This is a genomic window from Ensifer sp. EB106-05-01-XG146 (assembly GCF_058791875.1).
Window position 1 is genome coordinate 1,729,732 of record NZ_JBYTDX010000002.1, and the last position, 111,185, is coordinate 1,840,916.

The window sequence follows — 111,185 nt, forward strand, 5'->3', positions numbered from 1 at the left end:
GCCTATCGCCAGCCGGGCTCGTCGTTCAAGCCCTTCGTCTATGCCGCCGCCCTCGACAACGGCTATGCGCCGACGACGCTGGTGATGGATGCGCCGATCGCCCTTGCCGACGGCGCCGGGCGAATGTGGAAACCGAAGAACTACGACGGTCGCTTCAGCGGTCCCTCGACGCTGCGCGTCGGGCTCGAAAACAGCCGCAACCTGATGACCGTGCGCCTTGCCCGCCATCTCGGCATGGATCTGGTCGCCGACTACGGCAAGCGTTTCGGCATCTATGACGAGCTGAAGCCTTACCTGCCGATGTCGCTCGGCGCCGGCGAAACGACGCTGCTCAGGCTGGTCTCGGCCTATGCGGTCATCGCCAATGGCGGCAGGGCCGTCACGCCTTCGATGGTCGATCGCGTCCAGGATCGTTACGGCCGCACGATCTTTCGCCACGACCAGCGCAAGTGCGACGCTTGCAACGCCTCCGACTGGACCGGCCAGGAAGAGCCCATGCCCGTGGACGACCGCGACTACGTGCTCGATCCGATGACAGCCTATCAGGTCACTTCGATGCTGCGCGGCGTTGTCGAACGTGGCACCGCTCGAAATGTCGGCTCGCTCGGCGTGCCGATCGCCGGCAAGACCGGCACCACCAATGACGAGAAGGACGTCTGGTTCGTCGGCTACACGCCCGATATCGTCACCGGTGTCTTCCTCGGCTACGACACGCCGAAGCCCATGGGCTACGGCGAAACCGGCGGCGGCCTCGCCGCACCCATTTTCATCGATTTCATGAAGGTGGCTCTTGCGGGGCGGGCCGCGGCCGATTTCCACGCGCCAACAGGCATGATGGTCGAGGCGATCGACCGGAAGAGCGGCCAACCGGTCCCGGCGGGCACGCCGGGTGCCATTCTCGAATCCTTCAAGCCGGGCACTGCCCCTTGCGCCGGCGGCTGCCCGGTCATCGACGGCTTCGAGACGGCGAGCACATCGGCCACGGCCGATGCGGACCTTACGCCCGAACAGCGGGCGAAGCTTCTTACCAACAGCAACGGACTTTATTGAGATGGCACGCAAGGCTCAGCTCCGGCCGGATCCCCGCGGCCGCCTTCTCCTCGTCATCGGCGCGTTCGCGCTCGTCTTCGGCCTCATGCTCGCGCGTCTCGTCCAGCTCGGCGCCGCCGACTACGAGCGCACCGGCTACATACCGCCGCCGCCGTCGCTCGGCCGTCCCTCGATCCTTGACCGCAACGGCAATCTGCTGGCGATCGACGTGCCGAGTTCCGGGCTTTACGCCGAGCCTCGACTGATCGTCGATGTGGACGAAGCAGTCGAGAAACTGACAGCGATCTTCCCTGATCTCGACGGGCGCGACCTCTATCGTCGGCTGAAGAGCGGTGCGGCGTTTGCCTGGATCAAGCGGCAAGTGACGCCGGCCGAAGAGCAGGCCGTCTGGAACGCCGGCCTTCCAGCGATCGGCTTCCAGCGCGAGAAACAGCGCTTCTATCCCAACGGCACGCTTGCCGCCCACGTGCTCGGCGCGGTCGATATCGACAATATTGGCATCGCCGGCATCGAGCGCTGGATCGAGGGCCAGGGGCTGGAGGTGCTGCGCCAGAGCGGCATGGATCTCTCCCATCGCAACCTCGAGCCGGTGAGCACGACGCTCGATATCCGCATCCAGCATGCGCTCGAGGTCGAGTTGCGCAAGGCGATCGCCAAGTTCAGCGCCAAGGCCGGGGCCGGCTTGGTGCTCGACGTCACCAATGGCGAGATCCTGGCGCTCGTTTCTTACCCGGATTTCGACCCGAACCTGCCCGTGGACGCGCTGAAGCCCGACCGTATCAACCGCATCGCCGCCGCCACCTTCGAGATGGGCTCGACCTTCAAGGCACTGACGACGGCCATGGCGCTCGATTCCGGCCAGTTCACGCTCCGCTCCGTCATCGACGCCAGCAAGCCGCTCGCCTTCGGCCGCTTCCGCATCAACGACTACCGCGGCCAGCATCGACCGCTGACGGTGCCGGAGGCCTTCATCTATTCGTCGAACATCTCGATGGCGAAAATGGCGATATCCGTCGGCCCGGAGAACCTGCAGGCATTCCTGACGCGCTTCGGGCAGACGTCGCGGCTGACGACGGAACTGCCCGAAAGCGCCCATCCACAATTGCCGCGACGCTGGGGCGAGATCGAAACGGCGACCGCCTCCTACGGCCACGGCATCGCCGTGACGCCGCTGCAGGCGAGCATCGCGGTGGCGGCGCTCGTCAACGGTGGGCGCCTTATAAGGCCAACTCTGATCAAGGGTGCGGCGCTCGACGAACGCATCATCGCGCGCAATCTGATCAAGCCGGAGACCGGCGAGTCGCTGCGCTATCTGCTGCGGCTCAACGCCAAGACCGGCTCGGCAAAGAAGGCGGAGGTCAAAGGCTATTTCATAGGCGGCAAGACCGGCACCGCCGAAAAGGTGGTCAGCGGGCGCTACTCGAAGGAGCTGAACATCACATCCTTCATGGGCGTCGTTCCCGTCGACAATCCGCGCTATCTGCTTCTCACTTTGCTCGACGAGCCCAAGGGTCTGAAGGAGACCTATGGCTTCCGCACCTCCGGCTGGAATGCAGCACCGCTGGGCGGCGCGGTTTTCGAACGGATCTTGCCGATGCTTGCGCTCATGCCCGATTTCGAAATCGCAGACGTCAGCTTCCCCGAGATCAGCAGCCAGGGCGCCTTTGGCTCCCAGCTCTTTCCGTCTCCGACGAACACAGGCGAGCGCAACAGCGGCGCGATCGACGGAGCGCTTTGATCCCTGCCGCCGCGGCAGGCAATGACGCGCGAGCCGGCAACCGAACCGTCGGCTATGCTTCAAGGAAAGCGCGGGAGAAACCCGGTTCGGTCACTTCGATCGTTCCATCCGGGAGCTTCAGAAAGCGCTCGATGGCGGTGCCGTAGGTTCGCATCCAGCCGTCGAGCATCGCAGCCGCGCCGTCGAGGTCGCCGGCCTCCTGTCGCTGCAAGGCCTTGTGCATCACTTTGGCGACACTCAGCCGCAGTTGCAGCAACATCAGGGCGGAAGCTTCCGGATCGGGCGCATCGAGCGTTCCGTCCGCGTGCCCACGCCGCAGCATTTCGGCGACCAGCGGCAGGCTGACGGCCATCAGCGCCTCGTCGATACGATGATAGAGCGCGACATTTTCGGGCTTGAAGAGGGCGTTGAAGCTGTTCTTCAGCTGCGGCGCCATGTCGAGCTTCAGCCGCCGCGAGCCGGCGAAAAGCGCATTCAGCTGGCCGACTGCATCGAGCGACGGATCTTCGAAAAGCGGCTGCAATTCCTTCAGGTTCCGCTCAGCCAGGCGGGTCGCGACCGCCTCCAGCAAGGCCTCCTTCGAAACGAAATAGTGGTAGAAGGCGCCCTTGGATAGATTGGCCTCGCGGATGACGTCGTTGACCGTCGTATTCTCGTAGCCGTGCAGAAAGAACAAGCGCTCGGCGCAATCGATCAACTCGTTCGATCGGACTTCCGGCAATTTCTTCGTTCTGACCATGAGCGCTCCCAGGACGGCGGCTTAGCACGGGTTTGCGGCGCGGTCCACGACGCTCCTGAAGGTCGAGGAAATCGGCAGCCTTGAAACAAACCGACCGTCGGTCTATTCATACAGAACGGATTGGAAGCGTTCAAGGAGCGTCTCGTGCGGCTCACTCGTTATGCAATCGGAGCGGCCGTTGTCGTTGCCGTCGGTGCGGCAAGCGCCTGGTATTTTCTTCGCCCGGTTCCCGTCTCCGTCATTTCGCCGAAACGCGGCGATGCGGCGGAGATCATCTATGCGGATGGCGTGGTGGAGCCGCGCACCTGGGCGAAAGTCACCCCGACGGTCGCCGAGCGCATCGTCGAGCAGTGCAATTGCGAGGGACAGCGTGTCGCCAAGGGTGACGTGCTCGCCCGCCTCGACGACACCGAGGCACGGGCGGCGCTTGGCGAACTACAGGCGCGGCTGACGCTGGCGCAGGAGGAATATCGGCGCAAGCTGGCGCTCGCCGAACGCAGCACGATCAGCGAACAGGAAGTCGACCGGGCGCGCAGCGAACTCGGCCAGCTCGAAGCGCTCGTCGCCGGCCGCCAGGCGCGGCTCGCGACCTATGTGCTGCGCGCACCGAGCGCCGGCCAGGTACTCAGGCAGGACGGCGAGATCGGCGAGGTCGCGGATCTCGGCACGGTGCTCTTCTGGGTCGGAGAGCCGAAACCGCTGATCGTCACCGCCGACGTCAACGAAGAGGATATCCCGCGCGTCGAAGTCGGCCAGAAGGCGCTGCTCCGATCGGATGCCTTCCCCGACCGCAAGCTGGAAGCGACGGTCGACAGCATCACGCCCAAGGGTGATCCGGTAACGAAGACCTATCGCGTGCGCTTTCGGCTGCCCGACGACACGCCGCTTCGGATCGGCATGTCGACCGACGTCAACATCATCGTGCGGGTCGCCAATGGCGCCTTGATCATCCCGACCGTGGCGCTGGAAGGAGCGAAGGCCGCCGTGATCGACGGCAATCGCGCACGGATCCGAGAACTGAAAACGGGCATCCGCGGCGCCGACGGCGTCGAAGTCCTCTCCGGCCTCAAAGACGACGCGCGCGTCGTCTCGCCCTTCCCGACCGGTCTTGCCGATGGCACGCGGGTGAAGGCCACCCCTTCGCCGGAGAAATGAGCCCGCCATGCGCCTCATCCTCGACATCGCACTGACGCACATCACCGGCCGAGGCCGACAGACGATCGTCGCGATGCTGGGCGTGGCGGTCGGCGTCGGCTTCTCCATCGCCATGGCAGCGCTGATGCAGGGCGGCCAGGACGACTTCGTTCGCCAGCTCGTCGACACGATGCCCCATGTGCAGGTGACCGACGAGCAACGCACGGCGCGCCGCCAGCCGGCGGAAGACCTGTTTAGTGCCGCGGCCATTTCCGGCCTCAGGCCACGCGACGACCGCCGCGGCATCATCAACCCAACGGCAGCGCTCTCCTGGCTCGACGGCTGGATCCCCGGCCGCTTTGCAGCCACCCTCAGGGCGCAGGGCGTCCTTCGCTATTCCGGTCAGGAGGTCGGCGCCGCCGTCATCGGCATCGATCCGCAGGCGGAGCCGCGGGTCTCGCCGATCATCGGAGATTTCAGGGCGGGCAGCTTCGCCGCCCTTGCCGCCGGCGGCAACAATGTGGTGATCGGCGATACCATGGCCTCCCGGCTCGGTGCCAAGATCGGCGACACGATCACCGCCGTCTCTTCGGAAGGGCTCAGCCGCCGCTTCAAGATCGTCGGCCTCTTCCACACCGGCACGACGGCGCGCGACGAGGGCGAGGCCTATGTGCTGCAGAAAAACGCCCAAATCCTCTCAGCCCGGCCCAACGCGATCAACGTGATCAACATCAAGCTCGACGATCCGAACGCCGCCCCGACCGTCGCCCGGCGTATCGAGGCGGAACTCGGCTACAAGGCGATCGCCTGGCAGGAGGCCAACGAGTCGATCCTCGAGGCGCTCGTCGTGCGCAACGTCATCATGTACACGGTCGTCGCTGCGATCATGCTGGTCGCCGGCTTCGGTATCTTCAACATCATCTCGACGATCACGCACGAGAAGGCGCGCGACATCGCCATCATGAAATCGCTCGGCTTCACCGAGACCGACATGCGCATCCTCTTCGTGCTCGAAGGCGTGGCGATCGCGACAGTCGGCACGCTTGTCGGCTGGGCGTTCGGCTTGGCAATGATCTATGGCCTTTCGCTCGTCCGCTTCGAGCTCGCCGCCACCGGCCAGGAGATGACCCGGCTACCGATCGCCTGGAGCATGTTGCACTATCTGATCGCCGCCGCTTTCGCGCTCGGATCGGCAGCGGTTGCCGGCTACCTGCCGGCGCGGCGCGCGGCCCGGGCAAATCCCGTCGAGATCATCCGGGGCGCGACATGAGCACGCTGATCGAAACCAAGGATTTGACGCGGATCCTCAGGGAGACCGTACCTGTCACGCTGGTGAAGGACATATCGCTCACCATCGGCGAGCGGGAATTCGTCGCTGTCACCGGCCCCTCCGGTTCCGGCAAGTCGTCGCTCCTCTATCTGCTCGGCCTGCTCGACCGGCCGACGGGTGGCACGCTTATGATCCGCGGTCGCGACACGGAGCGAATGGACGAGAACGAACGGGCAGCCACGCGGCTCGCCAATATCGGATTCGTCTTCCAGTTCCACTTCCTGTTGCCCGAATTTACCGCCCGCGAGAACGTCGAAATTCCCATGCGCAAGCTCGGCCGCCTCGGCCGGAGCGAGATGCGTGGGAAGGCAAGCGAGCTGCTTGCGGCACTCGGGCTTGCCGATCACCTCGACAAGCGGCCCGATCAGCTCTCGGGCGGCCAGCGCCAGCGCGTGGCGGTCGCCCGTGCACTCGCCAACGACCCGCCGCTGATCCTCGCCGACGAACCGACCGGCAGTCTCGACAGCACGAGCTCCGAGCAGGTCTTCAGGATCCTGGAAACGCTGGTGCGCGAAGAGGGCAAGACCGTGGTCGCGGTCACTCATGACCTGGATATGGCCGCGCGCATGGACCGGCGCCTTCATCTCATCGATGGGCACCTGACCACGGAGACGATCAATGCCGCGCGCCAAGACGAAGGCGCAGCTCCGGAGGCCTGACGAACGAGGCCTCAGCCGAAGACGAGATCGCTTTCGGAGAGAACCGAGAGCGAGCTATCCTCGATCAGAATGCCTTCGGTTTCCGAGCCATTGAAGGAGACGAACACGCCATCGGCCGTGTCGCGCGCTGCGGCAAGGAAATCCGCATAGCTGTGAATACCCGTTGTGTCCTGGGCCTCGTGGGAAAAGGCGATGCGGTCACCCTGCCGGCCATCGAAATCGAGAATGCGATCGAGGCCCACCTCGCCGGAGGTTTCCGACGACCAGTAAAAGGTGTCCGCGCCGCGGCCACCCGTCAGCACATCACTGCCGTTACCGCCGCTCAATAGGTCGTTCTCGGACCCTCCATCGAGGAAATCCGCCCCGTCGCCGCCGAAGAGCTGGTCGTTTTCCGACGCGCCCGTCAGCTTGTCATCCCCGCCGCGCCCCTCGAGGATATCGTTGCCGCTCGAGGCGTAAAAAGTGTCGTTGTCGTCGCCGCCGCGCAGTACGTCGTCGTAGCCCCCGCTCGAAACGTTGAAATATTCGATACCGGTGAACGTCAGGCCGGTATGGGTGACACCCCGTGCCGCGTCGAAGTCCATCGCCTCCGGCAGGCCGCCATAGTTGAGGTTCAGGAGGTCCCGGCCTTCACCGCCATCGACCTCGCCGACGTAGCGGGCATTGATCGTGTCGTTGCCCGCGCCGCCGCGCAGGATCGACGCAACACCGAGGCTGCCACCGCCGGGGAAGGTGTCCTGCAGCCAGTCGTCTCCGGCGCCGCCATCGAGCACGTCGCTGCCGCCGGTATTGGCTAGCGTGTCCATTCCGTCGCCGCCATAGGCCACATCGTCACCGGCGCCCGTGACGATCGAGTCGTTTCCGGCACCCCCGTGAATGTAATCATTGCCGTCTTCGCCATAGAGCGCATCCCCTCCGGCGCCGCCCTCGAGGTGATCGTTTCCAGCGCCGGCCTCGACCACGAGATAGGTCAGATCGCCGGCGATCACCCGATCGTTGCCGCTGCCGAGCATGAGGCTCGCCTCCTCGATGCCGCTAATGACGGTGCCGGTCGAGGCCCCTCCGGCGGAGAAGTCGACCGTCAGGTCGCTCGTGCGCTGCGTTTCCTTGATCCATAACCAGTCCTGGCCCGCCCCACCGTCGATTTCTGCCGAATACAGCGTCGAGGTGATCTGATCGCGGCCGTCACCGCCAAACAGGCGATTGGCGCCGAGCCCGTCGATGATCGTATCGTCGCCGACACCCGCGTCGACGAAGTCGTTGCCGCCGCCGGTCTGGATGACATCGGAAAGCGTACTCCCCAGGATCCGGTCGTTGCCGCTTCCCGTCGTCACTTCGATCTTTTCGATGCCGTCATAGGTGACGAAGATATGGCGCTCGCCCGATGTCTGATGACCGATGATGCCGTGGCCGTTTTGCAGGTTGAAGACGACGGGGGCTTTGGCGGCGACGAGATCGATAGCCAGCGTATCGGTGCCGCTGCCGCCGGAGACGGTGCTGCCGGTACCGATGAGAACGAAGCGGTCGTTGCCGGCGCCGCCATTGAGACGATCGTGACCGCCGCTGTTGGTTATGAGATCGTTTCCGCCACCGGCGTAGACGACATCGTTGCCGGCGCCCGTCGAGATGTTGTCGCCTGAGGCGGTGCCGGCGATCCGGTCGTCGCCGCTGCCGGCAAGCACCCGCAACCACTCGATATCGTGGAAGAAGACGTGGCGCCCGGCGAGCGCAGGATCTCCGACATAACCGTGGCCGGACCCGCCGTTGAACACCATGCGCTCGGAGGTTTGTGAGAAATCGACCACGAGACCATCATAGCCGGCCCCTCCGGTGACCGCACCGCCGGTCCCGTTCAGCACGATCTGGTCGTCGTCGGCACCGCCGTCGAGCCGATCAAAGCCGCTCGAGCTTATCAGGGTATCGCGCCCGCCGCCGCCGCTGACGAAATCATCGCCAGCGCCGCCGTCGATCGTGTCGGCGCCGAAAAGCCCCCAGATGCGGTCGCTTTCCGCGGTACCCTTCAAAACGTCGTTCCCATAGGAACCTACGATCCTCGCCATGCGATCACTCCCCTTCAAACAATTTTCAAGAATACTTTGCCACGGAAATATCGACACTTCTATGCGGACTGTATTTATATAAACTCGTAAAGCAATACCGAATAAATACTCGAAATACTGGCAATATAATTCGAGATTTATATTAGTTGTTTCGCGCGTATATTTTCATCCTCGGCGCCGTGCGTCCCTCGGCGTGAGAAACACGCGTGCGAGCTTTTCGGGAAAGAAGGCCACGAGCCTCGATAGCCGGTCGCTGCCGGACACGACGGCTTTGCCCGAAGTTCGGGTGGTGGCTTATGGGAGGTGCCGACCTATCCCTGCACCGGCGCGGCTGCCCAGCGCCTGGTCGCTTCCGCTGCATCGTCAAAGCTTGCCTCGAAGGCTGCGGATGCGAGCACAGCGCGAATGTGGAGCGTTTCGCCGCCGACATTTGCAAACCCGTGCCGACGCAATTTCGGCACGATCAGCGATTGATTGCTGGTGAGGATGAAACGTTCGTCGTCGATCCACATTTCCGCCTGCCCCGCCACCACCGTCAGCACCTCTTCGACGGGATGGCTATGGGTGGGCGCGCCGGCGCCGGGCGCGATCCATTGTTCGAACAGGCACAATCCGGAAGCGCCATTGAGCGCGGAGATGAGCATGCGGGTCTCAACCCCCGGGCGCCACATCTCGATCGGCCAGTCTTCATGCGCGACAGCTCCCATGACGTGCTCCCCGCCGATGAAATCCGGCCAGCAGTTTATCAGGTTGAACCAATCGACACGACCGATCCCGCTGAGCGCTCAAGGGCATTTGATGCCTCGCCTTATCGATAGCTGGGCAAAAGGAAGGGGCGGCGCGGAACGCCACCCCTCCCTGAGAGACTACAGTATGAAGACCGCCTACGGTCAGTTGATGACTTGGACCACCGTTCTCGACTGCGGCTCGACGATCACGCGGTGGTCATTTACGACCGCATAGGCGTAGCGCGGATTATCGGGTACGGGCGTCAGGACGACGGCTTGCGGGATGGGTTTACCGATCACGACCTGCTCCTGCACGACGACCGAAGGCGGTGCGGGCTGCTGTTCGACATAGGTGATGACTTCCGGCGGCGGCGGCGTCAGCGCTCCGCCGAGCGCGCCACCGACCACGGCACCCACACCGGCACCGATCGGCCCGCCGACGACGGCACCCGCGGTTGCGCCGCCAACGATGCCTGCGGCCGTGCCGGCTTTCTGGTTGGCATCCTCAGCAAATGCGGATCCTGCCATCAAAGAAACAACAGCCGCGGCGATTATAAGCTTCTTCATGATCTAATCCTTTCGTTTGATCACCACATCAACGAAAAGAATAATAATTTGTTCCGAATCCACGCTAATTTCAGCGCATCACGCTTGATAAATTTCATTAACAATCAATGTATGATCGACATCAACGCCATACAATTCAAAGAGGCACCGACCATTATCAATTCTATAGTACAAATAGCAGAGAATCACCCTCTATGTGACTGAGACGCCTTCGTGCGCTCTCAAGGCAAACCCATCTGCCCCGCCACGCTTTCTGCCCGCACCGCCCATCAGTCACGGGGCAACCGGCCAAGAAGCAGTTTGTTCCCTTCCCTGTTGCCGCAGCGTACGCATTTCAGCGCCGGGCCGATGGAATTGAGAGAGACGCCCCATCCGCGCCTGTTTGCAACAAGCCGGCGATCGATCCGCCCCTGGTGTCGACATTTCCCGCATTGCGCCACGAGCACGTACCATTCCGGCAAGAGTTCCAAGGTCGCCCCGTCAACGGTGGCGTCTTCGCGCGGCATCAGGTCGATGCTTCGACGATGCCTCATGTTCATTCCTCTCGAAGCTTCGACTCGCTTCGCCCGTCATCCAGCTGCCGGGCCTTGAGCGGCCCGCTCCTTCGTCAGCGTGCGGAACCGTCGAGCCGAAGCGAAAGCTGGACACCGCCACGCTTCAGCCGCGGCAACGGCGGCGCCATGTCGATGCGGCCGAAGGTGCGCTTGCGCCATTCGGCCTCGCGTTCCCGCTTCTTTCGGGCGGCCGCAACGGCGGCCATGGCGCGTTCGATCACTTCTTCCGTGTGGGTCATGGTCTCCATCCGACTCATGGGAACCTCCGCTTTGTTCTTGTTATGTTCTTATTTTAGCGTTCCAATGTCAACTCCCCTCATGAGCCCGGACGAATCGCCCTTGCCGTATCGAGGCTTTCTGCGTCGCTCGGCGCCGGGCGCAGGGTCTGATCGGCCGAAGCCAAGGCGACGATGGGCAAAAGAGCGGCTTTTTCGGCCACCCGATTTTCCTTGTTTTCCAGCGGCTGGCGACCGGTCCTCAGCGCCGCCTCATTAACCTTCGCATTGCCGAATTAACCATTTGTTAACCATTTGATCGATACACCGAAGCAACGGAAAATTTACCAAGATGAATGATGTGTTAACCGAATCCCGGCCGATCCGCCTCAAGGGGCGATCCTTCCTTGCGCTAGCGCTGACCCCCGAGCTTCCGCTCGAGGATTGGCTCACCCGCCTCGACCATCTCGCCTCCCGCTCCGCCGGTTTCTTCCTGCGACGCCCGGTCGTGCTTGATGTCGACGGCCTTGATATCGACCGGTCGCAACTGCGCGAACTCGTCGACCAGCTCGGCAAGCGCAATGTGCGCATCATGGGCATCGAAGGCGCGCGCCAGTCTCTGCTCGGCGCTGACCTTCCTCCCGCGATGACCGACGGTCGCCCGGCGGCGGACTACGAAGCCAAGATGGCGGAACAGGCCGAAAAGAGCGAGACGCCGGAAGCGGAAGCAGCCGCGGAAACCGTGATCACGGCAGAACCGCTTGCCACCAAGGCGACGCCGTCGATCGTCGTCACCCAGCCGGTGCGCTCCGGCCAGTCGCTGTTCTTCCCCGAAGGGGACGTGACGATCATCGGCTCGGTCGCCTCGGGCGCCGAAGTCGTCGCCGGCGGCTCGATCCACATTTACGGCGCGCTGCGCGGCCGGGCGATGGCCGGCACCACGGGCAATGCTTCGGCGCGGATCTTCTGCCGCAAGCTCGAAGCGGAATTGATTGCGATCGACGGCTTCTACAAGACGGCCGACGACATGGAGCAGAATCTGCGTGGCAAGTCCGTGCAGATCTGGCTCGACGGCGAAGAGCTGAAGGCCGGAACGCTCGGTTAGGCCGAGGCAAGGAAAGGTGTGGATGCTTGCCATCCGCATCTGGTGATTCAGGTCGATCCGGCCGGGGTCACGAGGACGTAGGCGAAGGCGAATTCTTAGATACTTGGAGAGACGAATGGGCAAGGTAGTCGTAGTTACATCGGGCAAGGGCGGCGTCGGCAAGACGACGTCCAGCGCCGCACTGGGCGCCGCACTCGCTCAGAACGGCGAGAAAGTCGTCGTCGTGGACTTTGACGTCGGTCTGCGCAATCTCGACCTCGTCATGGGCGCGGAACGCCGCGTCGTCTATGACCTGGTCAACGTGATCCAGGGCGAGGCCAAGCTGTCGCAGGCGCTGATCCGCGACAAGCGCTTGGAAACGCTCTATCTGCTGCCGGCCTCCCAGACCCGCGACAAGGACAACCTGACGCCGGAAGGTGTCGAGAAGGTCATCGCCGCCCTTCAGAGCGCCTTCGACTGGGTCATCTGCGACAGCCCCGCCGGTATCGAGCGTGGCGCCACGTTGGCCATGCGCCACGCCGACATCGCGATCGTCGTGACCAATCCGGAAGTCTCGTCGGTGCGCGATTCCGATCGCATCATCGGCCTGCTCGATTCCAAGACGCTCAAGGCGGAAAACGGCGAGCGCATGGAAAAGCACCTGCTGCTTACCCGCTACGACCCGGTACGCGCCGAGCGCGGCGACATGCTGAAGGTCGACGACGTGCTCGAAATCCTGTCGATCCCGCTGATGGGCATCATTCCGGAAAGCGCCGACGTGCTGCGCGCGTCCAACGTCGGTTCGCCGGTCACGCTGGCCGACACCCGCTCGGCCCCGGCGCTCGCCTATTTCGAGGCGGCTCGCCGACTGAAGGGCGAGGCCCTGCCGATCAACATCCCCGGCGAGAAGCGCAGCTTCCTCGGCAAGATCTTCGGAAGGAAAGCGGCATGAACCTTTTCCGTTTCTTCTCCCGCACACAGTCAGCGCCGGCCGCCCGCGAACGGCTGCAGGTGCTGCTCGCCCATGAGCGCGCATCCGCCGGCGATAGCGATCTCGTCACCAAACTGCGCGACGAAATCCTCCAGGCGATCTCCAAACACATGCAGATCGACGACGACAAGGTCCGCGTAACGATGGAACGCGGCCCCCAGGTCTCAACGCTCGCCGTCGATATCGAGATCCCCTTCGACGCAAAGAAGGCGGCCTAAGGGCCGCCAACTTATTTGGGAAGCAACGTTCCTCTCGGCCGACTTCCTGTTTTCAGATACGGCAGCATCCAGCGGGTACTGCCGTATGTTTTTGTTTGAGACTAGTACTCCGGGGCGACACCGAAGACGAACTCCACCTTGTCGCCCGTCATGTTGAAATATTGGTGATCGAAACCCGCCGGAAGCCGTCGCGCGGGTTGAGCTCGAACCAGACCTGGCTTTCGGCATCGGGCACATGGATGTTCAAGATACCCGACACCAAGTAGAGGCATTCGTCACCCTTGTGGCGCTCCATGCCGGTGCGTTTTCCCGAAAGCAGCGTCGTCTTGCCGACGGTGAGCTGATCGGTCGCGCAATAGAGGCCGGTATAGGCGCCCTGCGTTTGCCGATCGAGGCTTAAGAGCAGATCGGCATCGCGCATCGAATGGATTGTCCTGGCCTTCCGCTGGGCGTCGGCGTCCATCGGCCAGCGACCGATGGACTCGCTCTGGCCATAGCGCGATTGCTCGATCTCGATATAGGGCTTGGTGCGCGCATAGGGGCCTGACGTGCCCTTGGCCGGCGGCGGCGCGAAGAATTCCAGCACGCGGACCTGCTCGTTGCCAAGGTTGAAACCGTGGTGCCAGGTTTCCTTGCGGAAGAACAGCGCCTCGCCTTCCTTCGCGATGCAGAATTCACCCGTCTCGGGGTTGGCAAGGCCAAGTGTACCGCTCAGCACGTAGAGAACCTCGTACGCCCCGAAGATCGCGGGAGGCCATCGTATGCTTGAAGCAGCCGCCGGGCTGCATGAAGACGATCTGGTGAATGCTTTCCGTCGAGGCGTAGATCCAGCCGTCAACGAGACCGGCATTTTCCTCGCCCCAGAGATGCCGCGTGACGCCGGCATAGGGGATGTGGCTAGGACGATCAAAGACAGGACGGGGAGACGGCTTGTATCCCATTGGTAAACTCCTTGGTTCTGGGCGCGAAGCGGCGCGCCGATGTGGGGGGGGGGGGGGGAGGTCAGTCTGCGCCGTCTCGCCGACGACGGTCGCCCGTTTTGCGACCGTCCTTGGTTTCGATGACTTCCGCGACCTGAAGGCGTTCTTTCAACAACACCTGCGAAATGCGCGGATGGTCTCCGCCTCAGCATAGAACACTCACGCGGCCTGTTGCGGCAGCGGCCCGACATAGAGCGAACGCGGCCGGATAAGGCGGCCTTCCAGCGCCTGCTCGCGGGCATGGGCGATCCAGCCGACGGTGCGACCGATCGCGAACACGCCGGTGAAGGCGTCGCGCGGGAAGCGCAGCGCATCGAGCAGCAGCGCCGTGTAGAACTCGACGTTGACGTCGAGCGGGCGGTCGGGCTTGCGCACCTTCAGGACGGCGAGCGCCGATTGTTCGACCTCTTCTGCCAGTCGAATGCGATCGCGGTTGGCCGGATGCGCAGCGATCAGTCGTTTCAGCGCGCCCTTCAGCGCATCGGCGCGGGGGTCGCGGACACGATAGACACGGTGGCCAAAGCCCATCAGCCGTTCGCCGTGGTCGAGCGCGTCGGAAAGCCAGGCCTCCGCATTCTCAGGCGTTCCAATCGCGTCCAGCATGTCGAGCACCGGACCAGGCGCGCCGCCATGGAGCGGCCCCTTGAGCGCCCCGATGGCGGCAAGCACCGAAGAGGTGAGACCGGCCTTGGTGGAGGCGACCACGCGTGAGGCGAAGGTCGAGGCGTTGAGGCCGTGGTCCGAGATCGTCACCAGATAGGCGTCGAGCGCCGCCACTTCTTGTCTGCTCGGCACCTTGGCACAGAGCATCGCCAGGATATCGGCGGCGTGCGACAGCGCCGGCGTCGGCGCGACCGGAGCTTCACCGCTCTTCATGCGCAGCGCCGCCGGCAGGAAGACGGCCGGCGCGGCGAGCAGACGTAGGGCCGTATCGAGGTCCTCCCCATCCGGGAGCCGGGCGATGAGCGCGCGCATGATGTCGACCGGCGGCAGTTCCAGCAACGCATCGTCGATGGCGCCAACATGGGCGAACACTTCCGCTCGCTTCTCACCCAGCCGCTTCGCGAGTTCAACCCGGTCCGGCATCGGCCCCAGCAGCCCCTCGAACAACAGCGCCACGACATCCTCATAGCTTGCGTGGCCGGCCAGGTGATCGAGCGAGACGCCGCGGATGATCAATTGACCCGCCTCGCCGTCAACATGGGAGAGCTGCGTTTCGGCGGCGACGACGTCTTCAAGTCCGTTCTTCATCATCAAGTTTCTCCTTTACGCCGAGGATGATCCGACCTAGACCTATTGACGTCAATCTTGATGCTATTGATCAACATGAATACACTCTGGATCACCGCCGAAGAGGCGCTCGCCAAGCTCGGCAGCAAACGGCAGACGCTCTATGCCAATGTCAGCCGCGGCCGCATTCGCGCCAAGCCCGACCCCGCCGACCCGCGCCGCAGCCTCTACCAGGCCGACGACGTGCACCGGCTGGCCGAGCGCCACGCCGGCAGGCGGCAGGCGGCGGTCGTGGCGGCCGAGACGATCCGCTGGGGCGAGCCGGTACTGCCAACGACGATCTCCAGCATCGCCGGAGGGCAGCTCTCCTACCGCGGCAGCAACGCGATCGAACTTGCCACCACAGCGACCCTGGAGGAGGTCGCCGCCCTGCTCTGGCTGACACCGGCGGCGGTTGTTGTTCCAGCGCGCGATCCCGGCAGCAGCCAATCGCGGCTAGCAACGACCTTTACGCTTCTCGCCGGGCGCATCGAAGCCGACCTGCCGGCGCTCGGACGCAGGCCCGCCATCCTGAAGGCCGAGGCCGCCGAGGTGCTGGCGACCGTTGCCGCCGGACTTGCGCCGTCGCGGGAAAATGTGCCGCTGCACGAGCGCCTGGCGCACGGCTGGGAGCGGCCGGAGGCGGCGGAGCCGATCCGCCGATGCCTGGTGCTGACGGCGGAACACGAGCTCAACGTTTCCGCCTTTGCAGCACGGGTCACCGCGTCGTCCGGCGCCGCACTTTCCGCCGCCACACTTTCGGGGCTTGCCACCCTCACCGGCCCCAGGCACGGCGGCGCCTGGCTGAGCGTCACGCGGCTTGCCGAACAGGCGGCCGTGGGCGGGGTGCGCGAGGCGATCCGTACCATGCTGTCTTCGGACGGCGTGGTCCGGGCTTTCGGCCACCGGCTCTATCCGGACGGCGACCCGCGCGCGAAGGCCATCATGTCGAGCTTCGACGTGCCGCCGCTCTATGCCGCGCTGGCCGAGGCCGGCGAGGAACTGCTCGGAGAACCGGCCAATCTCGACTTCTCTCTGGCGGCGCTCGCTGCTGCCTATGATCTACCCGATGACGCGCCGATGGTGATATTCGCCCTTGCACGCACCGTCGGCTGGCTCGCGCACGCAATGGAACAGGTCGTCAGCGGCGATCTGATCCGGCCGCGCGCCCACTATGCCGGATCGTAGCTCCTCCTCCGCGCCCTCAGCCCTAAGCTCGATTGACTAGAAAAGGCGCGGGCGGGCGGCCGCAAAAGGGCCACAATACGCGCCTGGGGAAAGAATATCCGTCAATCTGGAGCGAATTGGCCTTTATTAAATAATGTTAATGAAGCGGATTTCCGGAGATGTCTGCCGAAATATTACGCGTTATTAACATGACGGCGGCGCACGGAAGTAATACCTTCATTTTCGAGGCTGAATATTGCCGGCGACCGCTTCGGCCGTGACGCGACAATAGGAGACAGCCTCGAACGGAAGCGCGCGGCGCTTCCTTCAATTCAGGAGATGCAGTCATGCGCTCGCCCTTCAAGACCACCACCATCGCAACCGTCGCCCTCGTTCTCTTAAGCGGCGCCGCCTTTGCTGCCGATCACCACGATTTCGGCCGCGACAACGACAAGGGTGCCTATACCGGCGATTACTACCAGGGCATTTTCGCCCAGGACGACATGGCAACCCCGGCCATGCCGGTCTACCGGACACCGACCCACATTGCATCGACGCGGCTCGATCACGTCCTGCATGAACTCCGGGTCGACAACCACCGCATCAACGCCGACCACGAACAGGGCAAGCTGACGGCAGCAAACTACCGGAAGCTTGAACGCGAAGACGGTGCTGTGCGCGCCGACGCCGTCAAGACCGCCGCCGCCCATCACGGCATGCTGCCGGCCCAGTCCTACGCCCGGCTCCAGGGTGACGTTCGCCATCTCGACCGCGACATCGCCCGAATGGCTTGACCGACACGTTGAGGCTCACCCGTCTTCGGGTGAGCCGTAACCGATGGGGCCGGGCCTGCTCAAGGGCCTGGTCCTTCGGTAACCAGACCGCCCCTTAATCCAATGCCGGCCGACGGTGCCCGCAGACCCGACCTGCCTCGGGCTGCGTCCGGCCAAGTTCGTCCGGCAAACAGGCAGCGAAAGGAACAGGATCATGTCAAACATTCTCACGAGGTATCGAGCTGCCGCCCTCCTTGGCGCAGCCGTCATCATTGCGCCCTTGTCTGTAGCAGCCTTCACAGGCCATGACGTGGCCGCTGCGGCGGCCAGTCCGGCCGTTGCAGTCCCGGCCACATCCGGCGGATCCTTCGCGCCGGTCGTGTCGGCAGACAAGCCGGCGGTCGTCACCGTGACGACCGTGATCAAGGCCGACAACGCCGGTGCGAGCGAACCGTCGCAACCGGGCGGAAATTCGCCCTTCGACGAACAATTCCGCCAATTCTTCCACGATCAGGGCATCCCCTTGCCGGACCAGGCGCCTGAGCAGCGTCAGCGTCAACGGGCCGAAGCGCTCGGCTCCGGTTTCATCGTGACCGCGGACGGCTACGTCGTCACCAACAACCACGTCATCGACAAGGCATCGAGCATCATGGTGACGCTCGACGACGGCACGCAAGTGCCGGCCAAGCTTGTCGGCGCCGACCCGAAGAACGACCTCGCAGTCCTGAAAATCACGGCGCCGAAGCCGCTCGCAACAGTTGCCTGGGGCGATTCCGACACCTTGCGGGTTGGCGACCAGGTGCTGGCGATCGGCAACCCGTTCGGCATCGGCACGACGGTCACGTCGGGGATCGTCTCGGCGCGCGGCCGCGACCTGCACAGCGGTCCCTATGACGATTTCATCCAGATCGACGCCCCGATCAACCACGGCAATTCCGGCGGACCGCTGGTCGACGCAAAGGGCCAGGTGGTCGGCATCAACACGGCGATCTATTCGCCGAACGGCGGTAGCGTCGGCGTCGGCTTCGCCATCCCCTCGGACCAGGCGCAAAAGGTCGTCACTGAGTTGATGAAGGATGGTTCGATCCAGCACGGCTTCATCGGCGTGCAGATACAGCCGGTCACGGCTGATATCGCCGACGCCATCGGCCTTGCCCAGCCTGAGGGCGCGCTCGTTGCCGGCGTCAGTGGCGGAACGCCCGCGGCCAAGGCCGGCATCAAGGCCGGCGACATCATCATCGCGCTTGGCGGCAACCCGGTGAAGTCGCCGCGTGACCTGTCGCGCATGGTCGCCGACCTCTCGCCCGGCACCTCGAAGAACCTGAGCCTATGGCGGACCGGCAAGACGAAGGATGTTGCGATCACGATCGGCGACAATGCCGCAGACCAGCAGTAACCGTCGCAAGTACGTCACCGCACACCTTGCCTCCAACCAGCCCGGCCGCACCGCGGCCGGGCATCGCCATGGCATCAGTCAGGCGGCAAGCGCTCCGGTCCGGTTCTGCTCGCGCCAGGCGACGGGGCTCAAGTCGGTGACGCGGCGAAACTCGCGATTAAAATTCGATTTCGTCTGAAAGCCGGATTCCAGCATGGCCGCGGTCACCGACATGTCGGTTTCGCGCAACAGCCGGCAGGCCTCAGCAATCCGGATATCGTTGATGTATTGCGAGACGTTCTTGCCCGCCAGCCGATTGACGGCGGTCGATATCTGCCGGGCGGGCAGGCCCGCGCGCCGCGCCAGACGTGACAAGGTGAGGTTTTCGTCGCGGGCCAGTTTCTGACTGACGAGCAGTTGATCGATCCTGTCGAGGATTTCGCGGTCCTGCGGCTTTGCAACAGGATCCTCGTCGGTGACCGCGCCGGCGGCCGGAAGCGCACGCGCACGGTCCGCGACCATGGCTGTCAGCCCGATGAAGAGCAGGCCCAGCAAGTTCGCGTTACTGACGATGAGGCCGATATTCGCGCCCCTCGTCCATTCGAAATCCAGAAGGATCGCAAGATCGAAGAGCGCCGAAAGGCAGAGCGAGAACGCGGCAATGAGCAAGGCGCGGTGCGCCGCGGCCGCACCTTCGAAGCGCGCTTCCTCCAGCGCATCCGTACCGACGCGCGCCAGGTTCAGGAGCGCCAGCGCGTATCCGACATATTCGACGATCAAGGCGAAATCGATGTAGCGCGGCGCGAACAGCACGAGCGCGAACATACCGATCGTCGGCGCCGCATGGACCCACCCCGCCGCAGCAGCACTGCGCTCGTCTCTGCGGATCAGGCTGTGGAAACTCGCAAGCACCAGCGGCGGCACACCGCTCGCAAGCACCGGCAGCGCAAACTTCAACGCAGTGACGTCATAGCCCCAACGCAGCCCGACGATCACCGACTGGAGCGCACAGAGCGCCACCAGAGCGAGGAACGGCCGGTTGCGCCGCCCTGGCTCGTCGCCATGCAGCATGAACGCAAGCAGGATAAGAAGCAGCAAGGCGACGACGAACGGGAGCGGCAGAAAGATCAAGGCATGTCCTTCAGACAAAAACGGGCAGACAAAGGCGGGCAGACAAACGGCAGGCAGGCGAGCGGCAAGCAGGCATTTCGATGGGCGGATCATTGCCCAGATCGCGATTCGGGACGACCTCAATCGCGATCGAGGACGCGGACAAGGGGGGCGTCGGTGACGATCGGCCGTCTTTTCCAACACAGCGAGATGCCCAATGCCCCTCCTCCAGTTCATTCCCGCCGCTGCCTTCCTTCTGAGCCTGGCCGCCTCGGCGCAAGCCGATGACGTCGGCGTCCGCGAGATCGACGTTGCCGCACCGAAGCGGGAACGCCAACTCGCCGTCACCGTCTGGTATCCCGCCAAAGCCGGCGGTGAGCCGGTGCTTGTCGGCGACAATCGCATCTTCGAGGGATCGCCCGCATCGAAGAACGCCCCCTTGCGCGAGGGCCGGTATCCGCTGGTGGTTCTGTCCCATGGTTCGGGCGGCCGCGTCGAGGCGATGAGCTGGCTTGCGGCCGAGCTCGCGGCGGCCGGCTTCATCGTCGCCGGCCCCAACCATCCCGGCACCACCAGCGGCGACTCGACGCCTGCCAACACGCCGAAGCTTTGGGAAAGGACGGCCGACCTCTCGGCATTGATCGACACGTTCACCCGGGATCCGCAATGGAGCGCTGCAATCGACCCCGGGCGGATCGCCGTCCTCGGATTCTCTCTCGGCGGCTCGACCGCCATGGAGATTTCAGGGGCAAGAGCGAGCCTCGAGGCCTATGCCGGCTACTGCGACAGCTACGGCAAGTGGGATTGCGCCTGGTTCGTCGGCGGCAGGGGCTATGTCGACGACACGCCGGTCGACGTCGACAAGCTCGATCTTCGCACCGTCGACAAGGCGCGTTTCGAGCAGTCGAACCGGGATCCTCGGATCAAAGGCGCCGTACTCGTCGACCCCGGCCTCGCCCAGGCCTATGTGGAAGACAGCCTCAAGGCGATCGCGATCCCGATGCATTTCATCAATCTCGGCAGCAAGGAGACGATCCCGCTTGCGGTCGCTTCCGAGCCGCTGGCGGCGCTGACGCCGAAGGGCTCCTATGCCACGGTCGCCGGAGCAGACCACTTCAGCTTCCTGCCGATATGCAAGGACGGCGCTGCCGAACTGCTTGAATCCTTCGGCGAGGTCGATCCGATTTGCGGCACGACGGAACGGCCGCGCGCCGATATTCATGCCGAGATCAGCAAGCTGACCCGCGAGGCCCTGCAGAAAACACTGGCGAATCGATAGCATCGTCATACTGGCCGCAGGGCGATGACACGCGTCGCCCTGTGCTCGGTCTGTTCGATTTCGGTCTTGCCCGGAGAGATGGCATCGTCCGAGGAGACGAGAAGCTGCCATCGCTCTGGTCCGCTGCTAGCGCTGAAACGTGAGGTGGACAGTCCCACTCTCGGCCGTTTCTGCCTTGACGGTGTAGCCGGCCTCCAACCCGCGCAGATCGTCCCAAAGACGGATACCCCGCCCGAGCAGGATGGGTGCGATCGCCACATGCAAGCTATCGACAAGGCCTGCCTTGAGATAGGCGCGCACGACCGTGGGTCCGCCGCCAATACGGACATCCTTACCGTCCGCAGCGCTCGTCGCCTGCCGGAGTGCATCGGCAAGGGACGTGTTCAGAAAATGAAATGTGGTGCCTCCGGCCATCTCGATCGGAGGCCGCGGCATGTGCGTGAGCACGAAGACCGGGACGCGAAACGGAGGTTCTTCCCCCCACCAGCCGCGCCAGTCGGGATCGTTTGGGTGAGCGTGAAATCCAAACATGGCGGCACCCATAATCTCAGCACCGATGTTTGAGAAGTATGACTGCGCATATTGCTCATCGACGCCCGTGGTGCCCGCTCCGGACGTGTCCTTGAACACGCGCTCCCGCATCGTTCGGGTCGCAGCATAGGCGGCAACCAGACGCGGCCAATCAGCGCCAAACGGATTGTCCGGGGTCTGATCTGTGGTTGTCGCGAAACCGTCCAGGGAAATGTTGAGATCGACACGAACTGCCATTGGTCTCTCCTAATAGTAAGGTAGATGCCTTATTAATTTCACCCGAATACAAAGGCAAGTACCTTATTATCATTGACGCGCGTGCGCGGTCCGCTTTAGTGTGGCGCATGCCCTATCATTCGACCCCGCTTGACCTTGCCTTCCATGCACTCAGCGACCCGACGCGCCGCGCCGTTGTTTCACGGCTTGCGGACGGGGAGATGCCCGTGAGTGTCCTTGCCGAGCCCTTCGACATGGCACTGCCCTCCTTCGCCCAGCACCTCAAGGTGCTTGAAGATTGCGGACTTATCGCAAGCGAGAAACGTGGCCGCAGCCGCTGGTGTCGACTGGAGCGGGGGCGCTTCGAAGAGGCGGCAACCTGGATGGAAGCGGAGCGACGACGTTGGGCCGAACGGCTCGACCGATTGGAAGCCTATCTGGACAAGACGTAGGGAACGGCAATGGAACCGATTTTTGAGACCTGGTCGCCCGACCGCGAAATCGTTTTGGTCAAGGTGCTGAAGCACCCGCGACAAAAGGTTTTCGCCGCCTGGATGGACCCGCAAGCGCTGGCACAATGGTATGGCCCGGCTGGCTTCAGCATCGAGAACCATGAGGCTGACATCCGTGAGGGCGGGGTATGGCGCTTCGACATGGTGGGCGAGTTTGATGGTCGGCAGCAGCGCTTCCCCAGTCTGATGCGCTTCCTGAAGATCGTGCCCAACGAATTGATCGTAGTGGACTATGGCACTGCTGAGCCCGACGACCCCGATCGCTTCTATATGACGATTACTTTCGATGAACAGGCCGACGGCAAGACCGTGCTGACCCTGCGCCAGCTTCACCCAAGTCGCGAGCGCCGCCAAGCGGTCATCGACTTCGGCGCGGTGGAGTACGGGCTGCAGACGCTTGACAGTCTGGCCGCCTGGCTCGATGGCTGACGCGGCCCGCCTGGACGTTGGTCGCCGCCTTCATGATTGACCGCTTTCAGGATTGTTCGGAGCCACGTCTGAGCTTGCGACTGGCACCGTCGGCGAAGCCGTCGCCGCTCGTTCCGATCAAGTGACGGATCTGCGCGGCACCTATGGCCGAAGGAAGTCGAGAAGCTCCGAATTGAAGGCCTTTGCCGACTCGATATTGACGATATGCCGACCAGGCAGCGACAGGTGCCGGCCTCGCTGCACCCGGGCGGCGATATATTCGAGGTCCGCCGGCGGGCATACCGGATCGCCGTTGCCGGAGATGGCGAGCACGGGGTTGGCAATCGCTACGATCTCCTCCCTCAGATCCGCGCCCGCGAGCGCGGTGCAGCCACCGATGTAGCCGTCCGTCGAGGTGGCGGTGAAGGCGCCCAGAATGCGATCGACGGCTTCTGCATGGCTGGCTGCAAACTGCGGGGTGAACCAGCGTTCTGCCGTGGCCGCGGCGAGCCCTGCGAGACCGTCCGCCCGAACGCTGTCGATGCGGGTGGCCCAGCTCTCGGGCGTCCCGATCCGCGCCGCCGTGGCACAGAGCACGATCTTGTCGAAACGTTTGCCGGCATGGATACCTAGCCATTGTCCGGTCAGGCCCCCGATCGACAGGCCGCAGAAATGTGTCCGCTCGATCCCCAGGCCATCCATGAGCGCGAGCACATCCTGGCCGAGGTCGGAGAGCGCATAGGGCGGCGGCGGCGCCGAGGACTGGCCATGACCGCGGCGATCGTAGCGCAGCACGCGGAAATGGGGCGACAGATCGGCGATCTGCGCATCCCACATGGAGAGGTCGGTGCCGAGCGAATTGCAGAAGAGCAGCCAGGGCGCGTTGCCGCTCTGGTCGCCTTCGATGCGGTAGTGAAGGCGATGGCTGGACAAGTCGAGATAGGCCATGAAACAGGAACTCCAATCGGGAAAGCCGCCAGCAATGGCGGCTTTGTCGTTCTTGGCGCAACATCGCGCCTCGGGTGGTACGCGCGCTGCAATAGGTAGATATCGACAGCGCGCGCTCAAGGGTGGCAACCGATCCCTTCGCGGCCCGGCCGCCTCGCCTCGATCTATGCCGCCGCCAGTCGCGCGATCTCCACGCGGCGGGCGTTGCTGACCGCGAAGACCAGCATGGCGACAGCCGAGATCGCCGCCGGTACGGCGAAGATCGCGAAGTTCTGCTGCAGCGGAAGCTCCTGCGCCAGGAGCACGCCGCCGAGCGTCGGGCCGACGATCGCGCCGATGCGACCGACACCGGAGGCCCAGCCCAAACCGGTGGAGCGAACCGACAGGTTGTAGAGCTGCGCCACGCTGGCATAGAGCAGGATCTGCGTGCCGATCGTGGTGGCGCCGGCAACAAAGACCATCAGAAACAGGACACCCGTCGGCGGATTGAAGCCGATCAGCGCGATCGAGAAGGCGGCGGCAACGAAGAAACCGACCACCACCTTGGGCAGGCCGAAGCGGTCACCGAGCCAACCGCCGGCAATGGCGCCGACCATGCCGCCGAAATTCAGCGAGAACAGGCTGAGCAGGCTCGCCTTCTCGGCATAGCCAGCTTCCTGCAGCACCTTCGGCAGCCAGGACGACAAGAGATAGACGAGCAGTAGGCAGCAGAAGAATGCGACCCAGAGCATCACGGTGCGCAGGGTCCGCTGATGGCGGAAGAGTTCCAGCACCGATGCCGAGGCCCCCTTCCTCTCGGAGAAGACCAGCCTGTCGGTGGTACCGAGACGCGCGTTCGGATCGATCTTGGCATAGATGCGTTTGGCCTCTTCCTGCTTGCCCTGGCGGATAAGGAAGCCGAGCGATTCCGGCAGCTTCCAGAGGATCACTGGCAAGAGGAGCAGCGGCACGGCGGCGATGAAGAACATCGGCTTCCAGCCATAGGACGGGATGAGGCCGATACCGAGGCCGGCAGCGACCATGCCGCCGACGGAATAGCCGGAGAACATCAGCGCCACCAGCGTGCCGCGCAGACGCTTCGGCGCATATTCGTTCATCAGCGCCACCGCATTCGGCATCAAGCCGCCGCAGCCGAGACCGGCGAAGAACCGGAAGATCTTGAATTGCTCCGGCGAATTGGCAAAGCCGGTCAAAAGGGTTGAGAGCGTAAACAGCAGGAAGCTGATGGCGATTCCCTTCTTGCGGCCGATCCGGTCGGCGAGCGGGCCGAAGATCAGCGCCCCGAACATCATGCCGAACAGCGCCCAGGCCTGCAGCGCCCCGGCCTGCGGCTTGCTCAGGCCCCATTCGGCAATCAGCGTCGGCAGCACCGTGCCGGCGACGAAGACGTCGTAACCGTCGACGATCAACAGCAGCGCCGAGAGCGCTACAACCATCCACTGGAAGCTCCCAAGCGGGCTCCCGTCAATTGCTTCATTCACATCGATCGTGCGCATCATCTCCTCCCCAGGTGTTCGCGCGTTGAAAAAGGTCCGTCAGCCGAGATCGCCGCCGGCGACCGGCAGAACACTGCCGGTGATGTAGGAGGCCTCGTCGGAGGCCAGGAACAGGATCGGCGCCGCTTGCTCTTCGATGCTGCCGTAGCGTTTCATGAAGCTCGACTGCTTCACCTGGGCGACGACGTCGCCCATCCAGGCCTTCTCGGCCTCATTGTCGCCTTCGGCATTGCGCGGGATGCGGCGCGGCGGCGCCTCGGTTCCGCCCGGCGCTGTGGCAACGACGCGGATGTTGCGGTCGGCAAGCTCCATCGCCAGCGACTGGGTGATGGCATTGACGCCGCCCTTGGCCGCCGAATAGGGCACGCGGTGAATGCCGCGCGTGGCATTGGACGACACGTTGACGATGGTGCCGCCACCGCGGGCAAAGAGATGCGGCAGCACCGCATGGCAACAGTAGAGAGTCGGCATCAGCGAGCGGCGGATCTCTGCATCGATCTGCACCGGTTCGAATTCGGCAAAGGGACGCATGCGGATGGCGCCGCCGACATTGTTGATCAGGATGTCGATGCCGCCGAATTTTTCCGCGGCAAAGTGCATGGCTGCGGCTGCCCCCTCGTGCGTTTCAAGATCGGCTACGAAGGCAGCCGCCCATTCACTGCCGGCCTCCGCCGCCACCTCGGACACGAAATCGGCACGGTCGACAAAGAGAACCTTGCCGCCTTCAGCCACGGCACGCAGCGCCACGGCGCGGCCGATCCCTTGCGCGGCACCGGTGACGACGATTGCCTTGCCGGCAAACCGTCCTTCGAAACGAGCGGAGGTCATGCTGCCTCCTTCGCCACCGCATTGGGCGTGAACTTCTCATAGTGGAAACTGTTGGGCCTTACGCCGGTGTCGTCGAGATGCTTGCGCACTGCGTCCACCATAGGCGGCGGGCCGCAGAGATAAACGTCGACATCGCCGCCGTTCAGCACGTCCTCGGGCATGTGCTGGGTCACCCAGCCCTTGCGCGGATGGCTGGAGGCGACATCCGCCACCACCGTGTCAAAGGTGAAGTTGGCAAGCCGCTTGGTATAGGCTTCGATCTCGTCGACAAGCACCAGATCGAGGTCGCGGGTGACGCCGTAGATCAGATGCACTTTCTGCTCCGGGTTGGTGCGGGCCAGAACCTCAAGCATCGACAGGAACGGCGCAAGACCGGTGCCACCGGCGAGGAAGAGCAGGGGGCGCTGAACCTCGCGCAGATAGAAACTGCCGAGCGGCCCGGTCAATTCCAGTTTCGTGCCGACTTCGGCGTGTTCCAGCCACGTGCTCATCAGCCCGCCCGGGATCTTCTTGATCAGGAAGCCGACGCGCGTCTCGCCCGATGCCGAGGAGAAGGAATAGGAACGGCTCTGGCCGCTGCCGGGCACGTCGATGTTGACGTACTGCCCCGGCAGAAAGGCCGGCGCTGCAGCGCCCTCGATATCCAGTTCGAGCACGATCGCCGCATCGTTGTGCGGGACGACGCTTGCCACACTCGCCGTAAACTTCTGCTGTCCGGTCTTACAGGCCGCTGCTGTCGTCGGCACCGCGATGACGCAGTCGCTCGACGGCTTCATCTGGCAGGTCAGCACCAGTCCGCTTGCCGCCTCGTCCGCTGTCAGCGCATCGTCGATGAAGTCGTCGCCGAGGTCGTAGGCGCCGCTTTCGGCGCGGCACTTGCAGGTGCCGCAAACCCCGTCCGAACAGTCCATCGGCAGGTTGATCTTGTTGCGGAAGGCGGCGTCGAGCACCTTCTCATCGTCCCTGCATTCGACGAAGCGGGTGACGCCGTCCTCGAAATTCAAAGCGATCCTGTAGCTGGCCATGGTTGTTCCTCCCATTCCTGTCAGGCGACGGCCGTCAGATGTGGTAGACGTCGATGACCTGGCGGATGTAGTCGTTCTTCAACACGATCTTCTTCCGTGAGATCAGCAGTTCACTGCCGCTCTTGCGGAGCGTGACGAACATGGTCCCGAAGAAGTGGTCGGTGACCTTGTAGCGGTGGTTGAGCGTGTGGAAGTTGTAGCGGAAGTCCGCCTCCTCGCCGCGATCGGCCACAAGCTCGACATTGGTGACGTTGTGGCTTGTGCGCGGCTCCGGCGTGGACGCTCCAGAGCGTTCGGTCTTGATGCGAAAGACGCGATCTTCCAGGCCATCGCGGCTCGGGTAATAGATCAGCGAGATCTGCGACTGCGGATCTTCGGTCAACTGATCGTCGTCGTCCCAGGCCGGCATCCAGTAGCTGACGTCCGGCGCATAGCAGGTCAGCCATTCGTCCCATTGCCGGTCGTCGAGCAGGCGCGCTTCGCGATAGAGGAAGGCGCAGGCGGTGTCATAGGAGATCGTCATGCGACCGCTCCCTGCTTTTCGGAGGCAAGTGCTGTGCGCATCACCTTCGCCCAATATTCGTGCTGGCGGACAAAGAGGCCTTCGTCTTCGCTGCGCTCGCCCGAGAGCAGCGGTGCGATGCCCATGCGCCTGGCGTTCTCATCCGGACCGTCGATCCAGAGCGGCGCACCGCGAGAGAGATCGTTCCAGAGCGCGGTGATGCCGGCGTAACCCTGCTGGCAGGCGCGGAACTCCTCGAGATCGTCGGCCGTGCCCATGCCGGAGACATTGAAGAAATCTTCGTATTGGCGGATGCGCAGCGTGCGATCGGCCGCATTTTCACCCTTCGGCGCGAAGCAGAAGATGCTGATCTCGGTCTTGTCGACGCTGATCGGACGGGTGACGCGGATCTGCGTGCTGAACTGGTCCATCAGGAAGACGTTCGGATAGAGGCAGAGATTGCGGGTCTGGTTGACGATGAAATCCGCCTGCACCTCGCCGACGCGCGCCTTGATCTCCTCGCGGTGGCTGTAGATCGGCCGGACCTCCGGGTTCATGGTGTTGGTCCAGAGCAGGATGTGGCCGTTGTCGAAACCGTAGACGCCGGCAATCGAGCGGCTCCAGCTCGAGGCATCGACCGCCTTTGTGCCCTCCTCGTTGCGCCGGCCCATAGTGGCGGCATAGTTCCAGTGAACGGAGCTGACGTGATAGCCGTCGCAGCCGTTCTCCATCTGCAGCTTCCAGTTTCCGTCGTAGATATAGGAGGAATTGCCGCGCAGTACCTCGAGACCGTCAGGCGCCTGGTCGACGATCTGGTCGATGATGACTTTCGTTTCGCCGAGATAGTCCTCGAGCGAGGTGACATCAGGATTGAGGCTGCCGAACAGGAAGCCGCGATAGCTCTCGAAACGGGCAACGCGCTTCAGGTCGTGCGAACCGTCTTTGGCAAACTGCGGCGGATACTGCGTCGTCTTCTCGTCCTTCACCTTCAGGAGCTTGCCGGTGTTGGAGAAGGTCCAGCCGTGGAAGGGACAGGTGAAGCTGCCCTTGTTGCCGTGCTTGCGCCGGCAGAGCATGGCGCCGCGATGGGCACAGGCATTGATGACGGCGTGCAGTTCGCCCGTCTTGTCACGGGTGACGACAACCGGCTGCCGGCCGATATAGGTGGTGTAATAGTCGTTGTTCTCGGGGATCTGGCTCTCGTGGGCGAGATAGACCCAGTTGCTCTCGAAGATGTGCTTCATCTCCAGCTCGAAGAGGTTTTCGTTGGTGAAGATGTCGCGGCGGCAGCGGAACGTGCCGGCCTCATGATCGTCCTCGACCGCGGTGGCGAGCAGGTCGTCGAGGGCTTGGGCTTTGTCGATAACGGCGGACATGGTTCTTCTCCCGCAAACGGCTGATCCGTGCTCGGCTCTAGCGATTGCAACAATGTCTGATGTCAGGGGGCGGCGGCTCAGTCGGCCGCCGCAGAGGTGATCAGGCGGCGGCGCGCTTACGCTGCTCGTTGATCTGGTTGTCGACGCCGTTCACCAGTGAGGTGAGATGGATGTCGAATTCGATCTCGGCGAAGGGGCCGGAGAGGTTGTTCGCCTTGATGCTCGCCTCGTCGGTCCGCTCGGTGACGTCAGGCACCAAGCCATCCCTCGTCGCATAGGCGAAGTCGTCGTTGACCAGCGGATCGCCGGCGATGTTGATCTGGGTCGTCAGCTTGCGGTGCCCATCGGCGCTGATGAAGAAATGGATGTGGGCCGGGCGCTGGCCGTGACGGCCAAGGGCGGAAAGCAGCTGCTCTGTCGGGCTTCCCGGAGGCACGCCGTAGCCGTGCGGCACGATGCTTTGAAACTTGTAACAGCCCTTGGCGTCGGTGACGATCGTGCGGCGCATGTTGAACGGCGCCTGCAGGCCGGTCGGGTCGAAGTGCGAATAGAAACCGCGGGTGTCACAGTGCCAGACTTCGACCGTCGCGCCCTTCAGCGGCTGGCCGTCGGCATCATAGACGGTGCCGTGCATGATCAGCGTCTGGCCATTGGTGTCGCGGCCATCGTCGAGACGGGCGAAGCCTTCCGAGGCCGGTGCGCCGGCGACATAGAGCGGACCTTCGATGGTGCGCGGCGTCTGATTCTCGATGCCGAGCGCTTCGTCGATCGCGTCGAGACGTTCATCGAGGAAGTGATCGAGGCCGAGGCCGGGCGAGATCAGGCCGGCCTGGCCGGCAGCGCCGATCTCGTTCAGCCAGGCAATACCGGTCCAGTATTCGTCCGGGGTGATGTCGAGATCGTCGATCGCCTTGAACAGGTCAGACATCAGCCGGTGCACGATCTCTTTGACACGCGGGTTGCCGCCGTCCTTGTCGAGGCCGCTGAGAACCTTCAGGAAAGCTTGAGTCTCCGGCTTGTCGAAAATCTTCACGTTCATATCAATTCCTCCACTTGGATTGTCTTGAAGCTCAAGCCGCTTGCCAAACCTCCTGGCCGCGGCACGCACAAATTCTCAGCTATCGTCCTCGCGGATCGAGGATGGGTGCCGAAGCAGCGGCGTGACCTCGATCTGCATGAACTTGAACAGCGGCAGCCCCGAGAGGATCTCGTGCAGCTCGGCATTGTCCTTCACGTCGAAGACGCTGTAGTTCGCGTACTGCCCGGCGATCCGCCAGATATGCCGCCACTTGCCGCTCTGCTGCAGCTGTTGCGAATAGGCCTTTTCCCGGGCGAGGATCTCCGCCGCCTGCTCGGCAGGCAGATCGTGGGGAATGCGAACATCCATTCTGACGTGAAACAGCATGGCTCAGTCCTTACTTCGCAACGCTGATCGTCTTGCGCAGCCCGTCGCGCGCGAAGAATTTCAGCCGATCTTCATCGAGTTCGATCCCGAGCCCTGGAGCATCCGGCACCGTCAGCTCGAAGTCGCTGTAGTCGAGCGGCGTCGCCAGAATTTCCTCGGTCAAAAGCAGCGGACCGAAGAGCTCCGTGCCCCATTGCAGCTTGGCGAAGGTGGAAAACACGTGGGCTGACGCCACTGTGCCGACACCACCTTCCAGCATCGTGCCGCCATAGAGTTCAATGCCCGCGGCATCGGCGATGACCGCCACGCGCTGCGCATTGAACAGACCTCCGCTCTGTTCGATCTTGACCGCGAAGACGTCGGCCCCCTTGGTCTTGGCGATCTCGAAGGCGCTCTCGGGTCCGGTGAGGGACTCGTCGGCCATCAGCGCCAGCGGGAAACGGCGGACGAGGCGACCGAGCGCTGCGGTCGAAGCCACCGGCTGCTCGACCAGTTCACATCCGGCATCGGCGAGCGCTGCCATGCCGTAGGCGGCCTCAAATTCGCTCCAGGCCATGTTGACGTCGACGCGCACCGCGCCGCGCTCGCCGAGCGCCTTCTTGATCGCCGCCACATGGGCGATATCGTCCTTCAGCGGCCTGGCACCGATCTTCAGCTTGAAGATCCGATGACGGCGTAGCTCGAGCATCTTCTCGGCCTCGGCGATATCCTTGGCCGTGTCACCCGACGCCAGCGTCCAAGCGACCGCCAGGCGCTTGCGCAGTGCCCCGCCGAGCAGTTCGCTGACCGGCAGACCCAGGCGCTTTCCATGGGCGTCGAGCAGCGCCGTTTCCACCGCGCTCTTGGCGAAACGGTTTTCCTTGATCGCCTTGCCGATGCGCGCCATCAGCGCCTTCACGTGGGTCGCGTCCTCACCGACCATGACAGGCGCAAAATAGGTATCGATCGCAAGCTTCATGCTTTCCGGGCTCTCGCCGCCATAGGCAAGCCCGCCGATCGTCGTACCCTCGCCAATGCCGACCGTTCCGTCGCTGCAATGGACCTTCACCAGCATCAGCGTCTGGCCGGTCATGGTCGCGACCGACAGCTTGTGCGGCCGGATGGTCGGCAGGTCGACCAGCATGGTCTCGACCCGTTCGATCACGGGGAAGAGGGCTGCTGTCGGGGCGATGGGTGCAAGGGTCGTGTTCATGACCTGAATGTGCGCCCACGCAGCGGGTGACGTCCAACACCAAATAGGTTACCTATGATACCTTGACGGTATAGTATGGCAAAGATTACGCGCATTCATGCGCTTGCCGCACTGCAACATACCGCAACGGTAGGAAAATGGGGGCTGTAACATTGGATCTGCGCCAGCTTCGCTACTTCGTCGCCGTCGCCCGCGAGCGCAACTTCACCCGCGCTGCCGAGCAGCTGCACATCGCCCAGCCGCCCTTGAGCCGGCAGATCCAGCTTCTTGAGGAAGAACTGGGCGTGCCGCTGATCATCCGCAAGAGCCGGCCGGTGCGGCTGACGGAAGCGGGGCGATTGTTTTACGAACAATCGCTGCAAGTGCTCGGCCGGGTGGAACAGATGGTAGAGGCGACCCGCCGCGTCGGTCTCAACCAGAACCGCGTGCTGTCGATCGGCTTCGTCGCGTCCACGCTCTATGGCGGGCTGCCGACGCTGGTGCGCAAGCTCAGGCAGAACGCGCCGGAACTCGATATCCGGCTGTTGGAGATGGTGTCGGTGCAGCAGATCGCGGCGCTGAAGGAAGGCCGGATCGATGTCGGCTTCGGGCGGCTGCATCACAACGATCCCAATGTCGCCGGCATCCTCATGCGGGAAGAGCGCCTCGCCTTGGCGATACCGCAGGGCACGCCGTTTGCCGATGACACATCTCCGCTTCCGTTGAGTGCGGTTGCCGGGCAAAAACTGATCGTCTACCCGAAGGAACCGCGCCCGAGCTATGCCGATCACGTGTTGAGCCTGCTCCACGCGCAGGATGTGCGCCCGGCCGAGGTGCATGAGGTGCGTGAGATCCAGAGTGCGCTTGGCCTCGTCGCCTCGGATGCCGGACTTTGTATCGTCCCGTCCTCTGCGCGTCAGGTCCGCTCCGATCTGCACTATCGCATGATCGAGGGCGAGCGGGCGACCTCACCCGTCATCCTCAACCATCGGGTCGGCGACAATTCCCGTTACATCGAGCTGATCAAGGCGCTGATCGTGGAAATGTATGCCGAAAACCCGCCCTGGCTCGGCCTCGAGCACAATCTGCCGTTCCGGCCGTCCTTCGTTAAATGACGAGTTCAGGCGTCCTCAGATCCCGTGCTTCACCCGTCGGGGAATTGGCACTTTCCGCCCAGATCTCGCAGGCCATCTCGCGAAGCAAAAGCGCCTCGGCCCAGCGATCAGTCGTATCGTTACCGTCCCTGTCGGTGATGGCATAGGGCCTTGGGCCGAGTTCGCAGGTCATGACCAGCTCGGCATCGTTGGCAGCGTGGGGGCGCCAGTGCCGGAAGCCGTAGTCCCACCACTCGCGGAAGAGAGCGACCCAGGGCAGATGGTGGGGAAAGGAAAGCTCGATCTGGATCTGCTGGCAGGAGCCGATACGGCCGTGGAAGGCGCCGGCGTTGCGCAGAATGCGTTGGATCTGGGCGTGGCTTTCGTCTTCCACCGGAAAGGCGAATTCCCGGCCAACGAGATAGTGCGAGAGGTCGGCCAAGAGCGGCAGATCGGGCCGCCGGTCGAGCAGGTCGAGCGTGAAGAGGAGGTCGTTGGTGATCCGGTGACGGTGGGTTTCGATATAGACGGGAACATCCATTTCCTCAGCAAGCCTGGCCCAGCCGTCAAGCAGCGGCAGGCAATCCTCGACCCGGCGCGGGCGAACATCGGCCTGCAGATCGATGTGGCTCACCGGAAACTCCGAGGCCAGTTCCAGCGTCAGGCGCAAATCCTCGACGCTTCGAGGAAAACAGACGCCCTCGATCTTCAAGCCCGTTCCGCGGATCACGGCATTGAGGTGCTCGACATCGCGCCGATTGGTATAATGCGCGCTGATGCCGTCGAACCCGGCCTCGACGATCATTGCGATGTTCTCTTCGAGACTGCGCTCAAAGCCGTCCGCATGCCGGCGCTCCATCGCCCAGAGCGATTGAAAGACAAGCAGCTTCTGCATCAGGCGGCCCTGGCACTTTTGAGCAGCGCCTTGAGGTTCACGCTGGCGTCGGCGAGCGCTCCCGGATCGGGACTGACGCCGGCAGCAATCAGCATTTCCGAGAGCTTGATATCCTTGGCGAGACCATTGCCGAAACCGAGGCCAGCGGCGGCGACGAGACGCCCGCCATCGAGGTAGAATTCGAGTTCGCCACCATCGAGCTGGCGTGTCACGCTTTGATGGTCCGGATGGGGCAGGCCCGCCACCTGCAGGCCGAGATCGTATTGATCGGTCCAGAACCAGGGGATGGCAGAAAAAGCCTCCTTGCCGCCGGCCATGTTGAGGGCCGCGACCTCGGCCTGGGTGCGTGCATTGCGCCAGCTTTCGAAGCGCACATACCCGCCACCCGGCTGGGCCACGGCGGCGCAATCGCCTGATGCATAGATGTTCGGATCGCTGGTGCGCAGATAGCCATCCGTCAGGATACCGTTGCCGACGGCAAGCCCCGCCGCCTCCGCGAGTGCTGTATCCGGCTGGACGCCGATGGCGGCGACGGCGATATCGGCCGGCACCGGAGTGCCGTCGGAAAGAACAACCGCATCACCGGTGATTTCGGCGATCCCCTGCCCCAGATGGAAGGTGACGCCCTCATCCTGATGCCGGGCATGAAGCTTCGCGGCAAAACGCGGCGGCACCGCGCGACCGAGCGGCTTCGGCGCCATTTCGATAACGCTAACCATGATGCCCTTGCCGCGCAGCACCGCCGCAAGCTCCATGCCGATCAGTCCACCGCCGATGATCGCAACGTGTCTGCCGGCTTCGGCACGGGCGAAGATCGCCGCCGCATTGGCGTAGGTGCGGAAATCCAGTGCGCGCTCGGCCCCTATGCAAGCGAGGCGCCTCGGACGGGCGCCGGTGGCGAGCAACAGCTTGTCATAGGTGAGCGTCCGGCCATCGCTCAAGGTGACGGAGCGGTCACCGGCATCCAGTCGGGATGCAGAAACACCTTGCCGGTAGTCGATACCGGCGGCCTCCAGCGCCTCAGCGCCGCAGATCGGCTTCATCTGTACGGCGCCATTGAGCGGCTTCGACAACGGTGGCCGCTCATAGGGCAGATGCGGTTCCGTGCCGATGAGCGTGACGCTGCCGGCAAAGCCAGTTTCACGCAGGGCAAAGGCCGCGCGCGTGCCGGATTCCCCGGCGCCGATTATGACGATGCGATCCATAGCTTGCTCCGTAGATCATGCGTTGACGTGCGGGGCGGTCGCAAAACCGCACGCAAGATTTGTCAGCCCGTTCAAAAAGGTGGCCGGCGCAGGCAGGAGAAGTGCGCCGGCCCACAGCGCCGCGCATCCGTTCAGACGCGCAAAGGTCGCTGTAAAACTCTGAATTCCTGCATGTTTCTGTGCTTCAATCGGCGACGATTAAGGAAACATGCAGGAGGAGGATCAGTTGCGCGCCGCGTAATCGGCCATGTTTTTCGGCGTAACGAGCTCGAAGGGAACCCAGACGTTCTTTTTGACGCTTTCACCGCGCACCAGCGAGACGGCCGTGTCGACGGCGCTAGCCGATTGCCCCTTGGCGTTCTGGAATACGGTTGCGTCGAGGTCGCCGGCGGCCATGGCGGCAAGCCCGTCCTGGGTCGCGTCGATGCCAACGACGATCACGTCGTCCATCGATACACCGGCGGCCTTCAGCGCCTGGATGGCGCCGATCGCCATTTCGTCATTGTTGGCAAAGACCACGTCGATCGGCTGTCCGGCGGTGATCCAGTTGGTGGTGAGATCCATCGCATTGGTGCGCGTCCAGGCGGCCGACTGCTCGTCGGCAATCGTCGCACCCTTGCAGTCGCCGGCAGCGAGCGTTTCCTTGAACGCCGAGGTGCGGTCGCGCGAGGCCTGGTGAGCAAGGTCTCCCATCAGGATATAGACCTGCGCATCACTGGCCTTGCCCTTTTCCTTCAGCAGCGAACAGGCAGCTTCCGCACCCAATCTGCCGGAGTCCGTTTCTTTCGAGCCGACATAGGCCTGCTTTTCCGGCAGCTTGCCGAGGTTATCCGGCTCTAGATTGAGATAGACGAGCGGAATACCGGCCTTCTCAGCGGCTTCGCTGATGCCGGGGGCGGCCGAGGTATCCGTCAGCGTCATGATGATCGCGTCGACGCCGCCCGCGATGAAATTGTTCACCTGGTTGAGCTGCTTGGAGATGTCGGTCTGTGCGTCTTCGATCTGAACGGTGGCGCCGTTGACTTCGGCAGCGCGGGCATTGATGCCCTCACGCAGCAGCGTCTGGAAGTTGTTGTCGAAGCTCTGCATCGAGACGCCGATCGTCTCCGCCGAGGCAGCACTTCCCATCAAGGCGGCAAGCGCAGCCGCCAGGTACATGGATTTCATGATTTCCTCCGAGGGTGCCGGATCACCCGATCGCATTCCGGAGGCCCGATGGGCCTGATCAATGCTTGCGTGGTGGCCTTAGCCGAGCGCCACACGAACCTCGCCGTCGACGATTTCGGCGGGATAGGTCTTGAGATTCTCGCAGGCCGGAAGCCTGATGGCTTCACCGGTGCGATAATCGAAGGCGCCGGAATGCTTGGGACATTCCACCTCGTAGTCCATGACGAGGCCATCAGCGAGGTGAACGGCCTCGTGGGTGCAGAGCCCGGCGGTGCAATAGACGCTATCGTCGGGACCGCGGTAGACGGCGTAGGTTCGGCCGCCATGGTCGAAGCGGATCGCCCCTTCCTGTTCGATATCGTCCAGCTTGCAGGCTGGTACCCAGGTGATCACGTTGCTCATTCTGCTGCCTCCCCGATGGTGTTGCGTGCCTTGCGGGCTGCGAGTTTTTCCTTGCGTTTGCGGTAGCGCTCCTGCATCCGCGCCTCGCCCTCCTTGGAGCCGTCGTGCCAGGTGCCGAACCAGCGATCGAGCGGGATCAGGGCGTCGCCGTAATTCACCTCGAAATACTTGTGGTGCAGGTAATGCGCATAGGCGTGGCTATCGACGAGCGTCTCTTCACCGACCTCGACCTTGTCGAAGCCGACATGGCCGGGAATGGCACCGAAGCCCGCGTAGTGCAGCTGGTAAAGCATCAGGATCGGGTTGGACGGCAGGATCAGGTGATAGAAGGCGGTGGCGAAGTAGAGCAGGTGCTCGACCGGATGCATCGACAGCGACGACCAGGGCGACGGGTTCACCGAATTGTGGTGGACCGAATGCACCCACTTGTAGAGCAGCGGCGTGTGGATGAGCCGGTGGATGCAGAAGAAATGGAACTCGTGGATAACAGGCACCACCAATGCGACGAGCGCGAGCGTCCAGGGATTGTCCGCGAAGCTCAGCCACGGCGCATAGCCATTGGCGTAGGCCCAGAGCATGGCGACTTCGACGGCGGTCCAGATGGTCACGCCTGAGAGGAACGTGCGCAGGATGTTGTCGAGATTCTGGCTTTCGAACCAGAAGGCTTTGCTCTTCTGCTCGGCCGGAAACTTGCCGTTGTACTTGAACCGGTTTTCCTGCCGTTTCAGCACATAGAGATGCAGCTCGAAAGCGCCGTAGAAGAAGAAGACGCAAACCGCGTTGACCGCATAGAGCCAGGCGATCCAGCCGACGCTCAAGCTCTGCATCGCCTCGACCGGCGGGATCACCCAGGCCCAATAGACGACGGCCGACGCCGCGAAGATCGCATTCCAAGGAAAGAAGTAATGCGGCAGCCACTTGACGAGCGCCAGCAGTTTTGGCGGGAAGGCAAACAGCGGCGCCGTTTCGATCGGCTCGTTCGGCGCCCAGTCGCCGCGCTTGTTGCGGGTTCCATATTTCAGATCGTCCATGGCGCTCTCCTCCCGGCGGACCGCATGCGCTCCGCCCTAAATCCTTCGAAGGAGGTTGCTTTCCGGGTCTGTCGGAGCGCCTCCTTCTTGATAAAAATCTAGCAGGAGGCGGTCGGAACGGCGAAAGCTTGTTTGATCAAATCAGATCAAAGGCTTTCGGCTGTGATGGTAATGAAGCGAATGGGGGCGGTGTCCGGCTCCATCTCGGAAAGCCCGATCCGCCGCAGCATCAGGTCAAGCGAGCGACGGGCCTGTGCCTCCGGCGCCTGGTCGAGCACGACGTCCATGATGCCGTCGCTAAGCGCCTTGCGGGTGTAGTCGGTCAGCTCATGGCCGACGAAGAAGATTTCGGTGCCACGCTTATGTCGGCGAAGCACGTCGATCAGGGCCGCATTCGCGCCGCCGGCATTATAGAGCCCGGCCATATCCGGATACATGTCGAGCGCCCATCGCAACGCTTCGGCGCCATAGTGCTCCTCGTCGCGGGTAAAACCCAGCCACTCGAACCGGCGGTCGCCCGGATGCCCCTCAAAATAGTCCGAGAAGCCACTGAGGCGGTCGCGATGGACCTGATAGATCGGGTGGCAGAGCGCGACGACGGGCCCCGCCTTGCGCGCCATGCGCGCGATGAAGAGTGCCGCCGTTCGTCCGGCCGCGTGATTGTCGATGCCGACGAATTCGCCCAAGTCGTGCGAGGCCCTTGTCACGACATGGACCACCGGCACGCCGCGCACGATCACGGCTTCGACAGCGGCGCTGATCAGCGGATGATTGGGCACGGCCAGGATCAATCCGGCGCGGCTAACCTCGGCTGAAAGGATGCGCCTGGCGATCTCCTCCGGCTTCATTTCCTCGGTAAAGCTGCGATGCACGACGACGAGCGGATCCAGCGTCTCGGCGATCCGCTGAAAGGCCTGCGACAGGCGGCGATAGAAGGTCGTCTCCGGCCGCACCATCAGCACATCGATGCGCAAAAGCCCGCGATGGGTCTCGGGAAGGGTTCGCGGATAATTCAGCGCGCGCGCCGCAACGACGACTTTTTCGACGAGGTCCGGGCGAACACCACCGCGGCCGTTCAAGACCCGCTCGACGGTCGCGGTACCGACGCCTGCCAGTTCAGCAATGTCGCGATAGTTCGGCTTGCTCACCTGGACTACTCCCCACCACACGTGTTCATAGCGCCTTAGCATGTGATCGCCCCTGTTCGACAGAGCAGGCGTCCGAAGTCAGGGCCTCCCCTCGCCGCCGCTGCCGCGGCGCCTATATCAACCGGGTATCGAGAATGGGATCGAGGCATCATGACCTATGAATTGTACTACTGGGACGGCATCCAGGGGCGCGGTGAATTTGTCCGACTGGCACTCGAGGACGCCGGCGCCGCTTATGTCGATGTGACGCGCGCGCCGGGCCGCGGCACCGGGGAGATGCTGAAGCTGATGGAGAGCGCCACCGAGGCGCACGTGCCATTTGCGCCGCCCTTTCTGAAAGATGGCAACCAGATCATCTCGCATGTCGCCAACATCCTCTTCTACCTCGGCCCCAAGCTCAGCCTTGCGCCTGACGGTGAGGCGCTGCAGTGGTTCGCCAATGGCCTGCAGCTCACCGTCACCGACTTAATCGCCGAAGTGCATGACACGCACCATCCGATCGCGACTTCGAAATATTATGAGGAGCAGAAGGCGGAGGCGAAGGACCGCGCATTCGAATTCGTCACCAACCGCATCCCGAAGTTTCTCGGTTATTTCGAGCGGATTCTCGCGCAAAACCCTGATGGCAGCGGCCATGCAGTCGGGAACGCCGTCACCTATGTCGACCTTTCGCTGTTCCAGGTGATCGAGGGGCTACGCTATGCCTTTGCCAAAGCGATGCGGCACTATGAGGAGGACTACCCCAATCTCATGAAACTGCACGCCTCGGTGAAAGCCCGGCCGAACATCGCCGCCTATCTCGCCTCATCGCGACGGCTGGCCTTCAATGAAGACGGCATCTTCCGCAATTACCCGGAACTGGATATCGCGCCCTGACGGAAACTCCCCTCAGGCGGCCGCCGCCTGGTGCTCCCGCAGGAACGCGGAGACGCGCCTCAAGCCTCCGCGTAGAATGCCTTCGTTATTGGCGTAGCCGATCCTGAGATAGCCTCCCATGTCCATGGCGCTGCCCGGCGTGAACATCACGCCGGTTCGCTGTAGCAGTTGCAGGCAGAATGCCTCTGAAGTCATCGGCAGGTCGTATTTCAGAAGCGCCGTCGTGCCCGACTGCGGCTTGATCCAGGCGATCAACGGCTAAGCACCCACTCAGTCCGAGAGAATGGCGAGGTTGGTGCACCGTCTACAGCTCGGCGCAGGCCTATGCCTACATCAATGACGGCGACGGCGTCGTGACATTCGTCCGCAACGTCATCTCGTAGACAAGGCCTAAGCTGCCACCCGCTACTCGACGTAGTTCCAGGGGACGAAGCGATAGAGCGTCTCGTCGCGCGCCACATGGCCAACACCGGGGAACGGCAGATGCGCACCAGCGACGAGGTATCGCCCATCGGCCGCATCCGCCAGCGCCACGGCACGCGTCGCTGCCGCCGCGGTGCCGTCGACGTCGAAGCTGACGAAGACGTCAGGCGTGTCGAACTGGATGTAGTCGCCGTGAATGACGTCCCCCCAGAATACGAGGCGCTGGCCGTCATCCGCTTTCAGCACGATCGCGGAATGCCCGGGCGTGTGCCCGGCGCGCAGGGTCGATCCGAGGTTCGGCAAGACGTCCGCGTCGTCGGCGAAACGCTTCACTTTTCCGGCGGCGATATAGGGGGCCAGGGCATCGTGCGCTCGCTGAAAGTCGGTCTTCTGCGCCTCGGTCAGCGCCGTCACGCCCTCCCGCTCGATCCAGTAGCGGTATTCGCGCTCGGCGAGATGGATCTCGGCATTCGGGAATTGTGCTTTGCCGTCGATGGTGAGGCCGCCCGAGTGGTCGGCGTGCACATGGGTCAGGATCACCGCGTCGACCTGGTCGGCGCGATAGCCGGAGGCCGTGAGATGCCTCAAGAGCTTGCCGGCGGCAATGCCGAGCAGGCTCCCCGACCCGGCATCGATCAGCACCAGCCGTTCGCCGTCGTTGACGAGATAGGCGTTGATCGACAGATGCGGCTCCTTGCCGAGGAAGTTTTCGTCCAGCCTGCGCTGCAGCTCGCCTTCCGGTTCGTTCTGATAGATCTTTGTCATCGGCAACGCCAAGGTGCCGTCCGACAAGGCGGTGACTTCGAACTTTCCGAAGCGGAAGCGATAGTAACCGGCATTGGCGACGGTCGATAATGGCGCGGCGGAAAAGGCGATCCGCGGTGCGAGCGGCAACAGGGCCGCGGCGGCAAGAAGGCCCAAAGCTTGTCTGCGAGTGGTCATGATCGGCTCCTTCGATTGGATGCCGAGACGCTATCAATTCAACCGTCGGTCGATTATCCTGCGATCGTGGAAGTAATTGTTCCGGAAACGCATGAAATCCCCCCAATCTGCCGATCTCAACAGCCTCAGGATTTTCCTCGAGGTCGCCCGCTCAGAGAGCTTTTCCTCAGCTGCGCTTCGCCTGCACCTGCCACCGAGCACGGTCAGCCGGCGCCTGGGCGAGCTTGAGGCAGCGCTTGGCGTCGCCCTGCTGCTGCGCTCCACCCGCCGGGTCTCCTTGACCGAGGCCGGAAAGCATCTGCTGGAATCGGTCGGGGGCGCCGTCGAGCTCATCGACCGCGGCATCGCCGGCTTCCAACCGGCCGACGGTACGGCGCGCGGGCGCCTAAGGGTCGCGACGTCAGTCGCCTTTGCCCGTACCTTCCTGCCACCGATCCTGAAGCGCTATGCGGAACTCTGCCCAGAAGTCCAGGTCGACGTGCAGACCACCCACCAAAATGTCGATCTGATCGGCGAAGGCGTCGACGTGGCCTTAAGGATGGGCGAACCCGTCGACAGCGAGATGATCTACCGCAAGATCGGAACGATCGAGCAGCGCCTCTATGCCGCGCCCGCCTATTGCGCAGGATTGGCGCTGTCTTCGCCCGAGGACCTCATGCACGTCGCCCTGGTGGCACACCGGACACGCATGCGACGGGAGCTTGCCCATTGGGTGCTGTCAGACGGCAACAGGCACTTTACGCTCGAGCGCCCGCCATCGATCGTCGTCGACGATCCGGCGATCGGTGAGCGCCTGATCTCCGAAGGTCTCGGCATCGGCATGCTCAGCGACGCGCTCGCCGCTGACGGCGTCGCAGCAGGAAGACTTGTGCCGGTTCTTCCCGAATGGTTCGGGCCGCCTACGCACCTCTACTACCTCTACCACCAGCAACTGGGCGACCTGCCGAAAGTGGCGGAGTTCCTGAAAGCGGTGCGCGAGACGTTTCAGGTTCGGAGCAAGTAGCGTCGCACCGCCGCCGCTTCCAGCAACCGTCATGCGGCGACGCGCGGAGGGCCGGGCTTTCGCGCCTAGGGCCGAAGCTCTTCGATCGAATCCACCCGGTCCGGATAGAATGCCAACCGATCCCGGATGTCGGCGACCGCCTCATGCGGGTTCTCATAGCTCCAGACTGCGTTTCGCGATCGCTCGCCGCCGGATGGGATGCTGTAGTAGGACGCATCCCCCTTATAGGGGCAGTGGGACGCGTGATCCGTGCGCTCAAGCAAAGACATGTCGACATCCTCACGCGGGATGTACTGCACCGGCGGATAGGACGCCTCGCGCAAGGCGAGCGCATTGCGGGTGTCGGCAACGACGCGCCCGCCAAGCGTGACGACGACCCGCGCCGGGTTTTGCTCGATGGTGATCGGATGATCGGGGCCGGGAATCTTGATCGGTTTGTCTGACATGGGCGACCGCCTCCAGAACGTTACGGATACTAGGTGGTTACCTCGCCGGCCAATTCCAACCGGTCACGCCAAAAACCCTCAGCTGTTTGCCGCCGGAGAACGGACGGCTGTTGAGGGTTCTACCGCGGCCGCCGTCGGATGGCTCTCGTCGAGCAGCTTGCGCACCTCCATCACGCCCTTGGCCGTATCCGACCAGCTGTGTCTCCAGACGAGAAGCGCGACCGAGCCGACGATGGCGATAATAAAGGCGATCGGCCCCAGGAACCAGAGCGCGGCGGCAACGGTGAAGTAATAGGAGCGGACACCCTGGCTGAAGGATCGAAGGGCCGGATTGATCATCAGCGACAGGGCGTGGGCCCATGCGGCGATGTCGCGGGCTTCTTCGCGCGAAGGGCTCGCTCCGATCGCTGCGAGGCAATAGTTGATCTGCCGCACCGCCCAGATGAATTCGGACAGCCCGCGCAGCAAGGTCGCCATGACGAGCAGCACCTTGCATTGAAACAGCCACAACGGCTCGATCGGCGCGAACATTGCGATGATGCCCGACTGAAGGCCAATCGTCGGCTGGATGAAAAGCGCACTGCTCATGGCGACGATGACGATGAGATTGGCCGAGCCGAAGAACGAGGCCGAATTGATCGTGTGACCGAGAATGGCGGCGTCACCGATGAAGTTGGTATCCCGCGTCAGCACCTCGCGCATCCAGGCCTGCCGGACACGCACCATGTCTAGCATCAGGCTGTCTGTCCGGCGCGGCCAACCAAGCGCCATCATCGGCTCCAGTCCCACCCAGGTCACGAGGAACAGGATAATCGCGATCCAATCAAGCATCTGCACGGCCAGCCTCCCACCATAGCAGTTCCTAATAGAAGCCGCGGCGAGCGGCGCGTCAACGCGGCGGCGCAAGTCGGGACTGCCGAAGCCGACGGCGTCGCCAGTACTTGCTGACAATCCCTGGGACTTATGTGTCATCACCGGATTGACTCGGCCTGTATCCTGGATACAATTTGCCTCGATCTTGGGAGGGATCGATGAACCAATCCTTTGAATGGCGAAGCCAGTCACGCTTGCTCGACGAAGTGGCCCAGGCCCTTCGCGAACGTATTTATGCCGGCGTCTATGCGCCGGGCGCGACGCTGCGCCAGGAAAAGATCGCCGCCGAGTTCGGCATCAGCCGCACGCCGCTGCGCGAGGCGCTGCGCGTGCTCGAGCGCGACGGGCTGGTTGTCAACAAGCCGGGCAGCGGTGTCCGGGTCGCAACCGCCGACCTGCCGAAACTGCTGGACGCCTACGCGGTGCGTGAGGCCATGGATGGCGTGGCGGCCCGCAACGCCGCCGAGCGGGCGACAAATGCCGAGATCAAGGATCTGGCAAAGCAGGTGGAGCGCCAGCGCAAGACCGTCGAAAACTGGGATCCAGGCGCCTACACACAGTCCAACGTCGTCTTTCACGAGGCGATCGTTGCGGCCTCGCGCAATGCGTCGCTGGCGCCGCTCGGGCCGCTTCTGCGCATGACCTCGCAGGTTTTTGCCCCAGCCTTTTCGCTTTCGAGCGAGCGGGCGAGCACTGCGGTCGCCGAACACGGGCTGATCGTCGAGGCGATCGCCGCACGGAACCTTGATGAATCCGAGAAACTGGCCCGCGCCCACATCAACGCGACGGCCATGAGATTGAAGGCGCTGCTTGAAGAGCGCGGGACTGACAAAGAGGCATGACTGTGAAGACCTACGGCAATTTCATCGCGAACAAGTGGCAGGACGCAACGGGCGGCGAGTTCATCGCCGTCAGGGATCCTTCCAACGGCCTGGAATTTGCGCGCATCGCCCGGGGCACTCGGGACGATATCGATCTCGCCGTGCGTTCGGCACGCGCGGCACTCTCAGGTGAGTGGGGACGCCTGACGCCGACCGAGCGCGGCCGGGTGCTGACCCGGATTTCGGCCGGTGTGCTGCGCAACATCGACCTTCTGACGGAGCTCGAAGCACGCGATGTCGGCAAGCCGCTGACGCAGGCGCGGGCCGATGTCGTGGCGCTCGCCCGCTATCTCGAATTCTATGGCGGTGCTGCCGATAAGGTACATGGCGACACCATTCCCTATCAGAACGGCTTCACCGTGCTGACCGTCTATGAGCCACACGGCGTCACGGGCCATATCATCCCCTGGAACTACCCGATGCAGATCCTCGGCCGCAGTCTCGGCGCGGCCCTTGCCATGGGCAATGCCGCCGTGGTCAAGCCCGCAGAAGAAGCCTGCTTGACGATCCTCGAGTTTGCCCGCATCGCCGAAGAAGGGGGCCTGCCGTCGGGTGCGCTCAACATCGTCACCGGCTTCGGCTCGGAGGCGGGCGTCGCCCTCTCAGAACACCCCGATGTCAACCACATCTCCTTTACCGGCTCGGTCCGCACCGGCGAAATGGTGCAGGCAGCCGCGGCGAAGAACGCCGTGCCGGTGACGCTGGAACTCGGCGGCAAGTCGGCGCAGATCGTCTTTGCCGATGCGGATCTCGACCGCGCGGTCCCCTTCCTCGTCAATGCCGGCATCCAGAATGCCGGTCAGACCTGCTCGGCCTCGTCTCGCATTCTGGTCGAGCGTGCCGTCTATGAAGAAGTGGTCGCGCGGATGAGCGAACGGTACCGCGCCCTGAAGGTCGGTCCTGCTGGCAGCGATCTCTCGGTCGGCCCGGTCGTCTCGCACCGGCAGAAGGCGATCGTCGAGGGCTTCCTTGCCGACGCCGCCAAGGATGGCCTGAAGGTCGCGGCGCAGGGCGAGATCGTCGCCGACGCGCCGGCCGAGGGCGCCTATGTCGCGCCGACGTTGCTGCGAGACGTGCCGCACCAACACCGCACGGTGCAGGAAGAGATCTTCGGCCCGGTTCAGGTGATCATGCCCTTCGACGGCGAGGAGGAAGCCATTCGACTTGCCAACGGCACCGCCTATGGCCTCGTCTGCGGCGTCTGGACCAATGACGGCGGCCGGCAGTTGCGCATGGCGCGCGCCGTGCACGCCGGCCAGGTCTTCATCAACAATTACGGCGCCGGCGGCGGCGTCGAGCTGCCCTTCGGCGGCGTCAAGAAATCGGGCCATGGCCGCGAGAAGGGTTTTGAGGCCCTCTACGGCTTTGCCAGCATGAAAACCATCTCTGTCTACCACGGCTAGAGCGCGCAAAACCGCAGGCGGCGTTCCACCCGCATCGCGCTCCAACCCATGATCTAAGTCTCCTTGGGAGGAACAACAAAGTGTCACTGGAAGGTAAAGTCGCTCTCATCACCGGCGCAGGCTCCGGTTTCGGCGAAGGCATTGCCAAGCGCTTCGTCGAAGGCGGCGCCAAGGTCATCGTCGTCGATCGCGATGCTGCGGGTGCAGAGCGCGTCACCAAGCAACTCGGCAGCAATGCCATCGCCGTGGTTGCCGATATCGCCAAGGAAGCCGACGTTAACGCGGCCGTTGCGGCGGGTCTCAAGCAGTTCGGGCACGTCGATATCCTGATCAACAATGCCGGCATCGGCCACAAGCCGCAGAATGCCGAGCTGGTCGAGCCCGACGAATTCGACCGTATCCTCGGCGTCAATGTGCGCGGCGTCTACCTGATGACGCGGGCGCTGCTGGCGCACATGAAGGAAAACAAGGCGGGCGTTATCGTCAACATCGCTTCGACCGGCGCCAACCGGCCGCGTCCGAACCTTGCCTGGTACAACGCGACCAAGGGCTGGGTCGTTTCTGCCACCAAGGCGCTCGCGATCGAACTCGCGCCCTTCAACATCCGCGTTGTCGCGCTCAACCCGGTTGCCGGCGAAACGCCGCTGCTGACCACCTTCATGGGCGAGGACTCCGACGAAATCCGCAAGAAGTTCCGCGATTCCATTCCGCTCGGACGCCTGCTGAAGCCGGAAGACCTTGCGGAGGCCGCCTTCTTCGTCGCCTCGCCGCAGGCGTCGATGATCACCGGCGTGGCGCTCGACGTCGACGGCGGACGCTCGATCTGATTATTTCGACCTGATTTCCGGGACCATAAACAACGAAACCGCAAAGCGGGGGAACCATGATGAATTTGACGAAACTGGCGCTTGCCTCGTGCTTCATCGCCGCGTCGCTGACGCCGGGGATGGCCAAGGATACGATCACCGTCGGCCAAGTGCTCGAGCCGCCGGGCCTCGACCCGACCGCGGGCGCCGCCGCACCCATCCGCTACATCACCTACGGCAACCTTTTCGAAGGTCTCGTCCGGGTGGTGGAAGACGGCACGGTGAAGCCGCTGCTCGCCGAGAGCTGGACGATCTCCGACGACCAGAAGACCTACAGCTTCAAGCTCCGCCAGGGCGTCAAGTTCCATGACGGCACGGCTTTCGACTGCTCGGTGGTGAAATTCTCCTATGAGCGCGCCGTCTCGGCCGATTCCACCAATGCGCAGAAGGGCCTGTTCGAGCCGATCGAAAAGACCGAATGCCCGGATCCGGCCACCGCGGTCGTGACGCTGAAGCGCCCGGCCTCCAACTTCCTCTTCAACATGGCCTGGGGCGACGCGGTCATGATCGCGCCGTCGTCGGCCGCCGACAACAAGACCAAGCCGGTCGGTACCGGCCCGTTCAAGTTCAAGGAATGGGCGAAGGGCGACAAGGTGGTGCTGGAAAAGAACGCCGACTATTGGGGCGAACCGGCTAAGCTCAGCGAAGTGACCTTCAAGTTCATCAGTGACCCGTCGGCTGCAGCGGCCGCCGTTCTTGCCGGCAACGTCGATGCCTTCCCGATGTTCCAGGCCGCAGAACTGGTCAGCCAGTTCCAGAGCGACCCGAACCTGCAGGTCGAGGTCGGCAGCACCTCGGGCAAGGTGGTGCTTGCGCTCAACAATGCGAAGAAGCCCTTCGACGACGTGCGCGTGCGGCAGGCGCTTGCCCATGCGATCGACCGCAAGGCGCTGGTCGAAGGCACTTACTCGGGCTTCGGCACGACCATCGGCTCGCATTATTCGCCGGTCGAACCCGGTTATGTCGATCTGAACGAGACCTACCCCTATGACCCCGGCAAGGCGCAGCAACTGCTGCAAGAAGCGGGCGTTCAGAACCTCGAAATCACCATCATGCTGCCGCCGCCGGCCTATGCCCGCCGCGGCGGCGAGATCATCGCGGCCATGCTCAGCGAAGTCGGCATCAAGGTGAACCTCGTTCCGATCGAGTTCGCACAATGGCTGGATCAGGTCTTCAAGAACTCGAACTTCGACGCAACGATCATCGCCCATGCGGAAGCCCGCGACCTCGATATCTATGCGCGCGACAAGTACTACTTCAACTACCAGAGCCCGGAATACAAGGCGCTCTACAAGTCCTACACGCTGGCTGCGACCGAGGCCGAGCAGATGGACCTGATCGGCCAGCTCCAGCGCAAGCTCGCAGCGGACGAACCGAACGTCTTCCTCTACGCGCTGCCGAAGATCGGCGTCTGGAACAAGAAGGTGAAGGGTCTCTGGAAGAACATGCCGGTGCCGGCCGACGACCAGACCCAGACCTATTGGGAAAACTGATCGACTTTCATTGAGCGGGATGCGGACGGAAATCCGCACCCCGCTCCAGCATCTGCCCCTCGTTGGGGCGGACGCAGATCTGCCGTTGATTGACGCACCCGGCGCCGGTCAACGCTCGCTCTTTCCGGGAGGTTGATGTGATTTCCTTCATTGGCGGTCGCCTCGTGTCGCTCTTGCTGACGACGCTGGTCGCCTCAGTCATCGTCTTTCTGCTGATGCAGGTGCTGCCCGGCGACCCCGCCGTGCTGATGCTCGGCATGAATGCCGACGCAGATGCGATCGCGGCGCTGCACCGGCAGCTCGGCCTCGATCAGCCGATCTGGATCCGCTACCTCCACTGGATCGGCGGCTTCGTGGTCGGCGATTTCGGCATGAGCCTCACCTATTCGGTGCCGATCCGGGAGCTGCTTGGCCCGCGCATCCTGGTGACGCTGCCGCTGGCGCTGCTCTCCATGGCAATCTCGGTCGCCGTCGCCATCGCCATCGGCGTCTATGCCGCCGCCAACCGCGGCAAGGCCGGCGACACCGTCGTCATGGGCATCGCCCAGGTGGGCGTCGCCATCCCAAACTTCTGGCTGGCGCTTCTCTTCATCTTGCTCTTCGCGCTGAAGCTCGCCTGGTTCCCGGCCTCCGGCTTTGCCGGCTGGGAAGGCGGCATCTGGAACGGCCTGCATTCTCTCATCCTGCCGGCGCTCGCACTCGGGCTGCCACTTGCGGCCATTCTCGGACGCGTCACGCGCTCGGCCGTCATCGAGACGCTCGGCGAGGATTTCATCCGCACCGCGCGCGCCAAGGGGCTTAGCCGTTCGGGCGCTCTCTGGAAGCATGCGGTGCCCAATGCGCTCATTCCGGTCGTCACCATTATCGGCCTGCAATTTTCCTTCCTGCTTGCCGGCACGATCATCATCGAAAATGTCTTCAACCTGCCGGGTATCGGCCGCCTCGTCTTCCAGGCGATCGCGCAGCGCGATCTCGTGACGGTGCAGACGCTGGTGACCCTGCTTGCCGCCTCCGTCATCACCATCAATTTCCTCGTCGATCTGGTCTACGGCTATCTGGATCCGCGCCTGTCGAGGGGAGGCCACTGATGTCCGCTCCTGCAACCGCCGCGCAACCCAGCCTCATCTCCAAGCTTATCGGCAGCCGAAATCTGACGATCGGGGCCACCGTCACCGTCATCCTCGTGGCGATGGCGCTCGTCTCCTATGTCTGGACGCCCTATTCGCCGACGGCGATGAACTTCCGCGACAAGCTGCAGGGACCGAGCCTTGCCCATTGGTTCGGCGCCGACAACTTCGGCCGCGACATCCTGTCGATGATCATGGTCGGCGCCCGCAACTCGATCAGCGTCTCGATCGTCGCGGTTCTCGTCGGTGCCGGCATCGGCGTGCCGCTTGGCGCTTGGGCGGCTGCTCGCGGCGGCTTTGTCGATGGTCTCGTCATGCGCATGAGCGACCTCGCCTTCGCCTTCCCGGCGCTTCTGACCGCCGTCATCATCACCGCGATCTTCGGTCCGGGCGCTACCAACGCGATGATCGCGATCGGCATCTTCAACATTCCGGTCTTTGCCCGCGTCACCCGCGGTGCCTCAATGGGCCTCTGGAAACGCGAATATGTGCAGGCCGCGCGCTGCGCTGGCCGCGGCGACGTCGCGATCACGTTTCTGCACATCCTGCCCAACATCAACCACGTGCTGCTCGTTCAGGTGACGATCCAGTTCGCCTTGGCGATCGTTGCCGAAGCCGGCCTTTCCTATGTCGGCCTCGGCACGCAGCCGCCGATGCCGAGCTGGGGCAAGATGCTGAACGACGCCCAGACCTTCATCTATCAGGCGCCCTGGCTCGCGATCTTCCCGGGCCTGGCGATCACCTTCGCCGTGCTCGGCCTCAACCTGCTCGGCGATGGCCTGCGCGACATTCTCGACCCGCGCGTGAGGCGGCAACGATGACCAAACCCTTGCTTCACATGGCCGGCATGTCGGTCGAACTCACCGCGGGCAAAAGCACGGTCGATATCGTCTGCGACATCGATCTCGAACTCAACCGCGGCGAACGGCTTGGGATCGTCGGTGAGTCCGGCAGCGGCAAGTCGATGACAGCCCTTGCCGTCATGGGCCTGCTTCCGCAGCGCATGCGGGTGCGCGGCGAACTTTCCTTCGACGGCCGCAATCTCGCGGGCTTGGACGAAGCCGACTATTGCGGCTATCGCGGCCGGCGCATGGCGATGATCTTCCAGGAGCCGATGACGGCGCTCAATCCGGTCAAATCGATCGGCGCGCAGATCGCCGAGGGACGGCGGCTGCATCTCGGCGAAACGAAGGCCGATGCGGAGAAGAAAGCGCGTGCGCTGCTCGACCGCGTCGGCCTGCCGGCGCCGCGCTTCGACCTCGATCTCTACCCGCACCAGCTCTCCGGCGGCCAGCGCCAGCGCGTGATGATCGCCATGGCGATCGCCTGCGAACCGGATCTGCTGATTGCGGACGAGCCCACGACGGCGCTCGACGTTACGGTGCAGGCGCAGATCCTCGATCTGCTCGACGAGCTGATCGAAGACACCGGCACAGCACTGATGCTGATCACCCACGATCTCGGCGTCGTCTCCGAGATGACCGACCGCATCGCGGTCATGTATGCCGGCCGCATCATCGAAACCGGGCGCACGGACGATGTCTTTGCGCGCATGGCGCATCCCTATGCCCGCGGCCTTTTCGCCGCGTCGCCGCATGGCGCGGCCCTTGGCTCCCGCCATCAAGGCGATGGGCGCCCGCGGCTGAATGCCATCCCCGGTATCGTTCCGGATCCCTTTGGCCGTCCATCCCACTGCTCCTTTGCGGACCGCTGTTCCTTCGCCGAGGCCGACTGCCGTCAGGCGATCCCGGCACTCGACCTGATCAATACCGATGGAAACGTGGAGCATCGCGCCGCCTGCTTTCATCCGCGCGAAAGGATGGTGGCCCCGTGAGCGAGGTGATCCTCAAAACCACCGATCTGGTGCGCGAATACGACCTGCCACGCCCGTCGATCTTCTCGAAGCAGAGCCGCCTGCGCGTGCTCCATGGTGTCAGCGTCGAACTCGCCGCCGGCCAGAGCCTCGGCATCGTCGGCGAAAGCGGCTCCGGCAAGTCGACCCTGGCCCGCGCCGTGATGGGGCTGGAGCGGCCGCAATCGGGCCAGGTATCGATAGCCGGCAAGGACATCTACGCGCTCGATCGCGCCGGACTGCGAGAGGCGCGCAAGGGGTTTCAGGCGATCTTCCAGGATCCCTACGGCTCGCTCGATCCGCGCCACACGGTTCGGACGATCATCTCCGAGCCGATCGTTTCGCTGGAGCGTGGAACGGGCACCACGGAGCGCAACCGGCGCATCGCCGAGGTGCTGGAAGCCGTCGGCCTACCCTTGGCGTCGGCCGACAAGTATCCGCACGAATTCTCCGGCGGCCAGCGCCAGCGCATCGCCATCGCCCGCGCGCTGATCACCCGGCCGGCCCTGATCGTCGCTGACGAGCCAGTGTCTGCACTCGACGTCTCGATCCAGGCGCAGGTTTTGAACCTGATGATGGACCTGCAGGAAAGGCTCGGCCTTTCCTATCTGTTCATCAGCCACGATCTCGGCGTCGTGCGCGCCATCACCGACCGGGTTGCCGTCATGCATCTCGGCCGCATCGTCGAGGAAGGACCGACGGCCGAGGTCTTCGACAACCCGCGCCATCCCTATACTCAGGCGCTGGTCGCTGCCGTGCCGAAACCGTTTTCCGGACGGCGCAAGCGGGTGCGTTCCGCTGGGCCGCCGCAAACGCCCGTCCATACCGCAACGACCGCAGCCGGCTGCGCCTATGCTGCCGTCTGTCCCCGCAGGCAGGAGATCTGTCTGACCCGAACGCCTGAGGCCAAGCCGGTGACGCCGGCCTGGTCCGCCCGCTGCCATTTTGCCTAGGAAGTGCCCCATGTCCGAACTCGCCGATCTCTCCGCCGTCGATCTCGTCGACGCCTACCGCTCGAAGAAGCTTTCCCCCGTCGAGGTCACCGAAGCGGTGATTGCCCGCATCGACGCTTCCGAGCCAAAGCTGAACGCGCTTTGGGCCTATGACCCGGCCGAGGCGCGCAAGGCCGCCAAGGCATCGGAAGAGCGCTGGGCAAAGGGTGAACCTCTGGGCGCAATCGACGGCGTGCCGGTGACGATCAAGGAAAACATCGCAACCAAGGGCACCGCCGTGCCGCTCGGCTGTGCTGCCGTGTCGCTGACGCCTGCAACCGCCGACGCGCCGCCGGCAGCCCGCACCCGCGAGGCGGGCGGGATCCTTCTCGCCAAGACCACCATGCCGGACTACGGCATGCTGTCTTCCGGCCTTTCCAGCTTCCACAAGCTTGCCCGCAATCCGTGGGACCTTTCGGCCAATCCCGGCGGTTCAAGCGCTGGTGCCGGTGCTGCCGCTGCAGCCGGCTACGGACCGTTGCACATCGGTACGGATATAGGCGGCTCGGTCCGGCTGCCGGCCGGCTGGTGCGGCATTGTCGGGCTCAAGCCTTCGGCCGGCCGCGTGCCGATCAACCCGCCCTTTATCGGCCGCGTTGCCGGCCCGATGACCCGGACGGTCGCCGACACGGCACTCTACATGTCGGTGCTGTCGCAGCCGGACGCCCGGGACACCATGTCCCTGCCCTATGCCGACATTCCCTGGCTCGATCTTGATCGTGATCTGAAGGGTCTGAAGATCGGCCTCTGGCTCGACGCCGGCTTCGGCCAGTCGGTCACGCAAGAAACGGAACAGGCGGTCAAGAAGGCGGCACAGCTCTTTGCCGATGCCGGCGCGATCATCGAGCCGATCGGCCCCTTCCTGACGCGCGAAATGATCGACGGTCTCGACCGCTTCTGGCGGGCGCGCGGCTGGGAAGACGTGTCGCGCCTCTCGCCGGAAAAACAGGCGCAGATCCTGCCCTATATCTTCGACTGGATCAAAACGGCCGAGAATTTCTCCGGCCGCGAGGTCTATACCGGCTTCGCCCAGATCGACGCCATGCGCAACGCGCTGCATGCGGCACTTTCCGGCTATGATTTCACCCTGTCGCCGACGGCCCCGACGGCCTCCTATCCGGCCGAATGGGCCTCGCCGGTCAACGACCCGCAGAAGCCGTTCGAACACATCGCCTTCACAGTCGCCGTCAACATGGGCGGCCAGCCGGCAATCTCGCTCAACTGCGGCTACACCTCGGGCGGCCTGCCGATCGGCCTGCAGATCATCGGCCAGCAGTTCGACGACATCGGCGTGCTGCGCCTCGCGCGTGCCTTCGAGACAATGCGCCCTCAGCAGCGCCCATGGCCAAAGGTCGCATGATGAGCAACACCATGCGTTACACCATCGAAAGCGGCGATCTCGAAAACATCGTTTCCCGCCTGCTCGACATCGTTCGCCGGCTCGGCGTCAGCGTCTCGAAACTCGCGATCGAGGTAGACGGCGGCAACGCCAATCTTGAAATCGCCCTCGCTCCGGCTTCGCAGGCTGTCGCCAACACGCTGCGAGAGCGCATCGGACAGATCGAAGGCGCGAAGGCAGCGGTCTAGCCCGCATCATTATCAACGCGGCCGTGCCGCTTTACACCGACTGAAAACCACAGGAGTGCCGACAATGGCCCGCAAACTTTTCATCCTCCCCGGCGACGGCATCGGCCCGGAAGCCATGGCGGAAGTCCGCAAAATCATCGCCTACATGAATGCCGAGCTTGGTGCCGGCTTCGTGACGGACGAGGGCCTGGTTGGCGGTTCGGCCTATGACGCCCACGGTCAGGCGATCTCGGAAGAGGACATGGCAAAGGCGCTTGCCGCCGATGCGGTGCTGTTCGGCGCCGTCGGCGGTCCGAAGTGGGATGCGGTGCCCTACGAGGTTCGCCCGGAAGCCGGTCTGCTGCGCCTGCGCAAGGATCTCGAACTCTTCGCCAACCTGCGCCCGGCGATCTGCTACCCGGCGCTTTCCGCCGCCTCGTCGCTCAAGCCCGAACTGGTCGAAGGCCTCGACATCCTGATCGTGCGCGAATTGACCGGTGGCGTCTATTTCGGCGAACCGAAGGAGATCGTCGATCTCGGCAACGGCCAGAAGCGTGGCATCGACACCCAGGTCTATGACACCTACGAGATCGAGCGCATCGCCGGCGTCGCCTTCGAGCTGGCCCGCACCCGCAACAACCGCGTCTGCTCGATGGAAAAGCGCAACGTCATGAAGTCGGGCGTGTTGTGGAACCAGGTGGTGACCGAGACGCACAAGGCGAAATACTCCGACGTCCAGCTCGAGCACATGCTGGCGGACGCCGGCGGCATGCAGCTGGTGCGCCAGCCCAAGCAGTTCGACGTCATCGTCACCGACAACCTGTTCGGCGACATGCTGTCGGACGTGGCGGCGATGCTGACCGGTTCGCTCGGCATGCTGCCCTCGGCCTCGCTCGGCGCACCGGATGGCGTCACCGGCAAGCGCAAGGCGCTCTATGAGCCGGTGCATGGCTCGGCACCCGACATTGCCGGCCAGGGCATTGCCAACCCGATCGCGATGATCGCCTCCTTCGCCATGTGCCTGCGCTATTCCTTCAACCTGGTGAAGGAAGCCGACAATCTGGAGAAGGCGATCGCCACCGTGCTCGACCAGGGCATCCGCACCGGCGACATCATGGCCGAAGGGGCGAAGAAGGTCGGCACCACCGAGATGGGCGACGCCATCCTTGCCGAGTTCAAGGCGCTGTCGGCGTAAGCGACAACCGATCCCGGATCGGCGTCACGCCGACGCCAACAGGCCTACGAAAACCAACACCTCCGGAGCGCATCCGGAGGTGTTTTGCGTTTCACGGCCTTGCGAGAATGCGGCGTCTCAGATCGTGATGCCGCCGTCTATGTTGATTGCCTGGCCGGTAATGAAGGCCGCCTCGTCGGAGGCGAGGAAGACGCAGATGGCGGCGACTTCTTCCACCGTGCCGAACCGGCCGGCCGGCTGGCGGCTGATGAAGGACCGGTAGGCCTCATCCCGGCTTCCAAGCTTTTCGCCAAGTTCGCCGATGCGCTCTTCCAGGGAGGGTGATGCGACAGTGCCGGGGCAGACCGAATTGCAGCGAATGCCCTGAGACACGTAGTCAGCTGCCACCGCCTTGGTCAGGCCTATGACGCCACCCTTGGCGGCGCCATAGGCGGCACGCCGCGGGAAACCCTTGATCGAGGAGGCGACCGAACCGATGGTGATGATGCTGCCGCCATTGGCCTTCATCTTCGGGATTGCGCCGGCAATGACATTGTAGGCGCTGTCGAGCGTAATGTTCACCGAGCGCCGCCAATCGGCGGGCGAGCATTCCTCGATCGTGCCCTGATGCACGTAGCCGACCGCGTGCACGAGGATATCGACCCGGGCGAAGGCGTCGAAATAGGCACCGACCGCCACATGATCCGTGGCATCAAGCCGCGTCGTTGTAGCCCCTTCGAGCGTGGCGAGCAGCTCGGCATTGATGTCGCTGGCGTGGACCTCGGCGCCCTCAGCCATCAGTCGTTCGGCGACCGCGCGGCCGATGCCTTGGCCGGCAGCCGTGACCACGGCTATGCGCCCGGCCAAACGTCCTGTCTTTTCCTTCATGGTGAGACCCTTCTGCATGTCTAGAGGGATTGAACGACCTGACGCTGGCGGCCGAGTCCATCAATACCGAGTTCGATCACGTCACCGGGCCCAAGATAGCGCGGCGGCTTCTTGCCCATGCCGACGCCGGGGGGCGTGCCGGTGCAGATGAGATCGCCGGGCTCCAGCACGCAGAACTCGCTCATGTAGGAGACGATGGTCGCGACGTCGAAGATCATGCGCGCGGTCGTACCCGCCTGCATGCGCTCGCCGTTGACGTCGAGCCACATCGACAGGGCCTGCGGGTCCGGCACCTCGTCTTTCGTCAGAAGCCAGGGCCCCGTCGGGCAGAAATTGGGGAAGCTCTTGCCCTTCACCCACTGCCCGCCGCGCTCCATCTGCCAGGCACGTTCGGAGACATCGTTGACGATCGTGTAGCCGAGGACATGGTCCATAGCCTCGGCGCGCGATACGTTGAGCGCCCGCTTGCCGATGACGATGCCGAGCTCGACCTCCCAGTCCAGCTTCGACATTTTCTCGGAGTGGAGAAGCGGTGCGTTCGGGCCGCAATAGGTGCCGGCCGCCTTGTTGAAGAGGATCGGTTCGGACGGCACTGGCAGTCCCGCCTCTTCCGCATGGTCGGAGTAGTTGAGGCCGACGCACCAGATCGTACCGGGCCTTGCGACCGGCGGCAGGATGTCCGCATCGACCACCGGCATCACAGGGAGCGCCGCGAAATCGGCGCCAGAGAGCACTGCCAAAACACCAGGCAAAGTCTCCGCCGTGAAGTCCTGGACGAGCGAAGACACCTCCCGCGCCTTGCCCTCGCCGTCGAGGATGCAGGGCACGGCAGAGCCGTCGACGGTGAGACGCAACAATTTCATTCTCTTGGCCTTTCAGTTGGATATGTCTCAGCGAGCGACCATTCAGCCGATCGGAGCGGCTTCGACGGAAAGCCGATAGCGGGTGGTGAAGGTCTGATCGGGTTCGAAGGCAATCGCCGTTGCAACGCCGGATGCCGCGATGGGGCTGTCGCCCGTGGAGACTGCCGGTCCGAGATCGAAGGCGGATGCGATCGGCTCGACGCCGAGCGCCACGTGCCGCCCATTCCAGGGGTAGGCCTTGCGACCGCGGTTGCTGTACCAGAGCAGGAAGCTTGGGAAATGCTCGTTCTGCCAAGTGAGCCGCGCGCGAAAACCCTCGTCGCGATAGTGGAGCGCGAGGCTGCCGTCGATGCCCGAGAGCTGCAGCAGGTCCTCGGTCTCCTCGACCAGCGGCACCTGCGACGCATCGAGCATGACACCTTTGCGCGTCTCGACCTTGCCGAGCGATGACCATTGCCGATCGGGCGAGAACAGAGCCGCGCCCGGTTCGACATCGCCGGGAAAACTCCAGACGCGATCATGGGCGCCGGGTTCGATCGTGACCGAACCGGGACGGCTCGGCAGTCGGAACGTCGGATGCAGGCCGATCGGCAGGCGGCACGGACGCCGGGCCTCGATTTCCAGGGTGATGTCGATAGAGGGCGCATTTGGATCCGGCACGATCCGCCGCCGCAACAGTCGGATCGGATGGTTCTCCGGATAACGGCACTCCATCGCTATCTGGCGGTCGTCGCAGGCACCCCACTCCCAATGGACATTGGAGCTATGGCCGTGCGGCACGCCGGCGCCGTCGAAACTCTCACCGTCTACGGACCAGCCTGCAGGAAGCGTGCGGCTGGCGTCGCTGCCGAAAGGCACGCACGGCCACTCGCCACGCAATTCCTTCAGGATCTCCGGCAGCGTCTCGCGCTCGGGATCGTTGCCCCAAGGCGCAACGTGCAAGGGGCTGACCTGCCGCCCGTCCGGAAGCAGGAACAGCACCGGGCCGAGCATGCCGCCGAGCGACTGCACCGAGAGGCAGCCATGCGCCCAGGCGAGCGCGCGCCGTGTGGTCTCCGCGCTCACTTTGTAGCCGCCCCGAACCGGTTTTCCGGCATGCCGGCGACCGTGACGCGCATGGCATAGAGGCTGCCGGCGAGACGCTCGGCTGGCCCCGCACCGGCCGTGGTGATGTAAAGCGTCTTCAGGTCGGCGCCACCGAAAGTGCAGGTGGTGATGTTGGTGACCGGCATGTCGATCGTCTCGGCAAGGCTGCCATCCGGCGCGACACGGGCGATGCAGCCACCGCCATAACGGCAGTTCCAGAGGAATCCCTCGCTGTCGATCGCCGAGCCGTCGGGCGCGCCGCGATCGAAACCGGTGAAGAAGGGTCGCTCGCTGGAAATCGAGCCGTCCACGGCATGATAGTCGAAGGCGTAAATCTCGTTTGCCAGCGTATCGCCGAAGTAGAAGGTGCTTCGATCCGGGCTCCAGCAGAGCGTGTTGGAAATGCCGAGGCCATGCCGCCATTCGGTGACGGTGCCATCGGGCGCGATCCGGTAGAGGATGCCCTCGCCCGGGGCAACGTCGCCAAGCTGGCCATCCGGAAGCACGTTGTTCTTCATCGAGCCGACCCAGAAGTTTCCGAGGGGATCGGCGCGACCGTCATTCAGCCGAACACGCGGTGAACCGGGCAGGACGAAGCCGTGATCCTGCCGCCGGTCGGTTTCGGGCCACCACCATATGAGCTTCGAGCCGAGAGCGATGAGCAGACGCCCATCTTCACGGGTCAGCGAGATCGCCACCACCGGCTCGTCGAAGAGCCACGTCCTGACCGCGCACGTCGCCTCGTCATAGCGGTGGATCAGAAAGCGGTTGATGTCGGTCCAGTAGAGCGCCGCCTCTTCCGCCGACCAGACGGCGCCCTCGCCGCAGCGGTCGCCGACGGGCGCGACACAGACGAGCTCACGGGCCATCTCCGCCTCCTATTCCGCTGCGATGCTTGTCGGGATCGAACGCGCGGGGCCGAGCGCCTCGGCATTCTGCACAAGCGCCTTCATGTAGCCGAGCGCAAAGGCCTTGCCCGCATGCCAGGAGGCGCCGCAGGTCATGGCCGGCGTATGGTCGGGGATCATCACACCCTGGTAGTTTTCGTCGCGCAGGATGCGGATGATTTCGGCCATGTCGATATCGCCCTCGTCGACGAAGGTCTCGACATAACGCGGCATCTTTCCGCGTACGTTGCGGAAGTGGATGTAGCCGATGCGGCCGGAGCGGGCGAAACGACGAACGTGCTCGTAGATATCCCCTCCCGGCATTTCCTGCAGCGAGCCGAGGCAGAGTTCGAGCCCGTTCGAGGGCGAGTCGACGATCGCCATCAGCCGGTCGTACTTCTCCGGACGGTTGACGAGCCGCGCGGTGCCACGCAGTTCCTCGGCTGGCGGATCGTCCGGGTGAGCGCCGAGCACCACGCCCGCCTCCTCGGCGACCGGCACGACCTCCTTCAGGAAGTGGCTGAGGCGGTCCCAGAGCTCCGCCGAGCTGACGGAAACGGAGGCAGCGCCGGCGACGCCACGACGATAGCGCATGTTCCAGACCATGCCGTCTGGGATCGGCGCATCCGGGCTTGGCGCGATGCTGTTTTCGACGCCGAAGCCGACGGATTCCGCACCGCCGCGGGCATAGGGGCCGCGGGTCCAGCCATAGACACCGGCAAGCGAGAAATTGTAGCCGATGCAGGGAATGCCGGCGCGACCGGCGTCGCGAATGAGCTGCTTCAGCCCCTCGATCTGCTGCGCCCGCTCTGGCCCGTCGAGCAACACGTCATGCCAGAAGCGCGGCGAGAAGTTCTCGATCGCCGCCACTTCCAGCCCACCGGCCCGCACGTCCTTCACGAGCGCCGACAGCTCTTCGTAAGTCCAGAGCCGGTCACCGGAGCAATCACCCCAGCCGCCCTGGTCGCCACTGTCGATCTTCGGATCCTCGCCGGCGAAATAGTTGGTGAGATGCGCGACGACGTGGGTCGCGCCCGCCTGCAAGGCAAACTGAAAGTTATCCGGGGTGAGTTGCTCCCGGTAGAGCCCAAGGCCGATTTTCATCTTGTCGTTTCCTATCCGATTATTTGACGCCGATGCCGGCGGTGAGGCCGCCGTCGATGCGGAAGTCCGAGCCGGTGACGAAGGCGGCGCGATCCGAGGCGAGATAAGCGACCAGCTCGGCCACCTCCTCCGGCTCGCCGATGCGGCCGATCGGGTGTGCCGCGCCGAAGCGGGCAAAGGCTTCCGCCTCGCTGACGCCCTCGCCGCCATAGGTGCGGGCTGCAAGCGATAGCAGCGGCGTGCGCACCGAGCCTGGGCTGACCGAATTGACCCGGACCTTCGCCGCCGCATGATCGAGCGCCATGGCGCGGGTCAGCGCATGGATCGCGCCCTTGGAAGCGACATAGGCGGCGACGTTCTGCTGGCAGGCATGACCCTGCACCGAGGAGATGTTGACGATCGCGCCGCCGCCGCGCTTCATCATTTCCGGAATGCCGAAGCGGCCGGTGAGATAAATCGAGCCGACATTGACCGACAGGCAGCGCGCAAAGGTCTCGGCGCTGGTGTCGAGCACGGTGCCATAGGGGTGAACGGCGGCGGCATTGACGATGATGTCGAGGCCGCCGTGGCGCAGCACCGCCTCGCGCACGGCCGCCTCGACCTCTGCTTCCACGGCAACGTCCGTCAGTCGGGTCGACATCGGCAAGTCGCGCTCTTTGGCTATGCGGTCGAAGATTTCGTTGGTGGCGACGTCGTTGCCACAAGCAAGCACGGTCGCGCCTGACGAGGCGAGCCGGATCGCCGAGGCAAGCCCGATCCCGGACGTGCCGGTGACCAGCGCGATCTTTCCCTTGAATTCAGTCATGATTGTCTCCGCGATGGATCGCGATGATCCGGGCCGGCGTCGACCCGAGATCATAAGCGTGATCGTTGGTCATAAGGGGGAGCGGGATGCGGACACCCCGCGCCGGTCTCAGCGCACCCGTTCCAGAACCTGGTTCAGGAGCACGGCGCCGAGGATGATCCCGCCGCGCACGACGTATTGCCAATATTCGCTGACATTCATCAGCGTCATGCCGTTGGAGATGCATCCAAGGAAGAGCACCCCGATCAGCGTGCCCCAGATCCGGCCCTTGCCGCCGAAGAGCGAGGTACCGCCGATGATGACGGCCGCGATCACGTCGAGTTCCATGCCGGTCGCCGTCGTCCCGGTGCCGGCCCCGATCTGCGAGGCGATCAGCGTGCCGGAGACGGCGGTTAGCGCGCCGGTCAGGCCCAATGTCAGCGCCTTCACCTTCCAGATGTCGATGCCGGAGAGACGTGCCGCCTCCATGTTGCCGCCGACCGCGTAAACCTCACGGCCGAAGCTTGTGTACTTCATCAGGAAGTGCATCGCCGCGAAGGTCAGCGCAAAGATATAGACCGGGAACGGAATGCCGAAGAGATAACCGCCGCCGAGGAAATCGAAACCGAGCGGGAAGGACGACATCGGGAAGCCGCCGGTGATCAAATTGGCGACACCGCGGAGTGCCGCGAAAAGCGCCAGGGTGGTGATGAAGGTCGGCACGTTGAACCACTGCCGGAAACGGCCGGTGAGATAGCCGAGCGAGAAGCCGAGCAGAAGTGCCACCGCAAAACCGACGGTGACCGCGCCCCAGTCACCGAACGTGTCGGTGAAACGGTCGGCGAACCAGGCAACGATGCAGCCGGCGAGCGCGGCACCGGCGCCGACCGAGAGATCGATCTCCCCGCTGATGATAACCGCCGTCATGCCGAAGGCGATGATGCCGAGCATCGAGACGGTGCGCAGCACGTTCAAGAGGTTGCTGGTGGAGGCGAAGCCCGGTGCGACGAAGATCAGGAAAATCACCAATGCGGCGAGAATGATCTCCATCGGGTAGGTTTTCAGAAACTTGAGCGGCGTGTTCTGTCCGCCTGTTTCCGTGGTCTGGCTCACGAGTGTCATTGCTTGGCCCCTTCCATGCACAGGCCGTAGAGTTCGGTCAGGTCGGTTTTCGTCGGATCCACTTCGGCGACGACGGCGCCGTGATGCATGACGAGGATGCGGTCGGCGACTTCCAGCACCTCCTCGAGCTCGGTCGAGACAAAGAGGCTGGCAAGGCCATCGGCGGCCTGTTGCCAGATGATGTCGAAGATCTGGCGCTTGGCCTGGACGTCGACGCCGCGGCTCGGCTCATCGAAGAACATCACCGACGGCTGCCGGTTCAACCATTTGCCGATCACCACCTTCTGCTGGTTGCCGCCCGACAGCGACGACACGGGCAGTTCCGGATCGCCGCACTTGATGTGCAGATCGGCGATCTGGCGGCGCACGTGCGGCTGTTCGCGGCGGCGCGAAATGAAGCCTCTGTTGGAGATCGGGCCGAGGCTCGCCATGCAGAGATTGTCGGCGGTCGAAAGCGACTGCACGAGGCCGACCTCCTTGCGATTTTCCGGCGTGTAGCCGAGTCCCGCCTTGCGCATGTCGCGTGGGCTGGCACCGGTCATATCGCGACTGTTGAACGTCACTGAACCGCTGTCGATCCGGTCGGCGCCGAAGATCGCCCTCATCAGTTCGGTGCGCCCGGCGCCGAGCAGGCCGGCGATTCCGAGGATTTCGCCCGGATAGAGATCGAAAGAAACATTCTGAAAATGCCCGGAGCGGCTGAGATCCCGCACCTCGAGCACCGGCCGGGTGCGATCGAGCGTGCGCCGCGGCGGCCGCGTTGCGCGGGCGGCATCGCCGAACATCATGCCGACGATCGCCGAAGGCGTCGTCGCCTTCATCTCGACCGCGCCGATGTAATGGCCGTCGCGGATCACCGTGCAGGTATCGGCAATCTCGAAAAGCTCGCTCATCCGATGGGTGATGTAGATCATCGTCACGCCGCGGGCGCGCAGCCGTTCGATCAGTGCGAAGAGCTGCTTGACCTCGCGCGACGCCAGCGCCGAGGTCGGTTCGTCCAAGAGCAGGATCGACGGGTTGAAGGACATCGCCTTGACGATTTCCACCACCTGCTGCTGGCCGACGCTCAGCGCCGAAACCGGCTGGCGGGAATCGATCGCAAGCCCCATGTCGGCAAGCAATTCGCCGGCGCGCTTGTGCAGGCCCGCCCAGTCGACGACGCTGAAACCGGCGCGACGCCGATGCGGCAGCCGGCCGAGAAAGATGTTCTCGCCGACAGAAAGCTCCGGCACCAGCGAGAGCTCCTGGTGCACGGTGACGATGCCGGCGGCAAAGGCATCATGCGGCGAGGTGAAATGGCGATCCTCGCCATTGACACTGATCGTGCCCGATGTCGGCTCGGTGACGCCGGCAAGCAGCTTGACGAGCGTTGATTTGCCCGAGCCGTTCTTGCCCATCAGGGCATGCACCTGGCCGGGGGCGAAGCTGTGGGTGAATTCGGAGAGGGCGACAGTCGGACCGTAACGCTTGGTCACGGCCCGAAAGTCCAGCCGTCCCTGCACCCCTTGCAACGCGGCTGAACTCGGTTGCGGATAGCTCATGCGGATTTCCTGCTGTGCAAGACGAGGGAGTGGCGGGCGCGATGTCCCGCCGCTCGGCTGACGTCAAAACCCAATCACTTCAGCGCCTTCAGGCCTTCCTTGTAGGCCGCGACCGCCTGCGTATCGGCGCGCGTCAGAGGCAGCACCGGCACGTTGACCTTGGTCTCGATCTTCTTGCCGTCGAGCAGGTTCTGTGCCGCTTCGATCGCCTGCTTGCCGACCTCGAGCGGCTGCTGCGCCGTCGTTGCCTGCAGTACGTTGTCGGAATTCAGCAACATGTTGGCGAGCTGCTCGGAACCGTCGGTGCCGAAGACGAAGACCTTGCCTTCGAGGCCTGCCTTTTTCACGGCCTGGACCGCACCGATCGTGCCGCCCTCGTTGGCAGCGTAGATCACCTGGATATCGGGATTGGCCGTCAGCATGTCGCTTGCGACCGCGAGCGCCTTTTCGGCAAGCCAGGCATCCTGTTGGGCGACGATATCGACCTGGTCCTTGACGACGCTTAAGAACCCGTCGACGCGGGCGTTCGACTGTTCAGGCAGCAGTGCCTTGAAGGCGAGCGTGCCGATCTTGACCTTGCCACCATTGCCGAGGGTCTTCAGGAAGTCGGTTGCGGCGTTGCCTGTGCCGATGCCGATATCGCGGTCCGAGCTCGTCACCGTCGCCTGGGCGACGTCGCCATTGGCCGAAGTGCCGTAGGTGACGACCGTGATGCCAGCATCACGCGCCTTCTTCAGCGCCGGCACCGAGGCATCGGCCGAAAGCGGCGCCACGACGATCGAGTTCACGCCGCGAGCGATGTAGGTGTCGATGAGCTGCGCTTCCTTCTCCAGCTTGCTGTCGCTGTTGCCGGCGAGAAGCTCGTCGCCGGCGGCTTCCGCAGCCTTCTCCATGCCGATCTGGATGCCGCGGAAATACTGGTCCTGCTGGAAGACGATGCCAGCGATCGCCTTGCCGCCAGCAAAGGCTGCGCCCGGCGCAAAGCTGACGGTGGCAAGAAGTGCGGCAAGCGCCAGACGTTTCATGTTGCTCATATTGGTTCTCCTCCCAAGTGCCCTGTTCGTGCCGCCGGACCAACGGGCGAAAATCCGGCAAATGGCTGCCCGCACCGCGTGAAGCGCGGTTCGGACCCAATCTCCAAATGTTTATCGTGGCTGCGAGCTGCCCGGCACGGCATCGACGAAGCGGATGCCGAACTCCAGATGACGGCTCATCAGGTAGACATAGGCGATGCGGTCGCGCGCCCTCAGCGCCCGGATGATCTCGGCATGCGCCTCGAAGGTCGCCGCGTGCACCGGACGTTCGGCCTTGCCGAGCCGCATGACCTCCTCGATCACCGAACGCAGCATGTGATAGGCGGCAAGCGTCGTGCGGTTGCCCGAGAGTTCGACGATCGCCGAATGGAACTCATAGTCGCACTGTGCGGCTGCCTCGACGCTCTCGGCCTCAAGGATCCTGGAATTGATCGCATCGAGCCGGTCGAAATCGGCGTCGCTGGCCGTCAGGATGATGTGTTCGCCGACACCGGTCTCGATGATGCGGCGGAAGCCCTGCAGGTCATGAAACGAGTCCGGTGAGATACCGTTGTGAAAGGCAAAGAGCCGGCGGATCGCCTCGCCGTGGCCACCGCTGATCACGGCGCCCACCTTCGGCCGGGTCTCGACCATGCCATAGGCGCGCAGCACCTGCAGCGCCTCGCGCACGGTGTTGCGGCCGGCCTGGAACTGTTCGCCGAGATCACGCTCGGTCGGCAACGCGTCACCGACACCAAGGCCACGCTCAGAAATCATGTCGCGGATCTGCTCGACCAGCCGATCGACGGCCGAGGTCTTGCCCGGCTCCACGGCCTCGACGCCCGACAACACCTCTTCCCTTACCGAACTGCTCACCGGCTCTCCTCCCTGCGATGCCTTATTTGTTGGTCCAGATTGCAGTTTCCGTCAAGCGAAAATTTGAAGGCCTCAGCTTAATCGGTGATTTTCACGCGAAATCTCCGCTTTCAGACTTGAATTGTTGGACCAATGGGACATTATTGCCGGGCGTGGTCCAACAATAGCCACGGAAGCGGGTAGGAGTTCTGCATGAGACTGATGGAAGAGTGCTTTCGCTGGTACGGGCCCAACGATCCGGTGCCGCTCAGCCACATCCGGCAGGCGGGCGCCACAGGGATCGTCTCGGCGCTGCATCACATTTACGACGGCTCGCCGTGGTCCGATGAGGCTATCCTTAAGCAGAAGGCGCTGATCGAGGCCGCCGGCCTGCGCTGGAGCGTCGTCGAGAGCATTCCGGTGCACAATTCGATCAAGCTCGCGACGCCAGATAGCGATCGCTATATCGGCTGGTACAAGGATACGCTTCGCGCCCTGGCACGTTCGGGCATCAGCATCGTCTGCTACAACTTCATGCCGGTGGTCGACTGGACGCGCACGGAACTGATGCAGCCTTTGGCCAATGGCGGCTTTGCGCTGCGCTTCGATGCTGTCGATTTTGCCGCTTACGACCTCTTCGTCCTGCAGCGTCCGCATGTGGAGGACAGCTACTCAACGCAGCAGATCGCCGCCGCCCGCCAGCGTTTCGACGAGATGGACCAGGCGAAAATCGACCGGATCGAACGCAATCTGATCGCCGGTCTTCCGGCCACCGAGCGCCAGTTCAACCGGGCGAGCTTCCTCGCAGCCCTCTCGGAATATAATGGCGTCACCGCCGACATCTTGCATGAGAACCTCGCGCGCTTCCTCAGGGAGATCGTGCCGGTCGCAGAAGAAGTCGGTATCCGGCTCTGCATCCATCCGGATGACCCAGCCTTCTCTCTCTATGGCCTGCCGCGGATCGTTTCGACGCCGGCCGACGTCCGGCGCATTCTCGCTGCCGTCGACAGTCCGGCCAACGGCATCACCTTCTGCACCGGCTCTTACGGCACACGCGCCGACAACGATTTGCCGGCCATGGTGCGCGAATTCGGCCCGCGCATCCATTTCGCCCATCTGCGCAACGTCCAGCGCGAAGAAGACGGATCCTTCTACGAGGCCGACCATCTTGGCGGATCGAGCGACATGCCCGCGGTGATATTGGCGTTGATGCAGGAGCAGGAGCGCCGCGTCCGCAAGGGTCGCACCGACTGGCAGATCCCGCTTCGGCCCGATCACGGCCATCTGCTCGCAGACGACATCGGCAAGGAGCGGATCAACCCCGGCTATTCGCTGATCGGGCGCTTGAAGGGTCTCGCAGAAATCAGAGGCGTCATGCAGGGCATTGCAACGGCCATGGCGCACAAGGATTGAGGGAAGACATGAAACATTTTGAAGACGATACCGAACTCTTTACCGCCATGCGCAGCCGGCTGTTCACGGCCGTGGTCGGCGACATTCTCGACACGATGGGCCTGCAGCACCAGTTCCTGCCGCCGCAGATCAAGGCGCTGCGCGACGACATGGTCGCTGTGGGCCGCGCGATGCCCGTGCTGGAGGCGGATTTTTTCGCGACCGCTGAGGCCGGCGGCCATTCGGAATTCAGCGCCAAGCCTTTCGGCCTGATGTTCCATGCACTCGATAGCCTGAAGGAAAACGAGATCTACGTCTGTTCCGGCTCGTCGCCGCGCTATGCGGTCTGGGGCGAACTGATGTCGACGCGAGCAATGAAACTCAAGGCGGCCGGTGCGATCTGCGACGGCTATTGCCGCGACAGCGCCGGCATTCTCGCGCTCGATTTCCCGACCTTCTGCTACGGCTCCTACGCCCAGGACCAGGGCCCACGCGGCAAGGTCGTCGACTACGGCATCCCGATCGAGATCGGCGGCATCCGCATCCGGCCGGGCGACATCCTCTTCGGCGACCGCGACGGCGTGCTCGTCATCCCGAAGGAGGCGGAGCGCGAGGCGATCGCGCTGGCGCTGGAAAAGGCCGAGACTGAAAACAAGGTGCGGCTGGCGATCGAGGCCGGCATGAGCACCGTCGAGGCCTTCGAACGCTTCGGCGTCATGTAACGACAGAATGATGAGGTGCCGGGAGACGGCGCCTCACCTCAACCGGCTCAGATCCACGGGGCGACCGTTGATGATCGCCTCCATCGAGAAGAAGCCGGTGACCGTGGCGAGGTCGAAATTGGTGATGAGCTTCTGGTAGAAGGTGTCATAGCCGCGCATGCCGCGGGTCACCACCTTGATCAGATAATCCCAATCCCCGCCGATGCGATAGAAATCGATCACCTCCGGCAACCGCTCGACATGCTGCCGAAAACCGTCGCTCCATTCCTTGGAGTGATGGCGGGTGCGGATCATCACGAACACGGTGAGATCCAGCCCCAAAGCGTCGAGATCGATGTCTGCATGCGAGCCCCGGATCACACCGATTGCCTGCAGGCGCTGGAGGCGCCGCCAGCAGGCGTTTTGCGACAGGCCGACCTTTTCGGCCAGATCCCGCTGCGACAGCGACGAATCTTTTTGCAATGCGGTAAGAATGTTCAGATCGAAAGCATCGATTTTGAGCGACGATTCGATCATTTGACACAATTCCTCGATGAAACCGCAGAAGATAGGTGAGGTTTTCGACCCTGGACGGGATTACAATTGCTGTCAATGTCCGCTCCGAGGAGTAAGCGCGATGATCGTGCCCGCCGTCCACCAACCCTGCGAGGCGCTCTCGCCGCTCGCCCGGTTCCGCCAGTCCCTGAACCGGCCGGGTCTCGTCGCCGAGCTACGCGACGACCTGGTCGGAGCGAAGGCGCGGATCGCCGGTCCCTACGGCACGAAGGCACTGGTCTATGCCGACTACGTCGCCTCCGGCCGCGCGCTGCGCGTGATCGAAGATTTCGTGCTCGAAGAGGTCCTGCCTTACTACGCCAACAGCCACACCGAAGCCTCCTATTGCGGGGGCTTCATGACCCGGATGCGGCGGGAAGCGCGGGCGCTGATCGGGGAATTCTGCGGCGCCACGGCCGACCATGCCGTGATCTTCACCGGCTCCGGTGCGACCTCCGGCATCAACCGTCTGGTCAAACTCGTCGGCGTTAGCGACGCGGTTGCTGCCGGCCAAACCGTCCGCGTCATCATCGGCCCCTACGAGCACCACTCCAACATCCTGCCCTGGCGCGAAAGCGGCGCTGAGATCGTTGAGATCGCCGAATGCCCGGCGGGTGGACCGGACCTCACGGAACTTCGCAAAGCGCTGAGCGTTGGCTCGTCCGACCTGACAGTCTGTACCCTCTCGGCCGGCTCGAACATCACCGGCATCACCAGCGACGTGGCCGCGATCACCCGCATGGTCAAGGCTGCCGGTGCGAAGATGATCTGGGACTATGCCGGCGCCGGCCCCTATGTTCCAATCGCCATGTCTCCCGTTTCCGGTGCCGAGATCGACGCCATCGTCGTCTCGCCGCACAAGTTCATCGGTGGCCCGGGTGCTTCCGGCATCCTGATCGTTCGCCGCGACAGTGTCACGACCGACAAGCCGACCTGGCCGGGCGGCGGCACGGTGAAGTTCGTTTCGCCGGATACACACGACTACAGCGCCAACATCGAGGCCCGCGAAGAGGCCGGAACGCCGAACGTCGTCGGTGACATCCGTGCAGCCCTTGCCTTCATCGTCAAACACGCGATCGGGCTTGAGAGCATGGAGCGGCGCAACCGCGAACTGGCGGAGCAGGCGTTTGCCGCCTGGAGGGCCATTCCGCAACTGGAACTGCTCGGCTTGCAAGAACCGGACCGGCTGCCGATCTTTTCGTTCCGCATCAGGAACGGCAAGGGCGGCTATGTCCACCAGCAGCTCGTCACCCGCATGCTGAGCGACCGCTTCGGCATCCAGGCGCGCGGCGGCTGCGCCTGCGCCGGACCTTACGTTCATCGGCTGCTGTCGATCGATGCCGAGCACTCCGAACAGATCCGCCAGGCGATCCTTGCCGGCGAGGAAATCGAGAAGCCGGGTTTCACCCGGCTGAACTTCAGCGTGCTGCTTTCGGAAGACAAGGTGAAGTACATTCTCGATTGCGTCACGCAGCTCGCCGCCGACGCGCCGAGCTTCGAAGCTGATTACGATTTTGACCCCGCCCGCGCGATCTTCTTCCCGTGCGCCGCGGCTGAAGAGGCCCTCGCCTATGCATAAGCCCGATGTGACCGGCTTCTACGATCCCCGCACCGGCAGCATCCAATATGTCGTCGCCGACCCGGCGACGGGCAAATGCGCGATCATCGATCCGGTGCTGGACTTCGATGAAAAGTCCGGCTCGACCGCGACGCGGAATGCCGATGCGATCCTCGACCATATCGCCGCCAAGGGTTTGACGGTCGAGTGGATCCTCGACACCCACCCGCACGCCGACCATTTCTCGGCGGCGCGCTACCTCAAAGCGAAGACCGGCGCGCCGACGGCGATCGGCGAACATGTGAAGGGCGTGCAGCGGATCTGGAAGGAGATCTACAACTGGCCGGACTTCGCCTGCGACGGTTCGCAATGGGACCGGCTGTTTGCCGACGGCGAGACGTTTCAGATCGGTGAGCTCAAGGCCCACGTCATGCATTCGCCGGGACATACGCTCGCCTCGATCTCTTACGTGATCGGCGACGCCGCCTTCATTCACGACACGCTGTTCATGCCCGACAGCGGCTCGGCCCGCGCCGACTTTCCGGGCGGAAGCGCTGCCGACCTCTGGCGCTCGATCCAGGCCATTCTGGCACTGCCGGACGAAACACGGCTCTTCACCGGCCACGACTATTGCCCCGGCGGCCGCGAGGCGCGCTGGGAAAGCACGGTCGCCGAACAGAAGGCCACGAACCCGCACGTTGCCGGCAAGTCCGAGGCCGATTTCGTCGGCCTGCGCGAGGCGCGCGACCGCACCCTGCCGATGCCGAAGCTCATCCTGTACGCGCTGCAGGTGAACGTGCGTGGCGGCGAGCTCCCTGTCGCCGAGGACAACGGCCGACGCTACCTGAAGATACCGCTCGACGCGCTGCCCGGTTCGGTCTGGGGGTAGCGGCATCGTGGCGGACCCCTTCCAGCAGATGCTGCTTGCGATCGGCTCCGGTTCGCTCACCGGCTTCACGCTCGGCCTGATCGGCGGTGGCGGCTCGATCCTGGCGACGCCGCTCCTGATCTATGTCGTCGGCATCCGCGACGTGCACACCGCGCTCGGCACCGGAGCGCTTGCGGTTTCCGCCAATGCCTATCTCAACCTGATAAGCCACGCGCTCCGCGGTCATCTCTGGTGGCGCTGCGCGCTGATCTTCACGGTCGCGGGTTCGCTTGGCGCCTTTTTCGGCTCCAGCCTCGGCAAGCTGATCGATGGCCAGCGATTGCTGTTCCTCTTCGGCCTCGTGATGATGTTCGTCAGCTTCGCCATGCGGAAGGTCAGGTGCGACACGGCGGCGACACCGCAGTCGCTTTCGCTCGGCACACACGCCAAGACCGGCTTGACAGCGCTTCTGACCGGCACCTGTTCCGGCTTCTTCGGCATCGGCGGCGGTTTCCTCATCGTTCCCGGACTGCTGCTTGCGACCGGCATGCCGCTCATCAACGCTGTGGGCACGTCGCTGCTTGCTGTCGGCACCTTCGGCCTGACGACCGCGATCAACTATGCCGCCTCTGGATTGGTGGATTGGCGCATCGCCGGCTACTTCATCCTGGGTGGCGTCGCGGGTGGCGTGATCGGCACGATCGTTTCGACGCAGCTTTCGACCCAGCGCGATACGCTGACCAAGATTTTCCGTGCGATCATCTTTTCCGTCAGCCTTTACGTTCTCTGGCGCAGCTACGGAGCCGTGTGACCGGCTTCGCCGTCCGCAATCCATATGACGGCGCGACTGATCGGTCCTTGGCCGGAAACATACGCAGCGAGTCCGGAATCGTACTATCTGGATCATTCAAGACAACGGCGTGGCGTGTTTTAATCCTGTCAGCACTCTTTCGGACAGGAATAATCCAATGACCGTTCAATCCATGGACCTCTCGAACAGCACGCCGTTGACCCGCAGGTCGATCTCGCAGCTTCCGATCAACCTGTTCGCCTCGGTAATGGGCATAACCGGCCTGAGCCTCGCCTGGCGCGAAGCCACCAGGACGATCGGTCTGCCGGCCCTTCCCGGCGAATATGTCGGCTGGCTCGGGACTTCGATCTTTCTAAGCCTTGCGCTCGGCTACGCTTTCAAGTGGCACCGCCATCCGGCCACGGTCGCCGCCGAATTCGCCCATCCGGTTCAAAGCAACTTCTTCGCAACGGTCGCAATCGGCTTGCTTCTGCAGTCAGCTTTTCTGAACCGCTATAGCCCGCTGCTGTCAGAAGTCGTCTGGACGGCTGCGTCGGCGCTGACCTTCGCCCTCGCCTATGTCGTCGCCAGGGGCTTCCTCGGCCGGCAACAGTCGCGCGATACGACGCTGCCGCCGCTGCTCATCCCCGGTGTCGCCACTCTGGATATCGCCGTTACCGGCCACGCCATGCCGTTCGCCTGGGCACATGAGGTCAACATGCTTGCCTTCTCGGTCGGCAGCGTCATCGCCGCAGTCTTCATTGCGCTGATCTTCTCGCGGTTGCGCCATGAAGATCCACTTCCGGCGCTGGCTCGGCCGTCTCTCATGGTTCTGGTCGCCCCCTTTGCCGTCGGCTTCCTCGCCTATACCAATGTCACGGGTTCGGTCGATCTCTTCGCCACGGTCCTGTTCTACTTCGCGCTGTTTCTGATGCTCGTCCTGTCGCCGATGGTATTCCGCTCCCATGTCCCCTTCAGCGTCGGCTGGTGGGCGATCAGCTTTCCGCTTGCTGCGCTCTCGATCGCCTTCTTCCGGTATGCTGCGTCTGCCGAGAGCACCGTCCTCACCGGGCTGGCTGGACTGTTCTTTCTGTTTCTGGCTGGCGCGATTGCGGTTGTCTTCTATCGGACGATCAGCATCATCCTCACCGGCAGATTGTTCGAGGTTCGCTAATGGCCGTTCACAAAGTCGCGATCGTCGCAATGCAGGGCGTCCAGCTCCTCGACGTTATCGGCCCTTCGGACGTGTTCGCGGAGGCCAACCGTCAGAGTGGCACCGACCATTATTCGGTGGAGGTCGTCAGCGCCTCCACCGCCCCGGTGCGTGGGTCTTCCGGGCTGACCCTCCTTCCCGACCGTGCGATGGATGACGGCATTGCCGACATCGATACCCTGCTGGTTGCCGGGGACCCGCTCATTCACGAACGACCGCTTCCGATATCGCTTCTGACTTGGGTGAAGGACGCATCCGCCCGTGCCAGTCGCTTCGGATCGGTATGCTCCGGCGCCTTCGTGCTCGGCGAAGCGGGCCTGTTGAACGGCAGGCGGGCGACGACGCATTGGTCGCAAGCGGCGGAATTCGGCAAGCGCTTTCCGGAGGTGAAGCTCGAGCCCAACCGCATCTTTACCAAGGACGGCAATGTCTGGACCTCGGCGGGCGTGACAGCCGGCATCGACCTCGCACTTGCCATCGTCGAAAAGGATCTCGGCCTGGACATCGCCTTGAAAGTCGCGCGTGAACTTGTTGTCTTCCTCAAGCGACCCGGCGGCCAGACCCAGTTCAGCACGCTCCTTGCCGGCCAGCTTGCGCAGAAGACCCCTATTCGCGCCGCGCAGGACTACATTGCCGACAACCTCTCTGCCGATCTCGGTGTCGGGGCGATCGCCAGGCGCACCGGCATGAGCGAGCGAAACTTCTCCAGGCAATTCAAGCAGGAGGTGGGCATGACGCCGGCTGACTATGTTGAGAGCATGCGGCTTGAGGCGGGGCGCAGATTGGCCGAAGACACAAGCATCCCGCTCAAAAAGATTGCGACCGATATCGGCTTCCATGACGATATCGCCTTCCGTCGTTCCTTCGTTCGTCGATTCGGCACGTCGCCGGCGGCTTATCGAAAGAGCTTCGGCTCCTAAGCCTCGCTCAAGGCCCGCGCCGTTACCGCCACCGGAGAAACCAGCATGTTCGACCTGATCATCCGCAATGCCAATCTTCCGGACGGACGGCTTGGCGTCGATGTCGGCGTCAAGGGCGGCAAGATCGCAGCGATCGAGATGGCTCTTGCCGCGACAGCGGGCGAAGAAATCGACGCCACCGGCCGCCTGCTCAGCCCGCCTTTCTGCGACCCGCATTTCCACATGGACGCGACGCTGTCGCTCGGACTGCCGCGGATGAACATTTCGGGCACGCTGCTGGAAGGCATCGCGCTCTGGGGCGAGCTGCGCCCGATGTTGACCAAGGAGGCGCTGGTCGAGCGGGCGCTACGCTATTGCGACCTCGCCGTCAGCCAGGGCCTTCTTGCCATCCGCAGCCACGTCGACACCTCCGATCCACGGCTGGTGACGGCCGAGGCACTGCTGGAGGTAAAGGAAAAGGTCGCGCCCTATATCGACCTGCAGCTCGTCGCCTTCCCGCAGGACGGCTATTTTCGCGCGGCCGACGGCGAGGCTTCACTGAACCGCGCACTCGATATGGGCATCGGCATCGTCGGCGGCATCCCGCATTTCGAGCGCACGATGGAAGATGGCACCCGCTCGGTGGAAGTGCTCTGCCGGATCGCCGCAGACCGCGGCCTGCCGGTCGACATGCATTGCGACGAGACCGACGATCCGATGTCGCGCCACATCGAGACGCTGGCGGCTCAAACGGTCCGTTTCGGACTTCAGGGCCGCGTCGCCGGATCGCACCTGACTTCGATGCACTCGATGGACAACTACTATGTCTCCAAGCTGATCCCGCTGATGGCGGAGGCGGAGATCAACGTGATCCCCAATCCGCTGATCAACATCATGCTGCAGGGACGCCACGACACCTATCCCAAGCGCCGCGGCATGACGCGGGTTCGCGAGTTGATGGCGGCCGGCCTCAACGTTTCCTTCGGGCACGACTGCGTCATGGATCCCTGGTACTCGATGGGTTCGGGCGACATGCTGGAAGTGGCTCACATGGCCATCCACGTGACGCAGATGGGCGGGATCGAGGACAAGCGCAAGATCTTCGACGCCATCACCGTGAATGCAGCGAAAACCATGGGCCTTGAAGGCTATGGCCTCGACGTCGGCTGTAAGGCCGACCTCGTCCTGATGCAGGCGGCCGATGTCAGCGAAGCGCTGCGGCTGAAACCGAACCGGCTCTGCGTGGTCAAGGACGGCAAGGTCATCGCCAGGACGGCGCCGCGCATCAGCGAACTGCTTCTCGACGGCCGGCCGGCCTCCATCGACATCGGGCTGGATTACATCCCGCAGACGTCGGCGCCCTGAGCTTTCGGACTTCGATTTCAATCCTCGAAGTCGCCGAAGACGTTCTGTAGCCGAGTAAGCTGGGCGACGCGCTCGCCGACCTCGTCGCCGAGGACGACGATGATGTTGCTCAGAAGCAGGTCCATGACCGCGACGGTCGTTGCTGCTCCATCCCAGAGCGGACCATGGGACCCGGGCACGACGAGGCAGATGTCGGAGACCTCCGGCGCCCAGGGGCAGAACTCGTCGGTGAAGAGGATGACCTTGACGCCGGCCCGACGCGCCTCCTCCGCCAAGGGCCGCGCCTTGGCGGCGAAGCGGCGTACGTCGTGCAGGAACAGCACGCGTCCCTCGACGGAACCGTCGAGCAGCTCGGCATAGGTGCCGTTGAGGCCATCGACGAACTGCACCCGCGGCCGGGTATAGGATAGCTGGCTCGCGAAATACTGCGCGATGCCGCGTACGTTCTGGTAGGCAGCGACATAGACCTCGCTGGCAGCAATCAGAGCGTCGATCGCCTGCTGCCATTCCGGCGCGGTCGTCAACTCATAGATCATGCCGAGATTGTCGATCTGCTGCTGGATCAGGCCGGCAAGCAGCTTGCCTTCGCGGTTGTCGTCGCGCAGACGGCCAACCGATCCCTTCACCTGCCAGGCAGGATTGTTGGAGCCGTCGCGCCGAAGCTCCAGTTTCAGCTCGTCGAGACCGTCGAAGCCCATGCGCCGAAGATAACGCCCGACCGTCATCGGCGAAACTTCAAGCCGGGTCGCGATCGAACGCGCCGTCTCGAAGGGAATGTCGGCCAGATTACGCTCGATGTAGTTGGCGATGAGCTTATCAGATTTCGAGCGTCTGAGCTCGTCGCTGCGCACCAGCTTCAGGATTCGCTGCGCCACGTCCCCTCCCCTTGCATGATCGGAGCGGGACGCCGGCAAGCTAGCGCCGCATATCCCGCTCCGTCGCATCGCCTGTTTATTGCGCCGTCTTCACCTTCGTCCAGACCCGATCGAGCTGGCGCACGCCGGGGCCGAGATCTTCGAAGATCTGCAGCTTCTGCATGGTTTCCGGCGGCGGGTTGATTTCCTTGCTATTCTTGATCTGCTCGGGGGTCAATTGCCGCGCAGGCACGTTGGCCGTGCCGTTCGTCTGCTGCTCGATGTTGAGCGCCGCCACTTCGGGACGCGTGTAGAACTGCATGAACTTTACGGCGTTCTCCTTGTTCGGCGCGGTCTTCAGAACGCAGATATCCTCCTGATACATCGTCGCGCCTTCCTCCGGGATCACGTAGCCGAGATCCTTCGGATTGCCGAAGACGTCGACCATCGAGCCGACGAAGAAATGACCGGCCGCCACATCGCCGGCCGCGACCATCGGGCGGGTGTCATAGGTGAAGGCGGCGACATCCGGCTTCATGGCGATGATCGTATCGGCCGCCTGCTGCAATTCGGCAGGGTCGGTGGAATTGACCTTGTGGCCATTGAGGATGAGGCCGACCGACAGCACCTCGCGCATGTCGTCAAGCAGCGTGAATTTCAGGCCTTTGGCCTTCACGGTTTCGATCAGGTCGCGCCAGCCGGTCACGTCCTTGCCGAGCAGCGTGCGGTTATAAAGGATACCGACCGTACCGAAGGCATAGGGCAGGCAATATTCGCCCTTCGGGTCGCTCTTGGCGCGCAGGAACGTCGGGTCGATATTCTTGAAGCCCTCATAGGTGTTGATGTCGGTCTTTTCGAGCAGGTCGAGCTTGGCCATGATGTCCTGCATGTGCACCGACGGGAAGACGATGTCGTAACCCGTGGCGCCACCCTGGATCTTCGCCAGCATCTCCTCGTTGGAGGAATAGGTCGAGAGGTTGACCTTGATCTGGGTCTCCTCCTCGAACTTCTTGAGGACAGCCGGATTGATGTATTCGCCCCAGTTGTAGATGTTGAGCTCGGCCGCTTGCGCCGTGCCGAAAAGGGCTGTCAGCGTCGCGAGGGACAGTGCCACTGTGCGCGCACGGGTCGCGAAGGCTCTCCTGCCCCCGCGGGTCGTCCCGTTTGTCATCGTCATCGAAATTCTCCTCTGATGGTTCTGGCCGGACGGCCTGACACGACCTTGACCGGCCGCTTCCGGATCACGGCTTCTCGTGGCCGTTGACTCCGATAGGCAAATGGTATCCATATATCGAAAACGCACAAGCGTTATTTGCATAACATTTTGGGGAACAGAAGTATGCAGAATTCCATCGTCCGGCTGGTGGAGGCGAGCAAGGCCTTTACCACTCCGGAAGGCGGCACCGTGACCGCTCTCGACCGTATAAATCTCGATGTCCGCCGCAACGAATTCCTGACCTTGCTCGGTCCCTCCGGTTGCGGCAAGACCACACTGCTGCAGGCGATCAGCGGCTTCGTCGAACTCGACGGCGGCTCGATCCTGATCGACGGCGAGGACATGACCGACCGGCCGCCCTATCGTCGCCCGGTCAACACCGTCTTCCAGAACTACGCGCTGTTTCCACATATGACCGTCGGCGAAAACGTCGCCTACTCGCTGGAGGTGGCGGGCGTTGCCAAGCCGCAGCGCCGGGAAAAGGTCGCGTCCGCCCTGAAGATGGTCGGGCTCGAAGGCATGGAAGCACGCAAGCCGCGCCAGCTCTCCGGCGGCCAGCAGCAGCGGGTGGCGCTCGCCCGCGCCATCATCGCCCGGCCGAAGCTGCTTTTGCTCGACGAACCGCTGTCGGCGCTCGACAAGAACCTGCGCCAGGCCATGCAGATCGAACTCAAGACGCTGCAGAACGAGCTTGGCATCTCCTTCATCTTCGTCACCCATGACCAGCAGGAAGCGCTGACGATGTCGGATCGCGTTGCCGTGCTATCAGGCGGGCGCATCCAGCAGCTCGATACGCCTCGCGCCATCTACGACCATCCGGTCAACACGTTCGTTGCAACGTTCATCGGCGCCAGCAATCTGTTCGAAGGCAGGCTCGACGGCGACCGGTTGATGACGGCTGACGGCATGGCGATCCGCCACCGGCCCTGCGAGCGGAAGATTTCGGCAGAGGCAACGGCGCTGATCCGTCCGGAACAGTTCTTCCTCGCCGAGGACAACGCTCCCTTCCCGACGATCGACGTCGATCTCGACCAGATCGTCTTCGTCGGCTCCACCTTCGAGCTGTTCGGTCGCACCGCCGAGGGCCGCAAGGTCGTCGCCGAGATTCCGGCCAACCGCCGCAGCCTCGTTGGCACGGTCGAGCAGACCCGTAAGGCGCGACTTGCCTATGATCCAGCCGCCGTGCACCTGATTGGCGAAAGCGCAGGTGCCTAAGATGACGATCGCCAGTCGCCGCCGCTTCCAGCTTGCACTCCTGCTCGGGCCCGTCTCGGCCTTTCTCGCCGTCTTCTTCCTCGGGCCGCTCGCGATCATGATCGTGACCAGCTTTCTCGCACCCGGCCTTTATGGCGGGGTGGAATGGACCTTCTACCCGCATAATTTCGGCCGCATTCTCGGCTTCGCCGATCCGATGTTCGAGGAGTTCGATCCGATCTACATCGCGATCTTCCTGCGCTCGATCGAGATCGCGGCCCTTACGGTGCTCGCGACCCTCCTCGTCTGCTACCCCGCGGCCTTCTGCATCGCCCGGCTTTCCGACCGCTGGAAGAACTTCTGCCTGTTCCTGATCACACTGCCCTTCTTCACCAGTCTGATCGTGCGGCTGTTCGTCTGGGTGCTGATCCTGCGCCAGACCGGCCTCGTCAACGAAGTGCTTCTATCCACGGGGCTGATCGAACGGCCGCTCGACCTGATCTACACCAAGGGCGCGATCATCCTCGGCATGACCTATGTGTTCATTCCCTTCATGTTCATGCCCGTCTATGCCAGCGTCGAGAAACTCGACTGGACGCTGGTGCGCGCCTCGCTCGATCTCGGCGCCGGCCCCGTGCGCACCTTCTTGCGCATCATCCTGCCCTTGACCGCACCCGGCATCGCCGGCGGCTCCGTCATCGTCTTCATCCCGGCGCTCGGCAACTTCGTCGTGCCGGCGGTGCTTGGTGGCGCCAAGGTGATGATGTTCGGCAACCTCATCGAGCAGCAGTTCCTCGCCGCCCGCAACTGGCCCTTCGGTGCAGCACTGGCGATGATGGTGATGAGCGTCATGCTGATCATGATGATCGCCCATGTCATCCTTTCCGGACGGCGCGGCGCTGCCGCCGCACTGGCACGGTGAGGCGCCCATGAAGATCGCTCGATCCCTTTTTACCGGTGGCCTGCTTGCCTACACCGGCTTGTTCTTCGCCTTCATCTACATCCCGCTCGTGGTCATCGCCGTCTATTCGTTCAACGCCAATCCGGTGAACATGATGACCTGGACCGGGTTCACCACCGAATGGTACGCTCAGGTTCTCGGCTTCAAGACCAAGGTCTCCGAGAGCGCGCTCTACATCGAATCGACGGGGCAGCTGCTGCAGGCGGTGTGGAACAGCCTGGTCATCGCCGCCTCGACAACGGCCATTGCAACCGTCTTCGGCACGGCGATCGCGATTGCGCTCTACCGCTTCGAATTTGTCGGCCAGCGCTTCTACCGGGTGGTGATGTTCATGCCGATGCTGATGCCGGATATCGTGCTCGGCATCGCGCTCCTGATCTTCTTCGTCAATTCCGGCATCCGGCTGGGCCTGACGACGATCATCATCGGCCAGTGCACCTTCCTGATCTCCTACGTCTTCATCGTCGTCTCGGCCCGCCTTGCCGGCATGGATCGCACGTTGGAACACGCGTCGGCCGACCTCGGCGCCAACGAATGGATGACCTTTCGTCGGGTGGTGCTGCCGCAGCTTTTCCCGGCGATCGTCGGCGGCGCGCTGCTCGCCTTCATCATCTCGATGGACGATCTCGTCATCACCTATTTCATCGCCGGCGTCGATGTCACGACGCTGCCGATGTTCATCTTCTCCATGCTTCGGCGCGGCATCAAACCGGAGATCAACGCCATCGCCGTGATGATGCTGACCTTCTCCTTCGTCGTCGCCTCGCTCGGCCTTTACCTTCGCTCCCGGCAGAAATGATCATGAACGACAAAACCTCTACGCCCTCCAGCGCCCGCGCCCGCGATATCGGCCTGCCCTTTGCCGGCCGCACCGGCCGCTTCAACGCCATCACGGATGTCGAAGGCATTGCCGTCGGCTTCCGCACTATCGAGGAGCAAACGCCGCGACCCGGCCGAAAGCGCCCGGTGCGCACCGGCGTCACCGCCATCCTGCCGCATGCCGGATCGGAAACACCGGTCCCGGTTTATGCCGGGGTGCACCGCTTCAACGGCAACGGCGAAATGACCGGCACCCACTGGATCGAGGATGGCGGCTTCTTCCTCGGACCCGTGATGATCACCAACACCCATGCGGTCGGCATGACCCACCACGCCACCATCCAATGGATGCTGGAGCGCTACAGGACGACCTACGACACCGATGATTTCCTCTGGCTGATGCCGGTGGTCGCCGAAACCTATGACGGCGTTTTGAATGACATCAACGGCCAGCCGATCACGGAAGCCGATGTGCACGCCGCACTCGACGCTGCCGCGTCCGGCCCGGTCCAGGAAGGCAATTGTGGTGGCGGCACCGGCATGATCGCCTATGGCTTCAAGGGCGGCACCGGCACCGCCTCGCGCGTCGTTGAATTCGGCGGCCGCGACTACACGATCGGCACGCTGGTCCAAGCCAATCACGGGCAACGCGACTGGCTGACGATCCGCGGCGTTCCGGTCGGCGAACACATGCGCGACGGCACGCCGCAAAGCCAGATGCAGGAGCGCGGCTCGATCATCGTCGTGATCGCGACCGACCTGCCGATGGCACCGCATCAACTCAAGCGCCTGGCGCGACGGGCGGCGATCGGCATCGGCCGCAACGGCACGCCCGGCGGCAACAATTCCGGCGACATCTTCCTCGCCTTCTCCACCGCCAACACCCAGCCGATGGCCCACAAGGCGCCGCCGCGACTGTCGCTGGAAATCGTCAACGACGAGCTGCTTGACCCCGTCTATCTCGCGACCGTCGACAGCGTCGAAGAAGCAGTGGTGAACGCGATGATCGCGGCCGAAGATTCCGGCGGCACAGCCCATGATCGCTTCAAGATCCGGGCGATCCAGCATGAGCCTCTGATGGAGGTTATGCGGGCCTATGGCCGATAACCGACGGACTTGGCGATACCTCTCGGAGCCGGTGACTTAGCCGGCTCCAGGCGAGTTCAACCGCGCGCGGCGCCAGTCGCTCGGGGCTTCGCCGACCCTCAGGCGGAAAAAGCGCGAGAAATAGGCGGCGTCGGCAAAGCCGATCTCATAGGCAATGTCTTCGAGTGGCCGGACCGTAAAGAGCAGTAGGCGCTTGGCCTCGAGCAATCGCCGCTCGTTGATCAGTTCCTTCACCTGCATGCCGAAGGCATCCCTGCTCGCCTTGGCAAGCAGGTGCGGCGTCGTGGCGAGCGCGTCGGTGTAGTGCCCGACGCTCCAGTTCTCGCGGAAACGCAGATCGATGAGCCGGCGCAGTTCCGTGGCCAGCATCGCCTGTGTCGGCTGGGCGGTGGGCGGTGCTGCGGCTGCCAGGCGGGCGATCTGGGTCAGCACGGCGGCGACCAGAGATGCCAGCATCCGCTGCGTGCCCGTGGCACCGCCGGCGTACTCATCAGCGACGATATCGAGCAGTTCCGCAAGACGGCGCCAATGCCGGTCTTCACCGTCGCCACGGATCATCATGGGCGTATCGAGCGCCAGCGTCGTTTGCTCGCGGATAGAGAGCAGCGCACCATCGGCAATCGAAACGACAATCGCGTCGCTCGTCTCTGGATCGACCGAAAACCCGTGCACGATGCCGCTCGGCACGAAGCTGATGGCGGGTGCGGAAAAGTCCAAAGGCTTGTCGTCGATGAAGTAAGTTCCCCCGCCGCTCAGCCAGTAGGTGATCTGTCCCATCTGGTCGTGCTTGTGCGCCTTGACCTGGCCCTGATGCAGGTTCCGCCGCGCCATCACCGTCTCGACATGGAAGAACCCGGGCTCGACCTTCTGCTCCGGTTCGCCATAGACGAAGAAACTTGGAATGCTGCTGCTCATGTTCCACCCGAAAAAGTCCAAGTCATTTTGCCATTCTGTCCATGGCCGCTGCCGATTTCAACGCCTAGCCTTGACGAAACTCAAGGAGGAGAAAATGAGAGCAGAGGATTTCCGCGCCGACAGGGCGCGGCCCTTCACCGGCGCCGAATATCTGGAGAGCCTTCGCGACGGCCGCGAAGTCTATATCAATGGCGAGCGCGTCCACGACGTCACCAGCCATCCGGCCATGCGCAATTCCGCCCGGTCGCTCGCAAGGCTCTATGACGCGCTGCACGACCCGGCGAAGAAGGATATCCTGACGTCACCGACCGACACGGGCTCGGGCGGCTACACCCACAAATACTTCCGCGTCGCCCGCTCCTCCTCCGATCTTGCGGCACAGCAAGGCGCGATCGCCGAGTGGGCACGCATGTCCTATGGCTGGATGGGCCGCACCGCCGACTACAAGGCGGCGCTGATGAACACGCTGGGCGCCAATGCCAACTGGTACGGGCCGTTCAAGGACAATGCGCTCGCCTGGCACAGACGCGCCCAGGAAGCCGCCCTCTTCATGAACCATGCGATCGTCAATCCGCCGATCGATCGCCACAAGCCGGCGGATGCGGTGAAGGACGTGTTCGTCCACATCACCAAGGAAACGGATGCCGGCATCTACGTCTCCGGCGCCAAGGTGGTGGCGACCTCCTCGGCGCTGACGCACTACAATTTCCTCGCACAGAGCTCGGCGACGGTGACCGAGGATCCCTCGCTCTCCGTCATGTTCATCGTTCCGATGAACGCGCCGGGCATCAAGATGTTCTGCCGGGTCTCCTACGAGCAGACGGCCAACACGGTCGGCCATCCCTTCGACTATCCGCTGTCGTCGCGCTTCGACGAGAATGACGCGATCCTGGTGCTCGACAATGTCTTCGTGCCCTGGGAGGATGTTCTGGTGCTGCGCGACGCCGCCAAGATCCTCTCCTTCCACCCGGCCTCCGGCTTCATGCACGGCTACTGCTTCCAGGGCTGCACCCGCTTCGCGGTGAAACTCGACTTCCTCGCCGGCCTGCTTGCCAAGGCTTTGAGGGCGACCGGCGGCGACGCCTTCCGCGGCAACCAGGCGGCGCTCGGCGAGGTCATTGCCCTTCGACACATGTTCTGGAGCTTCTCCAACGCCATGGCGCATAACCCCATTCCCTGGGCCGACGGCGCGGTGCTGCCCAATCTCGAAGCTGCGCTTTCCTACCGCACCTTCATGTCGGAGGCCTATCCGCGCGTCGTCGAGACGATCCGCAGGGTCGTCGCCTCCGGCCTGATCTACCTGCCCTCCTCGGCGCGCGATTTCGGCAATCCCGAGATCGATCGTTACCTGGCGCAATATGTGCGCGGCTCCAACGACATGGGCCATATCGAGCGCATCAAGATCATGAAGCTGCTCTGGGACGCGACCGGCACCGAGTTTGGCGGGCGGCACGCGCTTTACGAACTCAACTATGCCGGTGCACCCGAAGAGGTGCGGCTGCAGGTGTTGAAGGGCGCCGAGCGCGGTGGGCGCCTGAAGGAGATGGAGGCGCTCGTCGATCAGTGCATGGCCGACTACGACGAGAACGGCTGGACCGGCAATACCTGGCTGCCGCCGCTCGACGACAACGCCACCCTTCGCAGCGCAGCCGAGTGAGGCCTGCCATGGAACCGCTCGTTTCAAAGACCGAGTTTCGCAATGCGATGGCGCGGGTCTGCGCGCCGGTCAACGTCATTACCACCAACGGACCCGCCGGACGCGGCGGGTTCACGGCCACCGCCATGTGCTCGGTAACCGACGAGCCGCCGACGCTGCTTGTCTGCATGAACCGGAACTCCACCCAATGCGGGCTGTTCATCGACAACAGGCGCTTTTGCGTCAACGTGCTCAGCCACGACCATCGGGATCTCGCCGGCCATTTCGCCGGCGCGACGCAGGACATGGCCGCGCGCTATGCCGCCACCGACTGGGTCGAGATGCAATCGGGCAGCTTCGCCGTCAAGGATGCGATCGTTTCGCTCGACTGCGAACTGGCCGAGGCGCGGCTCTTGGGAACGCACCATATCCTCATCGGCCGGGTCGTCGGCATCCGCTCGCGCAGCGATGGCAATGCGCTGCTCTACTTCGACCGCAACTATGTACACGTGCCGACGCAGCTCGGAAGTTTCGGCGGGTAAGCACGGACGCAGCGTCGCTGGTTCGGTGCAAACACGGCATCTTTCGCCACAGAGCCGGCGCAATCCACATCCAGTTGCTGTTCAGCGCCTTTTGTTTTTTCCCTAAAACGCGTCTATTGCCGGGCGTGGAATGAGAAAGGAAAACGGAATGGTGGTTGCTGAGCCAGCCGGACGTCCGACGACGGACGCGAAAGGCAGGGAATTCGATCGCTTGGCCGCCCTTGGACATCTCGATATCCTCGACACGCCAAGGGATGAAGGCCTTGAACGGGTCGTACGGCTGATCAAACAGGTCTTCTCCATAGAGATCGGCATCGTCTCCTTGGTCGATGCACATCGCCAATGGTACAAGGCCTGCTCCGGCCTTTCGGCCGACGAGGTCCCGCGCAAAGAGACCTTCTGCCGATATGTCGTCGTCGCCGAGGAGCCTCTCGTCGTCCACGACGCCACGAAGGATGCACGATTTTCGCAGCACCCGGCCGTGGCCGGTCCCGAACATGTTCGGTTCTACGCAGGCGTCCCGCTGAAGACGCGGGACGGGCATACAGTCGGGACCGTGTGCGCGATCGATCGCGCGCCACGACAGTTCACTGAGACGGATCTTGCGATCCTGATGGAGTTGGCTGGCGTGGCGATGGACCGGATCGATCTGCTCCGCTCGGCCGCGACGGATGGACTGACCGGGACGCTGACGCGGCGCGCCTTCCGCGAGGAAGCGGACAAGCTGATCTCGCTCGCGGTGCGGCACCAGCATGACCTGTCTTGCATCGTCCTCGATGTGGACCATTTCAAGCGGGTCAACGACACACACGGGCATGCGGCAGGAGACGAGGTCTTGAAGGCCGTTGCCTCCATCTGCCAGTCCAATCTGCGAGCAAGCGACCTCTTTGGGCGGCTCGGCGGCGAGGAATTTGCCGTCATGCTGCCGCATGTCGACGCGACAGGCGCGCTGACGGCGGCGGAAAAACTGCGGGCAGCGATCGCCGCTCAGACGATCCACGGTGAATTCGGCCAGCTCGCGGTGACTGCGAGCTTCGGCACCGCCGCCCTTTCGGCCAATAGCAGGGATAACGCCACCTTGCTCGCCCAGGCGGATGCGGCGATGTATCTCGCCAAGGCCGGCGGACGAAACCGCTGCGTCGAATGGAGCAGTCTCGAAGCCGGCTATCCGCTCGGTCCGCGCCAGCGCGTGCTGAAGGCCGGAACCATTCTCTTCGACGACAGGCATTCACGGATCGACTGCACCATCCGGTCGCTGGGCGCCGATGGCGCGGCGGTTACGGTTTCGAATTCCGCCGGCATACCACCGGAACTCGTTCTGGTGGTCGCCGGCGACGGTTTCGAAACCAAGTGCCAGGTGGTGGCACGGGACCGGCAGAACCTCGAACTCGCTTTCGGATAAGCCTGTTCGCCCGTAAGCAGAGATCACGACACATGATGAAGGGGCGCCGGTTGGGCGCCCCTTCTCGCATCTTTGCGCGGGATGCTATTCCGCGGCCGCTTCCAGGCCCTTCGGCGAAGGTGTCGCCTTGCCCTGGAACTTCCTGAACAGGAAGAAGTAGAGCTTGATGTACTGCCCGACGAGAATGGCGTTCAGGATCGTGCCTTCGCGGATGAACTTGACCTCTGCGAGGAAGAGCAGACCGATACAGGCCGACAGAACCAGCAGCGTGCAGTCGAAGCCGGTCTTGATGTTGCCCCACTTCCAGCCGGTGCGCTTGAAGATGGTGTTGACGAACATGTCGATCGGCATCAGCACCAGATTGGCGCGGATCATCAGGAACAGGCCGAAGGCCAGCGCCGCATCGGCAAAGACCAGCAGCGCCACCCGCAGCGGATAGGCCTCGAGCTTGATGAACTCGGTGATCCCCAGGTTGAAGTCCAAGAAAACCGCGAGCACGAAAGCCGGGATCAGCGAGGCGAAGTTCTTGAGCTTGAAGTCCTTGGGCAGGACCAGATAGGTCAAGAACAGCATGATCAGTTCGAGCATGAAGTTGTACGTGCCCTGGCTGAAGGGCGGATAGACCAGCGTCATGGTCCGCGTCAGGCTGCTCTGGGGTGAAATGCCGATGCCGGCCCGGATCGCCAGGCTGACACCGAAGGTCAGCACATAGATGCCGACGACATACATGATCCAGCGTCGCGTCAGGCTGCCGGTATCGACGATTTCGGCTTCCGCCGCATTGTGTGCCATTGTTTCCTCCCTCGAAACGATGCGGAGCTCCTTACCCCGCCGGCCCATCGCCCCCTCAGCGATGCGCTTTTATATCATTCGGCATGTCCGCCCATTGTCGCGGAAGCACGCCACTTTCCAGGCAGACGGACGCCGAAACGCCCGTCTCCTTTTTCTGAATGGCTCTAGGCCATGAAGCGGAACCGGTGCAACGAGATGAACAGGCTGAGCAGCTTGTTGACCACCGGTTCGCCTTCGTTGCGGTTGCCAAGAGCTTCGAGCGCCGCATCGATCGCAGCGGCACTGGCCGTCAGTTGCTCGACGCTCATGTTCGCCATGACCCCGTAGATCTCCAGCGGCATGACGGCCTTTTCCACCCTGTCGTCGGTGACGATGCAGGCGCCGGCATGGGTATCGACCCGCTTGAGGCAATGGCACATCTCGGCGCTGTCCTGACCGACGACGACGAAATAGGGCTTCGGCGCCGGCCAAAAGGTCGCCACTGCGCCACGATCGACATGAACGCCCTTGAAAAGCCCGTTCACCACATGGCGTTTGCCGTCGGCATAGCGCTGGACGACCGACAGCCGGCTCATCTTCTTGCCCTCATGCTCGACAACGACCTTGCCATCCTTCAGCGGAACCCAGATTTCCTGGTAGAATTTGGCGTGGCCGCGGCCGTAGACATCGAACAAATAGACCTTGGCCTGCGTGCCGTCTTCCGACACTTCCAGGGGCACGATGTCCAGTTGCTCCGGCGAGAGATCGGCGAGGCCGGAAACGCCGTCCTTGCACATGCCGGAATAGTCGATGTCGGCATTCTTCAGCAGCTTACGGTCTTTTGCGACCAGTTCGCCATCCTTGAACACGTAGAGCGGATTGATCTTCGACAGGCTGTCGGTCAAGACGATATCGGCGAACCGGCCGGGCGTCAGCGAACCGATCTTGTCTTCCATGTGGAAAGAACGCGCGGTGTTGTAGGTCGCCATCTTGATCGCGTGGATCGGGTTGATGCCCATTTCGGCTGAGAGCGAAATGATCCAGTCCATGTGGCCCATGGTGAGCAGTCGCTCGATCGAGATGTTGTCGGTGCAGAGCATGAAATTGTCGGTCGGCCATTTGCGGTCGACGATCGCGCGCAACAGCACCTTGATCACCTCGCTGCTGCCGACCCCGAACTTGATGTGCGTCGGGAAGCCGTAGCGAATGCTCTTCTCGATATCCTTCTCGTTCCAGACGTCGTGATTGTTGGAGACGCCGATCGCCGGCAGGTAGTTGAGGATCATGTCGGAGAGCGCGGTGACGCCCCAGTGGCCGTTCATAAAGCCGCCCTTGGCGCGGACCCAGGCCGCCTTGCGGAAATCGTCGTCGTTGCCGGAACTGTAGGTGAAGTGCTCGAACTCCCCGAGGCCGATCACCGGTTCCATCTTGAGCACGGCTTCCGTCACCGATGCCGCCGTCTTCTTGCCCGGTGCGAAGGCATAGAGCCGGTAGGGCAGCTGCTCGTAATCCCGGAAAAGGCTCTCGGCCGCTTCGATGCCTTCCTTGCCCGCGGCGCTGAGCAGATCCAGGCACTCGGCATAGATCGTCGTCGTGCCGCAGGGAACCATCGCCTCGGCGAGCGCCGTCGGGTGCGCGAGCTGGGATTCGAAATGGATATGCGCGTCGATCAGGCCGGGGATCGCATAGAGGCCCTTGCCGTCGAAGACTTGCTTGACCTTCAAGACCGTCTCGTCGGGGTTGAGCGCAACGATGCGCTTGTCGTAGACGAGAATGGACCCCTGGTAGACGGTCTCTCCGTGAACATCGAGGATGTTCAGGTTCTTCAAAAGAAGATCCGCCTCCCGCTCGCCGTTCAGGATATCGAAGATGGCGCGCACCTTTTCGTAATGCGCGGCTTCAGTCTGGTTCACGAATAGTCCTCCACTTTCAGAGTCGTCGGCGCCTGCCCATAACCCGCCATATTCAGCGGGTGCAGTGCCGGCAGCGCGCCCCTCGCCAACCATAAGAAGTCATTGCACCGCTTCCGAAAAGCAGTATTTTCTGCTCGTACCGTTCGCTTTTCGAGAACGATTAAATTGGGGAAGACCATGCTGCATTCACGCGTGCTGCGCTATATCGACGAGGTGGCGCGCTCAGGCTCGATCCGCGGGGCGAGCGAACGGTTGAACGTCGCTGCCTCGGCCATCAACAAGCATGTGTTGCAGCTTGAGGAGGATATCGGCGAGCCGCTGTTCGAGCGGCTGCCGCGCGGCCTCAGGCTGACGCCGGCCGGCGAAATCCTCGTCGCGCATGTGCGCCGGACCATGAAGGAATACAGCCAGGTCGAAGCCGAAATTCGCGATATCAAGGCGCTGCAGAGCGGCGAGGTGATCATCGCCACAATGAACGGCCTTGCCGGCGGCATCGTGCCGAAGGTGGCTGCGATCTTCGGCGCACGCCATCCACGCCTCAAGATCACGATCCGGGTAATGTTCGCCCGCGAGATCGTTCAGGCGGTGGCCGGTGGCGAGGCCGACCTCGGCTTTGCCTTCAGTCTCCCGCCGACGCCGCAGGTCGAGACACTCTGGAAGATGGACACCCGCCTCGGCGCGGTCGTTGCTCCGGAACACCCGCTCGCCGGCATGGAATCATTGCCGCTGGCCTATTGCCAGCCCTACCCGCTGATCTTTGCCGACAAGTCGATGCAGATCCATGGCATCGTCGCCGACGCCTTCGCTGAGGCCGGGCTGACAGTCGAGCCGAGCTATCTCACCAATTCCATCGAGGCGATGAAGTTCCTGGCCGCCGCCGGCGACGGCATCGCTTTCCTCAGCAAGTTCGACATTACCGAGGAACAACGAAACGGCGTCCTGACATACCTGCAGATCCGTGACCGGACTTTTGCAAAGAACGTGCTTTCGCTGGTGCAGCGGGAAAGACGCGGCCACGGCCTGGCCGCCGCCATGTTTGCCGAAGAGATCATCCGGGCCTTGCGGGCGACGATGGAATAGCCGGCTTACCCGGCCCAACGCCGATACGGTTTGTCGTCCCGGGGGTCAGAGCTGAATCCAGGCGGTCTTCAGATCGATGTATTTGTCGAGCGCGTGCAGCGACTTGTCGTAACCATTGCCGGACTGCCTGACGCCACCGAGCGGCACTGTGTTGTCGGCGCCGCCATAGGTATTGACATGCACCACGCCGGCGCGGATGCCGCGCACCATGCGGTGCGCGCGCGACAGGTTCGCAGTCCAGACGGCCGACGCCAGACCGTAGTAGGTCGCGTTGGCGATCCGGAGTGCGTCGACCTCGTCATCAAACGGTATGACCGCAAGCACGGGGCCGAAGACCTCCTCCTTCGCCAGCTTCATATCCGGCTGAACGTCGAAGACAGTCGGCTGCATGTAGGAGCCACCGGTTTCTTCGAGGATGCGCTTGCCGCCGGAGCGCAGCCTTGCACCTTCAGCCTCGGCCTCTCTGACGAAATCGAGGTTCTTCTTGAGTTGAACCTCGCTGGAAATCGCACCGGCCTCGGTCGCAAGACGCAGCGGGTCGCCGACCTTCACGGATCCTGCGATCGCTGCCACCTTCTCGGCGAAGGCTTCGTGAATGGAGCGCTCGACAAGCAGCCGCGAACCGGCAACGCAGACCTGGCCGGAGTTGCGGAAGATGCCATAGGCGGAAATGCGCGCGGCCTGGTCGAGGTCGGGTGCGTCGGCAAAGACGACGTTCGGCGACTTGCCGCCGAGTTCGAGATAGACGCGCTTGAGGTTCGAGCGCGCGGAATATTCGAGCAGCCGACGACCGACGCCGCCGGATCCGGTAAAGGCGAGAACATCGATATCGCCATGAAGGCCGATCGCCTCGCCCGTGGTCGCGCCGCGACCAGTGACGACATTCAAGACACCCTCTGGCAGACCGGCCTCGGCGCAGATCTCAGCGAGCCTGAGCAGGCTGAGCGAGGCGCCCTCGGCCGGTTTCAGCACCACCGAGTTGCCGGCGGCGAGCGCCGGCGCGATCTTCCAGGCGCCGATCATCAGCGGGAAATTCCAGGGCACGATCGCGGCGACCACGCCAATCGGTTCGCGATGCACGAGACCGAGAATATTGTCGGCCGACGGAGCGATCTCGCCATAGACCTTGTCGAGCGCCTCGGCATAGTAGCGGAAGGTGCCGGCGGCGCTGCCGGGCTCGGCCTTCAGCGCCATAGAGATTTCCGTGCCATTGTCGCGTACGCCGAGAACGGCCAGCTCGAGTGCCTGCGCCTCGATGATCTCGGCAATGCGCGTGAGAACCTTTTTGCGCTGGGCCGGGGCAACCCTCGACCAGCTTCCCTTCTCGAAAGCGGCGCGGGCGGCCCGGACCGCGGCGTCGACATCACCGGCTGCCGCGTCGGCGATCGTCGTCAGGTGCCTGCCGTCGATCGGCGAGGCGACATCGAGGCTTTGACCGGAGAGGCTCTCCTGCCAACGCCCCCCGATGAACAATTTTTGGGCCGCAACGGGCAGGTTGCGCAATTGATCGATCTTGTCCTGCATCGTGTCCTGTCCCGTTTGGTTTGCAGGGATGGCGGCGGGCCGCCATCCCCAAAAGCGATATTCCCGAGAGATCAGATCTCCTGGCCGGCACCCAGGCGGGCGAACTCAATCGGATTGCCCGATTTCAGCGAGGCCGCCAGGAACAGCCCGATGACCCCAAAGATCACGACGAGCCCCGGCAAGAACACCGCGAGCATGCCGGTAGCGCCGGCGAGATCGCCGAAATTGGCCGCGATCGCGATGATGACGGCAACGAGGATCAGACCGGTGACGACGGGAATGACCTTGGTGACCAGCGGGTTCGTTTCAAGCCCAGGATTGCGGTTGAAGAAGGCGACGATCGCAAAGGCGGTAAAGGCCATCAGCGTCATCACCGCAAGCGTGCCGACGTTGGTCAGCCAGGAGAACAGCGCCAGCACCGGGTCCTGGCCCGTTGCCGCAAAGAGCGCGACGATTAGCACGGCAATAACCGTCTGGATCAGCGAGCCGACATGCGGGCTGTGGTAGACAGGATGTGTGACGCCGATCGAGGCGGGCAGCAGGCGCTCGCGGCCGGCGACGTAGAGATAGCGGGCGACACCGTTGTGGAACGCCAGCACGCCGGCAAAGAGGCTCGTGACGAAGAGCACGTTCATCAACGGCGGCAGCCAGCCGCCGGCATAGCGTTCGGCGAGGCCGAAGAGAAAAGTGGTCGGATCGGCAAGGCCCTGCAGTTCGGGCACCAGCTTGTCCGCGCCGGCGGCGTTCACCATCAGCCACGAGGTGAACATGTAGAAGATGCCGATGATCAGCACCGAGATATAGGTCGCACGCGGCACGGTCTTCTCCGGATCGCGGGCTTCCTCGCTGTAGATCGTCGTCGCTTCGAAACCGATGAAGGCGGCGAAGCAGAAGAGAATGCCGATCGACGGCGAACCGGAGAGGATCGCCGAGGGCGTGAACGAAACCGTCGTCAATCCGCCGTCGCCGCCCTTGGCGAGGATCGCGACGTCGATGACGAGCACGACCAGATATTCAAGGATGACGAGGACAGTCAGCACCTTGGCGGAGAGATCGACGCGGCGATAACCGAGAATGCCGACCGCAGCGATGCCGATAAAGGTCCAGACCCACCAGGGCAGATCGATCCCCAAGCCGGCGAAAAGCCCCGCCGTTGCCGCGCCGAAGAGGCCGAAGACGCCGATCTGCATCGCGTTATAGGCAAGGATCGCGATCATCGCTGCGGCACCGCCCATCAGCCCGCCGAGGCCCTGTGCCGTATAGGCATAGAAGGCGCCGGCATTGCGGATATGCCTCGCCATGGCGACATAGCCGACCGAGAACAGAAGCAGGATCGCGGTGACGATCAGAAAGGTGCCGGGAATGCCCGCACCGTTTCCGAGCATCATCGACAATGGAACGCCGCCGGCAACCGCGGTTAGCGGTGCAGCGGCGGAAACGACGAGAAAGGTGACGGCGCCGACGCCGAGGGCGTTCTTGCGCAATTGGTTCGCCCCGGTCACGGGCGCAGGCGAATTGGTCATGGTCTTGGCTCCCCTTGCTGGCGCGAACGCCTTTTCGCCTCCGGTCCTTCTCTCCGGCGGCTGCTCCCTGAAGCGGACTTGAGGCGCGGGGCTTGCTTTTTGTCTTTGCCGCGCAAGTCTTTCGGTTCAATATTTGAACCTTAGCTTCAAATATAGACTTGCAAATTGCATCTGGCCCTGTCAAGTTATTTCGCATGTTAAGTATCTCGACCCAGAACGACCGGGAGAGCGGGTCTACCGCTCCTTAGGAGGGAACAGGCAAGAGGACTGACGGGGCGCTCGACAACGGAGGAATGGATGAGCACCATCGGTAAGGCCCTGACTTTGCTCGACGCGATCTCGCGCCTTGAGAAAGAGGCGGGGTTGAGCGACATCGCCCGCCACTGCGGGCTCGACAAGGCGACGGCCAGGCGCTTCCTCGTCGAACTGGAAAAACACGGCTTCGTCGAGCAGGACGTGGAAACGCGCCGTTATCGGCTGGGCGGTGCACCGGTGCGGCTCGCCCGTATCCGCGAGGCGCGCTTTCCCTATCTGAGCGTGGCGACCCCTTTTGCGCGGGAACTCGCAAGCCTTGCGGGCGAGACCGTCCACCTCTCCGAATACGCCGCCGGCCGCCTCTCGACCATTCATGTGGAGGACTCGCAACGGGCGCATCGTGTCATCGTCGACGTCGGCAGCATCCTGCCCTTCCACGCGACCGCATCCGGCCTCGGCTTTCTCGCCTTCTGCCCGCAGAAGGAGATCGACGCGGCCCTGTCGGCGCCGCTCCAGGCCTTCACCGACCACACGCTGACGGATCCGGCCGCACTCCGCCAGACGCTCGGCGAGACGCTCCGGCGTGGCTACTCGATCTGCCATCACGGGCTTGAGACCGGCGTCGTCAGCGTCGCCGCCCCGATCCGTGCGCCCGGCACAACGCCGGTCGGCGCCATCGCTATCGCCGCACCTGCAACGCGTGCCGACAAGGAGACGGTGGAACAGATGGGGCGCGCCGCTATGGCTGCGGCAAGACGCATTTCCGAAAGACTTTTCGGGTTGGAGCAGGTTGCTGCCGATCCGCTGGCAAGGAGGGCCGGCTGATGAATGCAATGAACCGTCTCCCCAATATCCTGGTCGTGGGTACGGGAGACACCAAATGCGACGAACTCCAGTTCATGGCGTCCGTCATCCGCGAAGCCGGCGGACTGCCTGTGATGATGGATGTCAGCATTCTCGGCGACCCGCCCTATCAGCCTGATTACTCGCGCCACGACATTGCCGAAGCAGCCGGCGTCTCGATCGCGGCCATCGCATCCAGCGGCGACGAACACAGCGCCATGGCGCTGATGGCAACAGGTGCCGCCGCCCTTACCCGTTCGCTCTACGAGGCCGGCCAGGCCGATGGCGTCATCATTCTCGGCGGCTCCATGGGCACCGATCTGGCGCTCGACGTCGCCGCGGCGCTACCACTTGGCGTGCCGAAATTCATCGTCTCGACGATTGCCTATTCGCACCTCTTGCCGCCCGAGCGCATCGCGCCTGATCTGATGATGATCCTCTGGGCTGGCGGGCTCTATGGTCTCAACGGCATCTGCCGCTCGGTGCTCTCCCAGGCCTGCGGCGCGGTCGTCGGTGCTGCGCGGTTCGGTACAAAGCCGGATGGATCGCGGCCGCTGATCGGCATGACCTCGCTGGGATCGAGCTGCCTCAAATACATGAAATACCTGAAACCCGAACTCGAGCGCCGCGGCTACGACGTCGCCGTCTTCCATTCGACCGGCATGGGCGGGCGCGCTTTCGAGGCGATCGCGGCCGAGAAGGGTTTCACGGCCGTCTTCGACTTCTGCATCCAGGAGGTCAGCAACCACCATCACGGAACGGTCGTCACCTCAGGGCCGGACCGGCTTGAAAATGCCGGGCGAGCCGGCATCCCCCAGATCGTCGCGCCCGGCGCCGTCGACATGGTCGACCTGCCCGCCTGGCAGCCCGTTCCGCAAGCCTTCGCCGACCGCCCCTATCACGCCCACAACCGGCTGCTCGGCTCGGTCACCACGTCAGTCCAAGGGCGGCGCGAGATCGCTCGCGTCATCGGCGGCAAACTGGCCGGCACCGGCGCCGAAGTCGCCTTCATCCTGCCGCTCAAGGGGATTCAGGAGTGGGATCAGCCCGACGAGCCGCTCTTCGAACCGGAGGCGCTCGACGCCTTCATCGACGAGATGCGCCGGTCGATCCCGTCAGGCGTCGCGCTGCTTGAGGTCGACAGCCACATCAACGCCCCGGAATTCTCGAAAGCAGCACTTGCGATCTTCGACGACTGGGTGTCGCGCGGCATCGTGCCGGAGGGTCGGCCATGACGAAGAACATGACCGACAAGGCATTGATCCTCGACTTCGGCGGCGTCGTCACCCGAACGCTATTCGAGACCCACGACGTCACCGAGCGCGCACTTGGCCTTGCGCCGGGCACGCTCACGTGGCGCGGCCCCTTCGATCCGGCGACCGACCCGCTCTGGGCCGCCATGCAGCGGCGCGAGATCACCGAACGGGACTACTGGACGACACGCACGCGCGAGGTTGGACAGTTGCTCGACGAAGACTGGAGCGACATGAAGACCTTCGTGCAGCGGGCGCGCGGGGCCGAACCGGAGCTGGTGCTCAGGCCCGAGGCACGCGACGCGATCCTTGCCGCTCACAGGGCCGGCATCCGCCTCGCGATCCTCTCCAACGAACTCGACCTCTTCTATGGCGTCGCGTTCCGCGAGCGTTTCCCGCTGATCGAGCTCTTCGAGATTATCGTCGACGCCACCTACACCAACATCCTGAAGCCCGATCCGCGCGCTTACGAACTGGTGCTGAGCCAGCTCAGTTTGTCGCGCGAAGCCTGCGTCTTCGTGGATGACCAGTTGAAGAACATCGAGGGTGCGCGGGCCGTCGGCCTGCCTCACGTCCATTTCGACGTCACCCGACCCGCAGAAAGCTATGCCAGAGCGCTTCAGATGCTCGGCCTCGAACTGACAGGAGCATGAGCATGCGCGAAACCAACTTCCTCATCGAGAACAACGCCCGCCACCTCTGGCATCCGATGGCGCATCCGGCCGAGATGCAGGCGACGCCGCCGCGCATCATCAATGCCGGCGAGGGCGTCGAGATCGTCGACATTCACGGCAAGAAGGTGCTCGACGCGGTCGGCGGTCTCTGGAACGTCAATCTCGGCTATTCCTGTGAACCGGTGAAGGAGGCGATCCGCCGCCAGCTCGACGACCTGCCCTATTATTCGACCTTTCGCGGCACCACCAATTCGCCGCTGATCGAGCTGTCCTACGAGCTCGCTGAATGGTTCCGCGAGGACGGGCTGACGCGCTCGTTCTTAACCTCGGGGGGCTCGGATTCGGTCGAGACCTGCCTGCGTCTCGCCCGCCAATACCACAAGCTCAACGGCCAGCCGGAGCGCACCAAGTTCGTCGCCTTGAAGAAGGGCTATCACGGCACCCATTTCGGCGGCGCCTCGGTCAACGGCAATGCCAATTTCCGTCGCAACTACGAGCCGCTGCTGCCCGGCGTCTATCATCTGCCGGCGCCCTATACCTATCGCAACCCGTTCGACACGACCGACGGCGCTGTCATCGCCAAGTCGATCGCGCGACTCTTCGAGGACGAGATCGCCTTTCAGGGCGCCGACACCATCGCGGCGCTGATCATGGAGCCGGTGCTTGGCGCCGGCGGCGTGATCGTGCCGCACGAGACCTTCATGCCGCTGATGCGCGAGATCTGCGACCGCCACGGCATTCTGCTGATTGCCGACGAGGTGATCACCGCCTTCGGCCGCACCGGCGCCTGGACCGGCTCACGTCTCTGGGGCGTGAAGCCAGACTTCATGTCGACCGCGAAGGCGATCACCAATGGCTACTATCCCTTCGGCGCAGTGATGATCGCCGACAAGGTGGCCGAGGCTTTCGAAAGCAACAAGACGGCTGCCGGATCGATCGGCCATGGTTACACCTACTCCGGCCATCCGGTCGGTGCTGCGGCAGCACTCGCAACGCTGAAGGAGACGCGCAAGCAGAACGTGGCGGCGAATGCCGGTGCCCGCGGCGAGGAACTCATCGCCGGTCTCGAAGCGCTGAAGGAGCGGCACGAACTGATCGGCGACGTGCGTGGCAAGGGTCTGATGTGCGCGCTCGAACTGGTCTCGGACCGCGAGAAGAAGAGCGCTGCGGCGAAGGATGTGGTGCAGAAGGTCCAGGACGTGACCTATGACGCCGGCGTCATGGTGCGAACCTCGGGCGCCAATGTCATCCTCTCGCCGCCACTCGTCATCACCGCCGGCGATGTCGCCCGTATTCTGACGGCGCTGGACGCCGGCCTCACCGCCGCACGGGGATAAACCATGACAGGCAACGCGGATCTGATCGCGCGCCGCGAGCGGCTGCTCGGGCGCAACATGTCGCTGTTCTACGAGGAGCCGGTCCATCTGGTGCGCGGCGAAGGCGTCTGGCTCTTCGACGCCGATGGCCGCCGCTATCTCGACTGCTACAACAACGTGCCGCATGTCGGCCATTGCCATCCGCGGGTGACCGAGGCGATCGCCCGGCAGGCCTCAACCCTCAACACCCACACCCGCTATCTGCACGAAGGCATTCTCGACTATGTCGAGCGGCTGACCGCGACCTTCGACAAGAGCCTCGACGCGGCGATCCTCACCTGCACCGGCAGCGAGGCGAATGACGTGGCGCTGCGCATGGCTCAAGCCGTGACCGGCAAAACCGGGGTGATTGCCACCGACCACACCTATCACGGCAACACCGCGGCCGTGTCGCAGCTTTCGACCCGAATGCCGCCAGTCGGCGGCTTCGGCGGCCACGTGCGCCACGTGCCAGCACCCGACAGCTACCGACCGCTCGGCGGCGAGCCGGGTGACGCATTCGCTGCGGCCTTCACCGCCAAGGTCGAAGAAGCGATCGCCTCGCTTGAGCAGAGCCCGCACGGCTTCTCGGCGCTGATCATCGACCCCTTCTTCGCCAATGAGGGCTTTCCGGAGTTGCCATGGGAATTTCTCGACGGGGCTGTCGCCGCGGTCAGAAAAGCCGGCGGCCTCGTCATTGCCGACGAGGTCCAGCCGGGCTTCGGCCGTACCGGCGGCCATATGTGGGGACACCAGAAGGCCGGCATCGTGCCCGATATCGTCACGCTCGGAAAACCGATGGGCAATGGCCATCCGATCGGCGGCGTGGTTGCCGGCGCCGACACGCTCAACGCCTTCCGCAAGGCGTTTCGCTACTTCAACACCTTCGGCGGCAACCCCGTATCCTGCGCTGCCGCCATGGCGGTGCTCGATGTGATCGAAAGTGAGAAGCTCATCGAGAACGCCGCTGCCGTGGGCGCTTACGCCAAGGCGGGTCTCGCGCGGCTTGCGGACAAACATGACGTGATCGGCGACATCAGGGGCAGCGGCCTGTTCTTCGGTGCGGAACTCGTCACCGATCGCAGCGAGAAAACACCGGCGAGCGGTCTCGCGACAAAGGTGATCAACGGCATGCGAGGGCGAGGCGTGCTGATGGGCAAGCTTGGCGTCCACCAATGCACGACGAAAATCCGGCCGCCGATGCCGTTTACCCGCGAGAATGCCGACGTCATGCTGTCGACGCTCGACGACGTGCTCTCGGGTCTGTGAGCCGACGATGATCGCCGACCTGCCTCCGCAATTTCGCGCCGCGCTCGACAGGCGGGCCTGCCAGGCGCTCTCGCACTGGGGCGTCGCCGACCAACGGCCGGAACTCCTGAAATACCGGGAAAACGCGGTGTTTCGCGTATGCCTCCCCGATGGTCGGTCGGCGGCGCTGCGGCTGCACCGCGCCGGCTATCACGGCGAAGCGGCCCTTCGCTCGGAACTGCAATGGATGGCAGCACTCGGCGATGCCGGTCTCGCGGTGCCGCGGCCGATCGCAACGGCGGACGGATGCCTGCTTGTTGCCCTGCCGGAAGATGAAGCGTTTGCCGCGCAGCACGCCGATATCATCGGCTGGATGGACGGACAGACGCTCGGCGAAAGCGGAAAGCCGCTGTCCCACACACCCGAAAAGCTCGGCGCGATCTTCTCGGCACTCGGCGCCACCATGGCCGAGATGCACAATCTCGCCGACCGCTGGACGTCGCCGGAGGGATTCTGGCGCCCCGCCTGGGATGCGGAAGGACTGCTCGGCGAGCGGCCGCTCTGGGGACGGTTCTGGGACTGCGACGGCTTGTCTTCGGCGCAGACAAGAGCACTTTCGGCGTTGCGCCATGATCTCCGGCGGCGCCTGGCAACGATGCCGACTCCGGCGCAGGATTTTGGGCTGATCCATGCCGATCTCGTTCGGGAGAACGTGCTCGTTGCCGAGAACGGCGTGACCGTCATCGATTTCGACGATGCCGGCTACGGCTTTCGCCTCTTCGACATCGCGACCGCACTCCTGAAAAACCGGCGCGAGCCGGCATATGAGACGATCGAGGCTGTGCTGATCTCAGGCTATCGAAGCCGCCGCGCCCTGCCGGACGAAGCGTTTTCCTGCCTGCCGCTGTTCCTCGTGCTTCGCAGCCTCACCTATATCGGCTGGTTTGCCTCGCGGCCGGAGTTGCCCGCGGCGCGCGACCGCGTCCTGCGATATGCCGACGAGACGCTGGCGCTTGCGGAAGAACTGGGGGTTCGATGATCAGGGCGCCGTCGAAGCACTCAGTCGTTGAGACTGGCGAGTTCGTCCAGCATATCGAGCAGGACTTCGACGCGCTCGTGGCCGTAGCGAGCTTCGAGCTCCTCGTAGATCGCGCGGCTTTCCGGGCTGACGTCGGCGATCACCCGCATGCCCTCGGGCGCGATCTCGAGCAGAACGCGCCGGCCGTCGTCGGCGTCCTTATGCTTGGTGATCAGGCCGCGCTCCTCGAGCGAGCGGATGATGCGCGTCAGGCTTGGCGCCAGGATGAAGGCCTTGTCGGCCATCTCGGACGCATCGACCCGGCCGGCTTCGGCGAGAATGCGGATCACCCGCCATTGTTGCTCGGTAATATCGTGACGCGCCAGCATCGGTCGAAAATGCGCCATGACGGCTTCGCGTGCGCGCAGAAGCGCGATCGGCAGCGAACGGCGCGTGTTGTGCGGCAAAAGGGCGTCGTGGCCCAGGTCGGTGGGAGGCTTTTCGCGGCTCATAGGCGTTCTATCGGACATTTTCTTTCGTTCTGCAATCGGCAGGCGCAGCTGCGGGAAACGGGCTGCTTGACACTGTCGGCAATTTCGTTAACGTGTTAAATATATGAGAGCGCATCGGGAGGAAAGATGCCGCATCTGACAATCGAATATTCCGGTAACCTCGACACTCGCGTCGACTTTGCCAAGCTGTGCCGCACGGTGCACGCGACCATCCTCGGCACCGGCCTCTTCGAGCTTGGCGCCATCAGGGTGCGCACGATCCAGAGCCGCGACTATGCGATCGCCGACCTCCTGCCGGAAAACGGCTTCATCGACCTGTCCTTCCGCATCGGCCGCGGCCGCACGGAAGCGGAGAAGAAGGCGACCGGCGACGCGATTTTCAAGGCCGTCAGCGAAGAACTCTCGACGCTCTTCTCGACGCCGCATTTCGCCCTCAGCCTGGAGATCCGCGAGATCGATCCGGAGCTGAGCTGGAAGAAGAACGCCATTCACCCCAGGCTGCGCGCCTCCAACGGCTGAGCGCGGCCCTCCCACAAAAACACAGCAGTGCGCGGCGAAGTCTGCGCCAGCATCGGAGACCATCATGTCCAAGCTCGCCGAAAACCTCGCCAAGGCGGAACGCTTTCTTGCCCGCTTCAGACGCGAAGGCGTGCTCAATTACATCAACGGTGAAGCCCTTCCCTCGCTTGATGGCGAGACTTTCGAGACCATCTCGCCCATCGACCTGAAACCGCTGGCAAAGATCGCGCGCGGCAAGGCAGCCGATATCGACCGCGCCGCCAAGGCCGCGAAAGCAGCCTTCGCCGAATGGGCGTCCATGCCCGGCGATACGCGCAAGAAGCTCCTGCATAAAATTGCCGATGCGATCGTCGCGCGCTCCGAGGAGATCGCCTTCGTCGAGTGCGTGGATACCGGACAATCGCTGAAGTTCATGGCCAAGGCGGCGCTGCGCGGTGCGGAAAACTTCCGCTTCTTTGCCGACCGGGCGCCGGAGGCACGCGACGGCAAGATGCTGCGCGGCGGCAACCAGATCAACATGACGACGCGCGTGCCGATCGGCCCAGTCGGCATCATCACGCCCTGGAACACGCCCTTCATGCTGTCGACCTGGAAGATCGCCCCGGCGCTCGCCGCCGGCTGCACGGTCGTCCACAAGCCGGCGGAGTTCTCGCCGCTGACCGCACGGCTGCTGGTGGAGATCGCCGAGGAGGCCGGGCTGCCGAAAGGTGTCTGGAACCTGGTCAACGGTTTCGGCGAAGACGCCGGCCGGGCGCTGACCGAACACCCCGATATCAAGGCGATCGGCTTCGTCGGTGAAAGCCGCACCGGCTCGATGATCATGAAGCAGGGTGCCGAGACACTGAAGCGCGTCCATTTCGAACTCGGCGGCAAGAACCCGGTGATCGTCTTTGCCGATGCCGATCTCGAACGCGCGGCCGACGCCGCCGTCTTCATGATCTATTCACTGAACGGCGAACGCTGCACCTCGTCCTCGCGCCTTTTGGTCGAAGACAGCATCTATGACCGGTTCACCGCGCTCGTCGCCGAGAAGGCCAAGCGCATCAAGGTCGGTCATCCGCTTGACCCCGAGACCGTCGTCGGCCCGCTCATTCACCCCGTGCATGAGAAGAAGGTGCTCGACTATATCCGAATCGGCCGCGAGGAGGGTGCAACCATTGCTGCCGGCGGCGAGAAATTCGACGGTCCGGGCGGTGGCTGCTATGTGACCCCGACGCTCTTTACCGGCGCCAATAACGGCATGCGCATTGCCCAGGAAGAAATCTTCGGGCCGGTGCTGACGGCGATCCCGTTCAAGAACGAGGCGGAGGCGCTGGCGCTTGCCAACGACACGCAATACGGCCTGACCGGCTATCTCTGGACCTCCGACGTCACCCGCGCGTTCCGCTTCACCGATCATCTGGAGGCCGGGATGATCTGGGTGAACTCGGAGAATGTGCGCCACCTGCCGACGCCGTTCGGCGGCGTCAAGAGCTCGGGCATTGGCCGCGACGGCGGCGACTGGTCGTTCGATTTTTACATGGAAACCAAGAACATCGCCTTTGCCAGCTCGGCGCACGCGATCGCCAAGCTCGGCGGCTGAGCGCGCTGGCAAAAAAAACTGGAGGAGACATCAATGCCCTTGCCGAAACCGAACCTCTACCCGCCCTTCAACATCGTGCGGCTGAGCCATGTGGAGCTCGCCGTCACCGATCTCGCCAAATCACGCGCCTTCTATGTCGACGTACTCGGCCTGCAGGTCACCGACGAGACGGCGGACACGATCTATCTGAGGGCCATGGAGGAACGCGGCCACCACTGCATCATTCTGAAGAAGGGGTCGAGCGCAGAGGCTCGCGACCTCGGCTTCAAGGTCTTTGGCGACGAGGATCTCGAAAAGGCCGCGCATTTCTTCAAAGCGAAAGAATTGCCTGTCGAGTGGATCGAACGCCCCTACCAGTCACGCACCTTTCGCACCCGTGACCCGCAGGGCATCCCGCTCGAATTCTATTCGAAGATGGACCGTCTGCCGCCAATCCACCAGAAATACGCGCTCTACCGCGGCGTCAAACCGCTGCGCATCGACCACTTCAACTGCTTCTCGCCCAATGTCGACGAAGCGGTCGCCTTCTACAACGAGATCGGCTTCCGGGTAACGGAATACACGGCCGATGAGGAGACGGGACGTCTCTGGGCCGCCTGGACCCATCGCAAGGGCGGCGTGCACGACATCGCCTTTACCAACGGCCGCGGCCCGCGCCTGCACCACACCGCCTTCTGGGTACCGACGCCGCTCAACATCATCGACCTGCTCGACCTGATGTCGACCTCCGGTTGGCTCGCCAATATCGAACGTGGCCCCGGCCGCCACGGCATTTCCAACGCCTTCTTCCTCTATGTCCGCGACCCTGATGGACACCGCATCGAGATCTACTGCTCCGACTACCAGACCGTCGATCCGGATCTGGAACCGATCAAGTGGGACCTGAAGGACCCGCAGCGCCAGACGCTCTGGGGCGCGCCGGCACCGAAATCCTGGTTTGAGGAAGGCAGCGCCTTTGCCGGTGCCGAGGCGAGGGACTCGATCCTGAAAGCCCAACCGATCGTCGCGCCGTGACGTTTGGCGAGTGGATCGGGTAAGGGCCTCGCATCGAACGGGAGTAGAAAATGGACGAAAAGAGTTTCACCGAATGGTCGCTGAAGGCGGCGAAATGGGGTGCGGACTATCGCGCCTCGCTGCGTGACCGCCCCGTGCGGGCGCAGACGGCACCGGGGGCAATTGCCGCCCAGATCCCGGCGCAGCCGCCGCGGACCGGCGAGGACATGCAGGCGATCTTCGAGGACTTCGAAAAGATTATCCTGCCTGGCATGACCCATTGGCAGCATCCGCGTTTCTTCGCCTATTTCCCGGCGAACGCGGCACCCGTCTCCGTCGTCGCCGAATACCTCGTCACCGCCATGGCGGCGCAGTGCATGCTCTGGCAGACCTCGCCGGCGGCGACCGAGCTCGAGACCAAGGTCCTCGACTGGCTGCGCCAGGCGATCGGACTGCCCGAGGGCTTCTCCGGTGTGATCCAGGATTCGGCGTCCTCGGCGACACTCTCGGCCGTGCTTGTCATGCGCGAGAAGGCGCTCGGGTGGAACGGCAACAAGAAGGGCCTCGCCAGCCAGCAGCAGCTTCGCATCTATTCCTCCGATCAGGTTCACACCTCGATCGACCGGGCGATCTGGGTCTCGGGGATCGGCGAGGAGAACCTCGTGCGTATCCCGGCGAACGGGCCGCGGCGGGCGATGGACTGCCAGGCGCTCGAAGCGGCGATCCTCCGCGACAAGGCAGCAGGCCTCGTGCCGGCGGGCGTGATCGCCTGCACCGGAGGCACAAGCACGGGTGCCTGCGACGACATCGCCGAGGTCGTGCGGGTCGCCCATGCGCACGGTCTCTACGTCCATGTCGATGCCGCCTGGGCCGGTGCCGCGATGATCTGCGAGGAGTTTCGCGAACTCTGGGCCGGCGTCGAAAACGCTGACTCCGTCGTCTTCAATCCGCACAAGTGGCTGGGCGCGCAGTTCGACTGCTCGGCGCATTTCATCCGCAGTCCCGATGATCTGGTGAAGGCGTTGGCGATCCAGCCGGAATATCTGAAGACGCACGGGCGCGACGGTATCATCAACTATTCCGAATGGACGATCCCGCTCGGCCGGCGTTTCCGGGCTCTGAAACTTTGGTTCCTGCTGCGCTTCCATGGTCTCGAAGGCCTGCAGACGATGGTCCGCAACCACGTGCGCTGGTCCCGGCAACTGGCGGAGCGGCTGGCCGAGCACCGGGAATTCGAGATCGTGACCGCACCGATGCTGTCGCTGTTTTCGTTCCGCCATCTGAGCGAAGGGGATCCGGACGCCCACACCATCGCTTTGGTCAACGCGATCAATGATGACGGCCGCATCTACCTGACCCAGACGCGCGTCGATGGTCGCGTGGCGATCCGTTTCCAGGCGGGCCAGTTCGACATGACGCAAGAGGATGCCGAGACGGCGTTCGAGGTCATTGTCGAGGTCGCCGCCGCGCTCGACGGACAACACGAAAAAACGAAGGCTTCCCGATGACACCTCCCCGTTTCGTCACCTTTTCGGCCGGAAACAGGCGGGGCTACGGCCTCGTTTCCGGCAATGGATTGATCGACCTTAGCACACGATATGGATCGACCTTTCCGACGCTGCGCGAGGTGATCGAAGCCGGTGCCCTTACCCGGCTTGCCGACGAAGCGGCCGGACTGCCGGCGGACATTTCGCTCGACGATATCCGCTACGAGATCCCTATACCGGCACCGGAAAAGATCATTTGCGTCGGCGTCAATTTTCCGGACCGCAATGAGGAATACAAGGACGGGCAGGTGGCACCCTCCAACCCGTCGCTGTTCATCCGTTTCCCGCGCTCGTTTACCGGCCACAGTCAGCCGCTGATCCGCCCGCCGGAAAGCGCACAGCTCGATTATGAAGGCGAGATCGTCATCGTCATCGGCAAGGGCGGTCGTCGTATCCGCGAGGCGACGGCGCTCGACCACGTCGCCGCGCTTTCGCTCTCAAACGAAGGCACGATCCGCGACTGGGTGCGCCATGCCAAGTTCAACGTCACCCAGGGCAAGAACTTCGACCGCACCGGCTCGATCGGTCCTTGGCTGGTGCCATTCACCGACGAGGCCCAGCTTGCCGACATCAAGCTGGAAACCCGCGTGAACGGCGAGGTTCGCCAGCAAGACCGCACCAGCCGGATGATCTTCTCCTTCCGCAAGATCATCAATTACGTCTCTACCTTCACGACGCTGGTGCCCGGCGACGTCATCGTCACCGGCACGCCGACTGGCGCCGGTGCCCGTTTCGATCCGCCAATCTGGCTGAAGCCTGGCGACATTGTCGAGGTCGAGGCCCAAGGCATCGGCACGCTCATCAACCCAGTTGCCGACGAGGCCTGACCCATGCTCGACAAGAACCAGATCGAGTCAGCCGCGACGGCACTCGACATCGCCGAACGCGAGCGCGTCCAGACCGGACTGCTGTCGCTGCAGCATCCCGACATGACCATGGACGACGCCTATGCGGTGCAGGCCGCCTGGGTGAAGAAGAAGATCGCCGCTGGACTCCGGGTGATCGGCTGGAAGATCGGCTTGACCTCGAAGGCGATGCAATATGCGCTCAACATCGACATCCCCGATTCCGGCGTGCTCTTCGATGACATGCTGTTTGAGGACGGCGCGCGCATTCCGGGCAATCGTTTCATTCAGCCGCGCATCGAGGCCGAGATCGCCTTCGTGATGAAGGCGCCGCTTTCCGGCCCCAATGTCACCGTCTTCGACGTGTTGAACGCCACCGATTACGTGACGCCGGCGCTCGAAATCCTCGATACGCGGATCCTGCGCGTCGATCCGGAAACGAAGAAGGCGCGCACGATCGTCGATACCATCTCCGACAACGCCGCCAATGCCGGCATCGTGCTTGGCGGAAGACAGATGCGGCCCGATGCGATCGACATGCGCTGGATGGGCGCGATCGTCTCGCGCAATGCCGAGGTCGAAGAGACAGGACTGGGCGCCGGCGTGCTCAACCACCCGGCCCGCGGCATCGCCTGGCTCGCCAATCGCCTGGCGCTCTACGGCGACCGTATCGAGGCCGGCCAGATCGTGCTTGCCGGCTCCTTCATCCGCCCGGTCGAGGCCCGCCATGGCGACACCATCGTCGCCGACTTCGGCCCGTCCGGCACCGTCAGCTGCTTCTTCGAATAGGAACGCCCATGCCCGCTCCGCGCAATCCGTTCAAACAGGCCCTCACTGACAAGCGCCCGCAGATCGGTCTCTGGCTGGCGCTCGCCAATCCCTATACGGCCGAGATCTGCGGCGGCGCCGGGTTCGACTGGCTGCTGCTTGACGCCGAGCATGCGCCGAACGACATACCGCTTCTGGCAGCACAGCTCCAGGCACTCGCCGCATCGCCAAGCCACGCCATCGTCCGGCCGCCGATCGGCGAGACCTGGATGATCAAGCAGATCCTCGACATCGGCGCGCAGACGCTGCTGGTGCCGATGGTCGAAAGCGACGAACAGGCCCGCGCCCTGGTGCGCGCCGTGCGTTATCCGCCCCATGGCGTGCGTGGAGTCGGTGCCGCCCTTGCCCGGGCATCGGCCTTCAACCGTATTCCCGACTATCTGCAGACCGCCAATGACGAGGTCTGCCTGCTCGTGCAGATCGAAAGCCGCGCCGGCCTTGCCGCCCTCGACGAGATCACGACCACCGACGGCGTCGACGGTGTCTTCATCGGCCCGGCCGATCTTGCCGCAGACATGGGCTTTCTCGGCAAGCCCGGTGCGCCGGAGGTACAGCAAGCAGTCGAGGCGGCGCTCCTTCGCATCCAGTCGCACGGCAAGGCGGCCGGTATCCTGACCTCCGATCAGGCCCTTGCCCGCCGCTACCTAGAACTCGGCGCGACCTTTGTGGCGGTCGGCAACGATGTCGGCCTGCTGGTCGGCGCCACGTCGAAGCTGGCAGCGGAGTTCAAGGGTACCAGAGGCGAGACCGAGACGACGGCTGGAAAAATCTACTGATCGGCATCGTCTGCGCCGCGACCGGAGGAGCCAGTCGGGCCACGACCAACCGCATGCGTTGGGCGGTCACGACTTTCCCTCGTCTCGGTCTGGGGGTATAGCGGTCTGACGCCCACCAGCATTGGATTCCCGCCATGACCGATACCGTTCTCGACCGCTTCCTTCGTTATGTCGTCATCGACACCCAGTCCGACGCGAGGTCGAAGACGCAGCCGTCGACGGAAAAGCAGAAGAACCTCGGTCGCGTGCTCGTCGAGGAACTGCTGACGATCGGCCTTGCCGACGCCCATCTCGATGAAAACGGCTACGTCTATGCCACCATTCCTTCGAACGTGGACAAGCCGGTGCCGGTCATCTGCTGGTGCTCGCACATGGACACGGCGCCGGATTTCACCGGCACGAACGTCAAGCCGCAGATCGTCAGCAACTACCAGGGCGGCGATATCAGGCTCACGGGAGATCCGCAGCAGGTAATCCGCGTCGCCGACCACCCGGTTCTCAACGACCAGATCGGCAATGACATCGTCACGACCGACGGCACGACGCTGCTCGGCGCCGACGACAAGGCCGGGCTTGCCGAGATCGTCGCGGCCGCTCAAGTTCTCGTCGACAATCCCGAAATCAAGCACGGCACGATCAAGCTGCTCTTCACCACCGACGAAGAGATCGGCCGCGGCGTCGACAAGGTCGACTTGAAGAAGCTTGGGGCCCAATTCTGCTATACGGTCGATGGCGAAACCGCCGGCCATATCGAGGACGAGACCTTTTCCGCCGATGGCGTCGAGATCGTCATTCAGGGCGTCGCCATCCACCCGGGCTTTGCCAAGGACAAGATGGAGAACGCCATCAAGATCGCCGGCAACATCATTAGCCGGCTGCCGCGGGAGGTTTCGCCCGAGGGCACCGAGGGCCGCGACGGCTTCGTGCATCCGACCGGCGTGACCGGCTCGATGGACAGGGCGCAGCTCGGCCTCATCGTGCGCGACTTCGACGAGGCGGGCCTTGCCTCGAAGGAAGCCATGCTCGAAGGCATCGTCAAGGACGTGATGAAGGCCTATCCGGGCTCCACCTACAGTTTCGAGGTCAAGCAGCAGTACCGCAACATGAAGGCCATCCTCGACCGCCATCCGGAGATCGTCGAAAACGCCATCGAGGCGATCCGCCGGGCCGGCATGCAGCCGGTGCGCGGCAGCATCCGCGGCGGCACCGACGGTTCGCGGCTCTCCTTCATGGGTCTGCCTTCGGCCAACCTCTTCGCCGGCGGCCACGCCTTCCATTCGCCGCTCGAATGGGTCAGCCGCCAGGACATGGAGTGCAGCGTCAAGACGCTGGTCGAGCTCGCCAAGATCTGGGCCGAACGCGCCTGACATAGTCCGGAAAACGGGGCGGCTTGGGTGCAATAGGCAGCCGCTCCTTCTCCAAAGGAGACGACCGATCGACACGGCGCGAAGGAGGGTCAGGCGATGAGTACGGCGCGAGGCTCAAAACGCGCGCCGGCAAAGCCCGCTTCGCTCGCAACCAACCCGCCGACCTTCGAGCACATCGTCACCGGCGTCAACGAGACGTTCCTATGGCGTCTCGACAACTATCCCTGGGAACGGAACGTCTGGAACTTCCATCCGGAGATCGAAATCCATCTCATCCGCAAGGCCTCGGGCCTTGCCTTCGTCGGTGATCATATCGGCCAGTTCGGTCCGGGTTATCTCACCGTCATCGGCAGCAACCTGCCGCATGACTGGGTAACGGTTACCGAACCCGATGAGATTATCGAAGGCCGTGACATCGTCATGCAGTTCCACCCGGATCGCATGCGCGAGATCACCGACGCCCTACCGGAATTTGCCGAGCTCGAGGCCTTCTTCGCCCGCGCCGAGCGCGGCCTGGTGTTTCATGGCGAAGCCCGCGCCAAGGGCGCCGATCTGATCGAACGTATGGGCAGCCTGAAAGGGCTCTCGCGCTTCTCGCTGTTCATCCAGCTGCTCGATCTGCTGGTCAACACCGAAGAATACGAGTTGCTCTCCTCGCCGGAATTCGCGCCAGAACTCGACCAACAATCGCTTGACGTGCTGCGCGGCGCTCTGGCCTTCATCTACGAGAACATCGCCACCGACATTCATCTTGCCGATCTTGCCCGGCAGGCCGGCATGAGCGAAACGGCCTTTTCCCGTTTCTTCAAGAAGAATACCGGCAACACCTTTACCGACCACGTCAACAAGCTGCGCATCTGGCAGGCGTGCAAGCTGCTTGCCGAAACCGACGTGCCGATCACCGACATCTGCTTCGAGGTCGGCTACCTCAACATCTCCAATTTCAATCGCACCTTCCTGCGCCAGCACAAGATGACGCCTTCGGCCTACAGGCGGCTGACGGGCCAGCGTCGTACTTCCCGTTCTTAGGCGCGTTTCACCCACCCAGGCAATGAATCCTTGCGTTTGCTGCGCTGCAAACGGCTGGCATCTGGCAATTTTCTGCAAGAAAGTACAGAATTGCCGCATCGCGCACGCTAGTTCGGCAGAGCGTAAGGCCTATCATCGAACCCAGCGAAACGGTTCGCTATGAGGAAAACGCACTGGATCTGAGGAGTATCCGGCGCGCATCGCAGACCTGGGGAGGTCTTTTCACAATGAAAAAAGCCAAAACGCTCGTTTCGAGCATCGCCTTCGCATGCCTTCTTTCCACCGGCCTGACGACTGTTGCGGTCGCTGCCGAATGCTCCGGCACGATCAAGGTGCTCGCCCAGCCGCGCGACGGCCTGACGCTGCTCGAAGACTACAAGTCCGAATTCGAGAAGCTCTCGGGCGGCGCATCCTTTGAGATCGACTATCTCAACGAAAACGACCGCCGCGCCAAGACCAAGGCGGACGCCTCGACCATCGGCAAGTACAACGTCTATTACATCGACGAGGCAAATGTGGCGCTATTTGCGTCGGCCGGCTGGGTCGCGCCGCTGATGGACTATTATCCTGATGACTACGACTACGCCGATTTCGATCCGGGCCGCCAGAAGGTCGCGACCTATGACGGCAAGGTCTGGTTTGCGCCGGTCACTGGCGGCGGGGACCTCATGGTCTACCGCAAGGACCTGCTTGAGGCGGCCGGCATTACGCCGCCGAAGACGCTCGACGAATATGTTGCCGCAGTGAAGAAGCTCAATCAGCCCGACCAGGGTATCTACGGCACAGCCCTTCGCGGCCAGCGCGGCTCGGGCGCCAATGTCTGGCGCTGGATGCCATTCTTCAAGGGCTTTGGCGGCAACTGGTTCGACGGCAAGACGCCGGTCTTTGACGGCGAACAGGCGGTCAAGGCGACCGAGACCTATCTCGAACTCTTCAAGTACTCGGCACCGGGCAGCCAGACCGGCGGCTGGGACGAGGCGGTTGGTGCTTTTACCTCCGGCCAGGTGGCGATGCTGATCGAATCCACCCCGCTCGTCGGCATGGCGATCGATCCGAAGTCCTCGAAGGTGGCCGGCAAGGTCGGCTACCTGCCGCCTCCGGCACCGTTGACGGGCGGCGGCTACGGCCATGGTCTGGCAATCGGCATGAAGGCCAACAAGGATGAGGCCTCCAAGGCCTGCGCCGGTCTGTTCGTAGCTTGGGCGACCTCGAAGGAAAACGAGGCCCGGCGGCTCGAAGCCGGACAGTTCAGCGAACTCAATCGCACCAGCATCATGACCAGCCCGAAATTCGCCGAGCTCTACGGCCCCGATCTCGGCCAGGCGCTTGCTGATACCGGCAAGGTCACCGCCGTCAACTTCTGGCAGAACCCGCAATGGCCTGATCTTGGCGACCGCTGGGGCATCATCCTCGAGGAGCTGATCACCGGAACGCGCACCGACATCAAGGAAGGCCTCGACGAACTCGACGGCTTCGCCAAAGACCTGGTTGCCCGCAGCCAGTAAGCCGGTTCCTCCCAAGGGCCATCGGCCGGCAAAGCCGCCGGTGGCCCGCACCATCGGGGGCGTTCAAAGCCCAGCCGTAGGACTGATCACATGAAGCAGAAAAACAGCCTGCCGGCGGTGTTCCTCACCCCGGCCATGGGCATCCTTGCCGTTCTCGCCCTCGTGCCGACGGCCTATGCGATCTACATATCGTTCCAAAACCGGGAACTCAGCCGTCCGGACGGCAGCTTCGTCGGTTTCGCCAATTATATCGACCTTTTCTCGGACCGCCGCTTCATCAATGCGATCGGCGTCTCCCTGACCTGGGAAGCCGTGACCGTCGGCATGACGCTCGCCATCGCCGTCGGCCTTGGCATTCTGCTGTTCGAATGCGTCTCGCCGCGAACGCGCAACCTGCTGGCGCTCCTGTTTCTGGTACCGGTGATCCTGCCACGCGTTTCGGCCGCCTTCGTCTGGAAGTTCGCCTTCCATCCGCTCTATGGCATCGCCACCTATCCCTACAAGGCAATCATCGGTCAGCCACTCGATCTCCTGTCCAATCCGGCGACTGCACTTGCGACAGTCGCATTGGTCGATGTCTGGCAATGGGGCCTGTTCTTCGCCGTCATCGTGCTGAAGCTCCTGGAAACGCTGCCACCGCAACCCTTCGAGGCAGCAAAGCTCGACCATGCCCGCACATGGGAGATCTATGCCTTCATCGCGCTGCCGATGCTGAAGGCGCCGCTGATCTCGCTTGCCTTCGTCAAGATGATCGAGTCGCTGCGCGCCTTCGACCTGATCTACGTCATGACCCGCGGCGGCCCCGGCATCGCGACCGAAACGCTCGACATGTACGCCTTCTCGCAAGGCTTCATCGAGTCCGGCCGGATTTCCTACGCCTCCAGCATGGCGGTTCTGATGATGATCGCCACCTCGATCGCCTTCACCTTCATCTGGAAGAGGGTTCAGTGATGACCGCCCACGCCCTTGGCCGCTTCATTGGCCGGCTCATCCTTGCCGCCGCCGCCTTCTCTGCCGTGTTTCCAATGTTCTGGACCGCGCTCAATGCCTTCAAGAACCGGGTCGACATCGTGACACCGACCCCGCTCTTCTTCTTCGAGCCGACGCTCGACAACTTCGCCTATGTGCTCGGCCGCGAAAGCGTCTTTGCCGGCCTCGTCAATTCGCTGCTGATATCGGGCGCTGCGGTGCTGATCGGTGCCACTCTCGGCCTGCCCGCCGCCTATGCGATCGCGCGCTATCCCAACCGCTGGTCCCGCGACATTCAGTTCTTCGTTCTGTCGCTGCGCTTCCTGCCGCCGGTCGCGATCGCCATTCCGCTGATGGTGATCTGGCTCGATTTCGGCCTCTATGACACCCGCCTGTCGATGATCGTCACCTATTCGCTGCTGACGCTCGCGACCATCATCTGGCTGAGCGTCCCGGCCTTTGCGCGAGTGCCGAAGGAAGTCGAGGAGGCTGCCCGCGTCGATGGCTACGGTCCTTATGCGATCTTCTTCCTTATCGCGCTGCCGATTGCCCTTCGGTCGCTGATCGGAGCTGTCGCCTTTGCCTTCGTGCTCGTCTGGAACGAATTCCTGATTGCGCTGATGCTGACGACGTCCGACGCCAAGACGTTGCCGATCGTCGCCTCGGAGCTGACGCAACTCGGTCGCGACGTGCCCTGGGGCATCCTCAACGCCTCCGTCGTGCTGCTCTCCATCCCGCCGCTGCTCTTCATCGGGGTTCTAAGTGGCATGCTCAACAGCGCCTTCAAGCGCAAGACCCAATGAATCCCAAGACTGGAAAAACAAGGAAA

At 63.5% G+C, this 111,185-nt stretch carries 109 protein-coding genes and 1 pseudogene (1 of these 110 running past the window's edge); 62 read left to right on the top strand and 48 right to left on the bottom strand.

What is annotated here, in order from left to right:
- Positions 1-1,050, top strand: partial view of a penicillin-binding protein 1A gene (locus AC3WVQ_RS27950; RefSeq protein ID WP_268088137.1) — the final stretch only. 1,407 nt of this gene lie to the left of the window's left edge; 1,050 of the gene's 2,457 nt are visible here — the last part of the coding sequence; its start codon lies beyond the left edge, outside the window; it ends in the stop codon at positions 1,048-1,050.
- A 1-nt stretch (position 1,051) separates the two neighbouring features.
- The gene (locus tag AC3WVQ_RS27955) at positions 1,052-2,788 is read left to right on the top strand and encodes a peptidoglycan D,D-transpeptidase FtsI family protein (RefSeq protein WP_492383277.1); all 1,737 of its coding nucleotides are present in this window, start codon (positions 1,052-1,054) and stop codon (positions 2,786-2,788) included.
- 52 nt (positions 2,789-2,840) lie between these two features.
- Here the strand turns inward: AC3WVQ_RS27955 and AC3WVQ_RS27960 are convergent, their stop codons facing one another.
- The gene (locus AC3WVQ_RS27960) at positions 2,841-3,527 is read right to left on the bottom strand and encodes a TetR/AcrR family transcriptional regulator (protein ID WP_268088134.1); all 687 of its coding nucleotides are present in this window, start codon (positions 3,525-3,527) and stop codon (positions 2,841-2,843) included.
- Between the two features lie 144 nt (positions 3,528-3,671).
- Between AC3WVQ_RS27960 and AC3WVQ_RS27965 the strand changes: the two genes are divergently transcribed.
- The 3 genes from AC3WVQ_RS27965 to AC3WVQ_RS27975 are packed head-to-tail and all read left to right on the top strand — an operon-like array spanning position 3,672 to position 6,650.
- Positions 3,672-4,682: an efflux RND transporter periplasmic adaptor subunit gene (locus AC3WVQ_RS27965; protein WP_034798492.1), complete on the top strand. Its 1,011-nt coding sequence runs from the start codon at positions 3,672-3,674 to the stop codon at positions 4,680-4,682.
- Between the two features lie 7 nt (positions 4,683-4,689).
- Complete coding sequence (locus tag AC3WVQ_RS27970) at positions 4,690-5,931, top strand: ABC transporter permease (protein ID WP_492383278.1); 1,242 nt, start codon at positions 4,690-4,692, stop codon at positions 5,929-5,931.
- A complete protein-coding gene (locus AC3WVQ_RS27975; protein WP_060521876.1) occupies positions 5,928-6,650 on the top strand; it encodes an ABC transporter ATP-binding protein in 723 nt (240 codons plus the stop codon). The genes AC3WVQ_RS27970 and AC3WVQ_RS27975 overlap by 4 nt, the downstream gene beginning before the upstream one ends.
- Before the next feature lie 11 nt (positions 6,651-6,661).
- Here AC3WVQ_RS27975 and AC3WVQ_RS27980 read toward each other — a convergent pair whose 3' ends face one another.
- The 5 genes from AC3WVQ_RS27980 to AC3WVQ_RS28000 all read right to left on the bottom strand — a co-directional run bounded on the left by AC3WVQ_RS27980 (position 6,662) and on the right by AC3WVQ_RS28000 (position 10,998).
- Entirely contained in the window at positions 6,662-8,710 is a 2,049-nt protein-coding gene (locus AC3WVQ_RS27980) for a calcium-binding protein (RefSeq protein WP_268088130.1), read from the bottom strand.
- A 311-nt stretch (positions 8,711-9,021) separates the two neighbouring features.
- Complete coding sequence (locus tag AC3WVQ_RS27985; protein WP_034798394.1) at positions 9,022-9,417, bottom strand: cupin domain-containing protein; 396 nt, start codon at positions 9,415-9,417, stop codon at positions 9,022-9,024.
- A 183-nt stretch (positions 9,418-9,600) separates the two neighbouring features.
- The gene (locus AC3WVQ_RS27990) at positions 9,601-10,005 is read right to left on the bottom strand and encodes a DUF1236 domain-containing protein (RefSeq protein WP_060584803.1); all 405 of its coding nucleotides are present in this window, start codon (positions 10,003-10,005) and stop codon (positions 9,601-9,603) included.
- A gap of 607 nt (positions 10,006-10,612) precedes the next feature.
- Positions 10,613-10,798, bottom strand: coding sequence for a hypothetical protein (locus AC3WVQ_RS27995; RefSeq protein WP_034798488.1), 186 nt, complete (start codon positions 10,796-10,798; stop codon positions 10,613-10,615).
- A gap of 77 nt (positions 10,799-10,875) precedes the next feature.
- Positions 10,876-10,998, bottom strand: coding sequence for a hypothetical protein (locus AC3WVQ_RS28000; protein ID WP_255381169.1), 123 nt, complete (start codon positions 10,996-10,998; stop codon positions 10,876-10,878).
- A 128-nt stretch (positions 10,999-11,126) separates the two neighbouring features.
- Between AC3WVQ_RS28000 and minC the strand changes: the two genes are divergently transcribed.
- The 3 genes from minC (at position 11,127) to minE (ending at position 13,067) form a co-directional block, all read left to right on the top strand.
- Complete coding sequence (minC, locus tag AC3WVQ_RS28005; protein ID WP_268088122.1) at positions 11,127-11,879, top strand: septum site-determining protein MinC; 753 nt, start codon at positions 11,127-11,129, stop codon at positions 11,877-11,879.
- 115 nt (positions 11,880-11,994) lie between these two features.
- Positions 11,995-12,810, top strand: coding sequence for a septum site-determining protein MinD (minD, locus tag AC3WVQ_RS28010; RefSeq protein ID WP_034798389.1), 816 nt, complete (start codon positions 11,995-11,997; stop codon positions 12,808-12,810).
- On the top strand, positions 12,807-13,067 hold the full coding sequence (minE, locus tag AC3WVQ_RS28015) for a cell division topological specificity factor MinE (protein ID WP_034798387.1): 261 nt from the start codon (positions 12,807-12,809) through the stop codon (positions 13,065-13,067). Before minD ends, minE begins: the two co-directional genes overlap by 4 nt.
- A gap of 148 nt (positions 13,068-13,215) precedes the next feature.
- Here minE and AC3WVQ_RS28020 read toward each other — a convergent pair whose 3' ends face one another.
- Positions 13,216-14,289, bottom strand: a complete 1,074-nt coding sequence (locus AC3WVQ_RS28020; RefSeq protein WP_457578511.1) for a cupin domain-containing protein — start codon at positions 14,287-14,289, stop codon at positions 13,216-13,218.
- Positions 14,207-15,298, bottom strand: a complete 1,092-nt coding sequence (locus AC3WVQ_RS28025) for a citrate synthase/methylcitrate synthase (RefSeq protein WP_034801767.1) — start codon at positions 15,296-15,298, stop codon at positions 14,207-14,209. Before AC3WVQ_RS28025 ends, AC3WVQ_RS28020 begins: the two co-directional genes overlap by 83 nt.
- Positions 15,299-15,373: 75 nt before the next feature.
- Between AC3WVQ_RS28025 and AC3WVQ_RS28030 the strand changes: the two genes are divergently transcribed.
- The 3 genes and pseudogenes from AC3WVQ_RS28030 to AC3WVQ_RS28040 all read left to right on the top strand — a co-directional run.
- Positions 15,374-16,504 carry a citrate synthase gene (locus tag AC3WVQ_RS28030; RefSeq protein WP_060584600.1) on the top strand — a complete coding sequence of 377 codons (1,131 nt, stop codon included), beginning with the start codon at positions 15,374-15,376 and terminating at the stop codon, positions 16,502-16,504.
- Between the two features lie 326 nt (positions 16,505-16,830).
- The gene (locus tag AC3WVQ_RS28035; protein WP_090425993.1) at positions 16,831-17,277 is read left to right on the top strand and encodes a hypothetical protein; all 447 of its coding nucleotides are present in this window, start codon (positions 16,831-16,833) and stop codon (positions 17,275-17,277) included.
- Between the two features lie 193 nt (positions 17,278-17,470).
- Positions 17,471-18,649, top strand: a pseudogene (locus tag AC3WVQ_RS28040) (Do family serine endopeptidase); the annotation flags it as partial.
- A gap of 81 nt (positions 18,650-18,730) precedes the next feature.
- Here the strand turns inward: AC3WVQ_RS28040 and AC3WVQ_RS28045 are convergent.
- Positions 18,731-19,762 (bottom strand): helix-turn-helix domain-containing protein, encoded by a 1,032-nt coding sequence (locus AC3WVQ_RS28045; protein WP_034801707.1) that lies wholly within the window; start codon positions 19,760-19,762, stop codon positions 18,731-18,733.
- Positions 19,763-19,958: 196 nt separating this feature from the next.
- On the opposite strand from AC3WVQ_RS28045, the gene AC3WVQ_RS28050 reads away from it, so the two are divergent.
- Positions 19,959-21,020 (top strand): alpha/beta hydrolase family protein, encoded by a 1,062-nt coding sequence (locus AC3WVQ_RS28050; RefSeq protein ID WP_034801709.1) that lies wholly within the window; start codon positions 19,959-19,961, stop codon positions 21,018-21,020.
- A gap of 126 nt (positions 21,021-21,146) precedes the next feature.
- Here the strand turns inward: AC3WVQ_RS28050 and AC3WVQ_RS28055 are convergent, their stop codons facing one another.
- Positions 21,147-21,788, bottom strand: a complete 642-nt coding sequence (locus AC3WVQ_RS28055) for a dihydrofolate reductase family protein (protein ID WP_060644430.1) — start codon at positions 21,786-21,788, stop codon at positions 21,147-21,149.
- Positions 21,789-21,895: 107 nt separating this feature from the next.
- Between AC3WVQ_RS28055 and AC3WVQ_RS28060 the strand changes: the two genes are divergently transcribed.
- Positions 21,896-22,219 (top strand): ArsR/SmtB family transcription factor, encoded by a 324-nt coding sequence (locus AC3WVQ_RS28060; RefSeq protein WP_060521861.1) that lies wholly within the window; start codon positions 21,896-21,898, stop codon positions 22,217-22,219.
- A 9-nt stretch (positions 22,220-22,228) separates the two neighbouring features.
- A complete protein-coding gene (locus AC3WVQ_RS28065; RefSeq protein WP_034801716.1) occupies positions 22,229-22,708 on the top strand; it encodes an SRPBCC family protein in 480 nt (159 codons plus the stop codon).
- A gap of 141 nt (positions 22,709-22,849) precedes the next feature.
- On the opposite strand, the gene pcaD is transcribed toward AC3WVQ_RS28065, so the two are convergent.
- The 9 genes from pcaD to AC3WVQ_RS28110 form a co-directional block, all read right to left on the bottom strand.
- The gene (gene pcaD / locus AC3WVQ_RS28070) at positions 22,850-23,635 is read right to left on the bottom strand and encodes a 3-oxoadipate enol-lactonase (protein WP_134886316.1); all 786 of its coding nucleotides are present in this window, start codon (positions 23,633-23,635) and stop codon (positions 22,850-22,852) included.
- 164 nt (positions 23,636-23,799) lie between these two features.
- Positions 23,800-25,134 (bottom strand): MFS transporter, encoded by a 1,335-nt coding sequence (locus AC3WVQ_RS28075; protein ID WP_113553121.1) that lies wholly within the window; start codon positions 25,132-25,134, stop codon positions 23,800-23,802.
- Between the two features lie 36 nt (positions 25,135-25,170).
- Entirely contained in the window at positions 25,171-25,959 is a 789-nt protein-coding gene (gene benD, locus AC3WVQ_RS28080) for a benzoate diol dehydrogenase BenD (protein WP_034801719.1), read from the bottom strand.
- Entirely contained in the window at positions 25,956-26,984 is a 1,029-nt protein-coding gene (benC, locus tag AC3WVQ_RS28085) for a benzoate 1,2-dioxygenase electron transfer component BenC (RefSeq protein WP_034801720.1), read from the bottom strand. Before benC ends, benD begins: the two co-directional genes overlap by 4 nt.
- Positions 26,985-27,018: 34 nt before the next feature.
- The gene (benB, locus tag AC3WVQ_RS28090; RefSeq protein ID WP_034801721.1) at positions 27,019-27,507 is read right to left on the bottom strand and encodes a benzoate 1,2-dioxygenase small subunit; all 489 of its coding nucleotides are present in this window, start codon (positions 27,505-27,507) and stop codon (positions 27,019-27,021) included.
- The gene (locus AC3WVQ_RS28095; protein WP_134886315.1) at positions 27,504-28,862 is read right to left on the bottom strand and encodes a Rieske 2Fe-2S domain-containing protein; all 1,359 of its coding nucleotides are present in this window, start codon (positions 28,860-28,862) and stop codon (positions 27,504-27,506) included. Before AC3WVQ_RS28095 ends, benB begins: the two co-directional genes overlap by 4 nt.
- A 100-nt stretch (positions 28,863-28,962) precedes the next feature.
- Positions 28,963-29,901 carry a catechol 1,2-dioxygenase gene (catA, locus tag AC3WVQ_RS28100; protein WP_034801723.1) on the bottom strand — a complete coding sequence of 313 codons (939 nt, stop codon included), beginning with the start codon at positions 29,899-29,901 and terminating at the stop codon, positions 28,963-28,965.
- A 75-nt stretch (positions 29,902-29,976) separates the two neighbouring features.
- A complete protein-coding gene (catC, locus tag AC3WVQ_RS28105; RefSeq protein ID WP_034801725.1) occupies positions 29,977-30,267 on the bottom strand; it encodes a muconolactone Delta-isomerase in 291 nt (96 codons plus the stop codon).
- A 10-nt stretch (positions 30,268-30,277) separates the two neighbouring features.
- Positions 30,278-31,459, bottom strand: a complete 1,182-nt coding sequence (locus AC3WVQ_RS28110) for a muconate/chloromuconate family cycloisomerase (protein WP_134886313.1) — start codon at positions 31,457-31,459, stop codon at positions 30,278-30,280.
- A gap of 152 nt (positions 31,460-31,611) precedes the next feature.
- Between AC3WVQ_RS28110 and AC3WVQ_RS28115 the strand changes: the two genes are divergently transcribed.
- Positions 31,612-32,553 carry a LysR family transcriptional regulator gene (locus AC3WVQ_RS28115; protein WP_034801727.1) on the top strand — a complete coding sequence of 314 codons (942 nt, stop codon included), beginning with the start codon at positions 31,612-31,614 and terminating at the stop codon, positions 32,551-32,553.
- Here the strand turns inward: AC3WVQ_RS28115 and AC3WVQ_RS28120 are convergent.
- The 6 genes from AC3WVQ_RS28120 to AC3WVQ_RS28145 all read right to left on the bottom strand — a co-directional run bounded on the left by AC3WVQ_RS28120 (position 32,546) and on the right by AC3WVQ_RS28145 (position 38,380).
- On the bottom strand, positions 32,546-33,427 hold the full coding sequence (locus tag AC3WVQ_RS28120) for a sugar phosphate isomerase/epimerase (RefSeq protein WP_492383279.1): 882 nt from the start codon (positions 33,425-33,427) through the stop codon (positions 32,546-32,548). The two genes, AC3WVQ_RS28115 and AC3WVQ_RS28120, sit on opposite strands and share 8 nt — an antisense overlap.
- Positions 33,427-34,632: an NAD(P)/FAD-dependent oxidoreductase gene (locus AC3WVQ_RS28125; RefSeq protein ID WP_034801729.1), complete on the bottom strand. Its 1,206-nt coding sequence runs from the start codon at positions 34,630-34,632 to the stop codon at positions 33,427-33,429. The genes AC3WVQ_RS28120 and AC3WVQ_RS28125 overlap by 1 nt, the downstream gene beginning before the upstream one ends.
- A gap of 222 nt (positions 34,633-34,854) precedes the next feature.
- Positions 34,855-35,799: a substrate-binding domain-containing protein gene (locus tag AC3WVQ_RS28130; protein ID WP_060529331.1), complete on the bottom strand. Its 945-nt coding sequence runs from the start codon at positions 35,797-35,799 to the stop codon at positions 34,855-34,857.
- Between the two features lie 78 nt (positions 35,800-35,877).
- A complete protein-coding gene (locus tag AC3WVQ_RS28135) occupies positions 35,878-36,189 on the bottom strand; it encodes a MocE family 2Fe-2S type ferredoxin (RefSeq protein WP_034801776.1) in 312 nt (103 codons plus the stop codon).
- 8 nt (positions 36,190-36,197) lie between these two features.
- Complete coding sequence (locus tag AC3WVQ_RS28140; protein ID WP_060584590.1) at positions 36,198-37,232, bottom strand: sterol desaturase family protein; 1,035 nt, start codon at positions 37,230-37,232, stop codon at positions 36,198-36,200.
- Positions 37,233-37,378: 146 nt separating this feature from the next.
- Positions 37,379-38,380: a LacI family DNA-binding transcriptional regulator gene (locus tag AC3WVQ_RS28145; protein ID WP_060521854.1), complete on the bottom strand. Its 1,002-nt coding sequence runs from the start codon at positions 38,378-38,380 to the stop codon at positions 37,379-37,381.
- A gap of 150 nt (positions 38,381-38,530) precedes the next feature.
- Between AC3WVQ_RS28145 and AC3WVQ_RS28150 the strand changes: the two genes are divergently transcribed.
- Positions 38,531-39,256, top strand: a complete 726-nt coding sequence (locus AC3WVQ_RS28150; RefSeq protein WP_060521853.1) for a glutathione S-transferase — start codon at positions 38,531-38,533, stop codon at positions 39,254-39,256.
- 12 nt (positions 39,257-39,268) lie between these two features.
- On the opposite strand, the gene AC3WVQ_RS28155 is transcribed toward AC3WVQ_RS28150, so the two are convergent.
- Positions 39,269-39,511: a PLP-dependent aminotransferase family protein gene (locus AC3WVQ_RS28155; protein WP_060521852.1), complete on the bottom strand. Its 243-nt coding sequence runs from the start codon at positions 39,509-39,511 to the stop codon at positions 39,269-39,271.
- A 150-nt stretch (positions 39,512-39,661) separates the two neighbouring features.
- Positions 39,662-40,621 carry an MBL fold metallo-hydrolase gene (locus AC3WVQ_RS28160; RefSeq protein ID WP_060521851.1) on the bottom strand — a complete coding sequence of 320 codons (960 nt, stop codon included), beginning with the start codon at positions 40,619-40,621 and terminating at the stop codon, positions 39,662-39,664.
- A gap of 91 nt (positions 40,622-40,712) precedes the next feature.
- Between AC3WVQ_RS28160 and AC3WVQ_RS28165 the strand changes: the two genes are divergently transcribed.
- Positions 40,713-41,624: a LysR family transcriptional regulator gene (locus tag AC3WVQ_RS28165; RefSeq protein WP_060584594.1), complete on the top strand. Its 912-nt coding sequence runs from the start codon at positions 40,713-40,715 to the stop codon at positions 41,622-41,624.
- A 65-nt stretch (positions 41,625-41,689) separates the two neighbouring features.
- Here the strand turns inward: AC3WVQ_RS28165 and AC3WVQ_RS28170 are convergent, their stop codons facing one another.
- Both AC3WVQ_RS28170 and AC3WVQ_RS28175 read right to left on the bottom strand, forming a co-directional pair.
- A complete protein-coding gene (locus AC3WVQ_RS28170) occupies positions 41,690-42,070 on the bottom strand; it encodes a DUF427 domain-containing protein (RefSeq protein WP_034801745.1) in 381 nt (126 codons plus the stop codon).
- 78 nt (positions 42,071-42,148) lie between these two features.
- A complete protein-coding gene (locus AC3WVQ_RS28175) occupies positions 42,149-42,901 on the bottom strand; it encodes a DUF599 domain-containing protein (RefSeq protein WP_082584675.1) in 753 nt (250 codons plus the stop codon).
- A gap of 200 nt (positions 42,902-43,101) precedes the next feature.
- Between AC3WVQ_RS28175 and AC3WVQ_RS28180 the strand changes: the two genes are divergently transcribed.
- The 11 genes from AC3WVQ_RS28180 to leuB all read left to right on the top strand — a co-directional run bounded on the left by AC3WVQ_RS28180 (position 43,102) and on the right by leuB (position 54,318).
- Positions 43,102-43,785, top strand: a complete 684-nt coding sequence (locus AC3WVQ_RS28180; protein ID WP_034801749.1) for a GntR family transcriptional regulator — start codon at positions 43,102-43,104, stop codon at positions 43,783-43,785.
- Entirely contained in the window at positions 43,782-45,227 is a 1,446-nt protein-coding gene (locus AC3WVQ_RS28185) for an aldehyde dehydrogenase family protein (protein WP_034801751.1), read from the top strand. The genes AC3WVQ_RS28180 and AC3WVQ_RS28185 overlap by 4 nt, the downstream gene beginning before the upstream one ends.
- 80 nt (positions 45,228-45,307) lie before the next feature.
- Entirely contained in the window at positions 45,308-46,054 is a 747-nt protein-coding gene (locus tag AC3WVQ_RS28190) for a glucose 1-dehydrogenase (protein WP_060521846.1), read from the top strand.
- Between the two features lie 56 nt (positions 46,055-46,110).
- On the top strand, positions 46,111-47,586 hold the full coding sequence (locus AC3WVQ_RS28195; RefSeq protein WP_492383280.1) for an ABC transporter substrate-binding protein: 1,476 nt from the start codon (positions 46,111-46,113) through the stop codon (positions 47,584-47,586).
- Positions 47,587-47,723: 137 nt separating this feature from the next.
- Entirely contained in the window at positions 47,724-48,674 is a 951-nt protein-coding gene (locus AC3WVQ_RS28200; protein WP_034801757.1) for an ABC transporter permease, read from the top strand.
- The gene (locus tag AC3WVQ_RS28205) at positions 48,674-49,534 is read left to right on the top strand and encodes an ABC transporter permease (RefSeq protein ID WP_492383281.1); all 861 of its coding nucleotides are present in this window, start codon (positions 48,674-48,676) and stop codon (positions 49,532-49,534) included. The genes AC3WVQ_RS28200 and AC3WVQ_RS28205 overlap by 1 nt, the downstream gene beginning before the upstream one ends.
- A complete protein-coding gene (locus tag AC3WVQ_RS28210; RefSeq protein ID WP_060608125.1) occupies positions 49,531-50,547 on the top strand; it encodes an ABC transporter ATP-binding protein in 1,017 nt (338 codons plus the stop codon). The genes AC3WVQ_RS28205 and AC3WVQ_RS28210 overlap by 4 nt, the downstream gene beginning before the upstream one ends.
- Positions 50,544-51,518: an ABC transporter ATP-binding protein gene (locus AC3WVQ_RS28215; RefSeq protein WP_083523734.1), complete on the top strand. Its 975-nt coding sequence runs from the start codon at positions 50,544-50,546 to the stop codon at positions 51,516-51,518. Before AC3WVQ_RS28210 ends, AC3WVQ_RS28215 begins: the two co-directional genes overlap by 4 nt.
- Before the next feature lie 10 nt (positions 51,519-51,528).
- A complete protein-coding gene (locus AC3WVQ_RS28220; protein ID WP_268088102.1) occupies positions 51,529-52,917 on the top strand; it encodes an amidase in 1,389 nt (462 codons plus the stop codon).
- A gap of 11 nt (positions 52,918-52,928) precedes the next feature.
- Positions 52,929-53,144 carry a hypothetical protein gene (locus AC3WVQ_RS28225; protein WP_134886311.1) on the top strand — a complete coding sequence of 72 codons (216 nt, stop codon included), beginning with the start codon at positions 52,929-52,931 and terminating at the stop codon, positions 53,142-53,144.
- Between the two features lie 64 nt (positions 53,145-53,208).
- Positions 53,209-54,318 (top strand): 3-isopropylmalate dehydrogenase, encoded by a 1,110-nt coding sequence (gene leuB / locus AC3WVQ_RS28230; RefSeq protein ID WP_492383282.1) that lies wholly within the window; start codon positions 53,209-53,211, stop codon positions 54,316-54,318.
- A 117-nt stretch (positions 54,319-54,435) separates the two neighbouring features.
- Here leuB and AC3WVQ_RS28235 read toward each other — a convergent pair whose 3' ends face one another.
- The 10 genes from AC3WVQ_RS28235 to AC3WVQ_RS28280 form a co-directional block, all read right to left on the bottom strand.
- The gene (locus tag AC3WVQ_RS28235; RefSeq protein WP_492383283.1) at positions 54,436-55,185 is read right to left on the bottom strand and encodes an SDR family oxidoreductase; all 750 of its coding nucleotides are present in this window, start codon (positions 55,183-55,185) and stop codon (positions 54,436-54,438) included.
- A gap of 20 nt (positions 55,186-55,205) precedes the next feature.
- A complete protein-coding gene (locus tag AC3WVQ_RS28240) occupies positions 55,206-56,048 on the bottom strand; it encodes a fumarylacetoacetate hydrolase family protein (RefSeq protein ID WP_492383284.1) in 843 nt (280 codons plus the stop codon).
- 42 nt (positions 56,049-56,090) lie between these two features.
- Positions 56,091-57,113: a hypothetical protein gene (locus tag AC3WVQ_RS28245; RefSeq protein ID WP_492383285.1), complete on the bottom strand. Its 1,023-nt coding sequence runs from the start codon at positions 57,111-57,113 to the stop codon at positions 56,091-56,093.
- On the bottom strand, positions 57,110-58,003 hold the full coding sequence (locus tag AC3WVQ_RS28250; protein ID WP_492383286.1) for an SMP-30/gluconolactonase/LRE family protein: 894 nt from the start codon (positions 58,001-58,003) through the stop codon (positions 57,110-57,112). Before AC3WVQ_RS28250 ends, AC3WVQ_RS28245 begins: the two co-directional genes overlap by 4 nt.
- 9 nt (positions 58,004-58,012) lie before the next feature.
- The gene (locus tag AC3WVQ_RS28255; RefSeq protein ID WP_492383287.1) at positions 58,013-59,125 is read right to left on the bottom strand and encodes a mannonate dehydratase; all 1,113 of its coding nucleotides are present in this window, start codon (positions 59,123-59,125) and stop codon (positions 58,013-58,015) included.
- 19 nt (positions 59,126-59,144) lie between these two features.
- A complete protein-coding gene (locus AC3WVQ_RS28260) occupies positions 59,145-59,930 on the bottom strand; it encodes an SDR family NAD(P)-dependent oxidoreductase (protein ID WP_034787900.1) in 786 nt (261 codons plus the stop codon).
- Between the two features lie 108 nt (positions 59,931-60,038).
- Positions 60,039-61,031 (bottom strand): ABC transporter permease, encoded by a 993-nt coding sequence (locus AC3WVQ_RS28265; RefSeq protein WP_492383288.1) that lies wholly within the window; start codon positions 61,029-61,031, stop codon positions 60,039-60,041.
- On the bottom strand, positions 61,028-62,572 hold the full coding sequence (locus AC3WVQ_RS28270) for a sugar ABC transporter ATP-binding protein (RefSeq protein WP_082566297.1): 1,545 nt from the start codon (positions 62,570-62,572) through the stop codon (positions 61,028-61,030). Before AC3WVQ_RS28270 ends, AC3WVQ_RS28265 begins: the two co-directional genes overlap by 4 nt.
- A gap of 74 nt (positions 62,573-62,646) precedes the next feature.
- Positions 62,647-63,606: a substrate-binding domain-containing protein gene (locus AC3WVQ_RS28275; RefSeq protein WP_051659114.1), complete on the bottom strand. Its 960-nt coding sequence runs from the start codon at positions 63,604-63,606 to the stop codon at positions 62,647-62,649.
- A 111-nt stretch (positions 63,607-63,717) separates the two neighbouring features.
- Positions 63,718-64,461 (bottom strand): FadR/GntR family transcriptional regulator, encoded by a 744-nt coding sequence (locus tag AC3WVQ_RS28280; RefSeq protein ID WP_051659113.1) that lies wholly within the window; start codon positions 64,459-64,461, stop codon positions 63,718-63,720.
- A gap of 201 nt (positions 64,462-64,662) precedes the next feature.
- Here AC3WVQ_RS28280 and uxuA point away from each other — a divergent pair, with 201 nt between their 5' ends.
- Both uxuA and AC3WVQ_RS28290 read left to right on the top strand, forming a co-directional pair.
- Positions 64,663-65,853: a mannonate dehydratase gene (uxuA, locus tag AC3WVQ_RS28285; protein ID WP_492383313.1), complete on the top strand. Its 1,191-nt coding sequence runs from the start codon at positions 64,663-64,665 to the stop codon at positions 65,851-65,853.
- An 8-nt stretch (positions 65,854-65,861) separates the two neighbouring features.
- The gene (locus AC3WVQ_RS28290; RefSeq protein WP_034787868.1) at positions 65,862-66,554 is read left to right on the top strand and encodes an RraA family protein; all 693 of its coding nucleotides are present in this window, start codon (positions 65,862-65,864) and stop codon (positions 66,552-66,554) included.
- Between the two features lie 33 nt (positions 66,555-66,587).
- Here AC3WVQ_RS28290 and AC3WVQ_RS28295 read toward each other — a convergent pair whose 3' ends face one another.
- The gene (locus tag AC3WVQ_RS28295; protein WP_034787865.1) at positions 66,588-67,070 is read right to left on the bottom strand and encodes an Lrp/AsnC family transcriptional regulator; all 483 of its coding nucleotides are present in this window, start codon (positions 67,068-67,070) and stop codon (positions 66,588-66,590) included.
- A gap of 100 nt (positions 67,071-67,170) precedes the next feature.
- Between AC3WVQ_RS28295 and AC3WVQ_RS28300 the strand changes: the two genes are divergently transcribed.
- The 6 genes from AC3WVQ_RS28300 to AC3WVQ_RS28325 all read left to right on the top strand — a co-directional run bounded on the left by AC3WVQ_RS28300 (position 67,171) and on the right by AC3WVQ_RS28325 (position 73,781).
- Positions 67,171-68,667 carry an aminotransferase class V-fold PLP-dependent enzyme gene (locus tag AC3WVQ_RS28300; RefSeq protein ID WP_082566296.1) on the top strand — a complete coding sequence of 499 codons (1,497 nt, stop codon included), beginning with the start codon at positions 67,171-67,173 and terminating at the stop codon, positions 68,665-68,667.
- Positions 68,660-69,535 (top strand): MBL fold metallo-hydrolase, encoded by an 876-nt coding sequence (locus tag AC3WVQ_RS28305; RefSeq protein WP_060517836.1) that lies wholly within the window; start codon positions 68,660-68,662, stop codon positions 69,533-69,535. The genes AC3WVQ_RS28300 and AC3WVQ_RS28305 overlap by 8 nt, the downstream gene beginning before the upstream one ends.
- Before the next feature lie 28 nt (positions 69,536-69,563).
- Positions 69,564-70,325: a sulfite exporter TauE/SafE family protein gene (locus AC3WVQ_RS28310; RefSeq protein ID WP_060517834.1), complete on the top strand. Its 762-nt coding sequence runs from the start codon at positions 69,564-69,566 to the stop codon at positions 70,323-70,325.
- Positions 70,326-70,482: 157 nt separating this feature from the next.
- Positions 70,483-71,478 carry an SLAC1 anion channel family protein gene (locus AC3WVQ_RS28315; RefSeq protein WP_034787853.1) on the top strand — a complete coding sequence of 332 codons (996 nt, stop codon included), beginning with the start codon at positions 70,483-70,485 and terminating at the stop codon, positions 71,476-71,478.
- Complete coding sequence (locus AC3WVQ_RS28320) at positions 71,478-72,437, top strand: GlxA family transcriptional regulator (RefSeq protein WP_060517832.1); 960 nt, start codon at positions 71,478-71,480, stop codon at positions 72,435-72,437. The genes AC3WVQ_RS28315 and AC3WVQ_RS28320 overlap by 1 nt, the downstream gene beginning before the upstream one ends.
- Before the next feature lie 45 nt (positions 72,438-72,482).
- Complete coding sequence (locus AC3WVQ_RS28325) at positions 72,483-73,781, top strand: amidohydrolase family protein (RefSeq protein ID WP_060517830.1); 1,299 nt, start codon at positions 72,483-72,485, stop codon at positions 73,779-73,781.
- A 17-nt stretch (positions 73,782-73,798) separates the two neighbouring features.
- On the opposite strand, the gene AC3WVQ_RS28330 is transcribed toward AC3WVQ_RS28325, so the two are convergent.
- Both AC3WVQ_RS28330 and AC3WVQ_RS28335 read right to left on the bottom strand, forming a co-directional pair.
- Positions 73,799-74,656 (bottom strand): MurR/RpiR family transcriptional regulator, encoded by an 858-nt coding sequence (locus AC3WVQ_RS28330; protein ID WP_043614025.1) that lies wholly within the window; start codon positions 74,654-74,656, stop codon positions 73,799-73,801.
- 76 nt (positions 74,657-74,732) lie between these two features.
- Positions 74,733-75,812: a polyamine ABC transporter substrate-binding protein gene (locus AC3WVQ_RS28335; RefSeq protein ID WP_234852724.1), complete on the bottom strand. Its 1,080-nt coding sequence runs from the start codon at positions 75,810-75,812 to the stop codon at positions 74,733-74,735.
- A 162-nt stretch (positions 75,813-75,974) separates the two neighbouring features.
- Here AC3WVQ_RS28335 and AC3WVQ_RS28340 point away from each other — a divergent pair, with 162 nt between their 5' ends.
- The 4 genes from AC3WVQ_RS28340 to AC3WVQ_RS28355 are packed head-to-tail and all read left to right on the top strand — an operon-like array spanning position 75,975 to position 79,932.
- The gene (locus tag AC3WVQ_RS28340; RefSeq protein ID WP_034787836.1) at positions 75,975-77,066 is read left to right on the top strand and encodes an ABC transporter ATP-binding protein; all 1,092 of its coding nucleotides are present in this window, start codon (positions 75,975-75,977) and stop codon (positions 77,064-77,066) included.
- Between the two features lies 1 nt (position 77,067).
- A complete protein-coding gene (locus AC3WVQ_RS28345; protein ID WP_034787833.1) occupies positions 77,068-77,967 on the top strand; it encodes an ABC transporter permease in 900 nt (299 codons plus the stop codon).
- Positions 77,968-77,974: 7 nt separating this feature from the next.
- Positions 77,975-78,805 (top strand): ABC transporter permease, encoded by an 831-nt coding sequence (locus AC3WVQ_RS28350; protein ID WP_034787988.1) that lies wholly within the window; start codon positions 77,975-77,977, stop codon positions 78,803-78,805.
- A gap of 2 nt (positions 78,806-78,807) precedes the next feature.
- A complete protein-coding gene (locus AC3WVQ_RS28355; RefSeq protein ID WP_060517827.1) occupies positions 78,808-79,932 on the top strand; it encodes a DmpA family aminopeptidase in 1,125 nt (374 codons plus the stop codon).
- A 36-nt stretch (positions 79,933-79,968) separates the two neighbouring features.
- On the opposite strand, the gene AC3WVQ_RS28360 is transcribed toward AC3WVQ_RS28355, so the two are convergent.
- On the bottom strand, positions 79,969-80,847 hold the full coding sequence (locus AC3WVQ_RS28360; RefSeq protein ID WP_060517825.1) for a helix-turn-helix domain-containing protein: 879 nt from the start codon (positions 80,845-80,847) through the stop codon (positions 79,969-79,971).
- Between the two features lie 94 nt (positions 80,848-80,941).
- Here AC3WVQ_RS28360 and AC3WVQ_RS28365 point away from each other — a divergent pair, with 94 nt between their 5' ends.
- From AC3WVQ_RS28365 to AC3WVQ_RS28375, 3 genes are all read left to right on the top strand, one after another.
- Entirely contained in the window at positions 80,942-82,504 is a 1,563-nt protein-coding gene (locus tag AC3WVQ_RS28365; RefSeq protein ID WP_060582283.1) for a 4-hydroxyphenylacetate 3-hydroxylase N-terminal domain-containing protein, read from the top strand.
- Between the two features lie 8 nt (positions 82,505-82,512).
- A complete protein-coding gene (locus AC3WVQ_RS28370) occupies positions 82,513-83,025 on the top strand; it encodes a flavin reductase (RefSeq protein WP_034787824.1) in 513 nt (170 codons plus the stop codon).
- Between the two features lie 148 nt (positions 83,026-83,173).
- Entirely contained in the window at positions 83,174-84,427 is a 1,254-nt protein-coding gene (locus AC3WVQ_RS28375) for a sensor domain-containing diguanylate cyclase (protein WP_060517822.1), read from the top strand.
- Positions 84,428-84,511: 84 nt separating this feature from the next.
- On the opposite strand, the gene AC3WVQ_RS28380 is transcribed toward AC3WVQ_RS28375, so the two are convergent.
- A complete protein-coding gene (locus AC3WVQ_RS28380) occupies positions 84,512-85,219 on the bottom strand; it encodes a YczE/YyaS/YitT family protein (RefSeq protein ID WP_034787819.1) in 708 nt (235 codons plus the stop codon).
- 164 nt (positions 85,220-85,383) lie between these two features.
- A complete protein-coding gene (locus AC3WVQ_RS28385; RefSeq protein WP_060517820.1) occupies positions 85,384-87,111 on the bottom strand; it encodes an amidohydrolase family protein in 1,728 nt (575 codons plus the stop codon).
- A 177-nt stretch (positions 87,112-87,288) separates the two neighbouring features.
- Between AC3WVQ_RS28385 and AC3WVQ_RS28390 the strand changes: the two genes are divergently transcribed.
- Positions 87,289-88,191 (top strand): LysR family transcriptional regulator, encoded by a 903-nt coding sequence (locus tag AC3WVQ_RS28390; protein WP_060604378.1) that lies wholly within the window; start codon positions 87,289-87,291, stop codon positions 88,189-88,191.
- A 45-nt stretch (positions 88,192-88,236) separates the two neighbouring features.
- On the opposite strand, the gene AC3WVQ_RS28395 is transcribed toward AC3WVQ_RS28390, so the two are convergent.
- Together AC3WVQ_RS28395 and AC3WVQ_RS28400 are read right to left on the bottom strand one after the other, a co-directional pair.
- Positions 88,237-89,715 (bottom strand): aldehyde dehydrogenase, encoded by a 1,479-nt coding sequence (locus AC3WVQ_RS28395; RefSeq protein WP_492383289.1) that lies wholly within the window; start codon positions 89,713-89,715, stop codon positions 88,237-88,239.
- Between the two features lie 71 nt (positions 89,716-89,786).
- Positions 89,787-91,238 carry an APC family permease gene (locus AC3WVQ_RS28400; protein ID WP_060582288.1) on the bottom strand — a complete coding sequence of 484 codons (1,452 nt, stop codon included), beginning with the start codon at positions 91,236-91,238 and terminating at the stop codon, positions 89,787-89,789.
- A gap of 297 nt (positions 91,239-91,535) precedes the next feature.
- Here AC3WVQ_RS28400 and AC3WVQ_RS28405 point away from each other — a divergent pair, with 297 nt between their 5' ends.
- From AC3WVQ_RS28405 to AC3WVQ_RS28430, 6 genes are read left to right on the top strand one after another with little or no spacing between them, the layout of a single operon-like run.
- The gene (locus AC3WVQ_RS28405; protein ID WP_060517815.1) at positions 91,536-92,318 is read left to right on the top strand and encodes an IclR family transcriptional regulator; all 783 of its coding nucleotides are present in this window, start codon (positions 91,536-91,538) and stop codon (positions 92,316-92,318) included.
- A complete protein-coding gene (locus tag AC3WVQ_RS28410; RefSeq protein ID WP_060582289.1) occupies positions 92,318-93,571 on the top strand; it encodes a Tm-1-like ATP-binding domain-containing protein in 1,254 nt (417 codons plus the stop codon). The genes AC3WVQ_RS28405 and AC3WVQ_RS28410 overlap by 1 nt, the downstream gene beginning before the upstream one ends.
- On the top strand, positions 93,568-94,242 hold the full coding sequence (locus AC3WVQ_RS28415) for an HAD family hydrolase (protein WP_404524621.1): 675 nt from the start codon (positions 93,568-93,570) through the stop codon (positions 94,240-94,242). The genes AC3WVQ_RS28410 and AC3WVQ_RS28415 overlap by 4 nt, the downstream gene beginning before the upstream one ends.
- A 2-nt stretch (positions 94,243-94,244) precedes the next feature.
- On the top strand, positions 94,245-95,600 hold the full coding sequence (locus AC3WVQ_RS28420) for an aspartate aminotransferase family protein (protein WP_134886302.1): 1,356 nt from the start codon (positions 94,245-94,247) through the stop codon (positions 95,598-95,600).
- A 3-nt stretch (positions 95,601-95,603) separates the two neighbouring features.
- Positions 95,604-96,887 carry an aspartate aminotransferase family protein gene (locus AC3WVQ_RS28425; RefSeq protein ID WP_060517809.1) on the top strand — a complete coding sequence of 428 codons (1,284 nt, stop codon included), beginning with the start codon at positions 95,604-95,606 and terminating at the stop codon, positions 96,885-96,887.
- Between the two features lie 7 nt (positions 96,888-96,894).
- Entirely contained in the window at positions 96,895-97,905 is a 1,011-nt protein-coding gene (locus AC3WVQ_RS28430; protein ID WP_060582291.1) for a phosphotransferase enzyme family protein, read from the top strand.
- 20 nt (positions 97,906-97,925) lie between these two features.
- Here AC3WVQ_RS28430 and hpaR read toward each other — a convergent pair whose 3' ends face one another.
- The gene (gene hpaR, locus AC3WVQ_RS28435; protein WP_034787802.1) at positions 97,926-98,414 is read right to left on the bottom strand and encodes a homoprotocatechuate degradation operon regulator HpaR; all 489 of its coding nucleotides are present in this window, start codon (positions 98,412-98,414) and stop codon (positions 97,926-97,928) included.
- A gap of 108 nt (positions 98,415-98,522) precedes the next feature.
- Here hpaR and AC3WVQ_RS28440 point away from each other — a divergent pair, with 108 nt between their 5' ends.
- The 12 genes from AC3WVQ_RS28440 (at position 98,523) to AC3WVQ_RS28495 (ending at position 111,159) form a co-directional block, all read left to right on the top strand.
- Complete coding sequence (locus AC3WVQ_RS28440; protein WP_034787798.1) at positions 98,523-98,915, top strand: 5-carboxymethyl-2-hydroxymuconate Delta-isomerase; 393 nt, start codon at positions 98,523-98,525, stop codon at positions 98,913-98,915.
- A 64-nt stretch (positions 98,916-98,979) separates the two neighbouring features.
- On the top strand, positions 98,980-100,497 hold the full coding sequence (gene hpaE / locus AC3WVQ_RS28445) for a 5-carboxymethyl-2-hydroxymuconate semialdehyde dehydrogenase (protein ID WP_060517805.1): 1,518 nt from the start codon (positions 98,980-98,982) through the stop codon (positions 100,495-100,497).
- A 33-nt stretch (positions 100,498-100,530) separates the two neighbouring features.
- Positions 100,531-101,511 (top strand): 3,4-dihydroxyphenylacetate 2,3-dioxygenase, encoded by a 981-nt coding sequence (hpaD, locus tag AC3WVQ_RS28450; protein WP_134886300.1) that lies wholly within the window; start codon positions 100,531-100,533, stop codon positions 101,509-101,511.
- Between the two features lie 50 nt (positions 101,512-101,561).
- Positions 101,562-102,998: a pyridoxal phosphate-dependent decarboxylase family protein gene (locus tag AC3WVQ_RS28455; protein ID WP_492383290.1), complete on the top strand. Its 1,437-nt coding sequence runs from the start codon at positions 101,562-101,564 to the stop codon at positions 102,996-102,998.
- Positions 102,995-103,864 carry a fumarylacetoacetate hydrolase family protein gene (locus AC3WVQ_RS28460; protein WP_492383291.1) on the top strand — a complete coding sequence of 290 codons (870 nt, stop codon included), beginning with the start codon at positions 102,995-102,997 and terminating at the stop codon, positions 103,862-103,864. The genes AC3WVQ_RS28455 and AC3WVQ_RS28460 overlap by 4 nt, the downstream gene beginning before the upstream one ends.
- A gap of 3 nt (positions 103,865-103,867) precedes the next feature.
- Complete coding sequence (hpaH, locus tag AC3WVQ_RS28465) at positions 103,868-104,671, top strand: 2-oxo-hept-4-ene-1,7-dioate hydratase (protein ID WP_060517797.1); 804 nt, start codon at positions 103,868-103,870, stop codon at positions 104,669-104,671.
- A gap of 8 nt (positions 104,672-104,679) precedes the next feature.
- Positions 104,680-105,486 carry a 4-hydroxy-2-oxoheptanedioate aldolase gene (gene hpaI / locus AC3WVQ_RS28470; RefSeq protein ID WP_060582294.1) on the top strand — a complete coding sequence of 269 codons (807 nt, stop codon included), beginning with the start codon at positions 104,680-104,682 and terminating at the stop codon, positions 105,484-105,486.
- 134 nt (positions 105,487-105,620) lie between these two features.
- Positions 105,621-106,853, top strand: a complete 1,233-nt coding sequence (pepT, locus tag AC3WVQ_RS28475) for a peptidase T (protein ID WP_134886299.1) — start codon at positions 105,621-105,623, stop codon at positions 106,851-106,853.
- 96 nt (positions 106,854-106,949) lie between these two features.
- Positions 106,950-107,882, top strand: coding sequence for a helix-turn-helix domain-containing protein (locus AC3WVQ_RS28480; RefSeq protein WP_051659111.1), 933 nt, complete (start codon positions 106,950-106,952; stop codon positions 107,880-107,882).
- Between the two features lie 227 nt (positions 107,883-108,109).
- Positions 108,110-109,387, top strand: coding sequence for an ABC transporter substrate-binding protein (locus AC3WVQ_RS28485; RefSeq protein WP_082566294.1), 1,278 nt, complete (start codon positions 108,110-108,112; stop codon positions 109,385-109,387).
- A gap of 90 nt (positions 109,388-109,477) precedes the next feature.
- Positions 109,478-110,338, top strand: a complete 861-nt coding sequence (locus AC3WVQ_RS28490; protein ID WP_034787778.1) for a carbohydrate ABC transporter permease — start codon at positions 109,478-109,480, stop codon at positions 110,336-110,338.
- The gene (locus AC3WVQ_RS28495) at positions 110,338-111,159 is read left to right on the top strand and encodes a carbohydrate ABC transporter permease (RefSeq protein WP_034787776.1); all 822 of its coding nucleotides are present in this window, start codon (positions 110,338-110,340) and stop codon (positions 111,157-111,159) included. The genes AC3WVQ_RS28490 and AC3WVQ_RS28495 overlap by 1 nt, the downstream gene beginning before the upstream one ends.
- The last annotated feature ends 26 nt before the right edge of the window (positions 111,160-111,185 follow it).

What these genes read in the sequence shown, in the direction of transcription:
- AC3WVQ_RS28120 (WP_492383279.1), bottom strand. Translation starts at nt 33,427, where the DNA reads ATGCAGAAGCTGCTTGTCTTTCAATCGCTCTGGGCGATGGAGCGCCGG.
- AC3WVQ_RS28095 (WP_134886315.1), bottom strand. Translation starts at nt 28,862, where the DNA reads ATGTCCGCCGTTATCGACAAAGCCCAAGCCCTCGACGACCTGCTCGCC.
- AC3WVQ_RS28160 (WP_060521851.1), bottom strand. Translation starts at nt 40,621, where the DNA reads ATGACCACTCGCAGACAAGCTTTGGGCCTTCTTGCCGCCGCGGCCCTG.
- AC3WVQ_RS28415 (WP_404524621.1), top strand. Translation starts at nt 93,568, where the DNA reads ATGACGAAGAACATGACCGACAAGGCATTGATCCTCGACTTCGGCGGC.
- hpaE (WP_060517805.1), top strand. Translation starts at nt 98,980, where the DNA reads ATGTCCAAGCTCGCCGAAAACCTCGCCAAGGCGGAACGCTTTCTTGCC.
- AC3WVQ_RS28235 (WP_492383283.1), bottom strand. Translation starts at nt 55,185, where the DNA reads ATGAAGGAAAAGACAGGACGTTTGGCCGGGCGCATAGCCGTGGTCACG.
- AC3WVQ_RS28110 (WP_134886313.1), bottom strand. Translation starts at nt 31,459, where the DNA reads ATGAACACGACCCTTGCACCCATCGCCCCGACAGCAGCCCTCTTCCCC.
- benD (WP_034801719.1), bottom strand. Translation starts at nt 25,959, where the DNA reads ATGACCTCCGCTCGTTTCGAAGGACGGTTTGCCGGCAAGGCAATCGTC.
- AC3WVQ_RS28350 (WP_034787988.1), top strand. Translation starts at nt 77,975, where the DNA reads ATGAAGATCGCTCGATCCCTTTTTACCGGTGGCCTGCTTGCCTACACC.
- benB (WP_034801721.1), bottom strand. Translation starts at nt 27,507, where the DNA reads ATGACGATCTCCTATGACACCGCCTGCGCCTTCCTCTATCGCGAAGCG.
- AC3WVQ_RS28050 (WP_034801709.1), top strand. Translation starts at nt 19,959, where the DNA reads ATGCCCCTCCTCCAGTTCATTCCCGCCGCTGCCTTCCTTCTGAGCCTG.
- AC3WVQ_RS28380 (WP_034787819.1), bottom strand. Translation starts at nt 85,219, where the DNA reads ATGGCACACAATGCGGCGGAAGCCGAAATCGTCGATACCGGCAGCCTG.
- AC3WVQ_RS28130 (WP_060529331.1), bottom strand. Translation starts at nt 35,799, where the DNA reads ATGAAATCCATGTACCTGGCGGCTGCGCTTGCCGCCTTGATGGGAAGT.
- AC3WVQ_RS28185 (WP_034801751.1), top strand. Translation starts at nt 43,782, where the DNA reads ATGACTGTGAAGACCTACGGCAATTTCATCGCGAACAAGTGGCAGGAC.
- AC3WVQ_RS27985 (WP_034798394.1), bottom strand. Translation starts at nt 9,417, where the DNA reads ATGGGAGCTGTCGCGCATGAAGACTGGCCGATCGAGATGTGGCGCCCG.
- AC3WVQ_RS28175 (WP_082584675.1), bottom strand. Translation starts at nt 42,901, where the DNA reads ATGCTTGATTGGATCGCGATTATCCTGTTCCTCGTGACCTGGGTGGGA.
- AC3WVQ_RS28265 (WP_492383288.1), bottom strand. Translation starts at nt 61,031, where the DNA reads ATGACACTCGTGAGCCAGACCACGGAAACAGGCGGACAGAACACGCCG.
- hpaI (WP_060582294.1), top strand. Translation starts at nt 104,680, where the DNA reads ATGCCCGCTCCGCGCAATCCGTTCAAACAGGCCCTCACTGACAAGCGC.
- AC3WVQ_RS28390 (WP_060604378.1), top strand. Translation starts at nt 87,289, where the DNA reads ATGCTGCATTCACGCGTGCTGCGCTATATCGACGAGGTGGCGCGCTCA.
- AC3WVQ_RS28400 (WP_060582288.1), bottom strand. Translation starts at nt 91,238, where the DNA reads ATGACCAATTCGCCTGCGCCCGTGACCGGGGCGAACCAATTGCGCAAG.
- AC3WVQ_RS28150 (WP_060521853.1), top strand. Translation starts at nt 38,531, where the DNA reads ATGACCTATGAATTGTACTACTGGGACGGCATCCAGGGGCGCGGTGAA.
- pepT (WP_134886299.1), top strand. Translation starts at nt 105,621, where the DNA reads ATGACCGATACCGTTCTCGACCGCTTCCTTCGTTATGTCGTCATCGAC.
- pcaD (WP_134886316.1), bottom strand. Translation starts at nt 23,635, where the DNA reads ATGGCCTATCTCGACTTGTCCAGCCATCGCCTTCACTACCGCATCGAA.
- AC3WVQ_RS28455 (WP_492383290.1), top strand. Translation starts at nt 101,562, where the DNA reads ATGGACGAAAAGAGTTTCACCGAATGGTCGCTGAAGGCGGCGAAATGG.
- AC3WVQ_RS28170 (WP_034801745.1), bottom strand. Translation starts at nt 42,070, where the DNA reads ATGTCAGACAAACCGATCAAGATTCCCGGCCCCGATCATCCGATCACC.
- AC3WVQ_RS28480 (WP_051659111.1), top strand. Translation starts at nt 106,950, where the DNA reads ATGAGTACGGCGCGAGGCTCAAAACGCGCGCCGGCAAAGCCCGCTTCG.
- AC3WVQ_RS28440 (WP_034787798.1), top strand. Translation starts at nt 98,523, where the DNA reads ATGCCGCATCTGACAATCGAATATTCCGGTAACCTCGACACTCGCGTC.
- AC3WVQ_RS28485 (WP_082566294.1), top strand. Translation starts at nt 108,110, where the DNA reads ATGAAAAAAGCCAAAACGCTCGTTTCGAGCATCGCCTTCGCATGCCTT.
- AC3WVQ_RS28335 (WP_234852724.1), bottom strand. Translation starts at nt 75,812, where the DNA reads ATGACGATGACAAACGGGACGACCCGCGGGGGCAGGAGAGCCTTCGCG.
- AC3WVQ_RS28210 (WP_060608125.1), top strand. Translation starts at nt 49,531, where the DNA reads ATGACCAAACCCTTGCTTCACATGGCCGGCATGTCGGTCGAACTCACC.
- AC3WVQ_RS27970 (WP_492383278.1), top strand. Translation starts at nt 4,690, where the DNA reads ATGCGCCTCATCCTCGACATCGCACTGACGCACATCACCGGCCGAGGC.
- uxuA (WP_492383313.1), top strand. Translation starts at nt 64,663, where the DNA reads ATGGAAGAGTGCTTTCGCTGGTACGGGCCCAACGATCCGGTGCCGCTC.
- AC3WVQ_RS28140 (WP_060584590.1), bottom strand. Translation starts at nt 37,232, where the DNA reads ATGGACGATCTGAAATATGGAACCCGCAACAAGCGCGGCGACTGGGCG.
- AC3WVQ_RS28355 (WP_060517827.1), top strand. Translation starts at nt 78,808, where the DNA reads ATGAACGACAAAACCTCTACGCCCTCCAGCGCCCGCGCCCGCGATATC.
- AC3WVQ_RS28420 (WP_134886302.1), top strand. Translation starts at nt 94,245, where the DNA reads ATGCGCGAAACCAACTTCCTCATCGAGAACAACGCCCGCCACCTCTGG.
- AC3WVQ_RS28035 (WP_090425993.1), top strand. Translation starts at nt 16,831, where the DNA reads ATGCGCTCGCCCTTCAAGACCACCACCATCGCAACCGTCGCCCTCGTT.
- AC3WVQ_RS28495 (WP_034787776.1), top strand. Translation starts at nt 110,338, where the DNA reads ATGACCGCCCACGCCCTTGGCCGCTTCATTGGCCGGCTCATCCTTGCC.
- AC3WVQ_RS28395 (WP_492383289.1), bottom strand. Translation starts at nt 89,715, where the DNA reads ATGCAGGACAAGATCGATCAATTGCGCAACCTGCCCGTTGCGGCCCAA.
- AC3WVQ_RS28370 (WP_034787824.1), top strand. Translation starts at nt 82,513, where the DNA reads ATGGAACCGCTCGTTTCAAAGACCGAGTTTCGCAATGCGATGGCGCGG.
- hpaR (WP_034787802.1), bottom strand. Translation starts at nt 98,414, where the DNA reads ATGTCCGATAGAACGCCTATGAGCCGCGAAAAGCCTCCCACCGACCTG.
- AC3WVQ_RS28205 (WP_492383281.1), top strand. Translation starts at nt 48,674, where the DNA reads ATGTCCGCTCCTGCAACCGCCGCGCAACCCAGCCTCATCTCCAAGCTT.
- leuB (WP_492383282.1), top strand. Translation starts at nt 53,209, where the DNA reads ATGGCCCGCAAACTTTTCATCCTCCCCGGCGACGGCATCGGCCCGGAA.
- AC3WVQ_RS28240 (WP_492383284.1), bottom strand. Translation starts at nt 56,048, where the DNA reads ATGAAATTGTTGCGTCTCACCGTCGACGGCTCTGCCGTGCCCTGCATC.
- minD (WP_034798389.1), top strand. Translation starts at nt 11,995, where the DNA reads ATGGGCAAGGTAGTCGTAGTTACATCGGGCAAGGGCGGCGTCGGCAAG.
- AC3WVQ_RS27980 (WP_268088130.1), bottom strand. Translation starts at nt 8,710, where the DNA reads ATGGCGAGGATCGTAGGTTCCTATGGGAACGACGTTTTGAAGGGTACC.
- AC3WVQ_RS28195 (WP_492383280.1), top strand. Translation starts at nt 46,111, where the DNA reads ATGATGAATTTGACGAAACTGGCGCTTGCCTCGTGCTTCATCGCCGCG.
- AC3WVQ_RS28165 (WP_060584594.1), top strand. Translation starts at nt 40,713, where the DNA reads ATGAAATCCCCCCAATCTGCCGATCTCAACAGCCTCAGGATTTTCCTC.
- AC3WVQ_RS28055 (WP_060644430.1), bottom strand. Translation starts at nt 21,788, where the DNA reads ATGGCAGTTCGTGTCGATCTCAACATTTCCCTGGACGGTTTCGCGACA.
- AC3WVQ_RS28425 (WP_060517809.1), top strand. Translation starts at nt 95,604, where the DNA reads ATGACAGGCAACGCGGATCTGATCGCGCGCCGCGAGCGGCTGCTCGGG.
- minE (WP_034798387.1), top strand. Translation starts at nt 12,807, where the DNA reads ATGAACCTTTTCCGTTTCTTCTCCCGCACACAGTCAGCGCCGGCCGCC.
- AC3WVQ_RS28075 (WP_113553121.1), bottom strand. Translation starts at nt 25,134, where the DNA reads ATGATGCGCACGATCGATGTGAATGAAGCAATTGACGGGAGCCCGCTT.
- catC (WP_034801725.1), bottom strand. Translation starts at nt 30,267, where the DNA reads ATGCTGTTTCACGTCAGAATGGATGTTCGCATTCCCCACGATCTGCCT.
- AC3WVQ_RS28290 (WP_034787868.1), top strand. Translation starts at nt 65,862, where the DNA reads ATGAAACATTTTGAAGACGATACCGAACTCTTTACCGCCATGCGCAGC.
- AC3WVQ_RS27975 (WP_060521876.1), top strand. Translation starts at nt 5,928, where the DNA reads ATGAGCACGCTGATCGAAACCAAGGATTTGACGCGGATCCTCAGGGAG.
- AC3WVQ_RS28025 (WP_034801767.1), bottom strand. Translation starts at nt 15,298, where the DNA reads ATGAAGAACGGACTTGAAGACGTCGTCGCCGCCGAAACGCAGCTCTCC.
- AC3WVQ_RS28220 (WP_268088102.1), top strand. Translation starts at nt 51,529, where the DNA reads ATGTCCGAACTCGCCGATCTCTCCGCCGTCGATCTCGTCGACGCCTAC.
- AC3WVQ_RS28430 (WP_060582291.1), top strand. Translation starts at nt 96,895, where the DNA reads ATGATCGCCGACCTGCCTCCGCAATTTCGCGCCGCGCTCGACAGGCGG.
- AC3WVQ_RS28325 (WP_060517830.1), top strand. Translation starts at nt 72,483, where the DNA reads ATGTTCGACCTGATCATCCGCAATGCCAATCTTCCGGACGGACGGCTT.
- AC3WVQ_RS28310 (WP_060517834.1), top strand. Translation starts at nt 69,564, where the DNA reads ATGCTGCTTGCGATCGGCTCCGGTTCGCTCACCGGCTTCACGCTCGGC.
- AC3WVQ_RS27960 (WP_268088134.1), bottom strand. Translation starts at nt 3,527, where the DNA reads ATGGTCAGAACGAAGAAATTGCCGGAAGTCCGATCGAACGAGTTGATC.
- AC3WVQ_RS28345 (WP_034787833.1), top strand. Translation starts at nt 77,068, where the DNA reads ATGACGATCGCCAGTCGCCGCCGCTTCCAGCTTGCACTCCTGCTCGGG.
- AC3WVQ_RS28255 (WP_492383287.1), bottom strand. Translation starts at nt 59,125, where the DNA reads ATGAAAATCGGCCTTGGGCTCTACCGGGAGCAACTCACCCCGGATAAC.
- AC3WVQ_RS28300 (WP_082566296.1), top strand. Translation starts at nt 67,171, where the DNA reads ATGATCGTGCCCGCCGTCCACCAACCCTGCGAGGCGCTCTCGCCGCTC.
- AC3WVQ_RS28125 (WP_034801729.1), bottom strand. Translation starts at nt 34,632, where the DNA reads ATGGATCGCATCGTCATAATCGGCGCCGGGGAATCCGGCACGCGCGCG.
- AC3WVQ_RS28315 (WP_034787853.1), top strand. Translation starts at nt 70,483, where the DNA reads ATGACCGTTCAATCCATGGACCTCTCGAACAGCACGCCGTTGACCCGC.
- AC3WVQ_RS28305 (WP_060517836.1), top strand. Translation starts at nt 68,660, where the DNA reads ATGCATAAGCCCGATGTGACCGGCTTCTACGATCCCCGCACCGGCAGC.
- AC3WVQ_RS28375 (WP_060517822.1), top strand. Translation starts at nt 83,174, where the DNA reads ATGGTGGTTGCTGAGCCAGCCGGACGTCCGACGACGGACGCGAAAGGC.
- AC3WVQ_RS27955 (WP_492383277.1), top strand. Translation starts at nt 1,052, where the DNA reads ATGGCACGCAAGGCTCAGCTCCGGCCGGATCCCCGCGGCCGCCTTCTC.
- AC3WVQ_RS28275 (WP_051659114.1), bottom strand. Translation starts at nt 63,606, where the DNA reads ATGAGCAACATGAAACGTCTGGCGCTTGCCGCACTTCTTGCCACCGTC.
- AC3WVQ_RS28020 (WP_457578511.1), bottom strand. Translation starts at nt 14,289, where the DNA reads ATGCCCGCGAGCAGGCGCTGGAAGGCCGCCTTATCCGGCCGCGTTCGC.
- AC3WVQ_RS28225 (WP_134886311.1), top strand. Translation starts at nt 52,929, where the DNA reads ATGCGTTACACCATCGAAAGCGGCGATCTCGAAAACATCGTTTCCCGC.
- AC3WVQ_RS28405 (WP_060517815.1), top strand. Translation starts at nt 91,536, where the DNA reads ATGAGCACCATCGGTAAGGCCCTGACTTTGCTCGACGCGATCTCGCGC.
- AC3WVQ_RS28490 (WP_034787778.1), top strand. Translation starts at nt 109,478, where the DNA reads ATGAAGCAGAAAAACAGCCTGCCGGCGGTGTTCCTCACCCCGGCCATG.
- AC3WVQ_RS28180 (WP_034801749.1), top strand. Translation starts at nt 43,102, where the DNA reads ATGAACCAATCCTTTGAATGGCGAAGCCAGTCACGCTTGCTCGACGAA.
- AC3WVQ_RS28030 (WP_060584600.1), top strand. Translation starts at nt 15,374, where the DNA reads ATGAATACACTCTGGATCACCGCCGAAGAGGCGCTCGCCAAGCTCGGC.
- AC3WVQ_RS28260 (WP_034787900.1), bottom strand. Translation starts at nt 59,930, where the DNA reads ATGACTGAATTCAAGGGAAAGATCGCGCTGGTCACCGGCACGTCCGGG.
- AC3WVQ_RS28270 (WP_082566297.1), bottom strand. Translation starts at nt 62,572, where the DNA reads ATGAGCTATCCGCAACCGAGTTCAGCCGCGTTGCAAGGGGTGCAGGGA.
- AC3WVQ_RS27995 (WP_034798488.1), bottom strand. Translation starts at nt 10,798, where the DNA reads ATGACCCACACGGAAGAAGTGATCGAACGCGCCATGGCCGCCGTTGCG.
- AC3WVQ_RS28410 (WP_060582289.1), top strand. Translation starts at nt 92,318, where the DNA reads ATGAATGCAATGAACCGTCTCCCCAATATCCTGGTCGTGGGTACGGGA.
- hpaD (WP_134886300.1), top strand. Translation starts at nt 100,531, where the DNA reads ATGCCCTTGCCGAAACCGAACCTCTACCCGCCCTTCAACATCGTGCGG.
- AC3WVQ_RS28250 (WP_492383286.1), bottom strand. Translation starts at nt 58,003, where the DNA reads ATGGCCCGTGAGCTCGTCTGTGTCGCGCCCGTCGGCGACCGCTGCGGC.
- AC3WVQ_RS28060 (WP_060521861.1), top strand. Translation starts at nt 21,896, where the DNA reads ATGCCCTATCATTCGACCCCGCTTGACCTTGCCTTCCATGCACTCAGC.
- catA (WP_034801723.1), bottom strand. Translation starts at nt 29,901, where the DNA reads ATGAACGTGAAGATTTTCGACAAGCCGGAGACTCAAGCTTTCCTGAAG.
- AC3WVQ_RS28295 (WP_034787865.1), bottom strand. Translation starts at nt 67,070, where the DNA reads ATGATCGAATCGTCGCTCAAAATCGATGCTTTCGATCTGAACATTCTT.
- AC3WVQ_RS28365 (WP_060582283.1), top strand. Translation starts at nt 80,942, where the DNA reads ATGAGAGCAGAGGATTTCCGCGCCGACAGGGCGCGGCCCTTCACCGGC.
- AC3WVQ_RS28065 (WP_034801716.1), top strand. Translation starts at nt 22,229, where the DNA reads ATGGAACCGATTTTTGAGACCTGGTCGCCCGACCGCGAAATCGTTTTG.
- minC (WP_268088122.1), top strand. Translation starts at nt 11,127, where the DNA reads ATGAATGATGTGTTAACCGAATCCCGGCCGATCCGCCTCAAGGGGCGA.
- AC3WVQ_RS28340 (WP_034787836.1), top strand. Translation starts at nt 75,975, where the DNA reads ATGCAGAATTCCATCGTCCGGCTGGTGGAGGCGAGCAAGGCCTTTACC.
- benC (WP_034801720.1), bottom strand. Translation starts at nt 26,984, where the DNA reads ATGGCCAGCTACAGGATCGCTTTGAATTTCGAGGACGGCGTCACCCGC.
- AC3WVQ_RS28320 (WP_060517832.1), top strand. Translation starts at nt 71,478, where the DNA reads ATGGCCGTTCACAAAGTCGCGATCGTCGCAATGCAGGGCGTCCAGCTC.
- hpaH (WP_060517797.1), top strand. Translation starts at nt 103,868, where the DNA reads ATGCTCGACAAGAACCAGATCGAGTCAGCCGCGACGGCACTCGACATC.
- AC3WVQ_RS28460 (WP_492383291.1), top strand. Translation starts at nt 102,995, where the DNA reads ATGACACCTCCCCGTTTCGTCACCTTTTCGGCCGGAAACAGGCGGGGC.
- AC3WVQ_RS27990 (WP_060584803.1), bottom strand. Translation starts at nt 10,005, where the DNA reads ATGAAGAAGCTTATAATCGCCGCGGCTGTTGTTTCTTTGATGGCAGGA.
- AC3WVQ_RS28360 (WP_060517825.1), bottom strand. Translation starts at nt 80,847, where the DNA reads ATGAGCAGCAGCATTCCAAGTTTCTTCGTCTATGGCGAACCGGAGCAG.